Annotated in this window: 110 protein-coding genes, 3 pseudogenes and 1 riboswitch (2 of these 114 only partly in view); of the genes and pseudogenes, 47 read left to right on the forward strand and 66 right to left on the reverse strand. The window is 41.6% G+C overall.

What is annotated here, in order from left to right; translation table 11 throughout:
* A protein-coding gene (locus A9J31_RS00815) for a riboflavin synthase (RefSeq protein ID WP_067761575.1) crosses the window boundary here: on the forward strand, nucleotides 1–291 show its 3' end. The gene continues 324 nt to the left of window position 1, outside the view; the window shows 291 of its 615 coding nt (coding positions 325–615); its start codon lies off the left edge, out of view; the stop codon is at nucleotides 289–291.
* Nucleotides 292–331: 40 nt separating this feature from the next.
* Here the strand turns inward: A9J31_RS00815 and A9J31_RS00820 are convergent, their stop codons facing one another.
* Entirely contained in the window at nucleotides 332–1,510 is a 1,179-nt protein-coding gene (locus A9J31_RS00820) for an acyl-CoA dehydrogenase family protein (RefSeq protein ID WP_067761578.1), read from the reverse strand.
* Between the two features lie 321 nt (nucleotides 1,511–1,831).
* A complete protein-coding gene (gene acs / locus A9J31_RS00825) occupies nucleotides 1,832–3,775 on the reverse strand; it encodes an acetate--CoA ligase (RefSeq protein WP_067761580.1) in 1,944 nt (647 codons plus the stop codon).
* A 260-nt stretch (nucleotides 3,776–4,035) separates the two neighbouring features.
* Here acs and A9J31_RS00830 point away from each other — a divergent pair, with 260 nt between their 5' ends.
* Both A9J31_RS00830 and A9J31_RS00835 read left to right on the forward strand, forming a co-directional pair.
* The gene (locus tag A9J31_RS00830) at nucleotides 4,036–4,611 is read left to right on the forward strand and encodes a DUF805 domain-containing protein (RefSeq protein WP_034703916.1); all 576 of its coding nucleotides are present in this window, start codon (nucleotides 4,036–4,038) and stop codon (nucleotides 4,609–4,611) included.
* 107 nt (nucleotides 4,612–4,718) lie between these two features.
* Nucleotides 4,719–5,699, forward strand: a complete 981-nt coding sequence (locus A9J31_RS00835; RefSeq protein ID WP_067761583.1) for a mechanosensitive ion channel family protein — start codon at nucleotides 4,719–4,721, stop codon at nucleotides 5,697–5,699.
* Here A9J31_RS00835 and A9J31_RS00840 read toward each other — a convergent pair.
* From A9J31_RS00840 to prfB, 5 genes are all read right to left on the reverse strand, one after another.
* Entirely contained in the window at nucleotides 5,673–6,386 is a 714-nt protein-coding gene (locus A9J31_RS00840; RefSeq protein WP_067761826.1) for a 16S rRNA (uracil(1498)-N(3))-methyltransferase, read from the reverse strand. The genes A9J31_RS00835 and A9J31_RS00840 overlap by 27 nt on opposite strands.
* 227 nt (nucleotides 6,387–6,613) lie before the next feature.
* Nucleotides 6,614–7,894: a 3-deoxy-D-manno-octulosonic acid transferase gene (locus A9J31_RS00845; protein WP_067761585.1), complete on the reverse strand. Its 1,281-nt coding sequence runs from the start codon at nucleotides 7,892–7,894 to the stop codon at nucleotides 6,614–6,616.
* 87 nt (nucleotides 7,895–7,981) lie between these two features.
* Nucleotides 7,982–9,070 (reverse strand): alkene reductase, encoded by a 1,089-nt coding sequence (locus tag A9J31_RS00850; protein ID WP_067761587.1) that lies wholly within the window; start codon nucleotides 9,068–9,070, stop codon nucleotides 7,982–7,984.
* Between the two features lie 30 nt (nucleotides 9,071–9,100).
* Nucleotides 9,101–9,400 (reverse strand): ArsR/SmtB family transcription factor, encoded by a 300-nt coding sequence (locus A9J31_RS00855; RefSeq protein ID WP_067761589.1) that lies wholly within the window; start codon nucleotides 9,398–9,400, stop codon nucleotides 9,101–9,103.
* Between the two features lie 153 nt (nucleotides 9,401–9,553).
* A protein-coding gene (gene prfB / locus A9J31_RS00860) for a peptide chain release factor 2 (protein ID WP_150922974.1) occupies nucleotides 9,554–10,649 on the reverse strand; the annotation gives its coding sequence in 2 pieces (ribosomal slippage) (nucleotides 9,554–10,576 and nucleotides 10,578–10,649; 1,095 coding nt in all).
* A gap of 181 nt (nucleotides 10,650–10,830) precedes the next feature.
* Between prfB and A9J31_RS00865 the strand changes: the two genes are divergently transcribed.
* Nucleotides 10,831–11,679 (forward strand): putative porin, encoded by an 849-nt coding sequence (locus A9J31_RS00865; protein ID WP_067761593.1) that lies wholly within the window; start codon nucleotides 10,831–10,833, stop codon nucleotides 11,677–11,679.
* Nucleotides 11,680–12,004: 325 nt separating this feature from the next.
* On the forward strand, nucleotides 12,005–12,790 hold the full coding sequence (locus tag A9J31_RS00870) for a putative porin (RefSeq protein ID WP_067761595.1): 786 nt from the start codon (nucleotides 12,005–12,007) through the stop codon (nucleotides 12,788–12,790).
* A gap of 60 nt (nucleotides 12,791–12,850) precedes the next feature.
* Here A9J31_RS00870 and recJ read toward each other — a convergent pair whose 3' ends face one another.
* From recJ to A9J31_RS00920, 10 genes and pseudogenes are all read right to left on the reverse strand, one after another.
* A complete protein-coding gene (gene recJ, locus A9J31_RS00875; protein WP_067761597.1) occupies nucleotides 12,851–14,554 on the reverse strand; it encodes a single-stranded-DNA-specific exonuclease RecJ in 1,704 nt (567 codons plus the stop codon).
* Nucleotides 14,555–15,211: a pyridoxamine 5'-phosphate oxidase gene (gene pdxH, locus A9J31_RS00880; protein WP_067761599.1), complete on the reverse strand. Its 657-nt coding sequence runs from the start codon at nucleotides 15,209–15,211 to the stop codon at nucleotides 14,555–14,557. It lies immediately after the preceding gene.
* 18 nt (nucleotides 15,212–15,229) lie between these two features.
* Nucleotides 15,230–16,561, reverse strand: a complete 1,332-nt coding sequence (gene glmM / locus A9J31_RS00885; RefSeq protein WP_067761601.1) for a phosphoglucosamine mutase — start codon at nucleotides 16,559–16,561, stop codon at nucleotides 15,230–15,232.
* 118 nt (nucleotides 16,562–16,679) lie between these two features.
* Complete coding sequence (guaB, locus tag A9J31_RS00890) at nucleotides 16,680–18,146, reverse strand: IMP dehydrogenase (RefSeq protein WP_067761603.1); 1,467 nt, start codon at nucleotides 18,144–18,146, stop codon at nucleotides 16,680–16,682.
* Between the two features lie 280 nt (nucleotides 18,147–18,426).
* Nucleotides 18,427–18,792: pseudogene (locus A9J31_RS00895) on the reverse strand (YkgJ family cysteine cluster protein).
* 99 nt (nucleotides 18,793–18,891) lie between these two features.
* Nucleotides 18,892–19,689, reverse strand: coding sequence for an oxygen-binding di-iron domain-containing protein (locus A9J31_RS00900; RefSeq protein WP_067761607.1), 798 nt, complete (start codon nucleotides 19,687–19,689; stop codon nucleotides 18,892–18,894).
* A gap of 181 nt (nucleotides 19,690–19,870) precedes the next feature.
* Nucleotides 19,871–20,449: a TMEM165/GDT1 family protein gene (locus A9J31_RS00905; protein ID WP_067761610.1), complete on the reverse strand. Its 579-nt coding sequence runs from the start codon at nucleotides 20,447–20,449 to the stop codon at nucleotides 19,871–19,873.
* Between the two features lie 73 nt (nucleotides 20,450–20,522).
* Nucleotides 20,523–20,667, reverse strand: a riboswitch (yybP-ykoY riboswitch).
* A 210-nt stretch (nucleotides 20,668–20,877) separates the two neighbouring features.
* Nucleotides 20,878–22,866 carry a 2-oxo acid dehydrogenase subunit E2 gene (locus tag A9J31_RS00910; RefSeq protein ID WP_067761612.1) on the reverse strand — a complete coding sequence of 663 codons (1,989 nt, stop codon included), beginning with the start codon at nucleotides 22,864–22,866 and terminating at the stop codon, nucleotides 20,878–20,880.
* Nucleotides 22,867–22,868: 2 nt separating this feature from the next.
* Nucleotides 22,869–25,571: a pyruvate dehydrogenase (acetyl-transferring), homodimeric type gene (aceE, locus tag A9J31_RS00915; protein WP_067761614.1), complete on the reverse strand. Its 2,703-nt coding sequence runs from the start codon at nucleotides 25,569–25,571 to the stop codon at nucleotides 22,869–22,871.
* 360 nt (nucleotides 25,572–25,931) lie between these two features.
* A complete protein-coding gene (locus tag A9J31_RS00920) occupies nucleotides 25,932–26,627 on the reverse strand; it encodes a M23 family metallopeptidase (RefSeq protein WP_067761616.1) in 696 nt (231 codons plus the stop codon).
* A gap of 108 nt (nucleotides 26,628–26,735) precedes the next feature.
* Between A9J31_RS00920 and A9J31_RS00925 the strand changes: the two genes are divergently transcribed.
* On the forward strand, nucleotides 26,736–27,176 hold the full coding sequence (locus A9J31_RS00925; protein ID WP_067761618.1) for a DUF721 domain-containing protein: 441 nt from the start codon (nucleotides 26,736–26,738) through the stop codon (nucleotides 27,174–27,176).
* A gap of 97 nt (nucleotides 27,177–27,273) precedes the next feature.
* Here A9J31_RS00925 and lpxC read toward each other — a convergent pair whose 3' ends face one another.
* The 8 genes from lpxC to gshB form a co-directional block, all read right to left on the reverse strand.
* Entirely contained in the window at nucleotides 27,274–28,176 is a 903-nt protein-coding gene (gene lpxC, locus A9J31_RS00930; protein WP_067761620.1) for a UDP-3-O-acyl-N-acetylglucosamine deacetylase, read from the reverse strand.
* 125 nt (nucleotides 28,177–28,301) lie between these two features.
* Nucleotides 28,302–29,492: a cell division protein FtsZ gene (ftsZ, locus tag A9J31_RS00935; protein WP_067761622.1), complete on the reverse strand. Its 1,191-nt coding sequence runs from the start codon at nucleotides 29,490–29,492 to the stop codon at nucleotides 28,302–28,304.
* Between the two features lie 159 nt (nucleotides 29,493–29,651).
* Complete coding sequence (gene ftsA, locus A9J31_RS00940; RefSeq protein ID WP_067761624.1) at nucleotides 29,652–30,914, reverse strand: cell division protein FtsA; 1,263 nt, start codon at nucleotides 30,912–30,914, stop codon at nucleotides 29,652–29,654.
* A 68-nt stretch (nucleotides 30,915–30,982) separates the two neighbouring features.
* On the reverse strand, nucleotides 30,983–31,837 hold the full coding sequence (locus A9J31_RS00945) for a cell division protein FtsQ/DivIB (protein ID WP_067761626.1): 855 nt from the start codon (nucleotides 31,835–31,837) through the stop codon (nucleotides 30,983–30,985).
* A 3-nt stretch (nucleotides 31,838–31,840) separates the two neighbouring features.
* Entirely contained in the window at nucleotides 31,841–32,770 is a 930-nt protein-coding gene (locus tag A9J31_RS00950) for a D-alanine--D-alanine ligase (RefSeq protein ID WP_067761628.1), read from the reverse strand.
* Nucleotides 32,771–32,827: 57 nt separating this feature from the next.
* On the reverse strand, nucleotides 32,828–34,276 hold the full coding sequence (gene murC / locus A9J31_RS00955) for a UDP-N-acetylmuramate--L-alanine ligase (RefSeq protein ID WP_067761630.1): 1,449 nt from the start codon (nucleotides 34,274–34,276) through the stop codon (nucleotides 32,828–32,830).
* Between the two features lie 14 nt (nucleotides 34,277–34,290).
* A complete protein-coding gene (gene murG / locus A9J31_RS00960) occupies nucleotides 34,291–35,388 on the reverse strand; it encodes an undecaprenyldiphospho-muramoylpentapeptide beta-N-acetylglucosaminyltransferase (RefSeq protein ID WP_067761632.1) in 1,098 nt (365 codons plus the stop codon).
* A 291-nt stretch (nucleotides 35,389–35,679) separates the two neighbouring features.
* Complete coding sequence (gshB, locus tag A9J31_RS00965; RefSeq protein WP_067761634.1) at nucleotides 35,680–36,630, reverse strand: glutathione synthase; 951 nt, start codon at nucleotides 36,628–36,630, stop codon at nucleotides 35,680–35,682.
* A gap of 190 nt (nucleotides 36,631–36,820) precedes the next feature.
* Between gshB and A9J31_RS00970 the strand changes: the two genes are divergently transcribed.
* The 3 genes from A9J31_RS00970 (at nucleotide 36,821) to A9J31_RS00980 (ending at nucleotide 39,496) form a co-directional block, all read left to right on the forward strand.
* On the forward strand, nucleotides 36,821–38,257 hold the full coding sequence (locus tag A9J31_RS00970) for a hypothetical protein (protein WP_245668188.1): 1,437 nt from the start codon (nucleotides 36,821–36,823) through the stop codon (nucleotides 38,255–38,257).
* A 75-nt stretch (nucleotides 38,258–38,332) separates the two neighbouring features.
* On the forward strand, nucleotides 38,333–38,530 hold the full coding sequence (locus tag A9J31_RS00975; RefSeq protein WP_067761636.1) for a DUF3565 domain-containing protein: 198 nt from the start codon (nucleotides 38,333–38,335) through the stop codon (nucleotides 38,528–38,530).
* 84 nt (nucleotides 38,531–38,614) lie between these two features.
* Nucleotides 38,615–39,496 carry a viperin family antiviral radical SAM protein gene (locus A9J31_RS00980; protein WP_081410227.1) on the forward strand — a complete coding sequence of 294 codons (882 nt, stop codon included), beginning with the start codon at nucleotides 38,615–38,617 and terminating at the stop codon, nucleotides 39,494–39,496.
* A gap of 257 nt (nucleotides 39,497–39,753) precedes the next feature.
* On the opposite strand, the gene A9J31_RS00990 is transcribed toward A9J31_RS00980, so the two are convergent.
* Together A9J31_RS00990 and pyrE are read right to left on the reverse strand one after the other, a co-directional pair.
* Nucleotides 39,754–40,206 (reverse strand): hypothetical protein, encoded by a 453-nt coding sequence (locus A9J31_RS00990; protein WP_067761643.1) that lies wholly within the window; start codon nucleotides 40,204–40,206, stop codon nucleotides 39,754–39,756.
* Between the two features lie 54 nt (nucleotides 40,207–40,260).
* A complete protein-coding gene (gene pyrE, locus A9J31_RS00995) occupies nucleotides 40,261–40,911 on the reverse strand; it encodes an orotate phosphoribosyltransferase (protein WP_067761645.1) in 651 nt (216 codons plus the stop codon).
* A 40-nt stretch (nucleotides 40,912–40,951) separates the two neighbouring features.
* Here pyrE and A9J31_RS01000 point away from each other — a divergent pair, with 40 nt between their 5' ends.
* Both A9J31_RS01000 and A9J31_RS01005 read left to right on the forward strand, forming a co-directional pair.
* On the forward strand, nucleotides 40,952–41,770 hold the full coding sequence (locus tag A9J31_RS01000; RefSeq protein WP_067761647.1) for an exodeoxyribonuclease III: 819 nt from the start codon (nucleotides 40,952–40,954) through the stop codon (nucleotides 41,768–41,770).
* Nucleotides 41,771–42,313: 543 nt separating this feature from the next.
* Nucleotides 42,314–42,661 (forward strand): Spx/MgsR family RNA polymerase-binding regulatory protein, encoded by a 348-nt coding sequence (locus A9J31_RS01005; RefSeq protein ID WP_067761649.1) that lies wholly within the window; start codon nucleotides 42,314–42,316, stop codon nucleotides 42,659–42,661.
* 90 nt (nucleotides 42,662–42,751) lie between these two features.
* Here A9J31_RS01005 and A9J31_RS01010 read toward each other — a convergent pair whose 3' ends face one another.
* The gene (locus tag A9J31_RS01010; RefSeq protein WP_067761651.1) at nucleotides 42,752–43,189 is read right to left on the reverse strand and encodes a DUF2147 domain-containing protein; all 438 of its coding nucleotides are present in this window, start codon (nucleotides 43,187–43,189) and stop codon (nucleotides 42,752–42,754) included.
* 155 nt (nucleotides 43,190–43,344) lie between these two features.
* Between A9J31_RS01010 and A9J31_RS01015 the strand changes: the two genes are divergently transcribed.
* The gene (locus A9J31_RS01015) at nucleotides 43,345–44,256 is read left to right on the forward strand and encodes an alpha/beta hydrolase (RefSeq protein WP_067761653.1); all 912 of its coding nucleotides are present in this window, start codon (nucleotides 43,345–43,347) and stop codon (nucleotides 44,254–44,256) included.
* 82 nt (nucleotides 44,257–44,338) lie between these two features.
* Here the strand turns inward: A9J31_RS01015 and A9J31_RS01020 are convergent, their stop codons facing one another.
* Nucleotides 44,339–44,908, reverse strand: a complete 570-nt coding sequence (locus tag A9J31_RS01020; protein WP_067761655.1) for an FMN-dependent NADH-azoreductase — start codon at nucleotides 44,906–44,908, stop codon at nucleotides 44,339–44,341.
* A gap of 256 nt (nucleotides 44,909–45,164) precedes the next feature.
* On the opposite strand from A9J31_RS01020, the gene A9J31_RS01025 reads away from it, so the two are divergent.
* Nucleotides 45,165–46,358 carry a GGDEF domain-containing protein gene (locus A9J31_RS01025; protein WP_067761657.1) on the forward strand — a complete coding sequence of 398 codons (1,194 nt, stop codon included), beginning with the start codon at nucleotides 45,165–45,167 and terminating at the stop codon, nucleotides 46,356–46,358.
* A 21-nt stretch (nucleotides 46,359–46,379) separates the two neighbouring features.
* Here A9J31_RS01025 and A9J31_RS01030 read toward each other — a convergent pair whose 3' ends face one another.
* From A9J31_RS01030 to A9J31_RS01050, 5 genes are all read right to left on the reverse strand, one after another.
* On the reverse strand, nucleotides 46,380–47,048 hold the full coding sequence (locus A9J31_RS01030; protein WP_067761659.1) for a glutathione S-transferase family protein: 669 nt from the start codon (nucleotides 47,046–47,048) through the stop codon (nucleotides 46,380–46,382).
* Nucleotides 47,045–48,847 carry a protein-disulfide reductase DsbD gene (dsbD, locus tag A9J31_RS01035; protein ID WP_067761660.1) on the reverse strand — a complete coding sequence of 601 codons (1,803 nt, stop codon included), beginning with the start codon at nucleotides 48,845–48,847 and terminating at the stop codon, nucleotides 47,045–47,047. The genes A9J31_RS01030 and dsbD overlap by 4 nt, the downstream gene beginning before the upstream one ends.
* A gap of 44 nt (nucleotides 48,848–48,891) precedes the next feature.
* Nucleotides 48,892–49,662 carry a transporter gene (locus A9J31_RS01040; RefSeq protein WP_067761662.1) on the reverse strand — a complete coding sequence of 257 codons (771 nt, stop codon included), beginning with the start codon at nucleotides 49,660–49,662 and terminating at the stop codon, nucleotides 48,892–48,894.
* Nucleotides 49,663–49,678: 16 nt separating this feature from the next.
* Nucleotides 49,679–50,221, reverse strand: coding sequence for an ankyrin repeat domain-containing protein (locus A9J31_RS01045; protein ID WP_067761664.1), 543 nt, complete (start codon nucleotides 50,219–50,221; stop codon nucleotides 49,679–49,681).
* Between the two features lie 119 nt (nucleotides 50,222–50,340).
* Entirely contained in the window at nucleotides 50,341–50,712 is a 372-nt protein-coding gene (locus A9J31_RS01050; RefSeq protein WP_067761666.1) for an HPF/RaiA family ribosome-associated protein, read from the reverse strand.
* 497 nt (nucleotides 50,713–51,209) lie between these two features.
* On the opposite strand from A9J31_RS01050, the gene A9J31_RS01055 reads away from it, so the two are divergent.
* Together A9J31_RS01055 and A9J31_RS01060 are read left to right on the forward strand one after the other, a co-directional pair.
* A complete protein-coding gene (locus A9J31_RS01055; RefSeq protein ID WP_067761830.1) occupies nucleotides 51,210–51,971 on the forward strand; it encodes an outer membrane protein OmpK in 762 nt (253 codons plus the stop codon).
* Between the two features lie 101 nt (nucleotides 51,972–52,072).
* Complete coding sequence (locus tag A9J31_RS01060) at nucleotides 52,073–52,576, forward strand: GNAT family N-acetyltransferase (protein WP_067761668.1); 504 nt, start codon at nucleotides 52,073–52,075, stop codon at nucleotides 52,574–52,576.
* Between the two features lie 120 nt (nucleotides 52,577–52,696).
* On the opposite strand, the gene urtE is transcribed toward A9J31_RS01060, so the two are convergent.
* From urtE to A9J31_RS01095, 7 genes are all read right to left on the reverse strand, one after another.
* On the reverse strand, nucleotides 52,697–53,395 hold the full coding sequence (urtE, locus tag A9J31_RS01065) for an urea ABC transporter ATP-binding subunit UrtE (protein WP_067761670.1): 699 nt from the start codon (nucleotides 53,393–53,395) through the stop codon (nucleotides 52,697–52,699).
* Between the two features lie 10 nt (nucleotides 53,396–53,405).
* Nucleotides 53,406–54,224 (reverse strand): urea ABC transporter ATP-binding protein UrtD, encoded by an 819-nt coding sequence (urtD, locus tag A9J31_RS01070; protein ID WP_067761672.1) that lies wholly within the window; start codon nucleotides 54,222–54,224, stop codon nucleotides 53,406–53,408.
* Complete coding sequence (gene urtC, locus A9J31_RS01075; protein WP_067761674.1) at nucleotides 54,221–55,294, reverse strand: urea ABC transporter permease subunit UrtC; 1,074 nt, start codon at nucleotides 55,292–55,294, stop codon at nucleotides 54,221–54,223. The genes urtD and urtC overlap by 4 nt, the downstream gene beginning before the upstream one ends.
* A gap of 4 nt (nucleotides 55,295–55,298) precedes the next feature.
* Nucleotides 55,299–56,942, reverse strand: coding sequence for an urea ABC transporter permease subunit UrtB (urtB, locus tag A9J31_RS01080; protein ID WP_067761676.1), 1,644 nt, complete (start codon nucleotides 56,940–56,942; stop codon nucleotides 55,299–55,301).
* Nucleotides 56,943–57,044: 102 nt separating this feature from the next.
* Nucleotides 57,045–58,325, reverse strand: coding sequence for an urea ABC transporter substrate-binding protein (gene urtA / locus A9J31_RS01085; RefSeq protein ID WP_171256644.1), 1,281 nt, complete (start codon nucleotides 58,323–58,325; stop codon nucleotides 57,045–57,047).
* 379 nt (nucleotides 58,326–58,704) lie between these two features.
* Entirely contained in the window at nucleotides 58,705–60,585 is a 1,881-nt protein-coding gene (gene parE / locus A9J31_RS01090; protein WP_067761678.1) for a DNA topoisomerase IV subunit B, read from the reverse strand.
* Between the two features lie 172 nt (nucleotides 60,586–60,757).
* Complete coding sequence (locus tag A9J31_RS01095; protein WP_067761680.1) at nucleotides 60,758–61,357, reverse strand: YqiA/YcfP family alpha/beta fold hydrolase; 600 nt, start codon at nucleotides 61,355–61,357, stop codon at nucleotides 60,758–60,760.
* Nucleotides 61,358–61,599: 242 nt separating this feature from the next.
* Between A9J31_RS01095 and A9J31_RS01100 the strand changes: the two genes are divergently transcribed.
* Complete coding sequence (locus A9J31_RS01100; protein ID WP_067761682.1) at nucleotides 61,600–62,931, forward strand: PGAP1-like alpha/beta domain-containing protein; 1,332 nt, start codon at nucleotides 61,600–61,602, stop codon at nucleotides 62,929–62,931.
* Nucleotides 62,932–62,981: 50 nt separating this feature from the next.
* On the opposite strand, the gene A9J31_RS01105 is transcribed toward A9J31_RS01100, so the two are convergent.
* Nucleotides 62,982–63,509: a disulfide bond formation protein B gene (locus A9J31_RS01105; protein ID WP_067761684.1), complete on the reverse strand. Its 528-nt coding sequence runs from the start codon at nucleotides 63,507–63,509 to the stop codon at nucleotides 62,982–62,984.
* Nucleotides 63,510–63,527: 18 nt separating this feature from the next.
* Complete coding sequence (gene gshA, locus A9J31_RS01110) at nucleotides 63,528–65,105, reverse strand: glutamate--cysteine ligase (RefSeq protein ID WP_067761686.1); 1,578 nt, start codon at nucleotides 65,103–65,105, stop codon at nucleotides 63,528–63,530.
* A 210-nt stretch (nucleotides 65,106–65,315) separates the two neighbouring features.
* Between gshA and A9J31_RS01115 the strand changes: the two genes are divergently transcribed.
* The 5 genes and pseudogenes from A9J31_RS01115 (at nucleotide 65,316) to A9J31_RS01130 (ending at nucleotide 68,506) form a co-directional block, all read left to right on the forward strand.
* Nucleotides 65,316–65,855, forward strand: a complete 540-nt coding sequence (locus A9J31_RS01115) for a DUF924 family protein (RefSeq protein WP_067761688.1) — start codon at nucleotides 65,316–65,318, stop codon at nucleotides 65,853–65,855.
* A gap of 58 nt (nucleotides 65,856–65,913) precedes the next feature.
* Nucleotides 65,914–66,471 (forward strand): CC0125/CC1285 family lipoprotein, encoded by a 558-nt coding sequence (locus A9J31_RS01120; protein ID WP_067761690.1) that lies wholly within the window; start codon nucleotides 65,914–65,916, stop codon nucleotides 66,469–66,471.
* Between the two features lie 25 nt (nucleotides 66,472–66,496).
* Nucleotides 66,497–67,813: a DUF445 domain-containing protein gene (locus A9J31_RS01125; RefSeq protein ID WP_067761692.1), complete on the forward strand. Its 1,317-nt coding sequence runs from the start codon at nucleotides 66,497–66,499 to the stop codon at nucleotides 67,811–67,813.
* A pseudogene (locus A9J31_RS15945) lies at nucleotides 67,774–67,875 on the forward strand (hypothetical protein); the annotation flags it as partial. The gene A9J31_RS01125 and the pseudogene A9J31_RS15945, both read left to right, overlap by 40 nt.
* A gap of 37 nt (nucleotides 67,876–67,912) precedes the next feature.
* On the forward strand, nucleotides 67,913–68,506 hold the full coding sequence (locus A9J31_RS01130) for a hypothetical protein (protein ID WP_067761694.1): 594 nt from the start codon (nucleotides 67,913–67,915) through the stop codon (nucleotides 68,504–68,506).
* 94 nt (nucleotides 68,507–68,600) lie between these two features.
* Here the strand turns inward: A9J31_RS01130 and A9J31_RS01135 are convergent, their stop codons facing one another.
* Nucleotides 68,601–68,888, reverse strand: coding sequence for a DUF2798 domain-containing protein (locus tag A9J31_RS01135; protein ID WP_067761696.1), 288 nt, complete (start codon nucleotides 68,886–68,888; stop codon nucleotides 68,601–68,603).
* 178 nt (nucleotides 68,889–69,066) lie between these two features.
* Here A9J31_RS01135 and argS point away from each other — a divergent pair, with 178 nt between their 5' ends.
* Both argS and A9J31_RS01145 read left to right on the forward strand, forming a co-directional pair.
* Nucleotides 69,067–70,857: an arginine--tRNA ligase gene (gene argS / locus A9J31_RS01140; RefSeq protein ID WP_067761698.1), complete on the forward strand. Its 1,791-nt coding sequence runs from the start codon at nucleotides 69,067–69,069 to the stop codon at nucleotides 70,855–70,857.
* A gap of 301 nt (nucleotides 70,858–71,158) precedes the next feature.
* Nucleotides 71,159–71,758, forward strand: coding sequence for an SPOR domain-containing protein (locus tag A9J31_RS01145; RefSeq protein ID WP_067761700.1), 600 nt, complete (start codon nucleotides 71,159–71,161; stop codon nucleotides 71,756–71,758).
* 142 nt (nucleotides 71,759–71,900) lie between these two features.
* Here the strand turns inward: A9J31_RS01145 and asd are convergent, their stop codons facing one another.
* From asd to A9J31_RS01170, 5 genes are all read right to left on the reverse strand, one after another.
* Nucleotides 71,901–72,752 carry an archaetidylserine decarboxylase gene (gene asd / locus A9J31_RS01150; RefSeq protein WP_067761702.1) on the reverse strand — a complete coding sequence of 284 codons (852 nt, stop codon included), beginning with the start codon at nucleotides 72,750–72,752 and terminating at the stop codon, nucleotides 71,901–71,903.
* On the reverse strand, nucleotides 72,749–73,597 hold the full coding sequence (locus A9J31_RS01155; protein ID WP_067761834.1) for a sulfurtransferase: 849 nt from the start codon (nucleotides 73,595–73,597) through the stop codon (nucleotides 72,749–72,751). The genes asd and A9J31_RS01155 overlap by 4 nt, the downstream gene beginning before the upstream one ends.
* A 152-nt stretch (nucleotides 73,598–73,749) precedes the next feature.
* Nucleotides 73,750–74,958: a nicotinate phosphoribosyltransferase gene (pncB, locus tag A9J31_RS01160; RefSeq protein ID WP_067761704.1), complete on the reverse strand. Its 1,209-nt coding sequence runs from the start codon at nucleotides 74,956–74,958 to the stop codon at nucleotides 73,750–73,752.
* 146 nt (nucleotides 74,959–75,104) lie between these two features.
* The gene (locus tag A9J31_RS01165) at nucleotides 75,105–75,605 is read right to left on the reverse strand and encodes an ankyrin repeat domain-containing protein (protein ID WP_067761707.1); all 501 of its coding nucleotides are present in this window, start codon (nucleotides 75,603–75,605) and stop codon (nucleotides 75,105–75,107) included.
* Nucleotides 75,606–75,781: 176 nt separating this feature from the next.
* Complete coding sequence (locus A9J31_RS01170; RefSeq protein WP_067761709.1) at nucleotides 75,782–77,299, reverse strand: catalase; 1,518 nt, start codon at nucleotides 77,297–77,299, stop codon at nucleotides 75,782–75,784.
* Nucleotides 77,300–77,528: 229 nt separating this feature from the next.
* Here A9J31_RS01170 and dtd point away from each other — a divergent pair, with 229 nt between their 5' ends.
* Nucleotides 77,529–77,969 carry a D-aminoacyl-tRNA deacylase gene (gene dtd, locus A9J31_RS01175; RefSeq protein ID WP_067761711.1) on the forward strand — a complete coding sequence of 147 codons (441 nt, stop codon included), beginning with the start codon at nucleotides 77,529–77,531 and terminating at the stop codon, nucleotides 77,967–77,969.
* 64 nt (nucleotides 77,970–78,033) lie between these two features.
* On the opposite strand, the pseudogene A9J31_RS01180 reads toward dtd, so the two are convergent.
* From A9J31_RS01180 to serB, 4 genes and pseudogenes are all read right to left on the reverse strand, one after another.
* Nucleotides 78,034–78,542: pseudogene (locus A9J31_RS01180) on the reverse strand (hypothetical protein).
* Nucleotides 78,543–78,609: 67 nt separating this feature from the next.
* Nucleotides 78,610–79,089 carry an SCP2 sterol-binding domain-containing protein gene (locus A9J31_RS01185; protein ID WP_067761713.1) on the reverse strand — a complete coding sequence of 160 codons (480 nt, stop codon included), beginning with the start codon at nucleotides 79,087–79,089 and terminating at the stop codon, nucleotides 78,610–78,612.
* A 149-nt stretch (nucleotides 79,090–79,238) separates the two neighbouring features.
* A complete protein-coding gene (gene aciT, locus A9J31_RS01190; RefSeq protein ID WP_067761836.1) occupies nucleotides 79,239–79,571 on the reverse strand; it encodes a ciprofloxacin tolerance protein AciT in 333 nt (110 codons plus the stop codon).
* A 415-nt stretch (nucleotides 79,572–79,986) separates the two neighbouring features.
* Nucleotides 79,987–81,207, reverse strand: a complete 1,221-nt coding sequence (gene serB, locus A9J31_RS01195) for a phosphoserine phosphatase SerB (RefSeq protein WP_067761716.1) — start codon at nucleotides 81,205–81,207, stop codon at nucleotides 79,987–79,989.
* Nucleotides 81,208–81,284: 77 nt separating this feature from the next.
* Here serB and A9J31_RS01200 point away from each other — a divergent pair, with 77 nt between their 5' ends.
* On the forward strand, nucleotides 81,285–82,538 hold the full coding sequence (locus tag A9J31_RS01200; RefSeq protein ID WP_067761718.1) for a hypothetical protein: 1,254 nt from the start codon (nucleotides 81,285–81,287) through the stop codon (nucleotides 82,536–82,538).
* 53 nt (nucleotides 82,539–82,591) lie between these two features.
* On the opposite strand, the gene ppk1 is transcribed toward A9J31_RS01200, so the two are convergent.
* The 5 genes from ppk1 to mhpT all read right to left on the reverse strand — a co-directional run bounded on the left by ppk1 (nucleotide 82,592) and on the right by mhpT (nucleotide 88,376).
* Nucleotides 82,592–84,655 (reverse strand): polyphosphate kinase 1, encoded by a 2,064-nt coding sequence (gene ppk1 / locus A9J31_RS01205; RefSeq protein ID WP_067761721.1) that lies wholly within the window; start codon nucleotides 84,653–84,655, stop codon nucleotides 82,592–82,594.
* Between the two features lie 191 nt (nucleotides 84,656–84,846).
* Nucleotides 84,847–85,815, reverse strand: a complete 969-nt coding sequence (locus tag A9J31_RS01210) for a bile acid:sodium symporter family protein (protein ID WP_067761723.1) — start codon at nucleotides 85,813–85,815, stop codon at nucleotides 84,847–84,849.
* A 75-nt stretch (nucleotides 85,816–85,890) separates the two neighbouring features.
* Complete coding sequence (pncA, locus tag A9J31_RS01215) at nucleotides 85,891–86,541, reverse strand: bifunctional nicotinamidase/pyrazinamidase (protein WP_067761725.1); 651 nt, start codon at nucleotides 86,539–86,541, stop codon at nucleotides 85,891–85,893.
* A 73-nt stretch (nucleotides 86,542–86,614) separates the two neighbouring features.
* Nucleotides 86,615–87,004 (reverse strand): hypothetical protein, encoded by a 390-nt coding sequence (locus A9J31_RS01220; RefSeq protein WP_067761727.1) that lies wholly within the window; start codon nucleotides 87,002–87,004, stop codon nucleotides 86,615–86,617.
* A gap of 166 nt (nucleotides 87,005–87,170) precedes the next feature.
* Nucleotides 87,171–88,376 (reverse strand): 3-(3-hydroxy-phenyl)propionate transporter MhpT, encoded by a 1,206-nt coding sequence (gene mhpT, locus A9J31_RS01225; protein WP_067761729.1) that lies wholly within the window; start codon nucleotides 88,374–88,376, stop codon nucleotides 87,171–87,173.
* A 722-nt stretch (nucleotides 88,377–89,098) separates the two neighbouring features.
* Here mhpT and dapA point away from each other — a divergent pair.
* The 3 genes from dapA to purC are packed head-to-tail and all read left to right on the forward strand — an operon-like array spanning nucleotide 89,099 to nucleotide 91,376.
* Nucleotides 89,099–89,998, forward strand: a complete 900-nt coding sequence (dapA, locus tag A9J31_RS01230; RefSeq protein ID WP_067761731.1) for a 4-hydroxy-tetrahydrodipicolinate synthase — start codon at nucleotides 89,099–89,101, stop codon at nucleotides 89,996–89,998.
* Between the two features lie 16 nt (nucleotides 89,999–90,014).
* Nucleotides 90,015–90,620: a lipoprotein-34 precursor (NlpB) gene (locus A9J31_RS01235; protein WP_067761733.1), complete on the forward strand. Its 606-nt coding sequence runs from the start codon at nucleotides 90,015–90,017 to the stop codon at nucleotides 90,618–90,620.
* Nucleotides 90,621–90,656: 36 nt separating this feature from the next.
* A complete protein-coding gene (gene purC, locus A9J31_RS01240; protein ID WP_067761735.1) occupies nucleotides 90,657–91,376 on the forward strand; it encodes a phosphoribosylaminoimidazolesuccinocarboxamide synthase in 720 nt (239 codons plus the stop codon).
* A gap of 327 nt (nucleotides 91,377–91,703) precedes the next feature.
* Here purC and A9J31_RS01245 read toward each other — a convergent pair whose 3' ends face one another.
* Nucleotides 91,704–92,978, reverse strand: a complete 1,275-nt coding sequence (locus A9J31_RS01245; RefSeq protein WP_067761737.1) for a replication-associated recombination protein A — start codon at nucleotides 92,976–92,978, stop codon at nucleotides 91,704–91,706.
* A gap of 265 nt (nucleotides 92,979–93,243) precedes the next feature.
* On the opposite strand from A9J31_RS01245, the gene A9J31_RS01250 reads away from it, so the two are divergent.
* Nucleotides 93,244–95,376 (forward strand): EAL domain-containing protein, encoded by a 2,133-nt coding sequence (locus tag A9J31_RS01250; protein ID WP_081410228.1) that lies wholly within the window; start codon nucleotides 93,244–93,246, stop codon nucleotides 95,374–95,376.
* 20 nt (nucleotides 95,377–95,396) lie between these two features.
* The gene (locus A9J31_RS01255; RefSeq protein WP_067761739.1) at nucleotides 95,397–95,873 is read left to right on the forward strand and encodes a 2-thiouracil desulfurase family protein; all 477 of its coding nucleotides are present in this window, start codon (nucleotides 95,397–95,399) and stop codon (nucleotides 95,871–95,873) included.
* Nucleotides 95,874–95,893: 20 nt separating this feature from the next.
* Here A9J31_RS01255 and A9J31_RS01260 read toward each other — a convergent pair whose 3' ends face one another.
* Nucleotides 95,894–96,346 carry a YcgN family cysteine cluster protein gene (locus A9J31_RS01260; protein ID WP_067761741.1) on the reverse strand — a complete coding sequence of 151 codons (453 nt, stop codon included), beginning with the start codon at nucleotides 96,344–96,346 and terminating at the stop codon, nucleotides 95,894–95,896.
* Between the two features lie 167 nt (nucleotides 96,347–96,513).
* On the opposite strand from A9J31_RS01260, the gene A9J31_RS01265 reads away from it, so the two are divergent.
* Entirely contained in the window at nucleotides 96,514–96,672 is a 159-nt protein-coding gene (locus tag A9J31_RS01265; RefSeq protein ID WP_005006601.1) for a DUF1328 domain-containing protein, read from the forward strand.
* A gap of 199 nt (nucleotides 96,673–96,871) precedes the next feature.
* On the opposite strand, the gene murJ is transcribed toward A9J31_RS01265, so the two are convergent.
* Both murJ and ampD read right to left on the reverse strand, forming a co-directional pair.
* Nucleotides 96,872–98,413: a murein biosynthesis integral membrane protein MurJ gene (gene murJ, locus A9J31_RS01270; protein ID WP_067761743.1), complete on the reverse strand. Its 1,542-nt coding sequence runs from the start codon at nucleotides 98,411–98,413 to the stop codon at nucleotides 96,872–96,874.
* Between the two features lie 86 nt (nucleotides 98,414–98,499).
* A complete protein-coding gene (gene ampD, locus A9J31_RS01275) occupies nucleotides 98,500–99,072 on the reverse strand; it encodes a 1,6-anhydro-N-acetylmuramyl-L-alanine amidase AmpD (protein WP_067761745.1) in 573 nt (190 codons plus the stop codon).
* 185 nt (nucleotides 99,073–99,257) lie between these two features.
* Between ampD and nadC the strand changes: the two genes are divergently transcribed.
* Nucleotides 99,258–100,103, forward strand: a complete 846-nt coding sequence (gene nadC, locus A9J31_RS01280; RefSeq protein WP_067761840.1) for a carboxylating nicotinate-nucleotide diphosphorylase — start codon at nucleotides 99,258–99,260, stop codon at nucleotides 100,101–100,103.
* 67 nt (nucleotides 100,104–100,170) lie between these two features.
* Here the strand turns inward: nadC and A9J31_RS01285 are convergent, their stop codons facing one another.
* A complete protein-coding gene (locus tag A9J31_RS01285; RefSeq protein ID WP_067761747.1) occupies nucleotides 100,171–100,386 on the reverse strand; it encodes a hypothetical protein in 216 nt (71 codons plus the stop codon).
* 158 nt (nucleotides 100,387–100,544) lie between these two features.
* The gene (gene rph, locus A9J31_RS01290) at nucleotides 100,545–101,261 is read right to left on the reverse strand and encodes a ribonuclease PH (RefSeq protein WP_067761749.1); all 717 of its coding nucleotides are present in this window, start codon (nucleotides 101,259–101,261) and stop codon (nucleotides 100,545–100,547) included.
* 191 nt (nucleotides 101,262–101,452) lie between these two features.
* Here rph and A9J31_RS01295 point away from each other — a divergent pair, with 191 nt between their 5' ends.
* Nucleotides 101,453–102,118 (forward strand): TetR family transcriptional regulator, encoded by a 666-nt coding sequence (locus A9J31_RS01295; RefSeq protein ID WP_067761753.1) that lies wholly within the window; start codon nucleotides 101,453–101,455, stop codon nucleotides 102,116–102,118.
* A gap of 86 nt (nucleotides 102,119–102,204) precedes the next feature.
* Here A9J31_RS01295 and A9J31_RS01300 read toward each other — a convergent pair whose 3' ends face one another.
* Nucleotides 102,205–102,822 carry a thiol:disulfide interchange protein DsbA/DsbL gene (locus A9J31_RS01300; protein WP_067761755.1) on the reverse strand — a complete coding sequence of 206 codons (618 nt, stop codon included), beginning with the start codon at nucleotides 102,820–102,822 and terminating at the stop codon, nucleotides 102,205–102,207.
* Nucleotides 102,823–103,005: 183 nt separating this feature from the next.
* Between A9J31_RS01300 and ubiG the strand changes: the two genes are divergently transcribed.
* The 14 genes from ubiG to A9J31_RS01365 all read left to right on the forward strand — a co-directional run bounded on the left by ubiG (nucleotide 103,006) and on the right by A9J31_RS01365 (nucleotide 115,178).
* On the forward strand, nucleotides 103,006–103,719 hold the full coding sequence (ubiG, locus tag A9J31_RS01305; RefSeq protein ID WP_067761757.1) for a bifunctional 2-polyprenyl-6-hydroxyphenol methylase/3-demethylubiquinol 3-O-methyltransferase UbiG: 714 nt from the start codon (nucleotides 103,006–103,008) through the stop codon (nucleotides 103,717–103,719).
* A complete protein-coding gene (locus tag A9J31_RS01310; protein ID WP_067761759.1) occupies nucleotides 103,719–104,417 on the forward strand; it encodes an HAD family hydrolase in 699 nt (232 codons plus the stop codon). The genes ubiG and A9J31_RS01310 overlap by 1 nt, the downstream gene beginning before the upstream one ends.
* 37 nt (nucleotides 104,418–104,454) lie before the next feature.
* The gene (locus A9J31_RS01315) at nucleotides 104,455–105,201 is read left to right on the forward strand and encodes a YciK family oxidoreductase (RefSeq protein ID WP_067761760.1); all 747 of its coding nucleotides are present in this window, start codon (nucleotides 104,455–104,457) and stop codon (nucleotides 105,199–105,201) included.
* Between the two features lie 193 nt (nucleotides 105,202–105,394).
* The gene (locus A9J31_RS01320; protein WP_067761843.1) at nucleotides 105,395–105,814 is read left to right on the forward strand and encodes a hypothetical protein; all 420 of its coding nucleotides are present in this window, start codon (nucleotides 105,395–105,397) and stop codon (nucleotides 105,812–105,814) included.
* 223 nt (nucleotides 105,815–106,037) lie between these two features.
* Nucleotides 106,038–106,193, forward strand: coding sequence for a hypothetical protein (locus A9J31_RS15675; protein WP_167348713.1), 156 nt, complete (start codon nucleotides 106,038–106,040; stop codon nucleotides 106,191–106,193).
* Nucleotides 106,194–106,508: 315 nt separating this feature from the next.
* Nucleotides 106,509–106,919 carry an RcnB family protein gene (locus A9J31_RS01325; RefSeq protein WP_067761763.1) on the forward strand — a complete coding sequence of 137 codons (411 nt, stop codon included), beginning with the start codon at nucleotides 106,509–106,511 and terminating at the stop codon, nucleotides 106,917–106,919.
* 262 nt (nucleotides 106,920–107,181) lie between these two features.
* Nucleotides 107,182–107,556 (forward strand): RcnB family protein, encoded by a 375-nt coding sequence (locus A9J31_RS01330; RefSeq protein WP_067761765.1) that lies wholly within the window; start codon nucleotides 107,182–107,184, stop codon nucleotides 107,554–107,556.
* Between the two features lie 135 nt (nucleotides 107,557–107,691).
* Entirely contained in the window at nucleotides 107,692–109,044 is a 1,353-nt protein-coding gene (argA, locus tag A9J31_RS01335) for an amino-acid N-acetyltransferase (RefSeq protein WP_067761768.1), read from the forward strand.
* A gap of 338 nt (nucleotides 109,045–109,382) precedes the next feature.
* Nucleotides 109,383–110,342: a sulfonate ABC transporter substrate-binding protein gene (locus A9J31_RS01340; protein WP_067761770.1), complete on the forward strand. Its 960-nt coding sequence runs from the start codon at nucleotides 109,383–109,385 to the stop codon at nucleotides 110,340–110,342.
* A gap of 26 nt (nucleotides 110,343–110,368) precedes the next feature.
* Complete coding sequence (locus tag A9J31_RS01345; protein WP_067761772.1) at nucleotides 110,369–111,358, forward strand: aliphatic sulfonate ABC transporter substrate-binding protein; 990 nt, start codon at nucleotides 110,369–110,371, stop codon at nucleotides 111,356–111,358.
* A 32-nt stretch (nucleotides 111,359–111,390) separates the two neighbouring features.
* Nucleotides 111,391–112,566, forward strand: a complete 1,176-nt coding sequence (ssuD, locus tag A9J31_RS01350; RefSeq protein ID WP_067761774.1) for an FMNH2-dependent alkanesulfonate monooxygenase — start codon at nucleotides 111,391–111,393, stop codon at nucleotides 112,564–112,566.
* Complete coding sequence (ssuC, locus tag A9J31_RS01355) at nucleotides 112,566–113,381, forward strand: aliphatic sulfonate ABC transporter permease SsuC (protein WP_067761776.1); 816 nt, start codon at nucleotides 112,566–112,568, stop codon at nucleotides 113,379–113,381. The genes ssuD and ssuC overlap by 1 nt, the downstream gene beginning before the upstream one ends.
* Before the next feature lie 14 nt (nucleotides 113,382–113,395).
* Nucleotides 113,396–114,202, forward strand: coding sequence for an ABC transporter ATP-binding protein (locus tag A9J31_RS01360; RefSeq protein WP_067761778.1), 807 nt, complete (start codon nucleotides 113,396–113,398; stop codon nucleotides 114,200–114,202).
* 355 nt (nucleotides 114,203–114,557) lie between these two features.
* Entirely contained in the window at nucleotides 114,558–115,178 is a 621-nt protein-coding gene (locus A9J31_RS01365; protein WP_067761845.1) for a TetR family transcriptional regulator C-terminal domain-containing protein, read from the forward strand.
* A 71-nt stretch (nucleotides 115,179–115,249) separates the two neighbouring features.
* Here the strand turns inward: A9J31_RS01365 and A9J31_RS01370 are convergent, their stop codons facing one another.
* A protein-coding gene (locus tag A9J31_RS01370) for a 5'-methylthioadenosine/S-adenosylhomocysteine nucleosidase (protein ID WP_162270465.1) crosses the window boundary here: on the reverse strand, nucleotides 115,250–115,343 show its end. 473 nt of this gene lie beyond the right edge of the window; 94 of the gene's 567 nt are visible here — the last part of the coding sequence; the start codon falls outside the window, past its right edge; it ends in the stop codon at nucleotides 115,250–115,252.

Consider the following 115,343-nt stretch of genomic DNA (forward strand, 5'->3'; position numbering starts at 1 on the left):
GCTCAAGTCAAACAACTGAGCCGACATGGCGATACCCTGCATTTAGATATTCAAATCCCAAACGGTAATATTAAATATTTCTTTCTCAAAGGCTTTATTGGTTTAAATGGATGTAGCTTGACCGTGAACCGTGTCGACCGCACGACATCAGAAATTTCAGTCGATCTCATTCCTGAAACGCTACGATTGACCACGTGGAAAGACATTCAAGTCGGTGATACCGTCAATTATGAAATTGACCAAACCACACGAACTTTGGTTGATACTTTAGAAAATATTCACCAACGTTAAATATTAAAAAAGCCTCCATTTGGAGGCTTTTGATTTTGATCTACGAGTAAAAACTAGGATCGGGCACTTTAGCTGTCAATACCCATTCACCTAGCTCTTGATATTTATAATCAATTGGATCATGCAATGTCTGTGTCCGCACATTACGCCAGAAACGGTCTAGGTTTAGCTTCGCAGTAGTTGCTCGAGCCCCCATCACTTGGAATATATTTTGGGTTATAAATAATGAACTATTGGTTGCTGCAATTTTTGCTGTTGCAATTGCAATTGACACCTGACCTCGTTGCTCGGCATCCAGGGCTTCGCCAATATCCCATGCCCATTGTAGAGTATGAACCGCTTTTTCAGCCAGCAAGCGTACGCTCTCGAGTTGCACATAAAATTCTGCAAAATGCTTTTGGGTAAAGGGATCATTCACTGCATTTTCAGCTAAAGATTTTGACCATGCTTTTTGGCTTTGTACCGTTTCTTTTGCTGTTTCAAATGCCCCTTCGGCTACCCCCAAGAACATATGTACAAAGATCAACTGTGCAATCAAAGGGCGTAAACTCGAATACGGTGTACTTAATGGGCCTGGGTTCAATAATAATTCATCTTTATGAATTTTCACCTGCTCAAAATGACTAGTGCCACTGTCCGTTTGGCGTTGTCCCATATTGTTCCAATCACCTAAAAAACTGACACCTTCACGCGCGGTTGGAATCACCCCGATCAGTAATTTATTCTCTGCATTGAAGCCTGAGCATAGTAAAACGTCTGAGTCTATTGAACCTGAACAAAAGCTTTTATCACCATGAAATATGAACTCATGTTCAGAAAGTTGAGACGCCGTCGTGCGTCGATCGAGTGGATTTAATGTATTACCCCAAAATAGATTTTCACGCGCCGTTTGTTCAAACCATGGCCCATATTGTTCAGGCTGGGCAAAAAGTTGAACTGTCGCAATCAATAAATGATGGAAACCATAAACATGTGCCAAAGAGCTATCGACTTGCGCAATGGTTTGAATGGTTTTGAAAATCGTATGCCAATCTGCACCCTGCCCACCATATTGTTTTGAAATGGATAAACCCAACAAACCACTTTGGCGAATTAAATCTCGCTGGGCTTTGGGGTTTCCTCCGGTCTTGTCACGCTCTGCTGCGGTCTTGGCAAATTCAGCCGCCAGCTGTTGTGCAATTTCAATAGGTGTTTGAGTCAGTTGAGTAGAAGCATTCATAAGTCTGTCTGATTATTCTATTACCGTTTTAGCTTAACAAAGCTGAGGCATATGGCTTAGCTAAATGCCTGCAGTCTATATCTCTAAAATCTATATCTTGGGATGGATTCAATGCCTAAAGTTAGATAACTTCATGGGCTAAATTTTGCATACGTCGTTTGTGTAATGATCAAATATCATGAACGTTCGCGCTTATTTTTAAGGAAGGAGCACTTTTATGTCCTAACATAAAAGAATGTGTAAGAAGTACCTCTCCTGCTCCAAACCTTCTCCCAAGAGGGAGAAGGTGCTCTCAATCATAATTTTATTGCTAATAAGTCCTTATGACTTTGGATACACTGTCGCAATTAGATGCTCGACCACTTGTGGCTCTGCCAACGTCGAAGTATCGCCTAAACTATCTAGCTCATTTGCCGCAATTTTTCTTAAAATACGACGCATGATTTTACCTGAACGTGTTTTCGGTAACGAGGGTGCCCAGTGTAATGCATCAGGAGTTGCCACAGGACCTAATACTTTACGTACCCACGCTACCAATTCTTGCCGTAATTCATCTGTTTCGACAGCATCCGCCTGTAAGGTCACGAAGGCACAAATTCCCTGCCCCTTAATATCATGTGGCATCCCCACAACCGCCGATTCAGCTACAGCATCATGTGCGACCAAGGCACTTTCAATTTCAGCTGTACCCAGTCGATGCCCTGAAACATTCAAAACATCATCCACACGACCTGTAATCCAGTAATAGCCCGACTCATCTCGGCGCGCACCATCTCCAGTGAAGTATGTGCCTGGATAGGTAGAGAAATAGGCCTCAATAAAGCGCTCAGGATCACCCCAAATCGTCCGCATCTGCCCAGGCCAAGAGTCCTTAATCACTAAGTTTCCTTCCACTGCGCCTTCAAGTTCGTTGCCATCTGCATCGACAATTGCAGGCTGTACACCAAAGAACGGACGTGATGCAGAACCTGGTTTCAAATCAGTTGCACCTGGCAATGGGGTAATCATGAAGCCGCCTGTTTCCGTCTGCCACCATGTATCGACAATTGGACAACGGCTTTCACCCACTACGGTATAGTACCAATTCCATGCTTCAGGGTTAATCGGTTCACCCACCGAACCTAAGAGACGTAAACTGCTGCGGTCACTTTCACGAACAAAGGCATCCCCTTCACGCATCATCGCGCGAATCGCAGTTGGTGCGGTGTAGAGAATGGTGACATTGTGCTTATCGACAATATGTCCGGTCCGAGCCCAACTTGGATATTGTGGTACACCTTCAAACATGACTGTGGTTGTACCATTCGACAATGGCCCATACAACACATAAGAATGTCCCGTAATCCAACCGACATCGGCAGTACACCAAAATACATCATCTTGTTTAAGGTCAAAAACTTCACGGAAGCTGCAATTGACATAGGTTAAATAGCCGCCAGTGGTATGCAAAACACCTTTTGGTTTACCTGTTGAACCTGATGTGTACAAAATAAACAGTGGATCTTCGGCATTCATGGGTTCAGGTGGGCAAATGTCATTCACTGACATAATTTCCATGTGGTACCACAAGTCACGCTCAGGCTTCATTTCAATTGGGTTACCAGTACGGTGTACCACAATCACATTTTGCACCGATGCTGTACCCTGAATGTCTAATGCGACATCCACATTTTCTTTAAGTGGGATCGGCTTACCGCCTCGCATACCACAGTCAGCAGTAATCACCACTTTCGCTTGACTGTCTTCTATACGACTGGCTAATGAATCCGGTGAGAAACCGCCAAAGACCACACAATGTACCGCCCCAATCCGCGTACAAGCCAACATAGCGATTGCAGCTTCTGGCACCATTGGCATATACAGCACTACACGGTCGCCTTTACCTACCCCATGTTTTTTCAATACATTAGCAAAACGGCAGGTTTCATCATGCAATTCTTCAAAGGAAATAATTTTATGCCGTGAGGGATGATCCCCTTCCCAAATGATAGCCGGTTTATGTGGATGCTCTTTTAGGTGTCGATCTAAACAATTGGCACTGACATTGAGCTCACCATCAGCAAACCATTCGATTTTGAAATTATCTTGATGAAAGTTAGTATTTTTTACTTGAGTGAATGGCTTGATCCAGTCAAGCTTTTGCGCCTGTTCCGCCCAAAATTCGTCCGGTTGTTCAATGGATTGCTGATAACGCTCAAAATACTCTGTATCAGTGGTACGCGCGGTTTTCTTAAATTCTGCTGGTACTAGATAGATTTCTTTCATTGTTCGCTTCCTTGATCTTGTTCTATCTCATCACGAGAGCTTGATGGCATTTTGTTGATTGTTTTTTATGCATAATGGCAGTATGTACTGCATATTTCAAATCCGACAATCATGCTTTCGTCGTAGATTATTTATTCAAATTCAATCAGAATAACTTCGGATAACGCTCACTATGGCCAAAGTCAGCCAGATATTGCTATCGTCAAATAAAATGAGTCTCCCACTCTCGCTGTATTTTATACAGGCTTAGGATCTTGCCCATGAATTCAACTGACCCTTCCTATTTCCCTCCTCCTTTTCCTGCAGCAGATCATCCCTTATCGATCAGGGGCCGATTTGGACGTTTAAGTTTTATTGCCTGGTCTGCATTTTTACAGTTTATTTTCTTATGCAGCAGTATTGCGCTAGGTTTAAGTATTGATATTGTGAACATTGCCAGCCTATCGGTAGATTCGAACTGGCAAATTTCCCTACATGGCCTGTCCAGCCTGTTTGCCTTGGCAATCATGCTGGTCTACCTGTATTTCGGTATTGTGATTACGGTACGGCGCTTACACGATCTGGACCGCAGTGGTTGGTGGATGCTGCTATTCTTTGTGCCTTTGATCAATCTTTTTGTCTGGATCTATATCCTGCTTTTTCCAGGAACAAGAGGCAGCAATCAGTATGGCCCAATACGTACAAGCCCCGTCTGGGAAAAGATTGTAGCTTGGCTGGTAATCATTTTTACCGTATTGAGCCTATTGGCGACGACTGCATTATTCTCTTATATGAGTGAAGGTGAACCTTCAAGAATCCCAAGTGAAGTGAAACAAAAAACGACTGAGTTCTTTTAAACCAATTGTGTCTGTTTTGCATAAATATATTGTGTATAAACTTCGCTGTTGTTAATTTTTTGCTGTAGTTGAGGCAAAATAAGCGAAATTTAAATTGTGGAGTTTTTGTGGCTGAGCAAGAGAATACTTTAAGCCAGGTAACTGAAGGGACGACTGAGCTCCTGCATCAGGCGACTGAAAAAACTGCCCAAACTGTGATCGAACATACCTCCAAGTACAATGATGCCTATAGCACCATTGACAAGATCATGGAGGGTTTCTGGGAGCGTGTGCCTTATTTCTGTATTGCGCTAACAGTCATTGTCATTTTCTGGTTACTGTCAAAACTGTTTAAGTTTTTTGTCCGTAAGACTTTAGAAAACCGTACTTATACCCGACAGAATCTGGTGCTGGTGCTGAACCGTGTCGGTAGTACCGTGATTGTTTTCTTCGGTGTTTTAATCGGGCTGGTGATTGCGATTCCAGGTTTCACCCCAGGTCAGCTGATGAGTGCGCTTGGGATTGGTTCGGTGGCGATCGGTTTCGCATTTAAGGATATTTTCCAGAACCTGCTCTCAGGTGTACTGATTTTACTGGGCGAACCTTTCAAGATTGGCGATGACATTATCGTCAATGGCATGGAAGGTACCGTGGAAGATATCCAGATTCGTGCAACCTTTTTACGCTCTCCAGATGGCCGTCGTATCGTAATTCCAAATGCTACGGTCTATACCAGTGCAGTCACAGTGAATACTGCTTATACCCGTCGCCGCTGTGAATTTTCGGTCGGGATCGGTTATGAAGATGATATCCAGAAAGCCAAGGATATTATTACTGCAATTCTGGATAAAGATCCGACCATCCTGAGTCAACCTGCATTTAGCGTCAATGTGATTGCACTGGCAGACTTCTCGATTACCCTCAAAGCCTTATGGTGGGTCAATACCACTGAAACAGGCATAGGCACCTCAATCAGTGCCGTTCAGGAACGGGTGATTCAAGCCTTTGCTGAACATAACATTTCGATTCCATATCCGGTGCAGGAAGTGAAAGTCTATCGTGGCGATGGCCATGAGGATGCCTCAGCTCGCGCTAAACAGTCGACCTAAAACATACGAAATCGCCGTTTCAGTACGGAGAATACGGTTGCCAAGGCTCACTGCCTGGCAGCCGTTTTTTATGAGCAAATCGACCTCATACGGAATAAAGCCACCTTCCGGACCAATGACAATCGTGCAAGGATGCTGAAGTGCATATGGCATCGGCTGTTCGGCATAAGGATGTGCAACAAAGGCTGGACAGTCTGCTGTAATGAGTCCAGACAAGATATCTTCGACAAAGGGTTTAAAGCGTTTATACAGTTCAATTTTGGGTGCAATAGTGTCGCCTGCCTGTTCTAAACCCAAAGTCACGTATTGATCTACTTGCTGTAAAAAAGGCGTCTGCCAATAGCTTTTATCCACCCGACAACTATGCAGCAAAATAATTTTTTCAACGCCTAATGTCACTGCATCCATTATTAATCGACGTAATACTTTGGGACGTGGCATCGCCACAATTAAAGTCACGGGATGCTTTGCTGGAACAATTTCTTGTTGTAATGGTTTGAGTTGAACACAAGTCTCGTCAATGCTCACGATCTCGGTTAAATAGCGTTTCCCTTCTCGAATGCCAACTTTCAGGGTATCGCCCACTTGAATATCCACATGCGTAGTTAAATGCTCAATTTGACGTTTGGCGCTAATACTCCAAAGTTCAGATTCAGTTTGACGAGGATCAAGCAAGACGATGTTCATAAATAACCATATCAATTCACGCAAAGCATATGTCATTGAGGACAGGCGACATGGATGTCGCCAGTGCGCTGAGGTACAGGAAGTACCTCCAGCGTACAAAGGATTTTTGCTACTTTTAATCCTTTAAAAGTAGATTATGCCTACGAATAGGATGTTCGACTATCACAATAAAATAAGGCGGTGATAAAACTTGCCTAATAAAAATTAATGTATCGCAAAATTCAAACTTAAAGGTACTGATCAATCACTTGAATATGTTGAGCCAATGACCCTGTATTCTTTTGCATAATCTGCTGCGCAGCAGCATTCAAACACTGAGCTTGAAGCTTATCTTCGATTAACTCAAACAACACCTGAGCAGCCTGTTCTGCATCTTGCACTACTCTCACGCCTTGAGCAGCAACGAACTCATCCACAATAGTCTGGAAATTAAAATAATTCTTACCCAAAACTGTCGGCACATTTAACGCGATCGGCTCTAAAATATTGTGCCCACCACCCGGTTCATTTAGCGATCCACCCACAAAACAAGCCTGACTCAATGCGTACCACAACCACATTTCCCCCATACTGTCTGCTAAATACACTTGTGTATCAGGCAAAATGGTCTGATTAAGGCTGCGGCGCTGGGTATTTAAATTCAGTGTTTGCGATTCGGCATAGACTTCATCAAAGCGTTCAGGATGACGTGGTACCACGATACATAACAGTTCAGGATGCTGATTTAAAAAGGGCTGCATTGCCGTGAGTAAATACTGTTCCTCAGGCGCATGTGTACTGGCTAAGGTAATGATTTTTCGATTCGCCAATTGCCATTGCTGTCTGAATTGTTCCGCTTGGGCAATAAAAGATGCTGGTGCGGCAATATCAAATTTAATACTGCCGACCACTTTTGCCCGTTCCTCAGGCATACCCAATTCAATAAAGCGCTGACAGCTTGCCTGATCTTGTGCTAACAATTGCTTTAAACTGCGTAACATCGGCTTAGTCAGACTTGGTACTTTGCCATAGCCCTTAGCCGACTTTTCAGATAAGCGTGCATTTATTAATAAGCACGGCACTTGTGCTTGATCGGCTTCAATCAGTAAATTGGGCCAAAGTTCAGTTTCGACCAAGGCCAACATTTTCGGTTGATATTTTTGAATAAAGGTACGAACTAATTTTTTTTGATCGGCAGGTAGATACACGGCTTGAAATAGCTGCGCATACGGTTCTTTTAGAAAAAGTGATTTTGCTCGAGCTTGACCTGTTTTGGTGGTATTCGTCACCAAAACTGAATGACCAGTTTTTAAATAATGCTCAATGAGCGGCTGTGCTGCATTAGTCTCCCCAACAGAAACCACATGAAACCAAATCGCCTGCGTATTTTTAACTGCTTGAAATGGCCCAAAGCGTTCTAGACACTCTTGTTGGTACTGTAAATCATCCTTCGCACGTTTTTTAATGCGCCATTGATATAGCGGCTTAATCAGCGCTAAAGCAGCGTTATACCAAAAAGGAGTAGTCAAATGTTGTCGCCCAAAATCAAATGGAATCGGCAGAATATATCAGAGCATTATCCACATGTTAATGGATAATGCGTATTCAAGTGTCGATTAATACGTTGAACGGCCTGAACCAAATTTATTTTTCATGCTTGGATAATCAATATAGCCTTCGGCTACATCCGTTCCAATCATATTTTCTAACTGTAATTCATTCAATGGAGCATTCACCAGCAAACGTTCATACAAATCTGGATTGGCAATATATGCCTTACCAAAAGAAACAGCATCGGCTTTACCTGAAGCCAATAATTCAAGTGCATCCGCACGACTTAAACGCATATTGGCAATATATGGTACACCACCTGAACGTGCTTTCATCTCTTCACTGATACTGTCTTCTGCCAAATATTCACGTGTAAAGAAAAATGCAATTTTGCGTTTACCCAATTTTTCCATTACATAGCCGAAAGTTTCACGTGGAGCATCATCGCCCATATCATGTTCATCACCACGTGGCGCCAAATGTACACCTACACGACCAGCACCCCAGACTTCAATTAAGGCATCAATCACTTCGAGTAATAGACGTGCGCGGTTTTCTACAGAACCACCGTACTCATCTTCACGTAAATTGGTTTTACTTTGTAGGAATTGGTCAATTAAATAGCCATTGGCTGCATGTAACTCTACGCCATCAAAACCTGCATCCTTGGCACGAATAGCGGCATTTTTATATTGTTCAACAATATTTTTAATTTCTGCAATTTCGAGTGGACGTGGTACCACATAGCCACGTTTTGGACGGAGTAAACTCACGTGACCCGCTTGTTGCACAGCACTTGCCGATACTGGTGTTTCACCATTCAAAAGTTCTGGGTCAGAGACACGACCGACATGCCAAAGCTGTGCGACAATTAAGCCCTCTTGCGCATGTACAGCTTCTGTCACCTTTTTCCAGCCTTGTACTTGTGCATCCGTAAATAAGCCCGGAGTATTACGATAACCATTGGCTTCTTCAGAAATGACCGTCGCTTCAGAAATAATCAGGCCACTACTGGCACGCTGTGCATAGTACTCAGCCATCATTGGGGTTGGTACACGATCATCAGTTGCACGGCAACGTGTTAATGGTGCCATGATGATTCGGTTTTTAAGATGGAGATCGCCTAAAATTAGCGGCGTATTGAACTCAGCCATAATTGCCTCGACGCTCACTTTGGTTTTGTTTTAAAGTGAGTTTTGCAAGTAATCAATATATTGCTGAATAAGGACTTCATTGCGGGAGAAATATGACCATTGACCATATTTTTCAGCTTGAATTAAACCCGCCTGCTGCAACACAGACAAATGATTCGACATGGTCGATTGAGAGACATTACCCAATTTTTCGATATTGCCTGCACAGACACCACGCTTAAAGCCGCCACATTGCTCTTCAGACAAAAACTGTTCTGGCGATTTCAACCATTCCAAAATTTGTCGGCGAGTAGGATTTGCAAGCGCTTTAAAAATTAAATCAATATCCATAATTCAGACTGGTTTAATCAAACAATAAAATGAACAACAAAGTTCTATTCAGCGTCCTGTGCTTAATATATCGCATTTTTTCGATTTTTATATCGAATATTTTAGATATATTAATAACAACACAATAGAACTTTGTTTTACAATAAATTTAAATTACAAACCTTGTTTCAGGCTGGCTTCAATAAATTTATCTAAATCACCATCAAGAACAGCACCGGTGTTTGAACTTTCAACACTGGTACGTAAGTCTTTAATACGTGAATCATCCAAAACGTATGAACGAATTTGGCTACCCCAACCAATGTCAGACTTTGTGTCCTCCAAAGCTTGAGCTGCATCATTACGTTTTTTCATCTCTAATTCATAGAGTTTTGCACGTAATTGTTTCCAGGCATGGTCACGGTTAGCGTGCTGTGAACGTTGGTTCTGACATGCCACGACAATACCAGTTGGTGCATGGGTTAAACGTACCGCAGAGTCAGTTTTGTTAATATGCTGACCACCAGCACCAGAGGCACGATAGGTATCCGTACGTACATCAGCTGGATTGATTTCAATTTCAATATTGTCATCAATTTCCGGTGAAACAAAGACCGCAGAGAATGACGTATGACGACGGTTACCTGAGTCAAATGGTGACTTACGCACTAAGCGGTGTACGCCAGATTCAGTACGTAACCAACCGTATGCATATTCACCTTCTACACGAATGGTTGCAGATTTAATCCCTGCCACATCACCGTCAGATTCTTCCATCACTTCAGCTTTAAAACCATGACGTTCAATCCAACGTAAGTACATACGTAATAACATAGACGCCCAGTCTTGTGCCTCTGTACCACCTGAACCCGCTTGAATTTCAACATAGCATGGATTCGGGTCCATTGGGTTGCTGAACATACGACGGAACTCAAGTTTTGCGAGTTCTTCTTCTGCTGCGCTCAACTCTGCTTGCACGTCCTCAAGCATGGATTCTTCATCCGCCTCAACCGCCAAATCAAGCATCGCTTGCGCATCTTCAAGTTGTGCAGACAAACCTTCTAATACATTAATAACGTTTTCAAGCTCGCCTTTTTCTTTCGCCATCGCTTGCGCACGATTTTGATCATTCCAAATTGCTGGGTCTTCCAGCTCACGTAGAACCTCTTCTAAACGCTCTTTTTTCAGATCGTAGTCAAAGATACCCCCGTAATGTTTGACCACGGTCGTTTAAGTCTTTTAGCTGTAATAGATACGGATTAATTTCCACGTGAATTACTCTCAATCAAAAAATTTGGCTTAAATAGCCGCCTATTATATCACAGAGAATTTGCACAGTTTCAGCCAGATTGAGCATCCAAATCATTGACTTCAATGCACATAATATGAACAATACGCTCGCATTACTATTTATTACATTTTTTTTACAACAATAATGTTTCGAGGGTTTTATGAAAAAGACATTACTTGCACTAGGATTAGCTGTTATCACTTCATCAACTTTTGCTTATGATGCGCAAATTGATGGTGGCTATACATATACTGATTGGGATGATGACTATACAGATTCAGATCATTCTGTTGATGTAAAAGGTACATTGTACTTTGAGTCAGTAAAAACTGGTAATGGTCCGTTAAATGAAGCCGCATTCCTTGGGCATAATAGCAACGTCTATGCTCAATATGCTTTTAATCGTAAAGAAAGCGTTGATTACGCAATTTTTGATGGCGTTGAACTTGGTACTGAAACTGATGAACAAGATGTACATTCAATTTCGGCTGGTATCGAATACTACTATCAACAATTTTATGTAAATGGTGAAATTGGTACTTCTCGAGTTAAGTACAAAGAAAACTATAAATTCCCAAGTTGGTCAGGTTCTGATAAAGACGACTATGATGTAACGACTTATCGTGCATTGGTTGGCTTCTTACCTGTTTCTAATTTACTTTTAGCTGCTGGTGTTGACGGCGTTAAAGTTGAAGATGGTGATGACGATAACCGTTTTGCTGTAAAAGCAAAATATGTTGCTCCTCTTAATAATGGTCAATACATCAACCTAGAAGCAGATGGCGCTTTTGGTGATTTAGACTCTGTTACGATTGGCGCAGACTACTACTTCGATCAAGCATTTAGCGTAGGTGCATCTTACAATATCGAAGATGATGGTGACGTAGACACTGATTACTTCGCTATTCGTTCAAAATACTTCCTTAACCCGAACCTAGCAATCGGTGGTCAAGTTGGTTTTGGTGATGACGTTCAAGCGTTCAACATCAATGCAACTTTCCGTTTCTAATTTCGTTTGAATTAGAAATTTGCATAAAAAAGCACCTCTATTTTGCGGTGCTTTTTTCTTTTCGATGTAATATTTACTTTAAAAAAAGTCGAGTTGTTGACCAAACAACCCACAAATTCATATTATCTACACAGTTTTAATAAAACAAAACATTATAAATAAATACATATTTTTCAATATATTAAATAGTTTTAATTACATAAAATTACCGAATTCACAGTTCCGCAACTTTGCAGCGATTGACCATCTTTAAAAATTCTCTAGACTAAAACTTGTAACAAAAAATGTATTAAATTTAGCCAAACAATTTAGAGGGGTAGTTTCCATGAAAAAACTCGCAATTGCTTCAGCACTTCTTTCTGCACTTGCTATTACAGGTACAGCTCATGCTTATCAAGCAGAAGTAGGCGCTTCAGCTGGTTACATCGACCCAGATAATGGAAGCTCTGGCAGTGAATTTGGTGTAAACGGTACTTATTACTTCAACCCTGTTCAAACGCGTAACGCTCCTCTTGCAGAAGCTGCATTCTTAAACCGTGCAAGTAACGTAAATGCACACGCAACTTTCGCTGATCGTGGCAATGTTGACGACAATACTTATGGCGTTGGTATCGAATACTTCGTACCAAACTCAGATTTCTATGTATCTGGTGATGTAAGCCGTAATAATGTCGAAGTTGACACTGCAGTCGGCACAATAGACAACGATACAACTTATTATGCAGCTGAAGTGGGTTACCTTCCTGCACCTGGTTTCTTAGTTGCTGCCGGTCTAAAAGGTTGGGACAATGACGATGACGACGGTGTAGATCCAACTTTACGTGCTAAATACGTAACAACTTTAAGCAATGGTAAAGACATCAACCTTGAAGCGGGTGCAGCATTCGGTGATCTAGATGAATTCAATCTAGCAGCTGATTACTTCATTGATAAAACCTTCAGTGTTGGTGCTGACTACTACAACAACGATGTCACTGATCGTAACGAAGTAGGGATCAATGCACGTAAATTCTTCAACCAACAAGTGAGCCTTGAAGGTCGTGTTGGTTTCGGTGAAGTTGGCAACAATGACTACAATTCATTTGGTGTAGCAGCGAAATACCGCTTCTAATCCATTGAAGTCAAAACCATAAAAAAAACCGCTCTTCTGAGCGGTTTTTTTATGTTCTCGCTATTGCATTAAATGCAGCACCCGCAACTGCAAACTCACATTTCCACGATATTCATTTTTATCTAGTTCATAAACTAAGTGAACCTGATCTAGCATCGGATTGAAATCATATTTATCTGCAGCATTAAAGGCGATCGCCTCGACCATTTGGCCATTATCCAATGCCACTTTCAATTTAAGATGCACATCTTTTAACCAACGATAGTCAATAATCTTAAACTTGCCATCAAAAACTGGCGCAGGAAATTTTTGTCCCCATGGACTTAAATTCTGTAATATTTCGACCGTATCAACATTAAATGCCAAATCAGGCAACACCCCATCCGTCCAAATGGTCGCCTGAAATAGACTCTCATCTTGCTCTGCAATCAAGGCTTCAAATGCTGTTTTAAATTCAGCAAAATGCTGCTTTTGGATCGTCAACCCCGCCGCTGCGGCATGACCACCAAAATGACTAACCAAATGTGGATGTAATTCTGCAATGCGTTCAATACTGTCACGAATGTGAATCCCTTCAATAGAGCGCGCTGAACCTTTGATGTGAATCCCATCTTCATCTGCCGCGAAGACAATCGCGGGTCGGTGAAATTGTTCTTTTAAACGCCCAGCAACAATCCCGATCACACCTTGATGCCAATGTTGTTCAAACATGATTAATGCCGCTGGCAAATCATTATGATCCAATTGGATATGTTCAAGTTCAGCTAAGGCTTCTTGTTTAATCTGCCCTTCGACTTGTCGACGTTCTACATTCAGTTGATTGAGTTGCTGTGCTAAAGGATAAGCAGTACTTAAATCGGCCGCAATCAGGCATTCGATCCCAATATCCATGGTCTCCATACGCCCCGCCGCATTTAAGCGTGGACCAATCACAAAACCCAAGTCTTGTGCTTTTAGACTTTTTGGATCACGTCCAGCTATATCTAATAAGGCACTAATTCCTGGTCGGCAGAGTCCTTGTTGAATACGCTTTAAACCGGCATCAATCAATATACGATTGTTTAAATCTAAACTGGCAACATCGGCATAAGTGCCCAAAGCGACCAAATCTAAATATTGCGAAAGATTCGCCGAAGATTTACCGCATTTTTTTCGATGGCTAGCTAAATTAGCTAACACATAAAATGCAACACCGACCCCTGCCAGCGCTTTGCTTGGAAATTCGCAGCCCAATTGATTTGGGTTTACCACGGCTTCTGCCTGTGGCGTCGCTTTGGTCGTGAGATGGTGATCAGTAATGATCACTTGCATACCATGTGCTTGCGCTTGCTCTACCCCAGCATGACTGGAGATACCATTATCTACAGTAATCAACATATCGGGCGTATAGGTTACAAAAGCCAGATCCGCGATGGCAGGTGTCAAGCCATACCCATATTTGAAGCGATCAGGAACCAAATATTCAACATCTGCGCCCATCTCGCGCAGTGCTAAGATCATCAGTGCTGTACTGGTTGCACCATCGGCGTCATAATCACCAACAATGACGATTTTCTTTTGAGTATCAATTGCTTGATCAATCAGTTCAATCGCTTGCTCTAAACCTTTTAAGTTAGGGGCATGCAAATGCTTCAGTTTTAACTCAAGTTCTTGTGCTGACTGTACCCCACGCCGCGCCAATAAATCTGCAATAAATGGGGCAACGCCCTGAATATCTTCAGGGCGTGTCAAATAAGGTCGTTGTTGAATTAAAATATTCGACATTTAAGGCATCAATCGCTGTAAAACCCACTGATCATCGTGTTTTACATAGCACAAACGGTCATGCAAGCGATTTGGACGACCTTGCCAAAATTCGTAATAATCTGGCACTAAACGATAACCACCCCAAAACTCAGGTTTGGCTAACACGGCTTTCGCTTCCACTTGGTCATGCAGGTTTTGAAAACGCTGTTGCAACTCCTCACGACTCTCAATTATCCCACTTTGTGGCGTACTGATGTGTGCAGCAATTTGGCTATCACGCGGACGCTTATGGTAGTAGTCAGTTGACTCAGACAGTGAAATCTTTTCTACACGACCACTCACACGAATCTGACGTTCTTGCTCTTGCCAATAAAATAACAATTCAGCATAAGGATTTTCTGCTAAATCATTGCCCTTTTGGCTGTCATAATTGGTATAAAAATCATAACCAGCTTCGGTTGCACCGCGTAGTAACACAGTGCGGACATGCGGACGACCTTGGGCATTCGCCGTTGCCAATGACATGGCATACGGTTCATGTAGCTGCGCTTCTAATGCATGATTAAACCACAACAAAAATTGCTCATGTGGCACAGCATTGACCTGATCTTCGTGTAGCTCGCCTTTTTGGTAAGTTAAACGCAGTTCGCTTAAATCTTTAATTACATCATTCATGGAAAAATCCCCAATGACTTATGCCGCATTGGCACGTACAGCATCCGCTAAATGATTGGCTAAAGCAGTCACTTCATCCAAATTATCACCCTCAACCATCACACGAATGACTGGCTCAGTGCCTGACTTACGAATTAAGATACGACCGCGACCTTTTAACTGCGCTTCAGCTTTTTCAAATTCAGACACCAAAGCTGGTACAGCATACGGGTCAAACATCGCTGCAAGGCGTACATTCACTAATACGTTTGGCAATAATTCAAAACCTTCCACAAGTTCATGCAAGGCTTTGCCTTGTTCAACCATGACGGTCAACACTTGTAGTGAAGCAATGATCGCATCACCTGTGGTGCTCTTATCTAAAGTCAGAATATGACCTGATGGCTCACCACCTGTTACCCAGCCTTTTTCTTCCAAACCTTGCAATACATAACGGTCACCGACTTTGGCACGCAGTAATGGTACTTGGGCTTTATCTAGCGCAATTTCCAATGCCATATTACTCATAACCGTACCGACGATACCCGCAGGCTTTTGATTGGCTTGAGTCGCTAAGATATACAGAATATGATCACCGGTAATTTGCTGACCATTTTTATCTACCATAATGACACGGTCGGCATCTCCATCAAAGGCAATACCTAAGTCTGCTTGGTGCTCAACAACGGCTTTTTGTAATTGTTCAGGATGGGTTGAACCGCAATCTTTGTTGATGTTCAAACCATCTGGTTCGTTATATAGGGCAATAACTTTTGCACCGAGCTCACGATATACCGATGGACCAACGCTATAGGCGGCACCATTGGCACAGTCCACTACAATTTTTAAACCGGTTAAGTCAAAATGGTATGGGAACGTCGATTTACAAAATTCGATATAACGACCATTAGCATCTTTGACACGCACACTTTTACCTAAGTTTGCTGGGTCTTCGATGACTAAATCATTTTCAAGTTCTTTGTTAATGGCTTCTTGAATTTCATCTGGCAACTTTTTGCCTTCACTTGAGAAGAATTTAATACCATTATCAAAATAGGGATTATGCGAAGCTGAAATCACAATACCCAAACTTGCATGCAGTGCACGAGTTAAATGCGCAATTGCAGGTGTTGGAAGTGGCCCAAGTAAATGCACGTATACACCAGCAGCGTTTAAACCTGCTTGTAAAGCTGACTCTAAAATATAACCTGATAAACGGGTATCTTTACCCAGTACAACAATTGGCTTCGCTTTTTTACTGTATTGTTTTAATACTTTACCTGCAGCAAACCCTAATTTTAAAGCAAATTCTGGGGTAATTGGGAGCTCACCGAACTTACCACGAATGCCATCTGTACCAAAATAACTCATGTTGTACTCACTTCTTAATGGTGATCTTAATCATCACTTTTTACTGCAAACACTTTACACCAAAAACAAAAAAGCCGTCATATAAATGACGGCCTTTTCGGCTAAAAGCTACCAAATATCAACCAACACGGTAGTTCGGTGCTTCTTTGGTAATAGTCACATCATGTACATGTGATTCAGACATACCAGCGGCTGTAATTTTTACAAATTGTGCATTTTTACGGAGGTCATCAATCACCGCAGAACCGGTATAACCCATAGATGAACGAAGACCACCCATCATTTGATGCACAATGTTACCCATAGGGCCTTTGTACGGTACGCGACCTTCAATACCTTCTGGTACTAATTTTTCAGCGCCCGCTTTAGAGTCTTGGAAATAACGGTCAGCAGAACCTGTCGCACCCGCCATTGCACCCAATGAACCCATACCACGGTATGCTTTGTAGTAACGACCTTGGAAGAATTCAACTTCGCCAGGTGCTTCTTCAGTACCTGCCATGAGTGAACCCACCATAATTGTGCTCGCGCCTGCACCAATCGCTTTCGCCATATCACCAGAGAAACGGATACCGCCGTCAGCGATCAATGGAATTTGATCTTTCAATGCATTAGCAACAGAGTCAATTGCAGAAATCTGTGGCATACCGATACCCGCAACAATACGTGTTGTACAGATTGAACCAGGACCAATACCAACTTTCACTGCATCTGCACCCGCATCTAATAATGCAAGAGCAGCATCACCAGTAGCAATGTTACCGCCAATCACTTGAACTTGTGGGTAGTTTGCTTTCACCCAACGTACACGTTCAATTACACCAGCAGAGTGACCATGCGCTGTATCAACAACAATTGCATCAACACCAGCTTCAACCAATGCTTCAACACGACTTGGCGTTTCAGCACCTGTACCGACAGCAGCACCCACGCGTAAACGACCGAGGTCATCTTTACAGCTGTTTGGATAGCTTTCAGCTTTACGGAAATCAGTAACGGTAATTAAACCTTTCAACTCATTGTTGTCATTTACAACAAGAACTTTTTCAATACGGTGCTTTTGTAATAATGCTTGGATGTTTTCTTTAGATTCGTTTTCACGAACAGTCACCAAACGATCTTGACCTGTCATGATGTTGCTAACAGGCTGCTCAAGATTAGTTTCAAAGCGAGTGTCACGACCAGTAACAATACCCACCACTTTACCGTCTTTCACAACAGGGACACCGCTGATGTTATTTGCTTGTGTTAAAGCAATCAGCTCACGTACAGTTGTTTCTGGAGTCACGGTAATCGGGTCTTTCACCATACCTGCTTCGAATTTTTTCACGCGGCGAACTTCTGCAGCTTGTGCAGCAATATCCATGTTTTTGTGCAGGATACCGATACCACCATTTTGCGCCATTGCAATTGCCATACGTGATTCAGTCACGGTGTCCATTGCAGCAGATACAAGTGGGATATTCAGATTAATGCCACGAGTGAAACGTGTCTTTAGGGAGACATCTTTAGGGAGAACAGTAGAATAGGCAGGGAGTAATAAGACATCATCAAAGGTTAGGGCTTCTTGAACGATGGTCAACATAACAGTCTCGCTGGTAATTTCCGTGAGCCATTATATACAAATTTCCGTTCAATTTTCATTTTTATTGCGGCAATTATGCAGCGAGTTTTCTAATTTGCATGCTTTCTTGAAGTTTTCTGACTGGTTCATACAAGTTTTCACTTGAAGTAGATCCAGAAATTTCAGCTCATCCCGATTTAAAATCAAATTCCACTCATCTCTATCTGACCCAATAATTGATTTGACAACACCTCTTGAATAACTAAAAAAGCAGGGACATATCCCTGCTTTTTTAATGTATTTAACATACTTGATCAAAATCTTCGTCATTGTCCGCATCATGCGTGGGAATACTAACAAAGGGAATCATTTGATGTGCAATACGAGCTTTATTACATTGTTCATCGGCAATTTGAACTTCTTTACAAGATGAACTACGTGCCTCATACATGGTGCAACTCACCTGTTTGCCCACTTCTCCGCCCAAAGCAATACAACGTGGATTTGCTTGGTTCGTACCTACCATACATGAATATACAGGTGTCACAGGTTCCGTATAGTGTTCAGGCATATTTAATCCTTCTGCCCAATAAAACGAAACTCAGAAATAAGCACAGCAGGCACCGCAACTCAGACATGCATCTTCGGTTGGTATTTGAGACAACATTTTTATAGGTTCTCGTCATCTAAAAAGATTCTTTTATAGACGGAAATCTTAAAAAAAGTTGTCTCTAAACTCAATTATTTTTTATCACCTTTGAGATCATTATTCTGGGCAGGTAAAAACGGTTTCGTCCATCAAATCGACACCACACTGTAAAGTCTCAATCCAGTCTAAGAACTGGTTAATTTGCTCTTTACCAATAAATGGCGTGCCATGTTGTGGCACGATCATTTCAACATCCATGGTACGAACCATATTGACCCATAAACGAATCACTTTGTTTGAGCACATGTAACGTTGATGGAAGCCTTTCATTTTTGGAATATGTGCTGCGAAATTTTCTAAAGGTTTAGCTGCATCTTCCACCATTGATGCCCCCATATCTCCCGAAAATAGAATTTTGGCAATCGGATCATAAAACTGGAAATTACCCACAGAATGTAAGAAATGCGCAGGTACAGCGACAATTTTGCTGTTACCCAAGCTGATCACTTGACCATGATCTGGCAATTCAATCAAACGATCTAGCCAATTGCCTTTCATTCGATCACTCATAAACGCAGAGTTCAAATGCGGTAAGAAACGTGCCCACAATTTTGATGCCACCACTTTTGCATCGGTATACACCAGCCAACGCGGCATAGAAGTAATAATGTCGGGGTCTTGATGAGATGCCATCACATAATCAAGATTGGTGAGACGGGTATATTTATTTAATTCCATGGTCAGCGGTACATAGGTTAAATCACCACCTGGATCGAGTACCGCAGCACGCTCATTATCAATAATCAGGAATTGGTTTGCCTGTACACCTTCACCTTTTACCAAGCTGGTAAAACTGATGCATTTATGCGTTCCATCATCATAAAGTACTTGTGATGTAGTACGTTCAAAAGCCATGCCCATTCCCCAAAATTTTTATGTAAAAAATGTATATTCTATAGGTGAATAACATATATTTATTTAGAGAAACTTACAATAAAAATCAGATCAATATTATCTACAATATCAGTTAATTAAGTCACATTTTTAGACAAAAAATCCCGAGCTTTTAGCTCAGGATTTGCGATATCTTTAACACTTAAAATAAATAGTGCTGTGCCAATGCAGCCAGACCAATTATTAAGAAAACCAAAGCACCAATCTTATGAATGAGCGAAATTGGTAATTTTTCTGCCAATTTATTACCAATAAATACCGCTGGTGCATTTACCAACATAATACCGATCGTAGTACCCAAAGTGACCCAACCAATACTGTCAAAACGCGCGGCTAAAGCGACTGTTGCAATTTGAGTCTTATCGCCGATTTCTGCCAAGAAGAACAACACAAATGTGGCACCGAATACCCCATATTTTTGCCATTTATTGATACTTTCTGATTCATCATCCAATTCATCTGGAATTAACATCCACACCGCCATAGCAATGAAACCAAGCGATATGATCCATAGCAATACTGTTGGGCTAAGCACTGTGGTAATCCATTGACCTAAGACCGCGGAAACGCCATGGTTGACGACTGTCGCCAAAAAGATTGCGAAAAGAATCGGAACAGGTTTACGAAAACGTGCGGCAAGTAATAAAGCAAGCAGTTGAGTTTTATCGCCCATTTCAGATAAGGCAACAACAGCTAATGAGATCAGAAAAGCAGAAAGCATGATGTGTTTCTCTGGCCAGCAAATTACATACCTATGACTCACCCCTCCTGCCAGCCATATCTGCAGAGTGGTAAATCAAAGGTCTTGCCAACAAAAGAAAGCTTAAGAAAAGCTCATTTGGTTCTTTGCTATGATGACCATGCTCGGTTTAGAGCAAATATGTTGACCATCACCTTTTTACTTTGCGTAAAAAGCGGCTACTCCCCAATGAAGTAGTTTTATTCTAACCATATGCACACATTTTCGCAATTTTAATCTTCAAAACCGTATCATGATTAAAATAACAATCATTAAAATTTTCAAGAATTTATCTAAATACTGACCAGCAAGATATTCATCAGTGTTAGCTGGCTTATATCTAGTCGAGATCCAGCAATTAAAAAAACCCTGCCTAAGCAGGGTTTTAAAACATCAGGTAAATGCTGAGATTAGATCAACAAGCTACGGATATCTTTCAATAACTTGGTTAACTTGTTGGTAAAGCGCGCAGCGTCAGCACCATTAATGACACGGTGATCGTAAGACAATGACAATGGCAACATCAAACGTGGATCAAAGCTTTCACCATTCCACACAGGTTGCATAGTCGCAGGCGAAATACCCAAAATTGCAACTTGAGGCCAGTTTACAAGTGGTGTAAACGCTGTACCACCGATGGCACCAAGGCTTGAAATGGTAAAGTTCGCGCCTTGCAGGTCTTTCGGTGACAATTTCTTATCACGTGCTTTTTGACCCAACTCACCCAACTCAATCGCAATTTGCTTAATCGACTTTTGGTCTGGATTACGCAATACTGGAACGGTCAAACCATCAGGTGTCGCTACAGCTATACCCATATGGATTTCGTTACGTAGCAATACGGACTTGCCATCATCTGCTAAGTGACCTGCAAAATCACGCTCTTCTTTCAGTAGATATGCGACAGCTTTAATGATGAACGCCATAATGGTCAGGCTAATACCTTCTTTCTTAAAGTTGCCTTTAAGATCACCGCGCCATGCTTCAAGCTCTGTGATATCAGCCAAATCAAACTGTGTCACTTGTGGTATGAAATTGTTTAACGACAACTGTGGAATCGACACTTGTTGCAAACGTGTCAAGGTTTTCTCTTCTACGCCGCCAAAGGCATCAAAACTTGGTAATTTTGGCAAGCCAGACACTTGAGCCACAGCTTGCGCAGCAGGCGCTACCTGAGGTGCTGTTAAACGCGTTTTCACGAAAGCAAATAAATCTTCTTTCATTAAGCGTTCATGTGGGCCAGAAGCTTTCACTTCAGCCAAAACCACACCTAATTCACGCGCTAACTTACGTACCGCTGGCCCTGCATAAACTTTAGCATTCGCCGCATTTTGCTCTTTGGTCAGCTTATCTGCGCCTTGAGTTGCTGGCGCAGCTTCCACTTTTGCTTCAGCTTTTGGCGCAGTTGCAGCTACAGGCTGTGCAGCAGCTTGAGTAGGCTTATCTGCCACAGCAGGTGCAGTAGCAGCTTGACCTTCTGCTTCAATAGTCAGTAAAGCCGCACCTTCTGAAACACTTTGTCCGAGTTGTACATGAATCGCTGTGATCTTACCTGCTACCGTGCTTGGCACTTCAACAGTAGCTTTATCCGACTCCACCACAATGATGCTTTGGTCTTTTTCAACCACATCACCAACCGCCACCAAAATTTCCGCCACGGCAGCTTTATCAACACCTAAGTCAGGTACTGCAATTTCAACGGGACCTGTCGCAGATGTTGATGGTGCAGGTGTTAATGCATCTACTTGAGGCGCTGTTGCAGGTTGCTCTGCTTGCACAGTCGTTGCAGGAGCGGTTTCAGTTGCTGCAGATGATACCGCCGTTTTCACAGTCAGAATCACCACGCCTTCTTTCACCACATCGCCTGCATTGATGGTGATGGACTCCACACGGCCAGACACAATACTTGGCACTTCGACAGTAGCTTTGTCCGATTCCACCACGATGATGCTTTGATCAACATCAATTTCATCACCCACGGCGACCAAAACTTCACTAACAGTGGCTTTCTCTACACCAATATCAGGTACTTGTACATCAACCACTTGCGATGCCGATGCAGCAGCTTGCGGCACAACTTCGGCTTTAGGCGCTTCTGCTGCTGGTGCAGGTGCTGCTTGCGCAGCAGGTGCAACAGACTCACTTTGCACTTCAGGCGCAGCAGTATTGTCAGCTTCGGCTTCTAGCTCAATCAGTACCGCGCCTTCAGCAACACTGTCACCTAAATTCACGGCAATGCTTTTGACCACACCTGCTGAAGTGCTTGGCACTTCAACAGAGGCTTTGTCAGACTCTAACAGTACAATGCTGTCATCGACCGCAATGCTATCGCCGACTTTCACTAAGATTTCTGCAACCGTTGCTTTATCTACACCAATATCAGGAGTCGTAATTTGCATGCTTAGTTCTCCTCTTTGTAGTCAGCAACAGCATGAAGCTCAGGTGTTTCTTGTGGAGCCCACGCTACAGGACGATCAGTGTCTAACTCAAAGCTAGAAATCGCATCTTTCACTAAGCGCGCATCCACTTCACCTTCATCCGCTAATTTTTTCAGCGTCGCAACAACGATATGCGCAGCATCGACGCCAAAGTAACTACGTAAATTACCGCGTGTATCTGAGCGACCATAGCCATCTGTACCTAATGCAACAAATGGGCGGTTGTCTGGAAGATAAGCACGTACTTGTTCACTATAAGCACGCATATGATCTGTCGCCGAAACCACGATGCCGTCTTTTTCACGCAACAACTTCGAAATCCATGCTTCTTTAGTGTCTTCAGTTAATGGGTGTAAACGATTGTATTCTTCACATGCCATACCATCACGCGCCAATTCATTGAAGCTTGTCACACTCCATACATTCGAGTGAATTTGGTATTCATCACGCAGGATTTTTGCCGCTTTAATTACTTCACGTAAAATCACACCTGAACCAAGCAACTGAACTGTCGCTTTGTCATCTTCTTCAAGTAAGTACATACCACGTTTGATGCCTTCTTCAGCACCTTCAGGAATCGCAGGATGTTCGTAGTTCTCGTTCATAACAGTGAGGTAATAGAACACACGCTCTTGGTTCACGTACATACGTTTCAAACCATCGTGCACGATCACGGCTAATTCATAACCAAAACATGGGTCATATGACACACAATTTGGAATGGTGTTAGCTAAAATATGCGAGTGACCATCTTGGTGCTGTAAGCCTTCACCGTTCAATGTCGTACGGCCTGCCGTTGCACCCAACAAGAAACCTTGCGCCTGCGCATCACCTGCAGCCCATGCAATGTCGCCAATACGCTGGAAACCGAACATTGAGTAGTACATATACATTGGAATCATGGGTAAGTTATTGGTTGAATAACTGGTACCTAACGCCGCCCAAGCACTCATCGCGCCGGCTTCGTTAATCCCTTCTTGTAACATGTGACCATCTTTAGCTTCACGGTAATGCATCAACTGTTCTTGGTCTTCAGGGGTATATTTTTGACCATGGGCCGCATAGATACCCAACTGACGGAACATACCTTCCAAACCAAAGGTACGCGCTTCATCCGGAACGATTGGCACCACACGATCTTTAATGGCTTTTTCTTTCAATAAAGATGAAATCAAACGCACCATCAGCATGGTTGTAGATTGTTCTTTACCGCCGCTGCCTTTGAGTACCGCATCAAACACTGACAATTCAGGAATTGCCAGCTGTTCGCTTTCTTTACGGCGAGCAGGTAAATAACCACCCAATGCCTCACGACGCGCCTTCATGTATTTCAATTCAGGTGAGTTTTCGCTTGGACGGTAGAACGGCACTTCTTCCAATTGCTCATCAGTGAATGGCAAGTTGAAACGGTTACGTACATATTTTAAAGATTCAAGCTGCATTTTCTTGATTTGGTGGGTTTTGTTCACCGCTTCAATTTCTTCAGACAAGCCATAACCTTTCACAGTTTTCGCAAGGATTACGGTTGGTTGACCTGTTGATTTCATTGCTTCTGCATATGCTGCATAAACTTTGTACGGGTCGTGACCACCGCGATTTAGATTATCAATATCTTCATCGCTCAGGTTTTTCACCAACTCTTCAGCTTCTGGATATTTACCAAAGAAGTGTGCACGGGTATAAGCCCCACCCTTTACTTGATAACGCTGATAGTCACCATCAACGGCTTCTTCCATCACCGCTTTTAAAGCGCCTGTTTTATCTTTATCAAGTAGCGGATCCCAATGACGACCCCATACTACTTTGATGACACGCCAACCTGCACCACGGAACAGTGATTCAAGTTCTTGAATAATTTTACCGTTACCACGCACCGGACCATCAAGACGCTGTAAGTTACAGTTTACAACCCACACTAGGTTGTCTAACTTTTCACGACCCGCAAGCGCGATTGCACCAGTACTTTCTGGCTCGTCCATCTCGCCATCGCCAAGATATGCCCAAACCTTGCGGTCTTCTTCCTTAATTAAGCCACGGTTCATCAAGTACTTTTGAATATGTGCTTGATAGATCGACATAATTGGGCCAAGACCCATCGATACCGTTGGGAACTGCCAATAATCCGGCATTAAATATGGATGTGGGTAAGAAGGAAGTCCTTTACCACCCACTTCACGACGGAAATTATTTAAATGATCTTCAGTCAGACGACCTTCAAGGAAAGAACGTGCATAAATACCCGGTGCGCAGTGACCTTGGTAATAAATCATGTCACCGCCAAAGCTGTCGCTATTGGCACGGAAGAAGTGGTTAAAACCTACATCATATAAGGTTGCAGAAGATGCAAAGCTGGCCAAGTGACCACCTAAATCGTCACCCGTTTTGTTGGCACGTAAAACCATTGCCAAAGCATTCCAACGGATCAGCGCACGAATACGACGCTCCATATCCGGATCACCTGGCATCGGTGGCTGTTCTGCAACAGAAATGGTATTTAAATAAGGAGTATTTAGTCGCTGAATGGGAACGTGTTTGGCAATTGCTTGCTGATAAAGTTTTTCGAGCAAAAATGCAGCACGATCAGTACCCATATGCTGTAAAACTGAGTCAAATGCGTCCTGCCATTCTTGGGTTTCCTGAGCATCTGTATCGCCATAAAACGCCATACTTCACCTATCCTATGTGCTAAATATATAGGTCTATTAGTATCATATTTTGGGCATACTCAGTTATTGCCACAGATGAATACGCTTTGGCTGCATTATTTATTTGCTAAATACTTATTGATTATTAATTACACTTTTTTACATTTTTTGGTCAATTTGGATAATTTTTCCTACATACATTATTTTTTTTCAATGATAACGTTATAGCTTAAAGCAATAAATAAAAAGCCAGTGTCTGTAGAGGTCAGACACTGGCTTTTAGAAACAAAGACTTCGTAAATACTGCTACCGTTTTTAATTGATCAATATCGTAGATATTCCTCAATCATCCTACAAGGTAGCAATTCGAAGCTAAACAAATTATGGCAACATCGCTAAGTAAGTAGACGGATTCTTGCGTTGACCATCTTTTACTACTTCATAGTGTAAATGTGGGCCAGTACAACGACCTGTACATCCAACATTGGCAATATGCTCGCCAGCTTCAACACGCTCACCTACACGAGCAATTAGACGCGAAGCATGAGCATAACGGGTAAGATAGCCATTACCGTGGTTAATCTCGACATATTGACCATAACCTGTGCCCCAACCTGACTTTGTCACGATACCTGGGCCAGTTGCGTAAATAGGTGTGCCGCTTGCAGCAGATAGGTCTAAGCCTGAATGGTTTTCAGCGCGACCACCCATCGTACGGCCGCCATAATTAGAGCTGACACGTTTCATATCTGGAAGTGGGTGTGCGATTAACCAAGAGTATGGATTGTTTGAACTTGCAGTATAGTTTTTAGAAACTGCACTTGAACCGTATTTTTTGGCGATAGTCGCATTGTTCAGTTCAACTGATTTTTCACGAATTTGAACATTCAATTTCGTTTCAGCGGGAATATCTAGATCATTACTTTCTGAATATGCACCTTGAGACAAAGTACGGGTTAACTGTTCTATACGATCTGATGAACTATCTGCTTGATTTAGTTCAACTAGATCTGCGAAAGCGACTGAAGCGGCCGAAGCAGCCAATGAAAAAGCCAACAAAACACGTCGTAAATGCATAAAAAACCTCTATAAACTGTTCTTACTTAATTTCCTAGCGTGATCTCATCCTTGATATCTGATTGAAGGAGCGCATAAGATTAAGACATAAACATGTAGGAAATATGTATGTCCGAACCTGTCAACGTTTTTCAACCCAAAAGAAAACACTTAAAAACAGGAAACTTCTCGTTTCTTTCAACTCAAGTTGCTGCATGGCAGAAACTTACGAAACTTGTTCAACCTGTATTACCCCAACCGGAGCAATGGCAAGTCGTTTGTTATTTAAATGGCGTGCTTATGTTGACTGGAGAAAATCAGGCGCTCATAAGTCAGCTTGCTTATCTACAGAAACAATATATTGCACAACTCACACAATTACCCGAATTCAAAGATTTACACAAGATTCAAGTTCGTTTGAGAACTCCGCCTCAAACACCCCATTCCCCTGAAAAAATTTCAAGAACCCTTAGCACAGAAACTCAGGATTTACTCCGTAATGCTGCTGACTTTGTGAGCGACCCTAAGCTTAGCCAAGCAATGCTGCGTTTGGCAAGCAATAAAAAGTAACCACCCCATAGTCACAGCTTAATCGCAGAATCAAAAATGTGACATAATTAACATTAATTTTAGTTATATTATAACATTGCCACCGAAAGACAATGACTTATGTCACATTCACATAACTTATTGGACAATCATTTATGTCATCAAATGTTACAATTTCATAGCTATCTGGATCACTTTTGACATTGCGCAGCAGCTGATTATTTAAAGCATGACCCGACTTATATGCATCATATTTGGCAATAATTTGGTGACCAAGTAAATAAAGATCACCTACAGCGTCTAATATTTTGTGACGAACAAACTCGTCAGAGAAGCGTAAACCTTCTTCATTGACTACACCTGTTTCATCTACCCCAATGGCATTATCTAAGCTTGCGCCAAGTGCCAAATTATTGGCTTTGAGATAATCCAAATCCTTCATAAAACCAAAAGTTCGGGCTTCACTAACCTCATAAACAAAAGTTTCAGTCGAAAAATCAATGGTCGCCGATTGGAATTCTTTTTTGAAAGCAGGATGATCAAAATCAATAGTAAAGTTTAATTGAAAGCCGTCATGTGGTTCAAAGACCGCACGTTTATCGTCTATCAATGCCTCAACAGGTTTTAGAATTTTTATAAATTTTTTCGGTGCATTTTGTTCAACCAACTCACCTTGCATGAGTAAATAGATAAATGGACCTGCACTACCGTCCATAATCGGTACTTCTGATGCTGATACTTCAACAATCAGGTTATCAATTCCTAGACCTGCAATCGCACTCATAATGTGTTCAATCGTACCGACTTTGGCATTTTCTTGTACCAAGTTTGAACACATAAATGCTTCTTGAATCAGCATTGCATCGGCATGAATATCAACTGGAGGATTCAGATCAATACGTCGAAATACAATTCCCCCATCGGCACGATGTGGCACAAAGTTAATCATGACTTTTTGCCCGCTATGCAGTCCGATGCCACTCGCTTTCACGACGCGTTTCAGGGTACGTTGCTTCAACATGTATTTTCTATCATCTGTTCACAAAACCGCTATACGTTAGCATATTTAGCCATTGATAAAAAACAAAAAGGTAGCCGTAAGGCTACCTTTTGTAATTCACAGCGTGTTAACACATTGAATTTGTTTTATTTACGTTGTTGATTCTTCAGATAATCCTGAATACTCATTGGCGTAGGACGTGCGCTGGCATTGCTTGATGCAGCAGCAGGAGCTGCTGCAGCTTCAGTTTGCTGACGCTGAATTGCCGGTACATCATCTTCATCAACTGGTACTTGACCTGTAGAGGCAGTACGTGTTGCTTGCGCTACTGGACGTTTCATAGGTTCAGCAGAATCTGCAGAGTTACGTGTTAAACCTGTTGCAATTACAGTTACACTGATTTCATCACGTGCATCCGGATCAAATACCGTACCGTAGAAGACCTGACCTTCATCTAAGTCAACAATCTGGTTTACTACATCGGTAATTTCTTCAATTTCACCGAATGTAACATCGTCGCCACCCGTTACGTTAATTAAGATGCCTTTAGCATTCATAATAGTCACGTTGTCAAGTAATGGACTACGGATTGCTTGTTCTGCAGCCTGACGTGCACGATTTTCACCACGGCCTGAGCCAGCACCCATCATTGCGTAACCACGTGTACTCATGGCAGTTTTCAAATCGGCGAAGTCAAGGTTGATATGACCCGGACGTACCACCAAATCAAAGATACTACGTACCGCATTTAACAATACATCGTCTGCCTTTTTATAGGCATCTTTCATTGAAATATCGCGGAATACTTTAAGTAGACGTTGGTTGGGAATAATAATCAAAGAATCAACGTGTTGCTCTAGTGCTTCAATCCCTTTTTCAGCAGATTGTTGACGACGTTTACCTTCAAAATTAAATGGTGTTGTAACCACACCTACAGTCAAAATGCCCATTTCTTTGGCAATTTCAGCAACTACGGGTGCAGCGCCTGTACCTGTACCACCGCCCATACCAGCGGTAACAAATACCATGTCCGTACCTTCAAGGTGCTGACGAATTAACTCACGGCTTTCTTCTGCTGCAGTTTGACCAACTTGTGGATTTGCACCAGCACCTAAACCACGTGTACTTTGCTCACCCAGTTGGATTTTAAATTGAGCATTCATACGATCAAGCGCTTGTTTATCTGTATTGGCACAAACAAACTTTACACCGTCAATGTCAGATTCAAGCATATGCTGTACTGCATTACCACCTGCACCGCCTACACCGAATACTGTGAAACGGGCTTGACCGATGCTGTCGCTTTGATCATCTTCTAAAAATTCAAATGAGGCCATGCCTAAAAAATTCCTAATACATAATTGGCAGACACTTCAGCCCGTATACTGCCTTGATCTTAATAAAAATTGTTTTTTAGAATGCTGCCCAAGTTCCAGCTTGTCAAGTACAAGCAATAATCAGTACAACTTCCCAACAATATTCCCAAATATTTCAACTTAAAAGATTGATTTCAACGTATCGTTAAAACCCGTCCATGCTCGTTTTACCCGACTGAAAACCGAAAGCTTTTCGGTATCTTCAGGTTCAACGATTGTATCTTGCGTTTCACTTTGACTAAAAATAAGCAGACCCGCAGCTGTAGCGTATTGTGAACGACGTAATGCTGCTTGTTGTTGATCATCTGCATATACCTGCACTGGGGGATTACCCAAATGTGCAGAAACGCCTAAAATTCGGCGTGCAAACGTTACCATACCTTCAATTTGGCAAGCATCGCCTGTCAGTACCACACCATGGTATAAACCATGGATTGCACCATGATTTACTAATTCATCACGCACTTGATTAAAAATTTCTTCATAACGTGCAATGATAATTTCAGTGAGTTCAATTCGGCTAATGGTTTGCGGACCATCAATACCTTGATATTGAATCATACTTTCAGGTTTAACGACTTTTAAATCTACACAACCGTATAATAATTTAATACGTTCCGCTTCTTCAGTCGTGGTTTGCAGCACTGCAGCAATATCACGCGTCACATGCTCACCACCACGCTGTAAGGTGTGGGTCATGGCTAAGCGGCCATCCAAATGGACTGCAATATTTGTGGTACCCGCACCAATATCGACCAGGCAAACACCGTATTCTTTTTCATCTTTGAGCAAACTGGCTTCGGCTGTTGCTAATGACGAAATCACCATACGTTCCACGCCAATGTTGGCACCTTTCAACGCACGATCTAGGTTTTGCATGGTACTAATCGGCAACATCATCAAATGATAATGTCCAGTCATACTACGTGCAGACATTCGAATTGGGTTTAATACCCATTCAGGCTCATCATCAAGCTCAAAGCCAAGTGGCACAGCACTGACCAAATAGTGGTCAGAGGTTAAATGACTGGCTTTGGCCAGTTCTAATGCACGCACCACTTCATTGGTGGTAATCGCATGGTCATTATTTTCAATTGGAGTACGACCAGAGGCATAAAAACTTTTTAATTCCGCACTCGGAATCGAAATCCACGCAGAATGCACACGACATTCAGCCATATCTTCCGCTTCTTGTACGGCATTTTTAATGGCAGTGACGACTTTATCGAGACTTACAATTTTCCCTTTATTCATGCCGCGGTTACGAGCGGTCGCCATCCCTACCACTTGGATATTGTCTGGCGCGTGTACCTTACCAATCAAAACTGAAACTTTGTGCGTCCCAATGTCAATCGCAACAACCGAGGGAACAGCTTCATTCATTATTTACTACTACCATTCACATGTTTGTTTAATTAATGGCTTAAAGCCTCTACTTATAAAGCCGGTCATTATGGCTTCACCGGTGTTCCATTCGCAATGCCTATGTCATCACTGGTTACAACAAACTGACCATTTACCGATTTTGCAGGAATGGAATTTTTCCATTGAATCGCTAGACCATTTCGGTAACGCAGGTCAATTGCAGAAATTCTTGGCCAAACTGGCTTTAAATCACTGTGTGCAAGATAACTTAAACGTTGCAACTTACTCATGGTTTGATCTTGGTCGACGATGACACGTAAACCTGAATCAAACTGCATAAACCATGTCATGCGTTCCGTTAAATAAAGTTCTTTTAATCGGATGCCGACCGGTAAAAATAACTGGTTAATTTCATTGTACCGTCTCATCATCATTTTAGAATGACTGACCGGACCGTGAAGTAATGGCAGTTGCTGATGATTTTGTGGTGTTAGCTCGGAAAAGACCTCACCACTATCACTCAACAAACGCCCTGTGCCCCAACGAGCAATGGCTTGACGTGGCATCACACGAACGCGAATTGCATTCGGCCATGCACGTGAAACAACCACGCGATCGACCCAAGATAACTCTAAAGCTCGATCACGAATGACACGTAAATCTGAGGTAAAATAGTTTTGTGTCACCAATGGTGATACATAACTCATCACTTGTTGCTTTTCTTGTGCTGAACGTGCACCCACCACATCTAACTCTGCCACTCGGGCATCAGTCATCACACGATAGAGCCCAAACACCCCTGCAGCCAATACCAAACAAGCAACCAGTAGCAAAACCCATCCACCTACATTGGTAAGCTTTTCCTTACGTGTAGGCGGCTTGTCGTGTATGGATGTCGTTGCAGCACGCTTACGGCGCATTGACGCAGGGAGTTGAGCCATAATTTAGTGTGCCGCAGCTGTTAGGGTTTGTTCTAAAATTGCCACACATAACTCATCAAAGCTATAGCCCACTGCTTTGGCAGCTTTTGGCACAAGCGAATGACTGGTCATCCCCGGAACGGTATTAACTTCCAATAACCAGAAATTACCTTGTTCGTCCTGCATGGCATCAATACGACCCCAGCCACTTGCACCAACGGCTTGGAAGGCACGTAAGCATAGTGCTTGAAGACGTTTTTCTTCATCTTCAGTTAAACCACATGGAATGCCATACTGCACATCATTACGGTTGTATTTGGCTTCGTAATCGTAAAATGCCACATCCGCAGGTGGCTCTAAACGGATCACAGGCAATGCCACACCATTTAAAATCACAATGGTGAATTCACGTCCAGTAATCCATTTCTCCGCCATCACAACAGCGTCATGTTGAGTTGCTTTTGTAATCGCTTCAGCAAAGTCTTCCATTTTTTCAACTTTGCTCATGCCAATGCTTGAGCCTTCATGTACTGGTTTGATAATAAATGGCAGACCAATACTATCGACAATTTCTTGCAAATCTGAATCTTTGCTGACAATGCGATACGGTGCAGTTGGCAGCTCAGAACCTTGCCAAACTTGCTTGGTTTTCACTTTGTCCATACCAATGGCAGATCCTTGAACACCTGTACCTGTATATGGAATATTTAACCATTCAAGTGTGCCTTGAATCTGACCATCTTCACCACCACGACCATGCAATACAATGAATGCACGATCATAGCCCACCAACTCAGTCACACTGCGTTGCTGTGGATCGAAAGCTTCGGCATTTACACCCGAACGCACCAATGCTTCAAGTACAGCTTTACCACTATCGAGAGAAACCTCACGTTCGGCAGATTTACCACCTAATAACACGGCAACTTTGCCGAATTTTGAAGCATTTGACACGTTTATATCCTTAAACTTTTTGCACTGTCTAACTAGACTTTCAATCACCCAAAGTGATTATTTTACGTATAAATCGTTTTGAGCAAGCTCGATTGAGATTGCACCAACATTACCTGCGCCCTGTGTTAATAACAAGTCATTCGCTTGTAACACTTTTTTCATCACAGCTTGCAAATTACCTTCAACAGGATCAATCAAAATCGGTTCAACTTCACCACGCAGACGAATACTGCGTGCCAATGCACGGCTGTCTGCACCTACAATGGGTTTTTCACCCGCAGGATAAACTTCAAGTAGCAACAATTGATCGACTTGCGACAATACATCAACAAAGTCATCAAAGCAGTCACGTGTACGGCTGAAACGGTGTGGCTGGAACATCATCACTAAACGACGATCAGGGTGGCTAGCACGAGCGGCTTTAATGGTTGCTTCCACTTCTTTTGGATGATGACCATAGTCATCGACCAATTTCACAGCACCACCCTCAATTTCAAATTCACCTTGAACTTGGAAACGACGACCCACACCACTGAAGCTTTCTAATGCACGTGCAATCGCTGCATCTGAAACGCCTTCATCTGTTGCAATACCAATTGCAGCCAGAGCATTTAAAATATTATGCAAACCCGGTAAGTTGATGGTTAAGCGAAGCGGCTCACGGTCTTTACGTAATACGGTAAAGTGCGATTGCATACCCTCTTGCACTACATCTACTGCGCGAATATCGTTGTCTTCATTAAAGCCGTAGGTCACAACCGGACGGCCAATACGCGGCATGATTTCACGAATGTTGGCATCATCACCACACACCACAGCCAAACCGTAGAATGGAAGCTTTTGTAAGAACTGTACAAAAGTATCTTTTAGTACATCGAAGCTACCACCGTAGGTATCCATATGGTCAGCATCAATGTTGGTGACAATCGTTGCCATCGGCTGTAAATGTAAGAATGATGCGTCTGATTCATCTGCCTCAGCAACAATGAAACGACTTGCACCCAAAGCTGCATTTACACCAGTACGGTTTAATAGACCACCAATCACATACGTTGGGTCTAGGTTTTCTTCTGCCAACATACAAGTCACAAGACTGGTCGTTGTGGTTTTACCATGTGTCCCTGCTACAGCAATACCATGACGGTAACGCATCAATTCACCCAGCATTTCTGCACGGCGAACCACAGGTGTACGGGTTTCAATCGCCGCTTTAATCTCTGGGTTTTCTGCATCAATTGCAGTCGACACCACAATAACGTTCGCACCTTGAATATTTTCAGCCGTGTGACCAATGAACACCTGAATACCATTTTCTTCAAGCTGAGCAGTGGTTTTTGATGCTTTGATATCTGAACCCGAAACTTTATAGCCTTGGTTTTTCAACACTTCTGCAATACCACACATACCCGCACCACCAATTCCAATAAAATGGATGTGTTTAATACGGCGCATTTCTGGCACTTTAATGAGCTTTTTCGCTTGATCGGCAGGCATTGATGGAGACATAAATTACTCGAATATTACAAATCTTGAATTAAACCAACCACATGCTTAGTCGCATCGGGTTGTGCCTGTTGTCGAGCCTTAACCGCCATTTCCATAAGTAGTTGACGGTTCATCAGCGGCTTCAACAACGCTGTTAAACTTTCAGCGGTCATGTCCGCTTGAGGGCAAATTTTTGCTGCATTACTCTTGGCCAAGAAGCGCGCATTGGCTGTTTGATGGTCATCCACAGCACTTGGTAGTGGCACAAATACAGCGGCTACCCCTGCTGTTGCAATCTCAGTTACAGTTAACGCACCAGCACGGCAGATAATGAGATCCGCTGCAGAATACGCTTGAGCCATATCTTCAATAAAAGGTTGTACTTCAACCTGTAAACTTTCAGGCGCATCGGCATAGCGTGCCAACGTCACTTCAGCATTATTTTGACCACACTGATGATAAACACTCAGTGGTAAATCAAGTTGTTGTAATGCTGCAGGTACGCATTCATTTAAAGCACGCGCACCGAGTGAACCACCCACAATTAAAATACGTATCGGCTGACCAGATTTTTCACGCTCTTGGTAACGCCATGACGGATTTAAAATTTCTGTAATTTCCTTCCGTACAGGATTGCCTGTAGTCACAATTTTATCTTGAGCTGGAAAAGTATTTGGAAATGCCTGACACACCGTTTTCGCCACACGCGATAATTGCGTATTGGTAAACCCAGCCACAGCATTTTGTTCATGAATAATCACAGGAATACCGAGTGCGCGTGCAGCAAGACCCCCAGGCCCTGCAACATAACCACCAAAACCTGCGACCGCATCAACTTTGAGCTGTTTCATATAGCGCATCGCGCTTAACGTTGCTTTTAAAATTTTGAAAGGTGCCATTAACTTACGCACGACACCATTGCCGCGCACACCTTGAATATCAATTTGATAAATCGGAATGTTTTGATTTTTAAGCAGGCGATTTTCCATACCTGATGGTGTTGCTAACCAAGACACTTCACAGCCTTGTTGTTGCAACTCTTTGGCAACAGCGAGTGCTGGAAAGACATGACCACCGGTTCCGGCAGCCATCATCATGACATGTTTCGGCTTTACTTGCGTTGCTTCGGTCACAGTCTAATTCTTCAATTCTAAAATATGGCTAAGGAAATTCAATTTTAAGCAAACAATTGTAATCACAAACGCATAACCGTGAAAGGCAATTTACTTTTTTTCAACAGGCGTATGATTGTTTTTTTCTACTATTTTAAAAGTTTAAACTAGTTTTATTATTAATCTATCAGAATTGAAAAAAAATAAGACAATTTTTGCTTTTAATTGCATTTACTTACAACTTTTTCACTTTTTTTGCTTTTTAGCCACACAGCAAAAAAAGAGCCCAATGTTGGGCTCTTTTTTATTGATTTAAGCTTTAGCTTTAAGACCGGCTTCAAGTACATCAAATAAATCATCCGCAATTGAAGTGCCAAATTGCGCATCAATTTCACGAACACATGTTGGACTGGTCACATTAATTTCAGTCACATAATTGCCAATCACGTCGAGTCCAACAAAAACCAAACCTTTTTCACGCAAGAAAGGCCCAACTTTTGCGGCAATGGCTTTGTCATTTTCAGTTAATGGACGTGCCTCACCCAAACCACCTGCGGCTAAATTTCCACGCACTTCACCATTTTGTGGAATGCGCGCCAAGCAGTAAGGTACAGGCTCACCATTGACCATTAAAATACGCTTATCACCATCAACAATTTCTGGAATATAGCGCTGCGCCATAATCGGCTGTGTGCCATTATTGGTCAAAATTTCAATGGTTGAACCAATATTCACACCGTCTTGATACAAGCGGAAAATCCCCATACCGCCCATACCATCTAGAGGTTTTACAATCACATCACCATGTTCTTGTAAAAACTCACGAATTAAGCTCTGTTGTGAGGTGACTAACGTCGGCACTTGCAGCTCAGGGAATTGGGTCGCAAATAGCTTTTCATTGCAGTCACGTAGGCTTTGCGGCTTATTGATAATCCACGCGCCTTCACGTTCAGCCTGTTCCAAAATATAAGTGGTGTAGACAAAGTTCATATCAAACGGTGGGTCTTTGCGCATCAACACCACATCGTAATCTGCAATGGATTCTTTTTTCTTTTCGCCTAATTCATAGTAGTGGTTGTAATCTTCAAACACTTTCAGCGGTGAAATCAAACCAAAGGCTTTGCCGTGCTCAATATATAAATCTTGCTGTAATGCATAGCCCAACTCATGACCGCGGCGCGCTGCTGCCCATAGCATCGCCATTGAAGTATCTTTTTTTAGGTTTACATTTTCGATGGGATCCATCACAACAAGTACACGCATCTGGAACGCTCATATAAATTTGATTGCTGAAAAGTATAGCGGAGATTGGCGCGGATGTTTTCTGATTTTTCGTGATGATTATCTTTTAAATAGCACTTGGATATTAGGCTTATTTCAATATCACAATGTTTTTATTTTCAAAACTTTGCTGTATTTTAAGCTTCATCTCATAACAAAATAATCACAAAGAATGCCAAACAAACAACGAACATTTAAATCGGGGGTTATCGTCGGTGTACTCGGGAGCTGTGCCGTGGTTGGCCTAGGCTTTACAGGGACTGTGGGCTTTGAAAAGTATCAAAACCATCAAGTTTTGACGCATGTTGAGGAACAGAAACAACAGTTTATTTCTCAAGTGAATCTGTTGTATTTGTCTCAAAGTACCGACAGCTCAGAACAAGTGATGCAACTGTTACGCCAATCATCTCCGATTCAGCGCGATGTCATTGCCAACCTAGAACAGAAAGATGGCGTTGTATTTCAGTTTGATCGGCTGCAATTGTCGGCTGAACTGCAAAATCATGACAAAATTCCTACCGCATTGGCAGGACATCATCTGTATTTTCAACCACAAGTGTACGCCGGACAGCCGATTAAGATTTGGCAATGTTTTTCTGATTTAGCAGACAACCTTCGCCCCAAAGACTGTCTATATCGACAAGAAGCACCGGATAATACTGAACTGTTACGCACTGCCCTGCTGGCTTCTGTGGCAAGCAATCGTCAACAAAGACAATCATCCAAGTATACGCCGCCTGTGCAAAATGATTGCACAAAGTTTAAAACACAACTGCCGACTCAATATGATGTGTTTGCCACCGGTGCATATTCAGGTCGGGAAACCAGTTATCAAATTGATGACAGCGGTCATCAAGCCACTGAAATGGATATTCAAGTTCAGCATAACCGTCCGGTGGTTTTAATTTTAGGGGCGTATGAGCCAACCATTTGGAAAGTTAAATGGGAGAGCAATACAAGAATTGTCGGTGTCATTGCCACCGGTTATCACGCGCAGCGTGTGGTTGGTTTACCTAAAGCGATTCCAGTTTTAGAAACGTCGTACAAAAATTCACAATGTGGCTACAGCTATGTGTCAGATGATAATGCAGCAGAAATGAATCAACTTTCGCAGCGTATTTTGCAGCGTGATATTCAAGCCATTGTGATTGCTAAAAACGGGCAAGCCAATATTGGCAATATCCGCGCAAATACGCAACTGAGCTCATCTCAAGAGCGTTCAATGAAAGATGTGATTGATCCGAATGCGCCATTGGCAGGCCCTGCTGGGATACGAGATGCCGTAGCGAAGGGCTTACTCCGTCCTGCCACACGTGCAGATATTGACGCGTGGAAAGCCGCCTACAATAAAGCGCGGAATATTCATACCCCACCCGTTGTTGGCGGTTCTGGATCATCGGGTACGGGCATGGACTATGTGCATTTTGATAGTGCTTATGTGGTATTAAAAGACATGACTATACCAGCAGGCTTATATGGTGCGCATTCTGTGACCTTCTTTGTGCCACAGGGCGTGCCGCGACCTAAAGGTAATCCCGGGCATTCAACCATTTATGAAATCAGATCTGGCAATTGCTATGGCTCGAGCCCAAATTGTTCAAGGTCATGATTTTATATGTGATGTACAGATAAAAGGGGTTCTGTGCCCTCTTCATCATACTCAGAGTTCAGACAGGTATTTGATATGCAGCAGGCTATTGTTGATTTTGCTTTGGATGATGAAAATCATTGGTATGCGATTTTAGCCTGTGGTCATACGCAGCATGTGCGACATGATCCACCATGGCAAAATCGCCCTTGGGTGATAACGGAACAAGGACGGAATGAAAAGTTGGGAGTGATGTTGGAGTGTAGGTTGTGTGATGGGGAATATCCACTTTAATACTGTCTCCTAACTGTCTCCTAACTAGGGTGGTTTTTCTCATACATTTGCTTTATTCCAAACCAATAAATGAGCAATATTGAGATGACCACCTATGCCACAAAAGAACTTGTCGTAAATTGGCACATTACAGAAGCATGCAATTATAAATGCGATTATTGTTTTGCAAAATGGAACAGCAATACAAAAGAAATTCTACATTCAATATCAAAAATAGAAGCCGTACTTACTCAAATTGAGTGTATTCGACATTTGTTTAATACCAAATCAAATAAAATTTTATTTGAGAATTTACGCCTTAATTTGGTTGGTGGCGAGACCTTCTTATATGAAAAACAATTAAGAAATATCATTTCTCTTTCAAAAAAATATGGTTTTAAATTATCAGCGATTACCAATGGAAGCTTATTTAATTCAGACAATATAGAGTTTATTGCTCAAAATTTTTCATCTATAGGGATTAGCGTTGACTCGTTAAATAAGGACACAAACTTAATGATTGGTCGTTCATCTAAAAAAAAGGTATTCGACTATCAAGAGACACTCCTTGCAATCAATCAAATGAGAGAGATCAACCCAAATTTAGATTTTAAAATTAATACCGTAGTCAATAAATTAAATTTTTCTGAAAATTTAAGTGACTTTATTCAGCAAGTAAAACCTCGAAAATGGAAGGTTTTTAAATTATTACCGATTTATTCTGACAAGTTAGAAATTCAAGATCATGAATTTTATAGTTTTATTAAAACACATGCACATTTAAGTGAAATCATGAGTATAGAGAATAATGATGACATGACTGAGTCTTATTTGATGATTGATCCTTTGGGGAGATTCTTCCAAAATGGTATTGAACGAGGATATAACTATAGTTCGCCTCTCTGTGAAGTCTCTGCCGATTTTGCATTAAAGCAAATTAACTTTGATACAAATAAATTTATCAGTAGATACAAAAGAATTATCTAAATTATAGAAGGCTCTTAAAATCACTAAGAGCCTTTTTTTCCTCCCATGAACAATCCTTTTCTAAAATTTTAAATTCTAGAAAGCAAATATACTTTTGAAACTCTTCTATCGTTTCGGAACTTACTTTTTGTTTCATCATCCGATTTCTGCTTTTTTGTACTTTTTTATAAAAACTTTGCCCTCTATTTTTAATATCAAAGTCCAAACAAAATTCTTTCAAACAGCCTTTGTAACTTTGTTCTAATAAAATATTAAATTTATCTATAGTTTCCGAACAATTGCATTCCACTTCGGCAAGCTCCTTGAGATTCTCTCATATAATATTGAGTTGATTTTATTACTTTTTCATAATCATATTGAACAATCTTATTGATCACACAATCACAATAACGCCTTGTTTCAGACACCGATAGATTTGTCGTTTGGAACATTTTTGCTTCGCATGCTTTCTCAAACTTTTGAATATTCTTTTGCGTCCAAGAAGAATCATCTGAAACTGCTTTATAGCCTATAAAAATCACAGGCAACCCTATAATTGCCCCCCAAATCCAGTTTTTATAGTTTGCCTGCTTCTGTGTGCCATAAAACATCAAATGCGCCTGACAACTACCACATTGATAGTGCCCTGTCTTTTCAGTATTAATCTTCAACCGATTATCACGACCGCACTCTTTACAATATATAAATGCATATTTTTCTAATTCAGACATATCAAAAATAAAAAAGGGTGGAAACCCACCCAATTTTATATAAAAATTAATATTTTAGATACCATACCTCACACGATACGCGTCCATTTTCGCTAAAGCGTCTTTATCGCCTTTCGCATCTAAATAATCCATCAAATCTTTCATGGTAATGAGCGCATGTACAGGAATTTCTAACTCTTTTTGTACTTCTTGAATCGCAGACAAATCGCCCTGACCTTTTTCTTGACGGTCTAGCGCCACCAATACACCCGCAATTTGTGCACCGGCATTTTTAAGAATGGTGACTACTTCACGAATCGCTGTACCCGCAGTGATTACATCATCAATGATCCAGACTTTTTTGCCTTCAACTGAGGCACCTACAAGTACACCACCTTCACCGTGATCTTTAGCTTCTTTACGGTTAAAGCCCCAAGGCACGCTCACGCCATGATTTTGTGACAATGCTACAGCCGTAGCAGCAACAAATGGAATACCTTTATAGGCTGGGCCAAAAACCACTTCTACATTATCGCATTGTGTTAATTTATCAGCATAGCCCGAAGCCAATAACGACAATGCTTCACCGTCATTCAAAAGACCCGCATTAAAAAAATAAGGACTCACACGACCCGATTTTAAAGTAAACTCACCAAATTTAAGCACACCACGTGATAATGCCAGTTCGATAAAAGCTTGTGGATTAAATGCCGCTTGCGCTGTCATGAGGTGCTCCATTTTTTTAAGTTTGAGGTTAAACCTGAGCATGATACCAAAGAGTAGCTATCCAAGTGATCAAAAAATTCTGCGTGTCGTTTCAATTAATGTGAATGGTCTACGTTCAGCAGAAAAGAAAGGGATCTTTGACTGGATTGCACAATCCGATGCAGATGTGATCTGTATGCAAGAAAGTCGGATTACCCACGAACAATGGACAGATAAATTTAAGCCTGAAGGTTGGTACACTCACCTGTTCCCTGCAGAACGTCCAGGCTATGCAGGTACTGCGATTTATAGCCGCCTACCCTTTGTATCAGTGAAAGATGGTTTAGGCTTTGAATTAGCCGATAGCCAAGGGCGCTTCATCTCTGCTGAATTTGATTTAGGTTTAGGTCAAACAGCACATATTTGTTCATTGTATTTACCTTCAGGTTCTTCAGGCGAAGAAGCTCAGGCACGTAAAGATTTATTTTTAAACGAATACAAACAAATCTTGAAACAATGGCGAGCTGAAAATAAATCAGTCATTGTTTGTGGCGACTACAACATCGTACACAAACGTATTGATATTAAGAACTGGTCAGGTAATCAAAAAGCCTCTGGTTGCTTGCCACATGAACGTGCTTGGCTCGACCATATTTACGATGAACTCGGCTATGTCGATACTTTCCGTGAAGTGCGTAAAGAAGCTGAATTGTATTCATGGTGGTCGAACCGTGGTCAGGCACGTGCAAAGAACGTCGGTTGGCGTATCGATTACCACGCTTGTTCACCAGATTGGAAAGAACGTACAGTCAATGCTTGGGTGTATAAAGAAACATGGTTCAGCGACCATGCCCCAGTCGTAATTGATTATAAAATTTAAACAATACCGACTAATTGAGTAAACACATGTTTACTCAATTAGTGGTAATTTCTTACATTACAAGACGTATTAGTGGATATGTCTCACGAATTAAAAGTAGCATTATTGTCGCACGGCACAGGGACATGTCAGGATGACACAAATGGATTGGACGCCGAAGGAAGTATTAAAACAAACTAAATGATTTAGCTTGTTTTCAAGGATGTGACAATGGACGTTGTAATGAGACCCGCATGATCAGGATGATTAAATGCGGGTTTTCTCTTTTTTAGCCCCTCACTTTTCAAACTTTATTATTTTTATGCGCCCATTCTTCTTGGGATAATCTTTTTGTTATTCTAAATTCGGGCGTCTTGCACTGAATTGTTATGGCTTTAATGACTTATTTGCCTATGGCTTTCTTCTCTGATCATTTTGATGCCGTGATATGTCAGATGTATGACAGCACTGCGACAATCTCATGACAACATAGAGCTTTGTATAATTATTCGATAAGCTAGATGCAAATTTAAAGTATCACTCCGACATTAAGGATATTGGCCCATGCTAAAAATTTATGGCATCAAAAACTGTAATTCTATGAAAAAAGCCTTCGATCTACTGAATGAATTGGGCTTGGCCTATGAATTTCATGATTATAAAAAGCAAGGAATTGATGCAGAATCTGTGAAAAAATGGATTGATGCTGCTGGTCAAGATGTCGTCTTAAATAAGAAAGGCACAACATGGAAAAAATTGAATGAGGCAGAACAACAAGATGCCCTTTCAAGTGAAAGCAAAGTCATTGAAACGCTCACAACCCACACCAGCATGATTAAACGCCCAGTTTTAGATACAGGTACTGGACTCATTATCGGCTTTGATGAAGCCGCATATCGTGCATTAAAATGAGTTATTGCATCTACATGTAATCCTCATGCAGATAAATGACAGACATGAAAAAGCCTGACATTGTCAGGCTTTTTTTTAATTCTCGAATACTTAGTTAGCGCGAATCCATGTTTGGTTACGACCTAATGCAGCAACACCGATAAAGCCACGAAGCTCTAATTTTTTACCGCCATCCGCTATTTGACCTTTCAATTTGTAGGTTTTACCAGATTGTGGATCAAGAATCGAACCATTTTCATAGCTTGTGCCACCGACATTTTTAAGGCCAGTTACGATACGTAAGCCTTTTAATGATTTGTTGTGGTACGGACCTTCACATTTTTTACATGCGTTTTCTTCACCTGGTGTCAACACAGATTGGATACTTGCTGAAAGCGTTCCATTCTTTTGCTCAGTGAATTTCACGATCGCTTTAGGTTGCTTCGTTTTGTCATCAATGGTTTTCCAAGTGGTGCCATTTAGAGGGTCTGCCGCATTTGCCAATGCTGCTAAGCTCATCAATCCTAATGCTAGTACAATTTTTTTCATTTTTGTTTGTTTCCCTGGTCTGGTATAGACCACTCTAGTATTCGAAAGTCACAACAATTTATCAATTTTTGTATGTGACCGTTTAGTGTAACCTTGTAATTTGTGTTGGTAAATATACCCACCCACTCCCAAAATGATAAAAAGATGGAAAGACAATGAAGATATCCCCACTGACGAAACAACTGATTACAGAAAACATTTTAAAGGCGACGATTCGTAAACCGAGCCAGTTTAATTTACCGCCGAATACGCTGCGTTTTGCCCTTGAACAAATGTGTCGTGTTTTCCCTCAAAACCCAGACGTACAGGTGCGTTCAATTCGCCTCGCTGGCTTACATGCAGAAGAAATCAAACCACAACAAGAATCAACACAGCTGATTTTCCACATCCATGGAGGAGCATTCTTTTTAGGCTCCATGAATACGCATCGTGCATTTCTGACACAAGTCGCAGCACGAACACAAATGCAGGTTTTACATTTAGATTATCCACTATCACCTGAAGCCCAATATCCTGAAGCATTAGATGCACTATTTGATGTCTATAGCGTGCTACTCGACCAAGGAATCCAGGCCAAAGATATTATTTTGTCGGGAGATTCTTGTGGCGCTAACCTAGCACTCGCGTTGGCGCTTAAAATTCAAAAGGAACAGATGCCACAAGTCAGCGGCTTAGTGCTAATGTCCCCATTTCTGGACTTAACCTTGACCAGTGAATCACTGCGTTATAACCAAAAGCATGATGCGCTATTAAGTATTGAAGCCTTAGAAACAGGCATTGATTACTATGTGCCACGTTCTGTTGACCGTGCCGATCCTGAAGTATCCCCATTCTTTGCTGAACTTGGTGGCTTACCGCCCATTCATATTCAAGTCGGTTCAAAAGAAATTTTATTGGACGATGCGCAGCGTTTTAAACAAAAGGCTGAACAGGCTGGCGTCGATGTGGAATTCAAGCTTTACACAGGGATGTGGCATAATTTCCAAATGTTTAGTCCATGGTTTGAAGAAGGCAAACGTGCATTAAGCGACTTATCTGACTTTGCACACCGACTCGATAAAGACTAATCAAAAGACAAAAAAAAGGTCAGCATCGGCTGACCTCAATGAGGAAGGTTACAAATTTAACTTAGGTTGAATTCTCTTAGAATTATATGGCTTGAATTCGGCTTTGTGCACTCGCCAAAGCCTGTGCTTTCATGTCTGGACCCATATTCACACCTTCTGCACGAATAATTTCAATATCATTCACACCAGTGAAATTAAACACAGCTTTCAGGAAACCTTCTTGATAATCCACTGGGCTATTTTCGCCATACACACCACCACGACTACTTGCGATATAGACTTTCTTTTCACCAGCTAAACCAACAGGTCCTTGCTCGGTATATTTAAAGGTCCGACCAGCCACGCTAATTCGGTCAATCCACGCTTTGAGCGTTGAAGCCAAACCAAAGTTATACATAGCTGCACCAACAACCACGACATCTGCATCTAAATATTGCTGAATCAATTGCTCACCTAAAGCCGATTGTTCGGCGTTTTGGCCCATTAATATTTCACTGCTTAAATGTGGAATCTGTTGCTGCGCCAAATCAAGATGCTCAATGTTTATATCTGCACCATGTTTTTGTTGTAGTTGTTTAACGATTTCTGCACTCAACTGACGTGAAATAGATGCGTCGCCCATGATGCTTGAATCAATATGTAGAATTTTCATTGTGAAACCTAAGACTGTTGTTTTAACTTGAGTACAGTTTAATAAAATCTCACAAATAGAATAATCCCTATCGATATGACACTATGTTTTATTTTTAGAACAATATAAGCACTCAGTACTACTAAAAAAATCTCCAAACTCATCAGTATAATTTAATGATTCTGTCTATTTTTTCGTGTTAATGTACTAGATAGAAATGATATCTATTTAAAATTTAAGAAAAAAACTGATAACACCAACAAGGCAACAACACAGTATGAAGATGCAATCAAACATACGTGACGTCATCCTCCGCAATAAAATCACGCAATATCTACTCGAAGATGAAGTGGTGATGAATTGGAGTATTCTAAAAAAATGTATGCTCATGTTGATCCTTGGGTCTGCAATTCATCTTATTTGGATTGTGTGGAAAGCAGCCATTATTTTGTCACCAGACTTATGGCAATGGGTTAATCTGCCTTTAGTTAAATCACAGCTTTGGACCAATATTGTTTTTTTTGTATTGCTGATTGCTTTAATTTGGCCCTGCTATGCTTGGAAAAATAGCCATAAAGTGCAAAAAATCTTGCCTTATTTGGCGGTTGGCATCTTCGTTATTTCACTATGTCGCGATGGCTATCTAGTAGGGGTCATGAGCCCTGCTACCATGATTTCATACGTCAGCTTAGTGACTGTGGGTTTGGTGCTGTTTACCCGTAAAATTGTCTATAGCATGCTCATTCCTGCGACCATTTTCTTAGCCATCAGCATGTATTTCAGTTTACGTGGTGATATTGCGTATGCACCCCTGTTTCAACCTGATGCCTATGGTTATAAAAATAGCTTTTGGCTGTTTTCAATGATTTTCTTTATTTTGCCAATTTTGCTGACCTGTTTGGCATTGTTTGAAATTTTACTGAGCCAATGGCGTCATCGAGAACAATTAATTCAAAAACTGAGTCAGGTCGATCCTCTCACCAATTTATTTAACCGACGTAGCATCAATCAGTGCCTAGAGCAGCTTGATTCCGCTCAAAAAAGCAACTATGCCCTCGTACTACTTGACCTTGACCATTTCAAACGCATTAACGACCAATATGGTCACAATAAAGGCGATGAAACATTAATATTGGTCAGTGATATTTTAAGTCAACATTTACGTGGGAGTGATGTGGTGGGCCGCTTTGGCGGTGAAGAATTTATTTTGGTATTACAAAATTCAAATCTAGAGCAGTCTGTGCACGTGGCCGAACGCTGCCGTAAAGCCATTGAAGAGATTGAATTATTCAGTGATGACGGTCGACAAATTTATGTGACTGCCAGTTTTGGCATTGCCATTTCAAGTCCTGAATTACGTCCTCAACAATTACTGAGCCATGCTGACCAAGCACTCTATGCGGCCAAAGCTGGTGGACGCAACCGCGTCAAATCATATCAGCCACAACAGATTTTACCGGATGCTATCTAAAAGAACGTTAACCCACGCAAACTAACGTCGATACTGTTCCATTCCGACAACAGTCGCTTCTTGCAAGGCAGCTTCAACCCATTTTTTCATTGCGGGATGCTGTAAAACCAAATCCATATACTGCTGTGTTTCCACACTCACAGGTAACTGGAAAGTTTTGAAACGGGTAACAACTGGGGCAAAAAATGCATCCGCAATGCTAAATTCACCACATAAAAATTGAGTAGCTTGCTCTCGACTCGCCCAAATACGTTCAATTCGTGCTACTTCTGCACGTAGTTCGGCATGCTGCTGCCAAAGCATTGCACCATGCGCTGAAAAATCAGCTTGTATATTCATGCTGCATAAACTGCGTAAATGACTAAAGCTACTGTGCATTTCGGCACAAATACTACGCGCCCATGCACGTTGTGCACGATCTTGTGGCCAGAGCGCATGGTTGGGAAATTGCTCTGCCAGATATTCACAAATTGCTAGAGAATCCCAGATAACCAAATCACCATCTTGTAGAACTGGAACTTTGGCATTGTCATGTACGGCTTGGATTCGACGCTTAAACTCACCCGTATATGGATCTGCAGCAAAAGGAATCATGACTTCTTCAAAAGGCAGTTTAAACGCCTGTAAAACCAACCAAGGACGCATCGACCAGGTCGAGTAGTTTTTATTGACAATATACAATTGCATCATTTTTCTTCTTCCTGATCTTTGAATTGAGCGATTTGTTGTAATAATTCCGCTTCACTAAATGCACCCGTTAATCGTAAGCCACGAATTTCCCGATGTGAACGATCCAAAAATAAATATGTCGGTGGACCTAAAATATCCCATTCATTTAATAATGTTTGGTGTGTTGCATCATATTGGCTCAGATCCAATTTAATTAAAAAATAGGGTGCCAAAGCCTGTTGTACAGCCTCTGCCTTTAATACTTTATGTTCAATCGGCTGACATGCCACACACCAATCTGCATAGACATCAATAATCGCTTGCTGACCCGTAGGGATTTGCGTGAGTAACTGTCTGAATTCATCTGCACTATGCGCCACATGCCAATTGATTTGCGCTGTACCCTGTGGTGCAAAGAAACGTTGACTGTGCTGATATTGGCTATATGCAATATAAGGAACAGCTAGAAACAATACGATGATATAGAGCCATTTTAACTGGGTACTCCGCCAAAGTATTCGCCACAGCACATAGGCACTAAAAACAACTCCTAAAGCCAATGAAAGCCATTGCAACCATGCTTCACTTATTAACGGGCGAATGAAATAAAGTGCCAAAGCCAACATGATAAAAGCAAATAACACTTTAATTTGGTTCATCCACAAGCCAGCTTTAGGCAAGACCCTTGAGCCGAGCACACTCGCCAGCAATAATGGCGTACCCATACCAAAACCAAGGGTAAATAGCAGTAATGCACCCTGCCACTGACTTTGGGTTTGTGAAATAAACAATAACGCACCGGCAAGTGGTGCTGTCATACATGGCCCCACCAGTAATGCCGAAATCATGCCCATGACCCCAGCACCAACTAAGCTTCCACCTTTTTGCATGGCTTGTGCTTGATCTAAGCGATTGACAATGCTCCTCGGCAACTTCAATTCAAATAAACCAAATAAATTCAGTGCAAAGACCACAAATAACAAGCTAAATGCAATTAATGTTGAGGGCTGCTGCAACCAACGCTGGAAATTTAAACCTGCGGATGATGCCACTAAACCTAAAATTGCATACACCGTTGCCATACTGCTAACAAAGGTCAATGCGATCATCCATGCTTTCAAACCACGACTATCACGCACAATCAATGACGTTAAAATTGGTAGCATTGGCAATGAACATGGGGTAAATGCCAACAAAAAACCCAAACCAAAGAACAGTAATAAGCCATAAAAAATCGAGCTTTGTGCTAATTTTTCTGACCACATTTGATCACTTGCAGTCACGCCTTTTGCTGTATTCAACGCCGCATTTTCAGCACGCTGTTGATCTAATGTAGCAACTGTTTGATCTACGTTGCTAGGTGCAGCTAAATCTAATAAACGTTTAGAATGGTTAGCTAAATTTTGTTGCGTCACCAAACCATTTTCATCGGTTTCAAATGCAATATTTTGTGGTGGATAGCAAACACGATCTTTAGCACAGCCCTGCCAACTCACTTGATAACGTTGATTCTTTTGGGTTGGAACATGGAATTGCAATTGCTGATAATAAACTTGCGTATGACCGTAGTTATCATCTTTTAAATCTTCGGCAGGTGGCAAGTCGAGTGACAAAACTTGATTGCCTTGTTTCACTTCGACTTTATGTTGGTACAGATAATAATGTTCTGGAATAGACCAACTGAGTGAGGCTTGATCAGCACGATCTGACATAACCGTGAATGGAAAAGCCTCTTCAGCCGAAAGCAGTGCTTCCTGCGCAGATGTCACTAAACTGAAAGTCAGCATCCCGATTGCCGCAATACACGTCCATTGTTTCATTCAGCTGAATTTCATCCTCAGTTTAGATATAGATTTTTTGAAGCTTAGAACAAATAAGATACACCTAAGCCTGATTGATAATTTTTATGACCACCGGTTAATTCTAAACCGACGCTTGCATCCAATTGCATACGCTCAGATACCGCATAAGTCAGACCAGAAGCCAATGAAACTTGCTGATCTGTACTTTCAGCTTTGCGATAAACCAGCTCTGAAAAGCCTGATAAATTCCCAGCAATTTTATACTCAAGTCCAGGAATCGCGCTCACGGCCCAATCTCCGTCCTGCACTTCATAACGCATGGTTATTGACGTACCAATCATATCGCTATAGTCATACGCTACAGCAGAACTTAGACTGTAAATATCGTCGTCCTGACTAAAACCGTCATTACCCGTGGCAATGATTGCTTCAGCGAGAAGTGCCATTGAAAGTTTATCATCGTTCAAATCAATGGCTTTTTTCAAACCAATACTGACATCCCCTAAGCCATCATCTTCAACCGACTTGCCAGCAACTTTGGTTTTTGACCAAGTTGGGCCTTGCCAACCTAATTGTAATTCAAGGCCATCTGCCAAACCTGTACGAAATAACATGTCTGTATTTAAAGTCGTAGTTTTCACTTTATCGCCATTTTCATCTGTCGACTCTGTATAGCTTGCACTTGGCAGACCCTGTTCCCAAGCCAGACGACCAACGGGAGTAATGCCTGTTCCCATACCTGCACCAGGACGGTCGAATGAGAATTCAGCCGCCATTGCAGATAAACTCAAACTCGTTAGTGCAGCAGCACCTAAAACTTTAAAAACAGTCATGTTAATTCTCTCAATATTAAGCTAATTCTTTGGTCATTTTTGCGCCATGGCTACGCAAAAGTTCAAGGGTTTGTTTTTCTTCTTCCAATGCTTCTGACCAATTGATAGCGTCAAAATCACAGTCAAAAAATAATTCACTGATTGACGATAAAATCGTTAAACCATCGCTATCAATCATATTAGGATTTACTTTTTCATCTAATAAACGCTGAACAGCAGGCACACATGCTGCACTTGCAGCATCCCAAAGTGGTCCGTAGATTTCTTCAGCATCCCATAAATGAACATTGGTTTTAGCCTGAATCATGGCCTCTAAAATGTCCATATGAATTTGTAGATGTTGTTGTTTCTGTTCTGAGCTTAATGGTGTACCTGATTCATACGCTTCACACACCGTTTCCCACCACTTAAACAAACCATCTGACCATACTGAAATGGCTGGGCCTTTTTCAAAGTCAATAAAATTCGGATTTAAGCCATCTGCTAGCAGACGTTGCACCTGTGCAAGATCCTGTTCTTCTAAAGCCTGCACAAAAAGCTGTTGTTGCGCTGTTAACATCTGGGAAGCTCACTTCAATTTATTTTGGATCTATTATGCCGAATATTGCTACGTTTGTTTGAATTTCATGTAAAACAAAACGCAAAAAAAAAGCCCCGAAGGGCTTTTTTAAGAAAGCATTACTCGTCGTCGAGCTGATCACCGGCATCTGCATCAGCAAAGGCTGGTTGTGTACTCCGCGGGTTTTCTTTCTTTTCAAATAAGTGCTCAAGGCTACGTTTCAAACGATCAATCGCACCGTGAATTGCTGTATCGACGTTGTGACCACGATGGTTCACCACCACAGGCTTTAAACCTGCCGGACGTGCTTCGATCATACATTTAATATCGTCGCTACCGCCCTTGTCCCCGTTTTCATCACTTAAATGCACCGAAAAGTGAGTAATGCGTTCACTATGGCGCTGAAATTCTTCATTAAGTTCTGCACGAACGTATGTAATTAATCGATCACTATTAGGAATGTTTTTATCTGTACGGATTTCTATGTTCATAATATCATCCTCATATCTATCTGTAATATCTATAAATATTTGTGCAAAACTTATTATCTTGGCACGTTACACTTGCTGTTTAATTAACAGCGATGACCATCTTCAACTTAGTATGGAACCTTGTCCTCCACATTGAATGATGAACACTTTAGAGTCTGCAGATCCGTGTCCTTATACTTTGAATATCGGTCTTATATTGACATTTTGCAAGTGCTATTTTGATATTTTTTTAAAACCCATAAAATAAATAAGGTTTTATTGTTCAATTTATAAAAAAAAGTTGATCTATTTCATGTTTTTTGTATTTTTTTCCAATGGGTAAAAAATAATCTTAATGTTTTTTATGCAATTACCGCATATTAATTGCATCTATATGAATTTATGAGACTTCCTTGCAGTGCACTCATTTACAAAGTTTTTGTCCAATGAGTCAAATTTGGCTTTATTTTTGCTTAATAATCTGTATGCTTTCAATGCTTCTTGGGGGAGATATTTTAATGAAACTTACACAATTAGTTGCTACATGTGCATTGGCTTCAGCTGCTGCATTCACACAAGCTTCACCTATCGTATGGCAAGATTTCAGCTTAACTGGCTTATATGGTGAAAATTATGTTGTGCCTTTTGATGGTGACAACAATGAACAGAAAACGATCACAGCTGAATATGCCGCTAAACTGAAATATTCAGATGTATTCTTCTTCGTTGACCAAGCTTGGGACAAAGATGATGAAGCATCGACTTACCTTGAGCTAGCACCGCGCCTTAGCTTAGGTGAAGTTTCTGGTAAAGACCTTTCTATGGGTCCGATCAAAGACGTTCTTATTGCAACGACTTGGGAACATAATGCCGGCTACGACAAAAATTCTGAGTTTAATAACTTCTTGTATGGTATTGGCTTTGCTTTAGACATTCCATATACACAGTATGCAAACATCAACTTCTATAAAGCCGATAACGATTCTAAATCAGCCGGTACTAAAGATGATTATCAAATGACAATCACTTATGCTGTGCCATTTAAAATCGGCTCTGAAGATTTTCTAGTAGATGCCTTCCTTGACTGGTCAACAGCTGAAAAAGGGGCGCAAGCTAGTGAATTAAACTGGACATCTCAGTACAAATGGAATGCGGGTAAACACATTTCACCAAAAACTAAATTATATGTTGGTATCGAACATTCGGTTTGGAACAACAAATATGGTCTGAAAGGTCAGGACCAAAACGATGTCAGCGCATTGGTGAAATACCACTTCTAAGTTCAACTCAGAACGCGATAAAGAAAAAAGCAAGGTTCATCACCTTGCTTTTTTTATGTCTGTAAGCAGACAATCTATTTCATTTTATTCGAATAATAACCATGACTTTTTCTATTCGACCTGCGAACTCAGCTGACTTAGGCACAATTACTCGTATATATCAGCATGAGGTTTTACATGGTTTTGTGACTTGGAATGAACAGCCTTATTCTATTGATGACTTTCAGAAAAAACTCACTGAATTTAATTCACAAAATTTTCCTTTTTTTGTGATTGTCGATCAGGAACAGCAGCAGATTGCAGGCTATGCTGACTACGGCTCATTTCGCAATTTTTCAGGCTATCGACATACCGTTGAACATTCGGTCTATATTGACCCAGCCTATGCCCGCCAAGGTTTAGGCTCAATGCTTTTAGCGCATCTTATACAACATGCAAAAATGCAGGACGTGCATGTGATGATTGCTGGGATTGATCATAGTAATACTTCATCAATTGCATTACATGAAAAATTTGGCTTTAAACAAACCGGATACATGCCTGAAGTGGGGCAGAAATTTGGGCAATGGCGTGATTTGGTGCTGATGCAGTTACAGTTAGACTAAATTAGTCCTCACTCTCACAACACAAAAAATAAATACGCCAATAAAAAAAGCTTTTGCACCATCGCAAAAGCTTTTTTGAAGAATGCTCAATACATTAAAAATGTGGCTGAGTAATAAAGATTAAATCGCCACCAGATCTCGAATGCCTTTTTCTGGCATTTCTACTCCACTGCCCTGTGCAATTACTTGCCCACGTGCCATGACGGTATAACGATCTGCCAACTCCTCGGCAAAGTCATAAAACTGCTCAACCAAGACTATAGACATATTTCCACCATCAGCCAGTTTACGAATCACCCGACCAATATCTTTTATAATTGAAGGCTGAATTCCTTCAGTCGGTTCATCCAAAATTAATACGCTCGGCTCGGATGCCAAAGCACGGGCAATGGCGAGCTGCTGCTGTTGACCACCGGATAAATCGCCACCACGACGATGTTTCATTTCATCCAACACCGGAAAAATTTCATACAGATGTTCTGGCACTTTTTTGGTTTTAGCCCCTTTAAATTTTGCCATTCCGATCAAAATATTTTCTTCAACCGTGAGGGTGGAAAAAATATCGCGTCCTTGTGGCACATACGCCAAACCCGCACGTACCCGCTGCTCTGGACTAAGCTTGGAAATGTCCAGTCCATCCAGCAAAATCTGTCCCGACTTAATCGGTAAAATACCCATGAGGCATTTAAGCAAGGTGGTTTTACCGACACCATTACGTCCTAATACCACAGAACACGCACCAATCGGTGCACTCAAGGATACATCTCTTAAAATATGGCTCCCGCCATAGAACTGATTGACGTCTTTGACTTCTAACATGGTCTGCTCCTTAACGCCCGAGGTATTTTTCAATCACATCTTCATTGGCTTGAACTTCTGCCAATGTGCCTTCGGCTAAAATCGCCCCTTGTGCCAACACCGTGACTTTCTCACTGATGGTGTCAATAAAACTCATATCATGTTCGACCACCACAAGGGTATGATTTTTTTTCAGCTCCAAACACAATTCGGCGGTGCGTTCGGTTTCGGCATCGGTCATCCCAGCCACAGGTTCATCTAGCAAAATCAGCTTTGGGCGTTGCATCAGCAACATACCAATTTCCAACCATTGCTTTTGCCCATGCGACAGTAAACCAGCAGGTTTATTGATGAATTCCTGCAAGCGAATTTGCGTTAATGATTCATCCAAAGCATTTTGCGCATCAGGATCAAGCCGACTAAAAAAGCTTTTTTTCACCCGCTTATCTTTCGGTGCTGCCAGTAGTAAATTTTCCATCACGGTAAAATTTTCAAATACTGTCGGTTTCTGGAACTTACGTCCAATCCCCGCTTCGGCAATTTGTTCCGTGCTCATTTTGGCCAAATCATAGGTTTGCCCAAAAAATGCTGTGCCTTCGGTGGGACGGGTTTTTCCGGTAATCACATCCATCAATGTCGTTTTACCTGCACCATTGGGACCAATAATGCAGCGTAATTCACCTTCATTGATGTACAACGACAAATCATTTAAGGCGCGAAATGAATCAAACCAAACACTGACTTTTTCCAAGTACAACGCAATACCATGACTGAAATCTGCGCCTTGCTCTTTGGGACGACCATAAGCTTCGGAAGCATGTCCGCCATGCGGTTGAACGACATCACTCATTCGCTACGCTCCTTTTTAAACCGTTCTAATAAGCCAATCACCCCTTTTGGAAGGAAGATGGTCACTACAATAAATAGCGCGCCTAAGATCAATAACCATGCTTCTGGATACGCCACGGTGAAATAGGTTTTCATACCATTGATTAAACCTGCACCCAGAATTGGACCGATTAAAGTGCCACGGCCACCGGCTGCGACCCAAACCGCCATTTCAATCGAGTTCACTGGGTTCATTTCACTTGGGTTAATAATGCCGACTTGGGGTACATACAGCGCGCCTGCAATACCGGCAATCACTGCAGAAAGTACCCAAGCCGATAGCTTGTACCACAGTGTTCGATAGCCCAAATATTGCAAACGGTTTTCACTGTCACGAATCGCACCAAGCACCCGCCCATAGGGTTTATTCATTAAATGACGCAGTCCAATAAAAGACAGCATCAACATCAAAGCTGTCAGAAAACATAGACTGGCACGCATCGGAGCCGAAGTAATATCCATGCCTAAAATCGTCTTAAACCCAGTAAAACCGTTGTTGCCACCAAAACCCGTTTCATTACGGAAGAACAATAAGGCCGCAGCAAAAGTCATGGCTTGGGTGATAATCGAGAAGTAGACGCCTTTAATTTTCGAGCGAAATGCGAAAAAGCCAAATATAAATGCAATCAGACCTGGAACGAGTACCACCAAAGCTAAGGCCCAAACAATATGTTCTGTGCCAATCCAATACCACGGCAATTCTGTCCAACTGAGAAAGCGCATAAAGTCAGGTAAGCCATCGCCTGCCGCTTCACGCATGAGGTACATGCCAAAGGCATAACCGCCCAAGGCGAAATACAAACCATGACCGAGACTTAAAATACCGGCATAGCCCCAGACTAAATCAAGTGCCAAAGCGACTAAGGCCAAACACATGATTTTGCCAATCAAAGTCACCCAATAAGCAGATAAATGTAGTGCTGAATCACTGGGTAAAACATGCAACCATGGCAAGATCAATAAAATCGCAAAGCACACCGCAATGGCAGTACCACTATAGGGTTTATCGGATAATAGAGAGGTGATTTTCATGCGCTTACTCCACAAAACGGCCTTTGATGGCAAACAAACCTTGTGGACGCTTTTGAATAAACAAAATCACAAGAACCAGTAGAATAATTTTCGCAAGCACAGCACCCATCCCAATTTCTAGCACAGTACCGCTGACACCTAAGCCCAGTGCAGCCAACACCGCACCCCAAACTTGACCGACACCACCAACCACGACCACCAAGAATGCATCAATGATGTAATTTTGACCCAAATCTGGCCCAACATTGCCGACTTGTGCCAAGGCACATCCTGCTAAACCAGCCAGCCCTGAACCGAGACCGAATGCCATCATGTCAATTCGGCTAGATCGAATTCCGACAGCGCGTGCCATTTGACGATTCTGCGTTACCGCGCGAACAAATAGACCAAAACGGGTTTTATTCAGTAAATAGACCAACAGCAGCAATACTGCGATAGTAAAACCGATAATAGCAATCCGGTTGTATGGCAACATTAAACTTGGAGTTAATGCTATCCCACCGGATAGCCATGAAATATTTGACACTTCAACGTTCTGCGCACCAAACACCATGCGGACCAATTGCATCAAAATCAAACTAACCCCAAAGGTCGCCAATAAAGTTTCAAGCTGACGACCATATAAAGGCCGAATCACCGTGCGTTCAATCAACATGCCAATTAAAGCACTGACCAAAAATGCGGCAGGAATCGCAGCAATTAAATACCAATCGACATAACTACTCAGATAACTTTTAAATAAACTTTGCACCACATACGTGGTATAGGCACCGATCATGATCAGTTCACCATGCGCCATGTTGATGACGCCAAGCAAACCATAAGTAATGGCTAAACCTAATGCTGCCAACAATAAAATGCTCGCAGTGCTTAACCCTGAAAATACATGTCCTGTCCATTCGCTGGCTTGAATACGGGTTTTAATTTTACTTTTTGCTTCGGTTAATACGGCCTTTAATTCAGGGTGTAATGCACCTTGTTGTAATTCTTGTTCCACCATGGCAAGTACATCTGGACGGTTAGACGCTTGTAATACTTTTGCAGCCTGAATTTTAATGAGTACATCTGAATTTTGATAATCCAATCGTGCTTTAAGCTGCGCTAAGCGAGCTTTAACCTGATTATTTTTTTCATTTAAATACAATTGATTGATGCTTTGAACATCCAATTCCGCCAAGTTATTTTCTAAAATATCAATGGCATTGAGACGCTGTGATAAATCATCTGATTTTAGCTTTTCTTTGGCTTGAGCGAAGGTCAACGCTTTACGCAACGTATTCACCAAAGTCACTTGTGATAAATCTGCTGGCCAGTCTGTGACGACCTGTAAATCTGGATAACTGAGTAAACGATCGTCTGCTTCTAAAATATAAGTTTGACCTGCATTTGCCGTGTAGAGCTGATCTTTTTCTACATAAGCAGCCAGTTGATCTAAAGACTCAATACTGGACGGCCATTTATTGAGAAAATTTCGACGCTCAGCAAAATCACCACGTACAAATTGCTGAATCGCATCTGTTTGTGCGCTGCTTTGAACAGTATCAATGTTTATAATGTTGTCTGTTGTGAGCTCAGCATGCAGTATTTGCAGGCAAAGTAACTGACTCAGCAATAAAAAAATGATCGGGAAATGACGTAATTTATTCATCTTATTAGCATCCCTATTGAGCTATTGAAAAACCCTGTACAGGGAAAAATCAAATCAGTAAAAAATGCCTGCAACCGAAGCAGCAGGCATCATATAAATTTCTTATTTAGGGATGTACGGACTCCATGGCTCCGCAGCAATGGTTTTTGGTGTTTTGTAGACCACATCAAACTGACCATCAGCTCGAATCTGACCAATCATGACTGGTTTGTGTAAATGATGGTTATTGGCATCCATTTGTAGTGTATAACCCGATGGTGCTTTGAATTCTTGACCTGCCATAGCATCACGGACTTTATCAACATCGGTGGTACCGGCTTTTTCTACCGCCTGTTTCCACATGTTGATGCCGACATAAGTCGCTTCCATTGGGTCATTGGTTACAAATTTATCCGCATTCGGTAATTTGTAATCCACGGCATATTTTTTCATTTTGCCAATGAAATCCGTATTCACCGGATTTTTTACGGACATGAAATAGTTCCAAGATGCCAAATGACCAACCAATGGCTTGGTATCAATACCGCGTAGTTCTTCTTCACCCACGGAGAATGCCATCACTGGAATATCTGAGGCTTTGATTCCCTGATTACCCAATTCACGGTAGAACGGTACGTTAGAGTCTCCATTAATGGTGGAAATCACTGCCGTCTTTTTACCTGCAGCAAATTTCTTCACATTGCCCACAATCGTTTGATAGTTACTATGACCAAACGGCGTGTATTCTTCCATGATGTCAGCATCTGCAATACCTTTCGACTTTAAGAAAGCACGTAGAATTTTATTGGTGGTTCGTGGGTAAACATAATCCGTACCGAGCAGTACAAAACGCTCAGCTTTACCGCCCTCCTCACTCATCAAGTATTCCACTGCAGGAATGGCTTGTTGGTTTGGTGCAGCACCGGTATAGAAAATGTTTTTCGATTGTTCCTGACCTTCGTATTGCACTGGATAGAACAATAAGCCATTCAACTCTTCAACCACAGGTAGCACAGATTTACGCGATACCGAGGTCCAACAACCAAAAATTACCGCAACTTTGTCTTGCGTAATTAACTGACGGGTTTTTTCTGCAAATAAGGGCCAATCAGATGCAGGATCGACTACTACAGGTTCTAATTTTTTCCCTAACACCCCGCCATTGGCATTAATTTCATTAATCGTCATTAAGGCCGTATCTTTCAGCGAAGTTTCCGAAATCGCCATGGTCCCAGACAGTGAATGTAAAATACCGACTTTAATCGTATCGCCACTGCTTGCCGCAGCCTTCGCCTCTGGCTTTGCTTCTTCAGTTTTTTCTGCAGATTTTGAACATCCTGTTAATGCCAGCGTCCCCATTATTGCCGCTGCAAGTAAATTTTTAGACATTTTTTTGTGTTGCAACATCATCATTTCTCCAACTGGATTGGTGCACTTTTGACATGCAGGTGTTTTATTGTTATTCCCTACAATTCAATTTTTATGCCAGTACAGAAATACATCTTGCTTTTGCCGCGTTATTTAGGACTCAATTTAATAAGTAAAACAATATCTTAAAAATCATCCACTATTTTTTCTTATAGCGATTTCTATGGGTACTTTTATTAATATTTGCGACTTGATTAAGTTCTGTCGTTCCAGTTTAAAGAAAGCTCAGTTCAAAACTGTCCGAATAAAGTGCACAGCAGCACGCCCAAAACGCACAGTTTTTGTTCAAAAATTCATCGTCAGCCACAAAAAAGCCCGCGTATGCGGGCTTTTTTTCTTTTGCTGAAATTTCAGTTTAAACCGCCAAATCAGCCAAATTACCTTTTTGCTCTAACCAATGTTTACGGTCAGAAGAACGTTTTTTCGCAAGGAGTTTATCCAGTAACCCTGCTGTAAAATGGGCGTCATCTAAATCAAGCTGCACCAAGCGACGGGTATCTGGATCCATAGTGGTTTCACGCAATTGACTGGCGTTCATCTCACCCAAACCTTTGAATCGAGTAATTTGTGGATTTTTGGTTTTGCATTTTTTCAAAATACTATTTAATTCTTCCTCATCCAGCGCGTAATGAACATCTTTATTATCATCAATACGGAATAGTGGTGGCATTGCCACAAACAAATGCCCTTCTTCCACCAAAGTTGGGAAGTGTTTAACGAACAAAGCACAAAGCAACGTCGCAATATGTAGACCGTCTGAATCGGCATCGGCCAAAATACAAATTTTGCCATAACGTAATTCAGATAAGTCATCACTACCCGGATCAACACCAATCGCAATCGCAATGTCGTGCACCTCTTGCGATGCCAAAACTTCGTCTGAAGACACTTCCCACGTATTTAAAATCTTTCCGCGAATCGGCATAATCGCTTGGAAATTCTTGTCACGCGCTTGCTTCGCAGAACCGCCCGCTGAATCCCCTTCCACAATAAACAGTTCAGATTCTTCTAAGGTATGCCCCACACAGTCAGCCAGTTTACCCGGCAAAGCTGGGCCGGAAACGATTTTCTTACGTTCGACTTTTTTCGCTGCTTTTAAACGACGACCTGCTTTGGCAATCACCATTTCTGCTAGCTGCATAGCAATGTCAGAATTTTGGTTGAGCCATAATGCAAAAGCGTCTTTGGCAATATTCAACACGATACCTGATGCTTCACGGCTGGACAGGCGTTCTTTGGTTTGCCCTGAAAATTGCGGCTCTTGGAATTTCAGTGACAAAATAAAATTCACGCCATCCCAAACATCTTCAGCTGACAATTTCATATTGCGCGGCAACAAGTTGCGTAATTCACAGAACTCACGAATCGCATCTGTCACACCTGAACGTAAACCATTCACATGCGTACCGCCTTGCGCAGTTGGAATCAAATTGACATAACTTTCTTGAATCTGTTCGCCGCCTTCAACGTTCCAGCAAATGGCAAATTCAGCACTGGCACGTTCAGCTTCCCCAGTTGCCACAAATGCAGGTACAGGCACGATGTCACGGTCTTGCAGCTCATCCATCAAATAGTCGACCAGACCATTTTCAAACTGCCATTCGATCTTTTCGTTGTTGATTTGATCGATATAAATAATCTGCAAGCCTGCCGCCAAAACAGCCTTGGCTTTTAAGTTGTGCTTTAAGGCTTTCAGAGCAAATTTAGGCGAATCAAAATATTTGGCTTCGGGCCAAAAATGCACGGTAGTACCCGTTGCACGCTTAGCACATTTACCTTCCAACACCTCAAGCGGTGCCACTGGAACGCCATGTTCAAAGGCCATTTTGTATAAATTGCCTTGACGCTGAACTTCTACTTCAACACGGTCTGACAGAGCGTTCACCACCGAAATACCCACACCGTGTAAACCACCGGAGAATTGGTAGTTATCGGTACTGAACTTACCACCGGCATGTAATTTGGTCAGAATAATTTCAATCCCGCTTTGTCCATATTCAGGGTGAATATCAACAGGCATACCGCGTCCATTGTCTTCTACCGACAAAGAACCATCTTTATAAACCGTCACAGTAATTTTGTTGGCATGACCTGCAAGCGCTTCATCGACGGAGTTATCTATCACTTCCTGTGCCAAATGGTTCGGTCGTGTAGTGTCTGTATACATACCCGGACGGCGACGTACCGGATCCAGGCCAGATAAAACTTCAAGTGATTGAGCCGTATATTGCGTCACGTTGCAAAATTCCCTGCTTTTTGGTTAAAACATTTCTTCGAGCGCTACAGTATATGCTTTTTTAGTAAATTGCATATCTCTTGGTATCAGCCGCCATTTTCTTAGTCAATTTATGCGTCAATTCATGTCGTAAAGCTGCTTTTTTGTATGATTAGACTGATTTTCGCTTTTCTTATGCCCGCTTATTTTTTACAGCATCTGCCAAAAACTGCAAGAGCATGGGTATTTTTTCTGCAAAGTTATCCATCCCATGATTGCCACCGATTTCGGTCATCACCATTGCACAGCCCGCCTGTTCAGCACTGTAAAATTGCTGTGCATGCAGATAGTCCAAAGTTTCATCCCCTTGCTGCAATAAAACCAAAAGCTGTTCTGCATGAGCAATGTGACAAACAGCTAGGTGCTGCATTTCTGTCAATTGCGCATCATTAAGTGTCCAACTGTCAGTTACCACATAAGGCAAAGCCGTTTCACTAAATAAATCACGAAATAACTGCCAAGGACGTACCGCGGGATTAATCAACACAGCAGGCACGTGATACTTCGCCACTAACTGTGTGGCATAGAAGCCGCCTAAACTGCTGCCGACCAGTGCAACATCATCCAAAGTTTCAATCAATCTCGACATCTGATCCATGACCTGCTGCGGTGGCGCATTCAAGTCGGGCAAATGTACCTCTGTGTCGGGAAAACCTCGACAAAAGTCCCTTAATAACTGACCTTTGATTGAATTTGCACTACTTTGAAAGCCATGCAGATAAATTACGTTCATCATTTCGTCCTAAAACTAGTCTTTAAATTCAATGCAAAGTGTTTTATAAGTGAGAATCACATCACATTTTATTAAATTGTATTTTTAATAAAATTGTCTGACAAAAAGCTTTCACTGAGATGACTGTTCTCGGTATTGTAAAAGTTGTTCGTGAGAATTTATAAAATAAACAATGAGACACCACCCTTTTTCGCCAAAAATAAAAGTTAGAAAGAGGGTCTGAATGTAAGGATAGGAAAACGATGCCTAGCTTAACACCATTACATGAAACCTATTGTAAATGGGACCGCACACCGCCCAGCCAAGCTGATGTATTGGAAGGCTTGGCACAGTTGGTCACAATGCGTTTTAGCGATGTAGTGCATGACTTAATCAAAAACATTCAGCGTGAAATATTAATCAGCATTTTTGGCATGAGTGAACAAGGCTCGAAAGCCTTTCATAAACAGCCAACCATTGCTCGTATTTATGAATTTTCTTATAACACCTTTTTCAATTACGGCAATTATCTGCTTGCGCCTACTTTACGTAGCATTATTGAAAAATTCCCACGCTTACATGATAAAGCGCTCACACCCTCTTTGCATTTTCTAGTCGGTGCATTGAACGGGGTACTGGGTGATTATTTATTGAAATATCATAATCCGATGGCATTGCCTATGGTGGTATATGATCATTATGGTGCTGTCCAAAAGGGTGAACTAACTGGACGCGTTACCTTATTGGTACATGGTTTATGTATGAATCATTTGGAGTGGTCGACCAATAAATATGGTGGTATTGGCGAAAAATTACTCTCCCAGCGTGACCACAACACCATGCTGTATTTGAACTACAACACTGGACGTCGCATTTCCACCAATGGTCGCAGTCTTGCCAATACGATGGAAGATTTGGTACGTCGTAATCCAGGTATTACCAGTATTGATTTGATCGGGCACAGTATGGGCGGTTTAGTGTCACGAAGTGCGTTGTTCTATGGCAAACAAAACATGTATCAATGGATCCATCAGGTGGAAAATTTGGTTTGCCTTGGTTCACCACATCACGGTGCGGTACTGGAACGCTTTGGCTTTAATATTCAAGATAAATTGGGCCGATTCCCGCTGGTTAAAATTATTGGTCACATCGTGAATATTCGTAGTAATGGAATTCTAGACCTGCGCCATGGCAGTGTTCGTGATGATGATTGGGAACACAATGATGCCCGCATTGGTGACATGGACGATAACCGTAAGCCTGCCCCGATTCCATCACATATCAATACCTATCTGGTGGCAGGTACCATTGAGTTTGAGCACCGTCGTAATAAAACCCGACATGTGATTGGCGACTATCTTGTCAGTGTTAAAAGTGCTTTAGGGGAACACCCAAACCCACGCTACCAATTAAAAGTACCTGACTCGCATAAAGCTATTTTTTATGGCCTTAATCACTTTGAAATTCAATATCACCCGCTGGTGGCGGAACAAATTGTGCATTGGTTCTATCCTAATAGTGAAGATAAAGCCTTTGATCAAATTCATGAATTTATGTTGGATTTAGAAAGTTTGGAAGGTATTGCACTTACTTAATGCTAAATATAAAAAAGCCCTCAGATGAGGGCTTTTTATGCAGCGAAAAATTAGTATTTATCGCGTAGACGTTTCACAGGTGCCGTTTGATATTTACGCAATAACTGCCACAAACTGATTAAGGCCAACACAGCAAAGAATACAAATGACCATACTGGTAGTGACTGCCCCAAGAAGGTCCAATCCACTTTGGCACATTCACCTGAACCAGTCAGCACTTGTTCGAACACAGCCTTCATCGGTAAGGTTTCAACCCAATAGTCCAATCCCGGCCCACAGCTTGGTACTTTATCCGGTGGTAAGTTTTGCAGCCAAATATGACGGGCTGCAACACCAGCTGACCATAAAATAGAGAGGCTTCCCAATAACGCATAAATACGCTTGCCAAAGTTTGACGCTGGGTTATGTAAGAAAGCAATCAAAGAAATGATCCCTAACCCAATCAGTCCCACACGTTGAAAAACACAAAGCGGACAAGGTTCTAAGCCTTGCACATGCTCCAAGAACAGTGCAAATGACATCCCAATAACGCTAGCAACAAACAACAAACCATTGACGAAGCGAAAACTCCATTTCATGGTACATCCTCTTCATTATTATCTAAAATTTTTCAAATATTCTTCAAAGCTGATGCTGCTGTCTTGCTCAAGCTGCGCTTGTTTTTGCAAAGACTGTTCAGCTGCTTCAGCAAAATATGCGGCTGTTTCAGCACTTAATTGATGTTGTTCATACACATCTGCATGTTGCTGCGCCATAAAGCTACCAAAGCTCCATGTGCCCCCATGTTCTAAGGTATCTTCAATCATACGAGCGGACAAGGTTTCATCAACTTCATCGATGCGTGATTGCATCACATGCATGGCCTTGCTGTAAATATCTGTATTGTATGAATCATCAAGCAATTGAGCCAATGGCTGTAACTGGCTCAAATACTGTTGGCACCATTCTTCAATCGCAATTGATTGACCATTTTGCAAAATTGCAGCATTCGGCGCACGACCACGGTTCACCACTTCAGCTTGATTGAGTTCAATTTCGTTTTGTTCAGCATCCAATAAAGCCGGGCTGTCTTGCAATAAACAATATAAAGCAACCACTTCTAGCAAGCCTGCAGTATGTTCATCAATACCAATTGGGCTGTACGGGTTCACATCGACCGCACGCAATTCAACATAGCCCACACCACGATTTTGCAGCGCTTCTGATGGCGTTTCACCCGCTTCAGGCACTTGTTTAGGACGGACTAAACTGTAGTACTCATTTTCTATTTGTAGCACATGGTCATTAATCTGAATCGGTTCGCCTTGCTCATCATTTAGACCTAAATGACTAAAGGCCGCATACGGGGTATGTACCGCTTTTTGTAGACCTTCTAAATAACCTTGAATATCGTTGTAGTGGATACCGAGTTGCTTTTGAGCAGAATTTTGATAGCCGAAATTGCCCATACGTAGAGCAGTGGAATATGGTAAAAATAACGTGCCTTTCATCAAAGGCAGCAATTGGTGGTCACGCCCTGTCATAAAGCATTTACACACAGATGGACTCGCCCCCACCAAGAACATAACCAATGGCGTTAGACGAATAAAGTTACGAATCAAAGCAAAATAACGATGGCTACGATAATCCTGCAAACTTAGTGCTTTTAAGTTGTCATCCGTTTCATGCTTTTGCAAAGCTTCGAAGAAATGATCAGGGAATGAAAGATTGTAATGAACCCCTGAAATGGTTTGCATGCGGCGGCCATAGCGCACCCCTAAGCCACGGCGATACAGGGTTTTAAAACGCCCAATATTGGATGTACCATATTGTGCCAAACGAATGCTGTCTTCTTCTTTATCCAGCATACATGGCATAGAAAGTGGCCATAACTTTTCGCCATTTTCCAAATGCGCATGGGTGACGGCATGAATATCTTTCAGATAGTTTAACGCTTCTGAAATTGTTTCTTTTGGCGGAGTAATAAACTCCATTAAGGCTTCAGAATAGTCTGTCGTAATATGCGGATGCGTCAATGCCGAACCCAAGGCTTTCGGGTGATCTGCTTGCGACAAAAACCCATTGCTTTGCATGCGCAGGCTTTCACGTTCAATGCCGCGCAACATCCCTTTAATCAGCGAAGAATCCACCCAAGTCGGTAAAATATCTTGAGAGGTCGATTCGGGTTGACTCATTGCTATCTCGCTTAATGGAAGAAACTACTAAAATAAAATCATCAGTTTATATCAGTATAACGCGATTTGTAGACAGCTTCTGACGCGCTGTATAGTTAAAGTACAAACCTAGATTTTATTTTTGGCAATTTTTTATCACAAACTAACTCTATATGACATTTTAAATTTGTGATTTTATGAACAAATAAATACAAACTATGTGTAAAACTTATGAATTATCAAGATATTCTCGATTTTTGGTTTGCAGCGGAGAACCACCCGAACTGGTTCGCCAAAAGCAATAATTTTGATGTTTTAATCGAAAAAAAGTTTAAAGCACTGCATCAACAAGCTGCTCAAGCAGAGCTTTGGTCATGGCGTAACAATGCTGAAGGACGTTTGGCTGAAATTATCGTTCTCGACCAATTTTCTCGAAATTTATACCGTGATTCTCCGCTTGCTTTTGCCCAAGATGCATTGGCTTTAGCACTGGCACAGGAAACAATTAGTTTAGGACTAGATGAACATTTAACACCGGAGCAGCGCTCATTTTTATATATGCCTTTTATGCACAGTGAATCCGCAAAAATTCACCAAAGCGCGTTAGAATTATTTGAGAAGCTAGGCAATCCAATTAATTTAGATTTTGAAAAAAAACATAAAGTGATTATTGATCGTTTTGGACGTCACCCTCATCGCAATGCCGTGTTGGGGCGTAACTCAACCACCGAAGAATTGGAATTTTTAACCCAACCCAATTCAAGTTTTTAACGCTCGGCTTTTCGCCTTAGTTTCTCCCTTTGCGATGAACCGATATCAGGAGATGAACATGAATAAAATGATCATTGCCGCAGCCTTAACCACAGCACTCGGTTTGACTGGCTGTGCCACAACCCCATCAAAACCTTTGACCTTTGAACAACTCGGTCAATATTCTGCGACACCATTAAATGCGCAAAGCTACCGTATTAGCTTTCAAGCTCGCCCCAATATGAGCTATGGCACAGCAGAAGAAATTACTTTGGTCAAAGCTGCGCAAACCACACTACAAAATGGTTTCCAATATTTTAAAGTGATGGATGACCCAAGTAACCGTAGTCAAAAACCGCCAAGACAAGCGGTAATTTATCCTGACCCGATGCCTTATCCTTATGGTTATTACCGTCGCCACCCCGGATTTTGGCCAACACCGTTCTATGATGTACCACAAGTGGTGACGTTAGACCCAACCCAAGTGTCCTACAGTATCACCTGCTATAAAGATCGCGCCAAAGCACCACAAGATGCTTTTGATGCCCGTTTGATTTTGCAATCGCTCGGTGCTAAATATGGTCTAGACAGCCAAGGACATCCTTTGCCTGTTACAACTACGCCAACACAAAAATAATCAGACTGAAGAGACTTAAATATTGATGACGCCAACAGACCAGCCAAACGTTTCGCCGAGTCTACAACGCAGTAAACGCTTCGCTACGATTGCATTAGTGGTCGCAGTGCTCGCGTGGATTGCGTTGATGATCGCAGCCAAGCTTTTACCTGACTATGTTTGGCTGATTCATATTTTAATGCTTTCAGCTGAGGCTGGTGTGGTCGGTGGTTTAGCGGACTGGTATGCCATTACGGTACTGTTTCGTAATCCATTTGGTCGGATTCCAATTCCTAAATTTTTACGTGATCACACCGAAATTATTCCACGTAACAAAGCCCGAATTGCTGAATCTATGGGACGTTTCGTTCAAGAAAACTTTCTATCTCCTCAAGTGGTTCAAAAAAGTTTAAGTGAAACAGATCTATCTTTAGCTGTCGGGAAATGGCTGGCCAACCCGCACAACAATGCTCAAGTGACCCAAGTCATTCAGCAAACTGTACCGAAAATTTTTGAATTTGTCGGTCAAGAGCAAATTGGTCGTTTTATTCAAAACAACAGTGTGCAATGGGTACGAAATACTCAGGTCAATCATTTGGCCAGTGAGATGTTACGTGCTGTTTTAGAAAATGATTTCCATCAAGATGTGTTACAGCGTGGGCTCGATTTAGCCCATGATTGGGTCACACAGCATCCAGAACAAACCCGTGACCTTTCACGCCAATTGTTTAAAGAACTTGGGGTATGGAAGTTAGCTAAAGGGGCGAGTTGGATTGGCATTGATGTACAACAACGCACCATTGATTCATTGGTGAGCCGTGTCGAATCTATGTTGGCCGATCCAGAACATCCTTGGCGTCGAAAAATTGAAGAAATGGCACAGCAACTCATGCATGAGTTGGCAGACAATCAAAGTGTGGCCAGCCAACGCTTGAATAGCACCAAGGACGCTTTATTAGACAGCCCACAAATGCTTAACTTTTTAAGCGGCGCTGTTGTGATTTTATGTGATGCGATTAAATCTGATCTGCAAAAGCCGGACTCAGGTATTGCACAAAATTTAAGAGTCGCGATTCAACAAGTCGGGGAAAATATCATTTCCAATGTGGCGGTACGTCAGTTATTGAATGAAAAAATGAGCGATATTGCGGTCAATTTATCAGATCAATACAGCGAAAAAGTCATCCGTTTTATCAGTGAACGCATCCACGAATGGGATTCACGTGAAATGATTGATAAAATTGAAAATGAAGTTGGTGGTGACTTGCACATGATCCGTGTAAACGGTGTTGTGGTGGGTGGCTTCATCGGTTTAGCACTAGGGATTATTCGTGCCTGTGTGGAATGGTTACCTCTCGGATAAAACACACCTACAAGGTAAACGTGGTTCTCCGTCAATTTGAGCTTTCTACTGAGAACCGCTAGAATTAAGCTTCCTACATGTATTAGAACAATAAAAGCTATGTCCCTTCGTCCCCTTTCAGCCCTCACTTGTATTGTAATTTTTAGTAGCTTGATTGGTTGCCAAACCATTTCTAAAACCAGTAATCAAGTCAGTGACAAAGTCATGGGCATGTTTGGTAAAGAAAAAATGCCTGAAATTGATAAAAAAGGTACGGTGGATATCAGTAAAACTACGCAACAACAGCTGGAAACTTTGCTCAACACCATGCCAAAAAATCAGTGGGTACTGATTGAAAATGATCAACAAGGCACATCAACACTTAAAAATAAATCGACTGATCAATTTACCTTAAGTCTTAAACTCAACTGTAAAGTTGCCAATCAACGTCCAACCTTCAACCTCACCAACGCAGAGGGACAAGTAATTTTAAAAGCCCATGACAGCAACAGCGGACAAATTCAATTCTTACTCGACAATAAAAATTACGGCAATCCTTTCGACATCAGCAATAGTACTAAATTTCAGAGCTTTAAAACTGCCATCGGACAAGCCAAAGTCATCAAGATATTTAATGCTTCTAAGCTTTATACTTTTCAAAATAATAAAGCTGAATTACTCACCAAAGCCGTTAGCTGTCGTGACACGCTTTAATCCGCAAAAAAGTCTTAATACCACAGTCCTTCAATGCAACTCAGCTAAGCCTCGCATATGTACTTCAGGCTTAGCCATTCAATCAATTGGGTTGCTATTTCTTAGGGGGAATTTGCCCTGACATATCTACCCAAAGACCCGTAAATTTACGCACAAATGGCAGGAGGGTCACCACAATAGGAAAAGCGATGGCCCAAGAAATCATCCAATTGTGAAACCATAAGGCCAAAAAGCCCTCAAACCACCCCAAATTGCGCAGCATATTAATAAATGAAATAATGCCGCTCATCAGACAAGAAAGAATAAAAGGCACAATAATCAATGCCCAACGCGCTGAGAGCTTGGGAACATTACCAAATATTTTAGGGGTTTCGTGTTGCATGCCCTCTCACCTCACATGGAAGCTTTATGCTTGAAATTCACTTATATCGGTATTTTTCGATATAAGCAATCCCCGACTTTTATCGAATATTTTTTCTTCACATAAAATGCATTCACCTAAAGGGTGTGAAATTTGCTATATTTAACGTTTTTCTGCGACGTTTATTTTTCGACTGATTATGAATACGGCAATACAAGCAGCGCTCGATCATGCAGTGCAATCCCTTCAAGCTGAAGGTGTACTCCCATCTGACTGGAACAACTCAAGCAATTTGACTCGAACTAAAGACCGAAGCCATGGTGACTTTGCGTCGAACATTGCTATGATTGCCTCTAAAGCTGCGGGTATGAAGCCACGCGATTTAGCCGAAAAAATTCTCGCAAATCTTCCTGAAGTCGCAGATATCAGCAAAGCAGAAATTGCAGGTCCTGGCTTTATCAATTTCTTTTTGAATGCAGACCAACGCTTTGCTGTGTTAGACCAAATTCAGGCTCAGAAAGATCAATTCGGTCGTACCCAAGCCAATGCTGAAAAACGCGTTCAAGTTGAATTCGTTTCTGCAAACCCAACTTCTAGCCTACACGTGGGTCATGGTCGTGGCGCAGCATACGGTATGACGGTTGCTAATCTACTTGAAGCAACGGGTGCTAAAGTTGACCGTGAATATTATGTAAACGATGCTGGCCGTCAAATGGATATTTTGGCGACTTCAACCTATTTACGTTATTTAGAATTAACGGGTCAGGAATTGGTATTCCCTAAAAATGCATACCAAGGCGACTACGTTAAAGAAATCGCGCAAAGCATTATTGATCAAGACGGCGATGCACATGTACGTCCAGTTGCGGACATCTATAAAGATGTACCAGAAGACGTTCAATATGCAGCTGAGCTTGATGCCGAAGGCAACAAAGTGGTGCTTTCTGGCGACAAAGAAAAGCATATTGATGGTTTGATTCATAATTCTCAAAACCATTTGGCTGCAGGCTACCGTGTATTCCATCAAGCTGCGCTGAAAGCCATTCTTGATGATATTAAAGATGACCTTGGTGAGTTTGGTGTGACCTTCAACCAATGGTTCAGCGAAGCAACATTGACTGAAAAAATTGATGAAGCATTACAAATGCTGGATCAACGTGGCTTCCTTTATGAAAAGGATGGCAACATTTGGTTTAAATCGACTGAATTTGGCGATGAAAAAGACCGTGTTGTTAAACGTCGTAACGGTCAAACCACTTATTTTGCCTCAGACATCGCATATCACCTGAATAAATTACAACGTGGCTATACGGATATCATCGATATTTGGGGTTCTGACCACCACGGTTATATCGCACGTGTAAAAGCAGCCATTGATGCGCTAGGTTATGACTCTAAAAAATTAACTGTACTATTAGTTCAGTTCGTGAGCTTGTGGCGTGGCGGCGAGATGGTACAAATGTCATCACGTTCAGGTCAGTTCGTAACTTTACGTGACCTTCGTAAAGAAGTCGGTAACGATGCTGCTCGTTTCTACTACGTGATGCGTAAATCAGAACAACACATTGACTTCGACTTAGACCTAGCTGTGTCACAAAGTAAAGACAATGCGGTGTACTACATTCAATATGCGCATGCACGTATCTGTCGTATGTTAGAAAAAGCAGTGGCAACCAATGTTCAATTCTCTGCTGAAAATGCTCGCCAGTTCGCTGCAAAACTTGAGCTTGAAGCTGAAACAGAAGTATTGGCTAAACTTGCTGCTTATCCTGAAATTGTCGTTCGTGCTGCAAACAGCTATGAACCACACCAAGTGGGTAACTACTTAAAAGAACTTGCTGCGCTGTTCCACGGTTGGTACAACGAAAATAAAGTATTGGGTGATGATGCTGAATTAACACAAGCGCGCCTATTACTTTCTGTTAACGTGCAACAAGTACTGCGCAACGGTCTTGAATTACTCGGTGTGAGTGCTCCTGAAAGCATGTAAGCAACCATTCATGTTGCGAACACAATAGAATTCATCGGGATCGCCCATGCACAAACACAGCGCATGGGTTTAAGCGTCATCAATTGCATTGTGCTAAAAAGAATCCTTTTCAATACAGGCTCGAAATGAGCCTGTATTTCGTTTATATTCAGCAATATGTCCGTGTCATCTTGGCTGTGCTGAAATTGTGAAAATTAAACAAATTCCTGATGACACTCATGTAATATATAACAATCAAGACTTGCTACTTTGGGCTGCCCCAAAGTGGTTCGTGACAATTAAAATTAAATGAGGTTTCCACGTGTTTGGAAAAACGCAGCGCGGTGTATCTGATCGGCCAAATAAGCCTAAAAAACCATTGATTCCAGCATGGCTAGGTACACTTGTCATCATTTTAATCGTGTTGAGTTTCTTAGTTGCGCTCATGCTTTGGAAACCTTGGGAGCCTGTGAAGCCAAAAGGTCAAATTACGTCTGAACATTATCAGGAAGAAACCAATAAAGACTATCGTTTCTACGACCTGTTGCCTCAGCAACAAGTGACGCCAATTCCTGAACAAGCTGTTCCAGAAACCGAAAATAAAGAAACGGTGGTGATTGTTGATGCACCAGAACAAAAGCCAGTTGAAACCACAGAGCCTGGAATAGAAGCCACAGAAACTGCGCCTGTTGCTGCAAGTTATATTCTGCAAGTGCGCAGTTATGATGATCCTGATCAAGCCGATGCACGACGTGCTGAAATTATTTTGAACGGTTTATCAGCCGATGTGATTCAAAGTAATGAAAACGGTAAAATTTGGTACCGTGTCGTGTCTGGCCCTTATGATTCACAAGAAGCCGCTGTGATTGCACAACAGACTTTACGTCATAGCAGCATCGACTCCATTGTCGTAAAACGCTAAGTGACTGAATTAAAAAAGCGCCAAATGGCGCTTTTTTTATCTCTTGTGTTTCCTACCTATTCGGAGAGGGGCACTGCTTTTCAATGGAAAGGTCTCGAATACCTTCGTCCTAACCCTCTCAAAAGAAATAGAAATATTTATCTTACAAGGTATGCCCTAAAGCCTCACCCATTACCACCGTTGAATTGGCTTTGAAAGCCGCATCCCACTGCATTTTATTTTCTTCAAATAAAACCACAGCAGTTGAACCCAAGTAGAAACGACCAAGTTCGGCACCTTTTTCCAAGAATAAATCGTGTTGATTTAACTCTAAGCGACCTGTTGGCTTTACCTTCCCTGTTGCAACAGTTTCAATCCCTGCAACGATCATCGCGCCCACGAGTACCACAGCCATACGACCGACTTCAGTATCAAATAAGCAAACCATACGCTCATTGCGCGCAAATAAACCCTGAATGTTTTCCGCAGTGGTTTGGTTCACTGAGAACAACTCACCTGGCACATATAGAGTTTCAGTTAAGGTCCCTGCAAATGGCATATGTACGCGGTGATAATCTTTTGGTGATAGATACACAGTTGCAAATTGACCATTTTTAAAGGGTTCAGCCAATTGTGGATCTGCAATCAAATTTTCAACCGTAAATTTCTGACCTTTGGCCTGAAACACATCACCATTTTCAATTTTGCCTAATTGAGAAATTGCACCATCTGCGGGTGAAACAACACTATTGGCATTGCTGTCAATTTCACGTACACCCTCTTTTAAAGAGCGCGTGAAAAACTCATTGAATGACTTAAATTTTAAGGCATTGCTTTGTTCAGCAATCGACATATCGATGCCATACTGCGCTTTAAATGCAGTAATTACGGCATTTTTCACTACAGGATTTTCACTTGCTGCAAGCTTACCGACAATACGTGATAATTTATGCTGTGGAACAACACGCTGTGCTTGAATAAAAATTTGTTTTTTTAACTGAGATGTAAGGCTCAAGACGGCAACTCTCCGGTGATCACAGGACTATCGAGTCGGTTGCCCCACTCGCTCCACGCACCATCATAAGCTTGAATGTTCCAACCGAGTAAACGTCCCAATATATAAGCCAAGCCTGAACGATGATGAGACTGACAGTACACCACGACAGGTTCGTTTAAATTGAATCCCAATTGTTCTAAGCGTTGTTGTGTGCGTTCTAAAGGATGCAATTTTAAATGATTTTGTCGGTTTAGGGCAGTACTCCATTCGAAATGACGTGCACCTGGAATGTGACCGCCGCGTCGCGCGGCTAAACGTAGTCCGGTATATTCATCTTCGGTACGGCAATCCCATACTTGTACCTGTTGCTGCTGTACCTGTTCCAGCAGCGTCTCGTAAGTCGTTTGGTACTGTTCACGTGCTTGCACATCGACAGTCACCAATGGAGATACTGGTGCAAACTGCTCAACGTCTGATGAGGTTGGCAAGCCCGCACCTAACCACGCATGAATACCACCGTTCAGTAAACTGGTATTTTCAAAACCGAGGCAATGTAAGTTCCAAATTAAACGCCCTGCCCATGCCCCCCCTTCATCGTCATACACCACCACATGATGTTCTGGTGTGATATTCAGGTAAGCAATCAGCTGTTCTAAACCGGCCTGATCAGGCAATAGCCCCATCGCTTGTTCATCTTGGCGTACCAATAGTTTAGGTTGTACATGTAAGGCATGCGGGATATGTAATTGGTCATACACCGAACGACGACTGAGGTCAATAATCCGTAGTTTTTCGTTGCCCAAATGAGGCACTAAATCTTCTGCTTCAATCAGCAGACCAAAATTAAATGTAGATGCAGTCATCGTTTTCGTGTTGTACTTTGCCCGATTGAATTTGATCTTAGCATAAGTCATTTTCACTATTATTCTGAATTTTTGCATTCCTTTAGCAATATTTTAGATATAAAAAAGCCGAATCATTGATTCGGCTTTTTAAGTTTTATCTAAAACTGTGCTTAAGCGCTCACTTCAGAGATGTCAAAAACCTGACGTAAATAAGCCAAGAAGGTGTCGTTATCCGTCATGGTTTTACCCGGACTGTCGGAAATTTTTGCCACAGATTGACCATTACATTCAACCAACTTCAACACGATATTCAGTGCAGTTTGCCCCATATCATTGGTCAAGTTGGTGCCAATACCAAAACTCACTTGGAAACGGTCTTTAAAGTAATTGTGTAAATCCCAAGCTTTTTCAATGTTCAAGCCATCACTGAAAGTCAGCATTTTGGTTTTACTGTCAATTTTAAGCTTTTTATAGTGTGCATATGCTTTGTCACCCCATTCATATGGGTCACCACTATCATGGCGTAAACCATCAAACAATTTGGCAAAGTACAGGTCAAAATCACGTAAGAATGCATCCATTCCAACCACATCGGTCAAGGCAATACCTAAATCACCGCGGTATTCCTGTACCCATGTTTCTAGCGCAGACTTTTGGAAGTTACGTAGACGAACATCAAGCGCTTGGAACGCTTGTAGGAACTCATGCGCCATGGTACCAATTGGAGTAATGTTCAAGTCTTTGGCAATCAGAACATTACTGGTACCACGGAAAATATACGGCGAAGCCTGATTAAATTCTTCAATTACATGCTTTTGCCATGCATAACTATAACGACGACGCGTACCAAAATCAGACACCAAGAATGGTGGATCGTTTGGATTTTGCTGTGCTTCATACTGTTTCAGTAAGGCAATTTTATGCTGTAAACGGCGCTCACCTTCGGCTAAAACTTCAGGTGTACGAATACGTTGGAAATATAGTTCATTGACGATGGCTAAAACAAAGATTTCGAACATCATCGCTTGAACCATTGGGCCTTCTACCCAAATATCGAGGCGACCTTCATCATCAATACCCGCTTTAATAAAACGGCGTTTTAATTGGAATAATTCGAGATAATCAACAAAGTCACTTTTAATAAAACGTAAGCTACGTAAATAAGTCAGTTCATCTTCTTTGAATTTTAACTGGCAAAGCATGTCGAGTTGGCTGTTCAAATCATCCAAAATCTCAACCAGCGGATAAACTGTGTCGTCCAAATTACGGCAACGGAAATGATAAACGCTGTGGGTTTGAGGAAATTTGTGCAACACCACCTGAAGCATGGTGAATTTATATAGATCTGTGTCTAATAAAGAGTGAATGATTGGAGACATAAAGACTTTCAGTTTTTATCAACTCATTGCATTAAAGCATACTTTATTTGAAAAAAGCCGATTGATTTGGTTGAATTCAGTATTAATTCACTCAAATCATCGGCTTTTTCAGCATTTTTCAGCAGGATGAAAAACTTATTTTGCGGTTATTTTTTCAATAATTGCTGATATTTCTCTTCCTGACCAAACTCACGTGCAAACTGCTCTGCTGTTTTCTGCCCAGTTTGTTGCGCATTCATATCACAGTCAACTTGGCGCAATTGTTTGGCAATCGCCCACTCCAGTTTAAACATTGCACCCATCAGCGCAGTGTTGCCTTTATTGTCACGTGCGCAGCGATCTGCTCCATAGGCTAACAATGTCGTCACAATAGGTTGGTGACCATAGTAAGTCGCCATCATCAAGGGTGTGAAGCCTGAGCCATTACGTACATCCACAGGAAAGCCATTTTTTAAGAACTCATCTATCACTTCTTGATTGCCTGTTTTCGCAGCCGCAAAGAATAAATTGATTAATTCTTGTTGTGAGGCCACCTGATGACTTTCAGACGCCTGAGTCGGGGAGATATCTGCAGCAACTGTAGCCGTTGCGAATGCGGTACTCGCTGCAAAAAGACTCATAAGTATTGCGTGCTTCAAAGCTTTCATGATGAACTCCAACAAGAATCAAAATTACAAAGGTGTAAAACAACGGTTTTGAAAAAACATTCAGAAAAGAGTGCCTGTAAAACTCCCCTAGGGTTGCAGGAAAGGATTTGAGTTTTACAGGACTTCTCGGTGGTGACTCCTATACCCTAGTCACCGATTTGATTGACGAATCGAAATTAGTCTTTCAATTGAGCTGCTTTCGCTTTAACAGTCGCGATGTTACCGTTTACAGCCTTTGTCATACGTGTACCGTAGTCAGCATCTGCTTTGTAGAAGTAAGACAACATGATGTGTTTCGTTTCTGAATCTTTAACGTTGCCTAAGTCAGCCGCTAAATTCATGATTAAGTTGTCTTTTTCTTTAGCAGTGTATGAACGGTAAAGTTCACCCGCTTGCTTGAAGTTTTGCTCTTTCACAGCACGTTGTTGAACTGTGCCAGAAAGTGGAGTTTCTACCGCACGTGCTTTAGCAGTCGCAGGTTTTGGCTCAATACGGCTTGGTTCGTAGTTCACGTTAGATGAAGTACCGCCAACGTTCATGTAGCCATCTTGGTTGTTGTTGTTCACATTAACCACTGGACGGTTTACAGGAATTTGTTGGTGGTTCGCACCCAAACGGTACATTTGAGTATCTGAGTAAGAGAAGATACGACCTTGTAATAGACGGTCTTCTGATGGCTCGATACCTGGTACTAAGTTACCTGGAGCCAATGCCACTTGTTCCGTTTCTTGGAAGAAGTTTTTCGGCATACGGTTAAGTGTCAACGTACCCACTTTAGTTTCTGGAACTAGGTTAGTTGGCCAGATTTTAGTTGGATCTAGTGGATCGAAGTCAAACTTACCAAGGTCTTTAGGATCCATAACTTGGATGTAAAGATCCCATTTAGGGAAGTTACCCGCGTTGATGTTTTTGTACAAATCGTTAGTCAAGTGGTTGAAGTCTTTACCTTGTAACTCACCCGCTTCTTTAACGTTCAGACCTTTCACGCCTTGTTTAGAGCGGAAGTTGAACTTCACGTATTTGTATTCGCCTTTATCGTTGTGCAGTTTGAATGCGTGTACACCGAAACCATCTTGCTCACGGTAGCTAGTTGGAACACCTAGGTTACCATACACATAAGTCAACATGTTGGTTGCCCATGGTTGGCTAGACAAAAAGTCAAATACGCGGTTCGCGTCTTGAACGTTGTCAATTGGGCTTGGCTTCATTGCGTGAATGAAGTCAGGGAATTTGATTGCATCACGGATGAAGAATACTGGAGTTTGGTTACCCACTAAATCCCAGTTACCTTCTTGAGTGTAGAACTTGATCGCGAAACCGTGCGGGTCACGTAGAGTTTCTGGCGAATGTTTACCGTGAATTACTGTAGAGAAACGTAGGAATACAGGAGTTTTAGTCCCTGCTTTGAACAATGAAGCTACTGTTAGATCAGATAAATCTTTAGTTGCTACAAACTCACCGTAAGCACCTGTACCACGTGCGTGTACAACACGCTCAGGAATACGCTCACGACCAAAACGCTGTAATTTTTGTACTAATTGCACATCTTGAAGCAATACAGAACCGTTAGGACCTGCTGTAATTGAGTTTTGGTTGTCACCTACAGGTGCACCGTTGTCTTTAGTTAACGCCGCAGCTTGAGTCGCAGCTGTAGCTGTTGCAAGCATTGCAACCAGCAAAGAACGCTTAAACATGGTCTATCTCTCTAAATTAAATACCTTTCCTGCACCGCTAAAGATACGGATATTCTTTATAGAGACAAAACAGATAATATTTATTATTTCAATCGTATATTCAGATTATTAAATATTAACCATTTATTTTTCAATTAATTAAGATCAAAAAAACATCAGTTCTGATTAAACAAAAGCTGAGCTTTGCTACAATCATTGTCCTCTTTATCTGAACTATTTGGACCTATATATGCGTGCCTTGTTACAACGAGTTCTTGAAGCCAAAGTCGTGGTCGATGGTCAAGTGACCGGTGAAATCAATCACGGTATTTTGGTTTTTTTGGGACTTGGTAAAGATGATAATTTTGAGAAAGGCAAAAAGCTGATTGATAAGATTTTGAAATATCGTTTTTTTGATGATGAACAAGGCAAAATGGGATGGAATGTTAGCCAAGCAGATGGTGGCTTGTTATTGGTTTCTCAATTTACGCTCATGGCACAGACGCAAAAAGGTTTACGTCCTGATTTTGGCCCAGCTATGCCGCCAAGCGAAGCAAAAGCCCTCTATGAACAATTGGTCGACTATGCAAAATCACAATTTAAAAATGTACAGACAGGCATTTTTGCAGCGGATATGAAAGTACATTTAGTTAATGATGGGCCGGTCACTTTTAATTTAGAAATTGAATAAAAACGAAGTAATAAAAAAGCCCTCAGTTGAGGGCTTTTTTATTACTTAAATTAAATCTCAGCTTTTACAGCGTTGTAATTAATTTTGCGCGTTGCATCATATCTACTGGAATATCTTTCACAAGCATAACTGTTAATGATTGCTCATTTTTCTGTGCAGCAGTTGTTTGATTCGCATCTAATACCGCATTTACATCAGACGGATTCAATGTATACATTGCACCCGTTGCTGGATCAACAATTAACAAACCGATAAGTCCGCCAAAAATAATATTAGCGACATACCAACCATTTACCGTTCCTGTTACCTGTACAGTCTTTGTTTGATAGCCATCTTTTTTAAATGTCACATCATAAGCTGCAGGTTTAAAGTATCCAGTGCCACGTTTTAAAGTAACAGTGCAGGTGTGATGCCAGTATGTACTTTTTCTCCAGCTTTATTTGTAATCGAAATCGATGCTTCATCTGGCACTGACTTAAACGTTAAAGTTTGAGTTGACCCCGAAATAATGCTTGCGCAACCTGTCATTGTTAATGATGCGGCAATTAAACCCGATGTAATTAATTTTTTCATAAAAATACCCCCTAAAAAGCGGAGGTATTCTTACCAAAAAAGCGTTAAATTTCAATGAAAATTAAATTTATTTACCGGTTTTCTCTTTAATAAATGCACGTGCCAGTTTGATTTTTTCTTTCACTGGTTTTGGCAGCTTAGGTGGAATCAATTTGGCAACTTGGTTAAACCAAACCAATAGGCCAAAATCACCTTCCATTTTAATACTGCCATTTTGCATACCTGTCATAAATGCAGTTGGATCGCCTTTCATTAGCGTTTTCACACCCTGCTCACTGTCTGCAAACTGTAAAACGAAATCAGCTTTTTCCGCATCACCAGCAACCGTATCAATCTGACCATTATTTACAATAATTTGACGTGCTAGCCCCAAGTCCGTACCAATTTGTATACGGAACTGACGTTCATGCACCAATTCAATAAATTTTGGGCTAGTACGTGCTAACTGTTTCATACGAAGAGCCAGACCTGCCACGAGTAAGTCTAATGGATCTGTACTGACATCAACCAAAGGAAGTTTTACGACAGGAATGGATGATAGTTTCATGACTTGAAGCCTATTGTAATTGTTGGAAAATTGACTGGCTTCATCCTACCATAACTTCGGTTTTCAGAAGTAAGCCTTTGTATCTCTATACTCACTGATGAGTTCATAAAAAATGCGCCCTTGGGCGCATTTTGTTTTTATTTTTAAAATTAACGACTAGAACACTGCTGTTCTTCATCATAGACCGGTGTATGTTCAATACATTGGCGTTTTGCTAATGCGCGTTCAGCACGACGATCTTCACGTAATAACACCAAAGTGAAGACCACCATAGCTGCCATTAGCGCTGTTAAATAACTATAGGTCACAGGCAATTCGAACATGGTTTGTGTGCCATAACGAATCACTTCAATCAGCCCCCACACCAGCATCCCCGCTAGCATAAAACCCAACCAGCGACGATAAGGCGAGAAGAAAACAGCAATCACAGCAGCCGATACCAAGCTCAGGCCAACGATGGTTGCTAAATTCGCTGTTAACATAAAAACCTCCGTCATGTGACAGGTGACATCTCTTGTTGTGACAGGATGCTGACCTGTCTCACTACTGTGTATTCAGTAAATAGATTTGGTCGATCTCAATCTCTTGCAAGCATTATGCTGAGTTTTTTGCATAAAAAAAGTCTGTATTTTTGTCCTTGCGACACACCTTGTCGCAACATTATTTTGTCATTACATTTTTTCTTTTTAGATAATTTCTGGAACAATGATGACATCTCGTCTCGCGTGTCATTACAAAAAAAACCATGCTTTTTTGCCTAAATAAATTAATTTTTCGAATGCTGTTAATCGTTGTTTTTATCAACAATTTTTATTTACCACTCATCGGACAGCGACTTGAATTGGCATAAAAAAACGCAGCAAGAATGCTGCGTTTAAAATGTCAAACCAAACTTATTTAAGCACGGTTTAAATCTTTATCATGTACACCTAATAGGTAAAGCACCCCATCTAAGCCAACACTTGAAATGGCTTGATTGGCATTTTGGCGTACCAATGGCTTAGCACGGAACGCCACGCCAAGACCTGCCAATGACAACATTGGTAAGTCATTGGCACCATCACCCACAGCAATGGCTTGCTCCAGTGAAATTCCCATTTCCTCAGCAATTTGAGTCAATAAATATGCTTTACGTGCACCATCCACAATGTGGCCTTTTACTTCACCTGTCACCACACCATCTTGCACATCAAGCACATTGGCGTGCACTTCATCAATGCCGAGTTTAGCTTGAAGATATTCAGCAAAATATTGGAAGCCACCCGACAAAATGGCGGTGCGGTAACCCAATGCTTTCAAAGTTGAAATTAAGCGTTCAGCACCTTCGGTCACGGTTAGACGTTCAGCAATTTTTGGCAGTACAGATGCATCCATACCTTTAAGTAACGCCACACGTGCACGGAAGCTGGCTTGGAAGTCCAATTCACCTTGCATTGCACGCTCAGTGATTTCAGCCACTTGCGCACCCACGCCTGCTTCAATGGCAAGTTCATCAATGACTTCTTGCTCAATTAAGGTAGAGTCCATGTCGAAACAAACCAAACGGCGGTTACGACGGTAAGCATTGTCTTCCTGAACTGCTACGTCTACGCCCAATTCAGTAGACAGACGTAAGCAAGCAGCACGCATTGCGGTTGCATCTAACATTTGCCCTTTCAGACCAAACTGAACACAGGCACGTTTCGGCCCCTCAACAGCTCCCTCTAACTCAGGACGACCCGATAAACGGGTCACAGTTTCAATATTGAAGCCTTGGCTCGACACAATATTTGTAACTGCCTGTAAATGAGAAGCCTGCAATTCTGGCGCAAGTGCCGTCACAATATAGCGTGTACGGCCTCCCTCATTTACCCATTGTTGATATTCTGTTGTAGAGATTGGTTTAAAGCGCACTGTTAAGCCAATATCATGTGCTAAAATCAACATTTCCTTCATGGCTAATGCTGTCGCAGTCTGATCTTCCGACGAAACAACAATACCTAAAGTCAGCTGATTATGGATGACTGCTTGTCCAACATCTAAAATCTGTAAGGAATGAGCGGACAGAACCTGCATTAATCGTGTAAATTGATTAGGTTGGTCAGGTCCTAAAAATGATATAAGAATGATTTCTCGCATGAATTGACTCGGGTCTGAGCTACAACTATTGTAAGAATCATAATCGAAATTGAATAGAATTGCCTTGGAAGTTTACGTTGAATGCGCCTAGACAAGGGCTATTTGCTAGCCTATTAGTAGTTTGTTTCGCTTTACATACCTTTTTATTGGTATTGGCAACAACCCACCAACTGAACGAAAACCGTGCCAGTCAGGGACAGCTCATGACCACTCAATTGGTCACAGACAGTTTATCTGAGTTGGAACCTGCCAATACTGTGTCTTTAGCATTATTGGCTGATCGCTATGCGACAAATCCGAGTGTTGCATCTATTCGGATCTTAAATGCCAACAATCAAGTATTAGCAACCGGTGGTTTGACCAAAACCCGTGATGGCGAAATATTTGTTCGTGATGCTCTACAAAATGAGAAAAAAGTCGGCACCGTTGAAATTACCCTGATTAAACCAAGCATTGGTGAGATTCTACGTACCCAATGGGCAGCGATTCTATTTTCATTGTTCTTACACGGTTTATTATGGTTAGCCTATCGTGCTATTGCCCGTCCAAGCCGTACAGAATATTTGGCGCGCATTAACAACGTATCTCGTTTGAAACATGAAATTCAAACATTGACCCAAGCATTAGAGCAAGAAAAGCATAATGCTGCCGTTGCGATTGCGCAGGCGCAGCAAAATGCGCAAGCCAAGGCCAAACATAAAGAAATTAAACCTGTGGTACTCGATAGCAATAGCTTGGCATTGAATATTCAATTTTATGATCCGAAACAATTGCTCGATACGGTCAATAAAACTGTTTCTGTGCCATATTTTAATTTGTGTCAAATTTTCTTAAATAAAGCCACCGAACTGTGTTTGCAACACTACAAACTTAACAGTTCAGACATTAGCACCGTGCACAAATTTGATGAGCATGGCGCAACCATCAGCATGACCGCTGATACACCTGATGCGTTACGTTGCTTGACGATGATCAGTGCTGTGTTCCAATTATTGTCTGATGTTTTATATAAGCGCTACCGTGAAGAAAAGCGTTTCGTACTGCAAACTCGCAGTGCAATTTCAAGCTCAGTGGAGGCGATGCAGCTTTCTTCTGTTCAAGCGGCCGAGCGTTTGGTACAACAATTATCTGCTAAAGAAAGTGCGATGCATGTGCCAACCACATTATTAAAAGACATTGCCGATCACTTCCAGTTGGTCAGCTTGCCAAATCCAACTAATGTACTCACTCGACACGCCTTTATTATCAATGGTATGGACAGTGATGCAGCCGAATTGGCACAAAGTTTCCGTACTGAAATTTTAAAGTCGAAGCAATCGAAAGCTTCTTAATTCTACCGAATAAAAAAATCCCGCCTTAGGCGGGATTTTTTTATTCAACGGGCTTAAACCGTTGAAGCTTTTTGTTCTATCAAATAACGCTGCGCACTGTGCACCGCTTCATTTTCAACACCATTTACTTTGAACCACTGCCCGTCCGATTGTAATTCCCAAGCATTTTGATTGTCTTGTAAATAATTCAACAAACCATCTTTAATAATGCGTTTTTTCAAACGACCGTCCACAATTGGAAAACACGTTTCTACCCGAGAAAATAGGTTACGCCCCATCCAGTCCGCACTGGCACAGTACAAACGCTTTTCTCCACCCTGCTCAAAATAATACACCCGCGTATGTTCTAAGAAACGCCCTACCACTGAACGAACATGAATATTTTCAGATAAATCCTTAACCTGTGGGATCAAGCAACAAATTGAACGTACGATTAAATCGACCTGCACACCTGCTTGAGAAGCACGATATAAAGCAGCGATCAATTGTGGCTCAGTCAAAGCATTGACCTTAATGATAATTCGCGCAGATTGACCCACTTTGGCACAGTCAATTTCCTGTTCAATTAACTTGAGCAATTCGATGTGTAAAGTAAAAGGTGCGTGTAACAAGGCTTTTAATTTGGCCATTTTGCCCATGCCCGTCAGCTCTTGGAACATTCGGTGTACGTCTTCACAAATATCTGGCTGCGTGGTCATCAAGCCATAATCCGTGTACATGCGAGCATTGCCAGCATGATAGTTTCCAGTGCCTAAATGGACATAGCGTAGTAGCTGATTATTTTCTCGGCGAACGATTAAAATCATTTTGGCGTGGGTCTTATATCCCACTATGCCATATACCACGACAGCACCAGCTTCTTGCAGAATATTCGCCACGGTAATATTTGATTCTTCATCGAAACGCGCACGCAGTTCAATGACAGCCGTTACTTCCTTACCATTACGAGCCGCTTCGGCAAGCACTTGTACAATTTCAGAATCAGGGCCACTGCGGTATAAAGTTTGTTTAATCGCCAAAACTTTTGGATCTTTCGCCGCTTCACGCAATAAATTAATCACAGGCTGAAATGAATCAAAAGGATGATGCAAAAGCACATCTTGCGACTTGAGCACATCAAACATACCAGTTTGCTTACGTAAAACTTTGGGTATCACTGGCGTATAGATTGGATATTTTAGCTCTGGGCGTTTAAAACTAGTGCTTAAACGCGATAAATTAATTGGACCATCAATGCGATAAAGTTCGTTGGGGGTCAAATCAAATTCATTCAGCAAATAATCAATAATAGTTTGTGAGCAATCATCTTCAATTTCGAGGCGCACAGCGCGACCAAAGCGTCGTGACGATAATTCATCTTTCAATGCCACGGCTAAATCATCGACATCTTCAGCCAAAACCAAATCGGCATTCCGCGTCACACGAAAGGCATAACAGCCTTTGGCTTTCATACCCGGAAATAGTTCATTGATATGCTGTTGAATAATTGCAGTCAAAAAGATTTGCGTATCGGTATTTCCCGCAACATCAGCCGGCATGTGAATGAGTCGGGGCAAGGAACGCGGTGCTGGCACAATCGCCATCTCAATTGCACGGCCAAAGGCATCTTTGCCTTCAAGACTGACAATAAAATTTAAGCTTTTATTAACTAACCGAGGAAATGGATGCGATGGATCTAAGCTGATTGGCGTCAGGACAGGCTGCACTTCTTTACTAAAATACTGACTAATCCATGGCTTATGCTTTTCTAATATATCTTGGAACTGAATAAAGCGAATGCCTTGTGCTTGCAGAGCTGGAAGAATCGCATGATTTAGCACATTGTATTGCTGCTGTACTGTTTGATGGATGATCTCAGACAATTCATCCAAAATCACTTCAGTTGGGATTGCATCTGGTGTACGCGCTATGGCATTCAAATCACGTTGTTTCATCAATCCTGCAATACGAATTTCAAAAAATTCATCCAAATTTCGTGAAAAAATAATGAGAAAATTCAACCGTTCTAATAAAGGTAATTGATCATCTAATGCTTGTGCCAAAACCCGACGATGAAAGGCCAAAAGCGATAATTCACGATTAAAATAGGTTTCAGATGAATGCTGAAAATGTTCCATACCCTCTCAATGCTGCTTAAAACAGTCTATATAAAGTGTTTAGCCGGCATGTTAGGCAGCAGTTATGACATTTATGTTACAAAGCTTAGGATTGGGCTAAAAACCTTTAGATTGATTGTTTTACTCCATTCATCTTCATATAAAAAATAAAAAAGGAGAGCGATGCTCTCCTTTTCATTTTGAAATACGTTTTAACGTGAATCTGTCGGTTGAGAGGTTTTAGATGGCTCTTCGCTACGACTGGCCCAATAGGTTGCCAAAGCAGGCCCTGAAATATTATGCCATAGGCTGAAAATCGCACTTGGAACTGCGGTCAAAGGTGATGCAGCAAAATGGGTCGCAGCCAAAGCCACACCCAAACCTGAGTTTTGCATACCGACTTCAATCGATACGGCTTTACAGTCAGCATAAGGCAATTTAAACAAGCGGCTGGCCCAAAAGCCCAATAAATAACCCAAACCGTTATGCAAAGCCACCACAGCTAAAATCAATAGACCAGACTCTAAAATCTGCACCCGACTGCCAGCAATAATCGCAGCCACAATCGCAACGATCGCCACCACTGAAATTAAAGGCATGACCTGAATATAGGCTTCAACTTTGCTTTTAAAAATGGTGCGAATAATTAAACCAACAATGATCGGGAACAACACCACTTGTAAAATTGATACCAACATCGACATGGCATTAATTTCAATCCACTGACTCGCCAACAGGTAAAAAATAGCAGGGGTCAAAATCGGAGCAAGTAATGTTGAAACTGACGTACATGCCACCGAAAGCGCCGTATTGCCCTTCGCCATATAAGTGATGACATTAGAAGCCGTTCCCCCAGGGCAACATCCCACCAAAATCACCCCAATCGCAATCTCCGTCGGTAATTGCAATAATTTACACAGTGCAAAAGCTAAACCTGGCATCACGATGAATTGTGCTAATACCCCTATCACCACTGCTTTCGGGCTTTGTAATACACTTTTAAAATCACCTAGCGTCATGGTCATGCCCATACCAAGCATGATGATACCTAACATCCATGGAATATAGGCTTTTAGCCATACAAATAAGTCTGGTAGCAACATGGCTATGCCAGCAAACAACAAGACCCACAGCGCAAAAGTCTTTTGAATAAATTGTGTGAATTTTAAGAAAGCCGACATTGTCATCTTCCATTGGTAGGGGAAATTAAAAAAGGCACCTCATTGTGCCTTTTCTTAGAATATTACTGGAACACCTTAGGTCAAAGATACGGCCTGAGCATGTTGCTGCACAATATCTTTCAGGTAAATACGTTTTACCCCTTTGGCTAACATCTCCTGCCAAGCGTGTTGTAATGAACCTTGCAAATCAATACCTTTGGTTAAGTCAGCAATGACATAAGTTTCAAAACCTAATTTACATGCATCCATCGCCGTCCACGCTACACAAAAGTCTGTTGCAATACCGACTACAAAAACTGTGTCGATACCGCGCTCACGTAAATATCCGGCCAGTCCTGTTGAGGTCTGTTGATCAGCTTCCATAAATGCAGAATAGCTATCAATGTGTTGATGAAAACCTTTTCGAATGACCAATTGTGCACTCGGTAAATTTAAATCTGGATGTAGCTCTGCATCTTTTGTGCCTTGTACACAATGTGCTGGCCAAAGCACCTGTGTGCCATAGCTCAGCTCAATACTGTCATAAGGTGCATGACCCTGATGATTTTCAGCAAAGGAAATATGATCGGCTGGATGCCAGTCCTGCGTTAATACAATATTCTTGAAATACTGCCCGAGCTGATTAATCCCCGGAATAATTTGGTCTGCATGTGCAACCGCCAAATTTCCCCCTGGAGTAAAACCATTTTGTACATCGACAACAATCAGTGCGGTATTTTTCTGCATAATTTCAATCCATTCCAATGCATAAAATGCGTAAAGCCAAGCTGGCTGTATTTCAAAATTTAAGTTGTAGTATTTAGTCTAACGCATAAAAATAAAATGACTGCCCATCCTGACAATAACGATACTTCGGCAAATGTTGTATTAATTGCCTCGCAAATCGTGGGTAAATTCGAGCTTTACGTGCAGTCGAAGCATGAAAATAAAAATAGCGAGATTGCTGACGCTGAATATAATTGACTAAATGCTCACGTGTCTGCTGCATCACCGCAAAAGCATTTATATTTTCCGACACATCTTCATAAGTTGGCTCATCAGCAAAGGCGAGCCATGCGTTACGCTGTGGTTGTTGCGTACTGCGCTTAAATACTTGTTTGAGTTCGAGTGTAAATTCATATTGATATAGCTTTAAACTAAATTCACGTTGATCCACTTTAAATTGTGCAACCAATTTCTTTTCAAACATAGCACCTCAATTTTATTTATTCGTCTTCTTTTTTCGACTTATTATTTCATTTTTTAAAACTGTTTTATCAATGAGTTTGCTTTATCAGGTCTTAAATTGTCGCAATAAAAAAACCCGCTTAGTAGCGGGTTCTTTATGGACTTATCGGTTTAACCGAAAGTTGATCTTATGCTGGAATTCGACGTACCAATACCAACATGAAGATTGCAGAGATAATAATACAAGGAATTGCTGCTGAAATTACACCCGCTGCGCCAAAGCCTGCTGCTAGTAATTGACCTGCAATCGCTGGGCCCATCATTGCGCCAACACGACCAACAGCTGAAGCAACACCTACACCTGTACCACGTAATTGTGTTGGGTAAACAATACCACCAAACGCATACAGTACACCTTGACAGCCAATTACGAATGCACCAACCAATGCTGCGGCCATGTACATTTGCGTTAATGAACCCGCACCATTTAAAGCAAATAGACCACCTAAAATACCGCCGTACATCAACAAAATAACATAGGCTTTTTTCCAACGGTCAGTCAGCATACCCAGAATCACTGTACCCACTGTCGCGCTCATCATGAAGTAGAACTGCGCAGTCGCACCATCTTTACGTGTGAAACCAAGCTCAGTAAACAATGATGGTAACCAGCTCAACATGATGTAAACCACCATCAATGTAAAGAAGTAACTTGTCCATAAGCACAGCGTGCGTAAACGGTTTTCAGCATCAAATAGGTTCTTAAATGCGCCTTGTTGTACTGGTGTTTCAGCTTGTTGTGCTTGATCTTTAGCTTTCAAGAATTCACGTGATTCAGGCAAGAAGAAAATCATTAACGGAATAACGATAATTGGTAATAAACCGCCTAAATAGAAAATATTTTTCCAGTTCGCACCAAACTCAGTCATCGCAACCAGTGACAAAATTGCTGCACCGACAGGCATACCGCAATACATCAAACCTACGGCACGACCACGATTTTGTGGACTTACAGCTTCTGATGCCAAAGTAATTAGAATTGGCATAGCTGCACCTAAACCTGCACCTGCAAGGAAACGCACAGCTAAAAGGCTATGGAAACTATTTACCCATACAGTACATAGGGTAAAAATAGCAAACATTGCCGTTGACCAAATCAGTACTTTTTTACGACCAATACGATCGGCAATTCGGCCACCCACGAGTGCCCCTGGCAATAGACCTAAAATACCCGCACTAAAGAAGACACCGAGCTGCGAGCTATCCAGCCCGAAATATTCACGAATCCCTGCAGCTGCAATTCCGGCAGCTTGAATATCTAGACCTTCGATTACGGCAATGAGGAAACAGATCGCTACCGTGACAATCGCGTGCTTGTTATCTGACTTTTCCATTGGAGAATCCTTGTTGTCATCAGCTTAAATAAAGGCGCATCATGGCTGAGCGCTATAGATGACATAACTACCAATAAGTTGAAGCTTTTTGTCGGAATTCCAATTACGTGCAAGTTCTAATAGTTTTGTACTTTAATTTACAAAGTCGTAAAAACAATTACAGCGCGGTAAAAAATATGCAGAGTTGATATTTTCAATAGTTATAACAAGAAAAGATTTCAACCATTTAGAAAAGAACGCATATTTCTATTAGATAAAAAAAAGATTATTAACCAAGTTTTTAACAATGATTTCAGATAAATCGACACACCATAAATATAGCTTTTAAATCTTTAGTCATTGTTTTTTAATCTTAAATCTTGAGCAAAAAACACGGATTAGTCGCAAATACAAGCTTTGCACAAAAATAAATCAGACTAAGTGTTCAAAAAATCGTGTCATACCAAGCAAATTAATGCACATCAGATAATGCTCGTCTGAAAGCTTAGTTCGCTGCAAAAAAACCCAAATTTTACACTTGATTGTTTTAAGTTTGATTTGTATAAAGAATTTTATGCCTTTGACCAAAGCATATTGTTCTTATGCGTTTGATCAGTCATAATTTGCGTAAGCATTATTCAATTTGGACCAATCCAGTTGAATAAGCTACAAATCAAAAATACGAAACCATCCAGAAACCCAAATTCGTCTCTTCGGATGGACAAATAGGATAGCTTTTCAAAATGACTCAGCAAGCTCAGACCATTCAAGGTTCAATTGTCGCAATCGTCACCCCAATGTTTGAAGATGGCAGCGTAGATTGGAAGAGCCTCGAAAAGCTGGTTGAGTGGCATATAAAACAGGGCACCAACAGTATCGTCGCTGTTGGTACAACTGGCGAAGCATCTACCCTAAGCATGGCTGAACACACGCAAGTGATCAAAGAAATCATTCGTGTTGCCAACAAACGTATTCCAATTATTGCGGGTACAGGTGCAAACTCTACTCATGAAGCAATTCAACTGACCAAAGAAGCAAAAGAACTTGGTGCAGATGCTGCTTTACTGGTAACACCTTACTACAACAAACCAACGCAAGAAGGTTTATACCAACACTATAAAGCAATTGCTGAAGCAGTTGACCTTCCACAAATCTTGTACAACGTACCAGGCCGTACTGGTGTGGACATGCACAATGACACAGTGATTCGCCTTGCTGATATTCCACAAATTGTCGGCATTAAAGATGCAACTGGTGATGTGCCACGTGGTCAAGAATTGATTGAAGGCCTAAAAGGCAAAGAAATGGTGGTTTACTCAGGTGATGACGCGACTGCTTATCAATTGATGGGTCATGGCGCTCAAGGTAACATTTCAGTAACTGCAAACGTTGCACCGAAAGAAATGAGTGAGATTTGCGCCACTGCGTTAGCGGGTGATGCTGAAAAAGCAGAACAGCAAAACAATGCTGTTGCAAATCTACACCAAATTTTATTTTGCGAATCAAACCCAATTCCTGTGAAATGGGCACTTCATGAAATGAACCTCATTGAAACTGGTATTCGCTTACCATTAACACCCCTTGCAGAACAATATCGCACTCCGCTTCGTGAAGCACTAATCACTGCGGGCGTTATCAAATAAAGAAGAGCAAAACATGATGCAATTACGTTTAGGACTAAGCCTGGCACTTTCAGTATTTACATTAGCCGGTTGTAGTTCACTTGCCTTTAATAATGGCACGCTGGACTATAAAAAAACCACCGATGTTGAAGCACTGAAATACCCTGAGGGGTCAATGGTTCGTCCAGCAACGCCGTTGTATCCTGCGCCATCGGTTGACCCGCTTGCAATTGAGCATGCACCAAATCTTGAAAACAAGCGCGGCAACCGCTTCGCCCTTCCTCGTCCAAATGAGGAAAAAAATGATTCAGTTACAGAAACTTCAGCTGACAGTACAAATATTGCTCGACCTCAATTATTGGTCGATGGAAATCAAAATCCGCTGCTCAAAGTTGAAGGAAATTCTGCTACAATTTGGCAATACACACTTGCTACCCTCAGCAGCCTTAACCATACCATTGTTGGTCAAAGCAAAAACCGTTACGAAGTAACTGTCAAGGTCGATCAACAGACCTATGTTTTAAGACTTTCTTCTGTAGGTTCAAGCAATAACATCGCTGTGTTCAATGCCGATAATAGTTTTGCAGACAAAGAAAAAGCTGCAGATCTGTTAGCTCAGATTTACCAAAATTGGCCAGCCTAGTCGTACTAGGCATTTTTTCTCGAAAAAGGTTCCCTCATGTTAAAACAAACCTTGCTCTATACTGGTAAAGCGAAATCTGTTTATGAAACAGATAGTTCAGACCACCTCATCCTAGTTTTCCGTGACGATGCTTCTGCATTCAACGGCGAAAAAATCGAACAGCTGGATCGTAAAGGTAAGGTGAACAACCGTTTTAACGCCTTCATCATGGAAAAATTGGCTGCGGCTGGCATCGAAACTCACTTCGAAAAACTTCTTTCTCCAACTGAAGTTTTAGTGAAAAAATTAACTATGGTTCCTGTAGAGTGCGTAATCCGTAACTATGCAGCGGGTTCACTATGCCGTCGTTTAGGTGTAGAAGAAGGTAAAGAGCTAACTCCACCAACTTTCGAATTGTTCTTTAAAGACGATGCGTTAGGCGACCCAATGGTAAACGAGTCACAAGCGATTGCTTTAGGCTGGGCAACTGCTGACCAACTTGCTCAAATGAAAGAATTAACTTACAAAGTAAACGAAGTACTTAAAGGTTTATTCGATGCTGGCAACATGCTTCTTGTTGACTTCAAACTTGAATTTGGTGTGTTCCATGACCGCATCGTATTGGGTGATGAATTCTCTCCAGATGGCTGCCGTCTATGGGACAAAGATACCAAGAAAAAACTCGACAAAGACCGTTTCCGTCAAGGTTTAGGCGGTGTTGTTGAAGCGTATGAAGAAGTTGCTGCACGTTTAGGTATCGATCTTTCTGATATCTAATTCGCACAATGAATAAAAAAAACCGGGCGATTTCGCTCGGTTTTTTTTATTCCTATTTAGTTGATTATTCAATAATCGAAAAAACAGATGTTAACCATAAAAATCATCTGTTTCACATTATTTAATCCGCACATTAATATACATCCATACCATGCAGCACAGAAGATGTTGATTCTTTGTGTATGCCGACCAGTTTCGTTCTACCCTCTAGGATGTATCTCCCCAAAGACATCCTAATTTTTCAGCCCAACTCGCCCTGAGTTGGGCTTTTTTTTGCTGATGACATAAATAAGAAGGCGCCGAAGCACCTTTGAAATTTAACTAAGCTTACTGCTGCTGTTGTTCCTGCATCCAACGGCGTTGTTGTAAGCGCTCACCTTCTACTTCGCGTTTATTACGTGCCGATTCATACAGTTTTGTGCCTTTTAATTCAGGCGGTAAATAATCCTGCAAGACAAAATGCTCTGGGTAATGATGTGGATATAAATAATCTACGCCATAACCCTGTTCTTTCATCATTTTGGTTGGTGCATTACGTAAATGTAATGGTACAGGTAAATTCGAGGTTTTCTCTGCCAAATCTAACGCTTTATTAATCGCTAAATAAGTACTGTTACTCTTGGCGCTGGTCGCCAAATACACGGCACATTGTCCCAAAATAATCCGACATTCAGGCATGCCTACCGCTTGAACCGAACGGAAACATTCCCCTGCCAGCAATAATGCATTTGGGTTGGAATTACCAATATCTTCTGAAGCAGCAATCAACATACGACGTGCAATAAAGACGGGGTCTTCACCACCTTTGAGCATACGTGCCATCCAATACAAGGCCGCATCTGGGTCACTACCACGAATGGATTTAATAAAAGCAGATACCAAATCGTAATGCTGCTCACCTGATTTATCATATCGGGCTATATTTTGCTGTGCGACTTTCACAACCACGGCATTGCTAATGATATTTTCTACATCTGGCTCAAAGGTACTGGCAATTAAGTCGAGTAAATTAAGTGCCTTACGTGCATCGCCAGCTGCAAATTGTAATAAAGCCTCATATTCTTCAATTTGAATATAACGCTCTTTTAAAAAAGCATCCTGCTCCAGTGCATGTTTTAATAAGGCTTGAATGGACTCATCACTTAATGCATTGAGGGTATAAACTTGGCAACGCGACAACAGGGCATTATTGACTTCAAAAGAAGGATTTTCTGTGGTTGCCCCAATTAAAGTAATTTTGCCTTTTTCTACCGCATTTAACAGTGCATCTTGTTGTGACTTATTAAAACGGTGTATTTCATCAATAAATACCACAGGGGTCAGTAAATCTCCCCCATCAGCAATAATTTCACGTAGTTCCTTCACACCAGTATTCAGTGCAGACAAACTGATAAATGGACGATCTACAGCCTGTGCCAACAACAATGCAATTGTGGTCTTACCGACCCCAGGTGGCCCCCAAAAAATGATCGAAGGTAAATGTCCTTGATCAATCATTTGACGTAAAGGCGCATCTTCACCCAACAGGTGATCTTGCCCAATAATCTGTGATAAATCATAGGGGCGAAGGCGTTCAGGAAGCGGAATATGACTGTCTGACATCTTATTATTTCATTTCAGGCTAAATGGAGTTCTGAACTTATTCTAACACTGCCTTTAAATAATCTCTTGGCTTAATTTTAGCCGCTTTTGACTACGATATTTTTGTGGAAAATGCATGTCTTTTGCTTTGCATTATGCTGTAAATATGCTTATGTTAATGTTAACTATAATGTAACAAGACTCCTTATTCCTGTTGATTCAATTTACAGTATTATCGGCAGCAGATTTATTTTCCGACTTGCCTGACCTAGATTGGACAGATTGTATGAAGCAATCACTAAAGCACAAGCAGATACCCTCAGTTCAGCATAGCTCGGATATCCCTTCTGATTTATATAATCCACTATCCGAAACATCGTGTAGTGAACAATTACAACGACAACAATTTTCCGCTCAATTTCAGCAACCTGTTTGGTTCAGTACTAAAGACAATAAATATTTTGCCAATCCAGCGTTAACACAATTACTGCCCTCAGCTATGGATCATCCAAGTGATCGGGACTGGTTAAGTTTAATTCATGACACTGACTTACATAATTTTGAAACACAGTGGCGTCGCTCTCAACAAGTGCAAGAATCCTTTCAACAAAAAGTCTTATTTAAACAACCTAACCAAAGTTACCACAACACCCTCATCCAAGTGTCATATCGCACAAATGCGCATGATAACTACCATTGCATGGTCGAATTCACCGACCTTGAACCAGTCAATGTGTTAATTGAGCAATTACAACAGCAGGTAGAAAGCAGAAATCATATGCTGGATGCCAGTGTCGATTGCATCAAACTATTAAGTGTTGATGGTCGGGTTCGGCATATGAATAGGGCTGGCTGCTTAGCACTGGGGGTGCCGACCGATGAAAAAAACTTTGGCATGACATGGCTCAATTTACTGCCTGAGGCGGTACGAGACAAAGGAACCATCGCTTTAGCAGAAGCTGCAAAAGGCAAAACCTCGTGCTTTATGGGGATGAGCCAGCTCGAAAATGAACCTGCGGCTTATTGGGACAATATGTTGACTCCAGTATTGGATCAATTTGGTCAAGTGAAAGAAATTCTCTGTGTCTCTCGAGATGTAACATTACAACGCCAAGCTGAAAGCAAGCTGCAACAAATCATCGAACAAGATGATCTAACTGGTTTACTGAACCGACGTGCATTTAGCCGTGTTTTTAAAAATAATTTGAAACTTGCACGTGATAAGCATCAGCAGCTTGGATTATTGTTAATTGATTTAGACTATTTCAAACATGTAAACGATACCTTAGGGCATATTGCTGGCGATCATTTGCTGCATACCTTAGGTCTGCGCTTTCAAAAATGTTTTAATTCTGAGATTGTAGTGTCACGTTTAGGCGGTGATGAATTTGCCATTCTGATTCCGAACCTACATACACAAGAGCAACTGCTAGAGATAGCGCGAATCGCTTGTGCCCAAATGGAAATCCCCATTAGTTATATGGGGCAATTTATCAATAGTGGCATGAGTATAGGCTGTTCACTCTATCCTCGTGATGCCCAGAGCACTTCGAACCTTTTAAAATGTGCAGATATTGCATTAAATGATTTAAAAATCAGTGGTCGTGGTGGTGTGCGTATGTTTACCCAGACCATGTTTAAAGCACTCGAAGAAACCACACGTCAGCTTACATTGGCCCGAAGTATTATCAAGTCTGATCAAATCGTACCGTATTACCAACCTAAAGTTCGGCTTTCAAACAGTAAAGTGGTCGGTTTCGAAGCTTTACTGCGTTGGTATGATGAAAATCAAGAATTACAACTTCCCTCGCACATATTCGCAGCATTTCAAGATTATGAATTGGCGTCACGTATCAGCGAAATCATGCAGGTTAAAATATTCAAAGACATGCAACAGTGGATGAAGGAAGGACTAGAACCTTTACCTGTTTCGATTAATGCTGCGCCTGTCGAATTTTTACGTGATGACTATGCAGAAAAATTGTTAAAACGCCTTAAGCAGTATGGCATCTCTCCTCGAGTAGTCGAATTGGAAATTACCGAACAAAGCTTATCTGAGCGTGGTGCCAATTATGTGATTCGTGCTTTACACCTGCTCAAAGAAAATGGCATTCATATTTCTTTGGATGATTTTGGTACTGGACATTCATCACTGACCCGACTGAGTAATTATCCGGTCGATTGCATTAAAATTGACCGCAGCTTTGTAGAACGCATGCATACGGATCGCTCTGCCCTCGCAATTGTCAAAGCAATCACTCAAATTGGCGCCAGTGTTTCACTTGATATCTTGGTAGAAGGTATCGAAAACCCTGAACAGGTCACGACCTTAAAGGACTGTGATTGTCATATTGGTCAAGGCTTCTATTTTTATCGTCCACTTAGTTTCGACAAAACCACCCAACTGTTGCGTCGCTAAGTTCATTAGGACACACAATCATGCCGCTCAAATATTTAATCAGCGCTTGTCTCGCTGGTCATGCTGTTCGTTATGATGCGAAATCAATCCCGCTTAGGGGTTTGCAACGTTTAATGCAAACCCATGAAGTTATTACTGCTTGTCCTGAAATGTTAGGCGGTCTGAGTTGTCCTCGTTTACCCGCTGAAATTCAAAATGGATCTGCACTCGATGTGTTAAATGGTCATGCTCAAGTTAAAGATGTTTTAGGTACAGACGTTAGCAAAGCCTTTATTGAAGGCGCATACCAAACGCTCAAACTGGCTCAACAACATGACGTTGACATTGTGGTACTTAAAGAATTTAGCCCTTCATGTGGCACTCACGCGATTTATGATGGCAGTTTTAGTCGAACCAAAATTGAAGGCCAAGGTATAACCGCAACCTTACTGATGCAACATGGTTTTCAAGTCATGTCAGAACACGAATTTCTCGCCATGATTGAAGAACAATTTTAATCAGCAGATGCTATAGGTCATTAACGGACCCAACGCACAATGTAGTCTTCAATCTCTTCGGGATCGACGTTTTCTTCACTGATACAACGGCCTGCTGCGGACTTACGTGCCGCTAAAATACTGTCACGGCTTCCTGTAATCAGATGATGCCAACGTGGCAATGTTTTGCCTTCCGATATACGACGATAGGCGCAGCTTGGCGGTAACCAATGAAACTGATCAATCTGTTCTGGCGTTAAACGAATGCAATCAGGTACAAATTCTTTACGATTTGGGTAATCTGAACAACTGGCCGTCTGACAATCTAAAAGTTTGCATGCCACTTTGGTATAAGCAACTTCGTGAGTATCTTCATCTTCAAGCTTAATCAAACAACATAAACCACAACCATCGCATAAGGCTTCCCACTCGTCATGCGTAAGCTCCGTCAATGCAAAGTTTTTCCAAAAATGTGGGCGCAGTGTGTCAGTCATAATCTAGCTCAAAACTAATATGGCACGCATATTAGCTGAGCGCGCCAAAAAATCTCAGTCTACGTTACCGAATATTGAACATTTAATAAACAAAAGAATAACATTGAGCATTGTTCAGTCTCTCTATACTGAATACACAGAATAAAAAATCACATGGAGAAAAAACTATGTTCCGCTGGGCTATTATTTTCGCTGTCATCGCACTGATTGCTAGTCTGCTTGGTTTTGGTGGTGTTGCAGGATTATCAAAAGATTTTGCTGTAATTCTATTGGTCATTGCAGTGATTCTTGCAATCGTCGGTTTCCTTTCGAGAGGAAAAGTTTAGTTTCATTTACGCTTTCACACGAAAGTGACTGTAGAAAATGTATATGACATTATTTTGCAGGCGTTATTTACAAAAGAAACTAAATCGACATAGCTACTTAGCTACACTCAATTGTAAAGAACATGATTCTAAAGCATAAAAAATAAGAGCCTTAATGGCTCTTATTTTTTATCTAATAACTTGTTCATCCACTTTGAATTTAAGGCTTCAAATGACGTGGTCTAAAACCCGTAATAATCAAGGCAAATCCATAAGCTGCGACACCTACCACACATAGACCAATCACTTCAGCAACACGCATCCAAGTCGATACATCGCCGTTGTACCACGTTAAGGCATACCATAAAGCAGCAATCATTGCCGCATTGGCCAATGCAAACTGTAAGATCAGTTTTTTCCAATGTGTGCCAAAACGGAAAATATTGCGTTTGTGTAAGTAGAAATACAGCATACCCGCGTTGACTAAAGCAGAACCTGATGAGGCTAATGCCAAGGCCATATGCTCTGCATGCCAATCAATCAGTTTAAAGAAACCAATGAATACCACGTTTAAAATGGCATTGGCTGCAACCGCCATTAGACCCACACGTACTGGCGTTTTAGTGTCTTGCTGCGCATAAAAACCGGGGGCGAAGACTTTAATTAACATAAAGGAAATCACGCCGGCACTCATACATTGCAGTGCCATCGCAGTCATTTGTGTATCTTCAAAGGTAAATTGACCACGTTCAAATAAAGCCTGAATAATTGGGGTAGATAACATAAACAGCGCAATACTGGCAGGTAATCCCACCAATACAATCACTTTCGCCGCCCAGTCAATCATCTTACGGAATTTTTCTTGATCTTGTTCAGCATGACGCGCAGACAACGAAGGTAAAATTACAGTACCTATCGCGACACCAATTAAGCCCAATGGCAATTCGGTCATCCGTTCGGCACTGTATAACCATGACACCGAACCATCTTGCATGAATGATGCCCAAATGGTGTTCAGCAATAGATTAATCTGGGTAACAGAAACACCAAACAATGCAGGCAGCATCAACTTCATGATGCGATCGACACCTTCGTGTTTGAAGTCTACTTTGGGTGGAATAAGTAATTTCTTACGCCACAATTCAGGAATCTGAATCGCCAATTGTAAGAAACCGGCTGCAACCACTGACCAACCGAGTGCCATAATCGGTTCGGCCATGTACGGCGTTAACCACAACGCACCCGCAATCATTGCCACATTCAGCAACACGGGAGCAAAGGCCGGCGTACTGAAAGAGCCATAACTGTTCAAAATACTGCTGGCAAAGGCCGTCAGCGACATGAACAGTAAATATGGAATGGTCAGGCGGAACATATCAGTTGCCAAAGCAAACTTGTCTGCATCACCATGGAAGCCCGGTGCATACAGATAAATAATGGCAGGTGCTGCCACCATTGCGACGAAGGTCAAACTGGTCATCACCAGACCTAAACAACCAAAGACGCGGCTGATGAGAATCTGAACTTCAGCATGGGTTCGACTGGTTTTATATTCAGTTAAAACAGGAATAAAAGCTTGAGAAAATGCCCCTTCTGCAAATAGCCGCCTGAAAAAGTTTGGAATACGAAATGCCACTACGAAAGTATCGAAGTCTTTGCCTGCACCAAATACATTTAACAGGACAATATCCCGTACCAGTCCCAATACACGGGACAGCATTGTCATTGCACTGACAATGACAGTCGAACGCCAAAGCGCCATCGCTTTTACTCGCTTTTTAAAGTGCGCCTATTGTAATGAAACTCGTCAAGGAATTTCATTGGTTTATTAAACGCAGTATGTATTGTTTATTTGTTTTTAAAATGATGCAGCTGTTGACGAAAAGCGTTCCACTCAAAAAATGGACCTGGATCAGTTTTACGTCCCGGTGCAATATCTGAGTGTCCGGCGATATGTTGTTGAATTTTTGGATAAACCTGCTGCAAACATGCCACCACTTGAGTCAATACATCATATTGCACAGGTTCGAAAGGCAAGTCATCACTGCCCTCCAGCTCAATCCCAATCGAATAATCATTACATTCTTTTTGTGCTAAATAAGTAGAACGCCCTGCATGCCAAGCACGATCGTTAAAATTCACAAATTGCAGTACTTCACCTGTACGCAAGATCAATAAATGGGTAGAAACCTCCATACCTTCAATGGTTTGAAAATACGGATGCACCGACCAATCTAATTGATTTTGAAAAAACTGCTCAATATAGCCACCCCCAAATTGGGAAGGTGGCAAGCTAATATTGTGAATCACCACAAGTTGAATTTCAGTATCTGCGGGACGCTGATTAAAGTTCGGTGATGGAACTTGCCGTGCACCGATAAGTTGCCCATCCTGAACCTGAAATGTAGTTGCCTGTGACATAAAGTGATCCTGAGTCTGCATTGCTCGTGAATTTTAGATCAGAGCCTAAAGGCATTCATGCTAAAACTTTCACTGATATTTCTCAATTCATGTTTGTGATTGCTGTTAAAAATCGCTCATTTTTCATGAACAATGCTAATATAGCGCGCACATTTTCTCGGGTTAAAAAAGATACGGAATTTCTTATGAGCATATCGCAATCTTTGCTTGAACAATCTATCCAAATCAATATTCAACAAGCACTACAAGAAGATATTGGTTCGGGTGATATCACTGCCCTTTTAACTCCAGAAGATGAACAAGCGACCGCAACAATTATTAGTCGTGAAGATATGGTGCTAGCAGGGCAACCGTGGGTCAATGCCCTCATTCAAACTTTTGATGCAAGTGTACAAGTCACATGGTTAAAAAATGATGGGGAACGTGTCGCAGCAGGTGAGGCTTTCTTAAAATTAGCAGGTTCTGCACGTAGCCTATTAACCGTTGAACGCCCTGCACTAAATTTTGTGCAAACCTTATCGGCTGTAGCCACTAAAACAGCTGAATATGTTCAACAACTGGAAGGTTTAAATACTCGCTTATTAGATACGCGTAAAACGCTGCCAGGCTTACGTATTGCTCAGAAATATGCTGTCGCTGTTGGTGGAGGTCAAAACCATCGCTTAGGTTTATTTGATGCCTTTTTGATTAAAGAAAACCACATCATGGCTGCTGGTGGCATTCGCCAAGCTATTGCTAAAGCGCATACGATTGCACCGGGTAAACCCGTTGAAGTGGAAGTGGAAACTTGGGATGAACTTAATCAGGCTTTAGACGCTGGTGCGGATATTGTGATGCTAGATAACTTTACTCAGCAACAAATGATTGATGCCGTAAAGCATGTTGCAGGACGTTGTAAATTAGAAGCCTCTGGCAACATTACCATTGCGAATTTACGTGAAGTGGCAACAACGGGTGTTGACTATATTTCGATGGGTGTTTTAACCAAAGATGTGAAAGCAATTGACCTGTCTATGCGCTTTAATGCTTAAACGTTACCAAAATTAAATCCATTTAAAAAAAGGGTGCTCATCAGCACCCTTTTTAAGATGATGCCTTTTAATCATCATCTTTGTCTTTTGAATTCTCTTCTCGCTCTTCATCCTGATCTTGATCAGCTTTAGCATCACGATCATCATCATTTTGCTCATTGTCATGATCACGATCTGATGACAAAACAGAGCGCTCTTTATCCTCATCTTTTGAATTGGAAACATCACAAGCACTCAGTCCTAAAAGTCCCAACAATGAAAAACCGATCAATAACGCTTTCATTATTTTCTCCTTGTTATTCTATTCTTCATACTGTGCTGAAACTTTGCTGCCAACGATAGCGCTTTTCGGTTTTAATTTGTCAGTTGATATTACTCACCCAACTTAAAAACAAAAAAAGCACCCGAAGGTGCTTTTATCAACTTAAGCTTGAGTAAATCTTACCAACCCAAAGCTTCTTGTTGTTTCTTAATCAACTCTTGAATACCTTTTTCAGCCAGTTCAAGCATTTCATTACACTGTGCACGCGTAAATGGTTTGTCTTCAGCTGTGCCTTGAAGTTCAATAAACTCACCTGCTTGTGTCATGACCACATTTAAGTCAGTTTGGCAGTTTGAGTCTTCTTCATAGCAAAGATCAAGTAATGCTTCATCTTGATACATACCTACAGAAACCGCTGCAACTAAGCCTTTAAGCGGATCTTGTTTGATTTTTTTATTTTCAAGCAAGAAATTCATGGCATCAATTAATGCCACTGCAGCACCCGTAATTGATGCAGTACGTGTACCGCCATCGGCTTGAATCACGTCACAGTCGATGCTAATAGTATTCTCGCCTAGTTTTTTCAAATCAACCATGGCACGTAAGCTACGACCGATCAAACGTTGGATTTCTTGTGTACGACCACTTTGTTTACCACGTGCTGCTTCACGGTCACTACGGGTATGCGTAGAACGTGGAAGCATGCCGTATTCCGCAGTTACCCAGCCTTGACCTTTACCTTTTAAAAAACGTGGCACTGAGTTATCGACACTTGCAGTACAAAGAACTTTTGTATGACCAAATTCAACCAATACTGAACCTTCCGCATAACGTGTGTAGTTACGGGTAATTTTAACTTCACGTAATTGATCTAATGCTCGTTGGTCGATACGCATAATGATTCCTTGAATCTGACTGAAATTTGTTGCGACACATTATAACAGAAGCCATCCCAAGATTCGGAATCGCAGGCACTGCATTTACAAAATCCATTCATCTGCCATGCTACATTAGCAAAATATTCTGCTTCGTGTGCTCAAATGAAATTTGTTAGACTTAAGTTTCGCAAAAATTCAGGAAGAATTGCATGTCGATACGGGAAGAACGTAAGCAACAAAGTCGTAAAGCGATCCTTGATGCGGCTCTTGCATTAAGCACATCAGGCCGTGCATTTAGTAGTCTCAGCTTACGTGAAATTTCCCGCCATGTGGGTTTAGTTCCCGCAGCATTCTATCGACATTTTAAAGACATGGATCAACTTGGTTTAGAGTTGGTCGATCATATGGCATTACATTTAAAAAGTATGTTAACGCATATGCGTCAACAGTATTTTCAACAGGCCAATGCACAAACTCGGCAAAGCTTGGACTACTTATTTGAGTCTGTGGATGAGTTCCCCGAAGCATGGATGTTTCTCATTGCCGAACGTTGGGGGGGCTCAAATGCATTAAGGCAAGCAATTGCCCGCGAATTTGATTTTCTTGGTACAGACCTCGCCCAAGCCCTTTCACAAGTTGAAGCCACCCAACATATTCAGTCTGAACAAGATCTTAATGTATTGGCAAAGATTTTATTTGAATTAGCGCTCGGATGGGCAATGCAGTGGATCGACGTACATCGTCAATCAGACCTCGATCTACGGGAACAGGCATTGCAACAATGCCGTCGCCAAGCGCAAACCCAAGTGCAACTGCTGTTTCGCGGTATCTTAAATTGGGACAGATCAGTTACGACGTCTTCAACAAATAGTTAGCACGCTGTTCAGACTACATTTAAAAATCATAGCCCTGTACACATAAAAAAGCCGCATGATTGCGGCCTTTCTATTCAGCAAAAGAATTATTTTGCTTTACGTTCTTTATCTACAAGATATTTCACGATTTCAACGGTACGTGCATCTTCACCTTGTACGATATATTTGCCATTCACAGTAATGGCTGGAACACCACTCAATTGATACTGCGCCGCTAAACTTTTTGCTTGCGCAATTTTAGATGACACACCAAATGATTTGAAAGTACTGTTAAATTTCGCTTCAGGTACACCATAACGCGTATAGAACTTCGCAAAGGCACCTTGTTCTAAAATATTTTTCTGACCTGCATGAATGTCATGGAACAATTGTAAATGCGCTTGTTGACGTACGCCCAATGCTTCAGATGCATAGTAAGCGCGTGCGCCTTGTTCCCAAAGCGGATTCATTGCTGCTGGTGTACGCACAAAACGAACGTCTTTCGGTAATTGCTTTAACCAAGCTTGCATATGTGGTTCTAATTTGAAGCAATGTGGGCAGCCATACCAAAAGAATTCACGGACTTCAATTTTACCCGGACGTTCTACTTTAATAGGTTTTGGAATAACGGTGTAATCTGTCCCCGCAACAAATTGAGCTGCCATGGCACTGCCAGAAAATGCAAGAACTGCTGTAGCGATACTGCCTAAAAGGAATTTTTTCATTGAACTTATCGTCCTCAAAATCATTATGATTAGTTTATGACGACACTATAAATCAAATCTGTCGATTTCGTTTTCATTCTGTGAACTTTTTTACTGCTTTTATCGCTTTTTTTACAAGACACGCTACACTAACTCACATTAAACTTTTTTCTAAATTATAAAGACTTGATTGAGGTGACACCGATGTCGCAATTGAATGTTGATCCACAAGAAATTGCTAAATTTGAAGCGTTCGCTGCTATATGGTGGGATCAGCATTCTGAGTTCCGTCCTCTGCATATGATCAATCCACTACGTTTAAACTGGATTGATGAACATTCAGGTGGTATCACAGGCAAAAAAGTTTTAGACGTTGGTTGTGGTGGCGGTATCTTGGCCGAAAGTATGGCACGTCGTGGTGCTCAAGTCCTTGGCATTGATATGGGGGCAGCACCATTAAATGTGGCACGTCTCCATGCTGAACAAGAAAATGTACAAAATATTGAATATCGCCAAGTACCTGTAGAGCAACTGGCTGAAGAACAAGCCGGACAATACGACGTAGTGACTTGCATGGAAATGCTCGAACACGTACCTGACCCTGCATCGATTATTTTGGCATGTCAAAAATTGGTTAAGCCAGGTGGTCATGTATTCTTTTCGACCATTAACCGTAATCCAAAATCTTATTTATTTGCGATTATTGGTGCTGAATATATTTTACGCATGTTGGCTAAAGGCACACACGATTATTCAAAATTCATTAAGCCGTCTGAATTGGCTCACGATATTCGCGGTGCAGAATTACAGCTCAAAGATATGACTGGCCTACATTACAACCCGATCACTAAACGCTACTGGTTAGCGCCAAATGTCGATGTGAACTACATGGTACATACCACAAAAGCAGGTGTGTAATGAAAGCTGTACTGTTTGACCTTGATGGCACACTGATTGATACCGCTGCGGATTTTATACGTATTATTCAAGACATGTGCCGTGAAAAAGGCTGTGCGGTGGTGGCTGCCGATGATATCCGTGTGCAAGTGTCAGAAGGTGCACGTGCCATGGTCAAATTGGTCTATCCAGAACTAGATGTTGAAGATCCTGTCTTTCTGGCACATCGTCAACGCTTTCTAGATCTGTATGGTGCTGATATTGCAGTTGATACCGACCTGTTTGAAGGCATGTATCCACTACTCGCAGAGTTAGAACAACATCAAATTCCGTGGGGCATTGTCACCAACAAACCACGCTGGCTCAGTGAAGCTTTGCTTAAAGCGCTAAACTTAACAGAACGCTGTGCGGTATTGGTGTGTCCTGATGATGTTAGCAAAACCAAACCAGATCCAGAACCGATGTTTCTGGCTGCAAAGCAGATTCAGACCGACGTGCAAGACTGTATTTATGTGGGTGATCATCCACGTGATATTGATGCAGGCCGTAATGCCCACATGTATACCATTTTGGCTGCTTACGGATATTTACCGTTACAGCACAAAGATGACTTAACAGCATGGCAGGCAGATTGTATAGTGAACACTGTATCTGAACTGCATCAGGTTGTGCGTGAATTGGTGATCCCAACCCTCAACCCAGCATCAGCGACTTTATAACGATAGATAAAACAACAGAATAATACGAGGAGGTCATATGAAATATTCAGAGTATCAGCCTCGCCCCGATCTACTCAAAGATCGTATCATCCTGATTACAGGTGCGGGCGATGGTATTGGCCGTGCAGCAGCGCTCAGCTATGCCCTACATGGTGCAACTGTGGTTTTACATGGACGCACCCTGAATAAACTAGAAGTCATTTACGATGAAATTGAAGGCTTAGGTGCGCCGCAGCCAGCAATTTTACCCTTACAACTTTCTAGTGCTTCTCCTCGTGATTATGAATTGTTGGTCGATACCCTTGAAAAGCAGTTCGGCCGTTTAGATGGTATTTTGCATAATGCAGGCATTTTGGGTGAGCGCACTGAACTTGCCAACTACCCTGCCGATGTTTGGGATGATGTGATGGCGGTGAACTTGCGTGCACCATTTCTATTGACCCAAGAACTGATGCCGCTATTGGAAAAATCTGAACATGCTTCGGTAGTCTTTGCCAGTTCGGGTGTAGGTCGTGAAGCACGTGAACGTTGGGGCGCATATTCGGTTTCAAAAATTGCCATTGAAGCGGTCAGTACTTTATTCGCAAAAGAAAATGTACATCCGAATATTCGCTTCAACTGCATTAACCCAGGGGCAACACGTACCGCGATGCGTGCCAAAGCCTATCCAGATGAAGATCCAAAAACTTTACCAACGCCTGAAAGCATCATGCCCGCATATTTATATTTAATGGGCGATGACAGCTTACATCTAAATGGTGAAAGCATCGACGCACAGGATTAACATCACTGCGATGAACAAAAAAAGGAAGCCATGGCTTCCTTTTTTTAATAAACAAACTTTTAATTTGCGTTGGTAAAATTCAAAAAATATGCGGGTTAACTACTTTTAGGGTCATACCTGACATAAAGTCGGCTTGAGTTTTTATAAAATTTGCTGATACTTGTCAGCAATCTCAAAAACCATGGAATCTCTCATGTCTGATTTTAGCAATATTACGGTAAGCCCTACAGAAGATGGCATGATCAACTTACTGGTAGATGGTCAGCCCATTTCAGCAAAATATGGCATGAAGTTTGACCCAAGCATTGTGGATGACCTACAAGCATTAGAAGATGGTCAAAATGCCAAACTCTTTGAACAGTTCATTTTTTCGCATACCGACCTCAATTTCGAACATGGTTATTTCTATGTAACTTGCATTCAAAAACTGGAATCGACCTATCAAGTGGTAACAAACTTTGTTTATCGTATTACGGCTGCTGAACAAGCCCCATTTGAACATGTGATTACCAAGCAAGGTGCGGCCATGACCCCAGAAGATGTTAATGAGTTCATTCAAGCACACATTCAAAAATCATTGAATGATTATACAGACCTCAAATATGCCTACTAATCTGCACGAAACCTACTGCAGCAGGGCCATTAGCGACCCGCAAAGAAAACAATTAAGGGCATTTCACATGCCCTTTTTTTGTGTATTCAAATGAATTAAAAAAATTAAAACCAAGATTAATCGTATTTTTAAATAATTTTTATAATTATATTCGGTTTTTCATATTAATTAAAAACGCCTAATATGCTCCGCAAGCCAAAACGTTATACAAGGAGCTGAACACATGGCAGATCAAATTCGTAAAACCGAAACCATTCGCTCTATTGAGCGTATGCAACTGACTGAAAATTTAATTAATGCGATGGATGATGCAGGCCAAGCAGAAGCTGTTGCTCAAGCCGTTAACTCACTGCAATTACTCAATGACCAGTGGTACTAATGTTCAGATATTTTGCCGCACGCTCTAACCCCTTCCACCTTTTTGCCCATCGACGCCTGATGGGCATTTTTTTATCTACGTTTTGATTTTGGGCTTTATCTGATTTTAATCGATCATGCGTTTTAAATTGCAGGCTTTAATGCAGTGAGGTGCAACCACTTTTGATAAGCGATTGTTCTTGTGCGCTGTTTTATCGCATAATATCCGTATTCTCTTCGTTTTATTTAAATAAATAATCATTTTTCTTCACAGTTTCTCTGCAATTAATGCGTACAGTAGTTGTATTGAAGATCAATAACTTTATGAGGGTTGAACATGAAAAAGATTTTGCCTATTTTGGCTATTTCTTTCAGTGCTTTAATGGCAAGCAGTCTTTCGTCTGCGGCTCCTCACTTCAATAACGATGAACGTGGCTTTGATGGCCCACGCGGTAATGCCTATGGTCATATGAAAAAAGACCGTGATTTCCGTGCTTCTCAGGACGATGACGATATTGAAGATCGACGCCGTATGCGCGAACAGCGCGGAGTCAAACGTCTACAACAACATAAGTGGCAAACTGGTTATGTCATGCCTCAACATTATCGAGGCAATGGTTATAAAGTTGAATACAAAGACCATAACCTACCAAAACCATCACGGAATCAACAATGGTACAAAATTAACAACGACTATATTTTGGTGAATTCCGACAGTAACAGCATTATCAAAATATTAGGTCTTTAAAGTTAATTTCAATCGACTAAAAGACAGCTTACATTTTCTAAATCGCGATATAAAAAAGCCCATACTTTGTCTGGGCTTTTCCGTTGTTTAAGATCTAAGAAACTTCTTCAAGCATGACCAACACTGGCTTTGCCCTGATTTACAGATCTCCTTTTTTTCTTCATATAGTTCACAATTCCACTATATCTCGCTCACGCTTTCTCTGAACTTCCACGTTAATTTTGAATCATCGAAAACATATTTAAAAATGAAGGTGATTTCCATGCATAAGTTCGTATCTACACTCGTACTTTCAGTATCTGCAATTTTGGCAACCTCTGCTGCAATGGCTGCACCAGATCATCGTCAAGATGACCGCCGTTATCACGCTCAGCACCAAGATTCACGTTGGAATGACAACAAGTATTCAGGTAACTGGAACAACAATAACCGCTATAACTCACGTGTAAATCCAAGCCGTGATTGGCGTGTAGGGCAAACACTTCCACGTGCTTATAACTCAAGCCGTTATAAAGTCAGTGATCGTGAAGCACGTCGTTTACCGAATACAGGCCGTTACCAACAGTGGTACAAAATCAATGGTGACTATGTCCTCGTGAATGATCGTACCGACCGTATTATCCGTATCAGAAACTAATTACTAATTGTCTGTCTCAATGAGTCCCTTTCCCAACACCTGAACGATGTTCAGGTGTTTTTTTATTTTTATCGTTCCGTTTCTGCTTTTTTTGATTAGAATCAGATGTAGGAAACTGATTAAGTGAAATTAGGCATGCAAACGAATTTATCTGAACCGTCATCAAGCACAACCTTACAATATGTGCATTGGTTCCGACATTCTGCGCCTTATATTAATGCTCACCGTAACAAGACCTTTGTCATTATGTTTGATGGTGAAGCAGTACAGCATGACAACTTTCAACATATTATTCACGACATCGCCTTACTTCACTCTTTAGGTATTCGTTTAATTTTGGTTCATGGTGCGCGTCCGCAAATCAACCATAATTTAGACAGCAATAACATTATTACCCCTTTCCATCAGCATCGTCGTATTACCACTCGTGAATCATTGCCTGCTGTAATGAATGCGGTCGGTTCAATTCGTTTGCAAATTGAAGCCTTGCTTTCTATGGGATTAGCCAACTCGCCCATGTATGGCGCACGCATTGACGTGGTCTCAGGTAATTTAGTCACGGCAAAACCTTATGGCATTCGTGATGGGGTCGATTTTCAATTGTCTGGTGAAGTCCGTTCAGTGGATACCGATGCCATTCAACGTCATTTAGCCAGTCAAAATATTGTGGTACTTGGGCCAACTGGATATTCCACCACAGGTGAAGTGTTTAACTTATTGGCTGAAGAAGTGGCAACCAAAACGGCGATTAGTTTAAAAGCCGATAAATTGATTTTTTTAGGTAAGCAACATGGCCTAAACAATGAACATGGTCAGTTACAGCGTGAGATTACTCCGCATCAGCTGGATCAGCATATTTATCAGTATCAAGATTCAAACCCAGATATTGCGCTGCATTTACGCGGTGCCAAAGATGCATCGTTGCAAGGTGTACATCGTGTACATCTTATTTCCTATGCCTATGATGGCGCATTGGTCGAAGAACTGTTCACCCGTGATGGTTCTGGCACCATGATCACCGATGCTCACTATGAAGAAGTACGTACCGCCAATATTCAAGATGTGGTGGGTCTAATCAGTTTACTCCGCCCACTCGAGCAAGAAGGGATATTGGTCTATCGCTCACGTGAACGCCTTGAAAATGAAATTGAGCATTTTGCAGTGATTGAACGTGATGGCACCATTTTAGCCTGTGCTGCACTGTATCCAATTCCAGCGGCAGAAGGCGAAAAACGCTCGGCGGAAATTGCTTGTGTAGCTGTACACCCAGGCTATCGTAAGTCAAACCGTGGTAGCCAAATTTTGCATTATCTCGAAGAAAAAGCCCGTGCACTTGGTATCGAACAATTGTTCATTTTGACAACCCGCACCGCACATTGGTTTTTGGAACAAGGTTTTGAGCAAGTCAGTGTTGATGATTTGCCGAATGCCCGTCAGACACTTTATAACTACCAACGCAACTCTTTAGTCTGCAAAAAGCCACTTTAAACGTGGCTTTTTTCGTGCCAATTTATCTTTATTTTGCATAAGGATATGCAAAAACAACGCTCAAATTTATTAAATTGCTTTTCATCGAATACGATATGCTTATACAGCAACGCAATAACAAAATAATAATCATAATTATCAAATACTTAATAATTTAAACAAGCACAATATATGTTTATACAAAATCATAATTATTCATAAGTTTTGCTTATTTTTATTTATCTTTTTTCCTGATTTTAAATTTAAATTTTCTTATTTTTTTCGAAAAAGAAAACTCTTTAGCTTATGTGTTCATAAATCAACAGTTATGCATTTTACCCCTCGATAGGAGCACATACATGAGCACGAACAAAGCAAAACACTGGACAAAAACATTAGTACTGTCTTCAGCGGTTGCGGGTGCCATGATGTTATCCGGTTGCGGTCAAAAACAACAAGAAAGCGTGACCTTAAATATTGGCTTTCAAAAATATGGCTTATTACCCATCCTGAAAGAACGCGGCACATTGGAAACCTCACTGAAAGAACAAGGCGTCAATGTGAAATGGGTTGAATTCCCTGCTGGCCCGCAACTACTTGAAGGCTTAAATGTCGGTAGCGTGTCTTTTGGTGAAGTCGGTGAAGCACCACCGATTTTTGCGCAAGCAGCACAAACCGATTTAGTGTATATCGCCAATCAACCGGCTGTACCGAAAGCAGAAGCTTTAATTGTACAAAAAGACTCGAACATTCAAACCATTCAAGATCTTAAGGGTAAGCGTGTCGCGCTGAACAAAGGTTCGAACGTGCATTACTTACTATTGAAACTGCTTGAAGCCAATAAACTGAAATTTAGTGACATTGAAGTGGTTTACTTACCGCCTGCAGATGCCCGTGCTGCCTTTGAAAAGGGTGCAGTCGATGCTTGGGTCATTTGGGACCCGTTCCTGTCTGCAGCTGAGCATCAATTAAACGCACGTACCATTGCCAATGGCGAAAATTTGGTGAAGAACTATCAGTTCTATTTAGCCGATCGTAAGTTCGCACAAGAACATCCAAAAGTGGTTCAAGCAGTCGTAAACGAGTTGAACTTGACCACGCAATGGGTCTCTAAAAACCAAGATGAAGCTGCCAAATTGCTTGAAGGTAAAACTGGACTTGGTCTTGATGTTCTAAAAACATCAATTTCACGCCTAGGCGACAACGTCACCTTAGTCACACCTGAAGTGGCTAAAGAACAGCAACAAGTCGCTGATGCGTTCTATAACGAAAAATTGATTCCAAATAAATTAAACATTGAATCGGCCATTATCAAATAAGCCGAGATAAAAATAAGGGCACTGCCATGGGTATTTTAAAAACTTTTTCAATTGTTGGTCTTACTACACTCGGCATCAGTTTGAGTGCTTGCCAAAAGCAAGAAGCTGAATCAAACAGTACTGATCCACAAGTCAAAGCTGAAGTGAAGCACATTACCATCGGCTTTCAAAAATCGGCTTTGAACCTGTTGGTTGCACGTCAACAAAAATTGCTTGAGCAACAATTTCCAGGTGCTCAGATTGATTGGAAAGAGTTCCCTGCTGGCCCGCAAATGCTTGAAGCCTTGGCTGTAGGCGCGGTGGATTATGGCTATGTTGGCAACACGCCACCGATTTTTGCTCAAGCTGCCAATAAAGACTTGAACTACATTGGCTATGAGGCTGTTCCTAATGATTCATTGACTGTGGTGATTCCACCCAATAGCCCAATTAAAACAATTCAAGAACTCAAAGGCAAACGTATTGCGGTACAAAAAGGTTCAAGTGCGCATGAGTTACTGTCTAAAACTTTACAGAAAGCTGGTCTGAGCTGGACTGATATTCAACCGATTTGGATTCCACCCGCAGATGCCCGTGCAGCTTTCGATAAAAAATCAATTGATGCTTGGGTCATTTGGGATCCTTTCCTTTCTGCAGCAGAGTTAGATGCAGGCGCCAAAGTGCTGATCGAAGCAGGCGATTTCCCACAGACCTATTCGTTCTACGTGGCCAATCCTAAAGTGATCCAGGCCCATCCAGATTCACCAGCCAAATTCTTAAATGCACTGAATGCGTCAGACCAATGGATCGTTAAACATCAAGATGTTGCATTAGAGATTTACCAAAGCAGCACCGGTTTAGAAAAAGCTGTTGCAGCACAAGCCTTTGCACGTCGCATTAAACCTTCACCGGTTAAACCACTCAATGCTGAAGTGGTTCAAGCCCAACAAAATATTGCGGACTTGTTCAAACAAGTTCAATTGATTCCCAACACTATTTCAGTCCAAGAAAAAGTTTGGACGCCTGCTTCACATTGATAACCGAGCCATCAATACACAAGGAATTTAACATGAAAATTTTCTGGTTTATCCCAACACACGGTGACAGTCGCTACTTAGGTACCAGCAAAGGTGCACGTCAGGTTGATCATGCTTATATGAAGCAAATTGCAGTTGCGGTCGATAACCTTGGCTATGAGGGTGTACTGATTCCAACTGGCCGTTCATGTGAAGATCCATGGTTAACCGCAGCAAGCTTAATTGATGCAACCAAAAACCTAAAATTCCTTGTGGCTTTACGCCCAGGTGTCACGACTCCCGCTTTAACGGCACGTATGGCTGCGACGTTTGACCGTCTCTCTGGCGGTCGTGTGCTACTCAATTTGGTTACGGGTGGCGATGAACAAGAGTTGAAGGGTGATGGTGTATATGAAGACCACGCAACTCGCTACAAAACCGCAGCCGAATACACCACCATTTGGCGTGAAATTCTAACCCGTTCACATACCGGTGAAAGTTTCACTTTCCACGGTGAACGACTCAGCGTTGACGATGCAAAATTACTCTATCCGCCGGTACAAAAGCCATATCCACCACTGTGGTTTGGTGGTTCTTCAGAAGAAGCGATTGAACTGGCAACTGAACAAGTCGATACATATTTGACTTGGGGTGAACCACCCGCAGCAGTGAAAGAAAAAATTGCCGTGGTGCGTGAAAAAGCCAAAGCCAAAGGTCGTGAGCTGAACTACGGTATTCGTCTACATGTAATCGTGCGTGAAACCAATGAACAAGCTTGGGCAGCGGCGGAAGAGTTAATTCAATACGTGGATGATGCAACCATTGCTGCGGCACAGAAAAAATTCAAACAAATGGATTCAGTGGGTCAACGTCGTATGGCTGAATTGCACAATGGTGATCGCTCAAAACTCGAAGTTTCACCTAACCTGTGGGCAGGTGTAGGACTTGTCCGTGGTGGTGCAGGTACCGCTTTAGTGGGTGACCCTGAAACAGTTGCAGCGCGTATCCAAGAATATGCTGACCTAGGCATCAGTACCTTTATCTTCTCGGGCTACCCACATCTTGAAGAATCGATTCGTTTCGCTGAATTAGTGTTCCCGCTTCTTCCATTGGAAACACGCGAAAAATTGGCGCAGCCAAATCTGACAGGTCCATTTGGTGAAATTGTAGCAAACAACTACACCCCTGAAGAAAACAAGAAAGCTGCAAAAGCTCAGGAGCCTGCTTAATGTCAAAAACAGTTTCTGTTGAAACCTTCAAAGAACCGAAGGTTTCACGTGGAACACAATTTGGGCAGCGTTTGCTGCCTTGGTTGTTTCCTATAGCACTTATTTTACTGTGGCAACTGGCCTCGGTAACAGGTCTATTAGAAAGTAGAATTTTACCTGCACCCAGTGCTGTAGTTGTTGCCTTCTGGAACCTGCTCATGAGCGGTGAACTTTGGAAGCATGTACAAGTCAGTGCAGGACGTGCCTTGATGGGTCTCTTAGTGGGTGGCGGTCTCGGCCTATTTTTAGGACTATTGAATGGTTCATCAAAATTAGCATCGACCCTGCTCGATACCACCTTACAAATGATCCGTAACATCCCTGCATTGGCGCTGATTCCATTGGTGATTTTGTGGTTTGGCATTGATGAATCTGCCAAATTATTTTTGGTGGCAATTGGGGTGTTCTTCCCGATTTATATCAACACTTACCACGGTATCCGTTCGGTAGATCCACAGCTCATTGAGATGGGTAAAAGTTATGGTTTGAGTGGTTGGCAACTTTATAAAGAAATTATTTTACCCGGTGCAATGCCGTCCATATTGGTGGGACTGCGTTTCTCATTAGGGCTAGTCTGGGTACTGCTCATTGTCGCTGAAACCATTTCTGCGCAAGCTGGTATCGGCTACATGACCATGAATGCCCGTGAGTTCTTACAAACCGACATCGTCTTAGTGGGGATTTTACTGTATGCCCTACTCGGTAAACTCGCTGATGTACTAGCAGTAACACTTGAAAAATATTTGCTCCGCTGGCATGCGGGCTACCAGAAATAATTTAGGAGCATGAGATGACTGATTTAAGCATAAGCCGTCATGCCGATGACAGCACAAAGCCTCAAGACACGACTGCAGCAGATATCAATCCTCATGCTGTACTTGGCGCTGAAATTATTATTGAGCAACTGCATAAATTTTATGGCAGCGTTAAAGTTCTTGAAGACCTCGATCTGCATATCCAACCCGGTGAGTTTTTAGCAATTGTAGGTCGTAGCGGCTGTGGTAAAAGTACCCTGTTGCGTTTAATTGCTGACCTTGAAAAACAAAGCTATGGCGAAATCAAATTTAAATCTGCACGCCATATTCGGGAAGGCATTACCTCAGACGACATTCGCGTCATGTTTCAAGACCCACGCCTTCTGCCTTGGCGCAGTATTGAAAAAAATGTGCAGCTCGGTTTAGACAAAGCCCAACATGCCAATGCGTCGGCATTACTAGAAAAAGTTGGACTCAAAGAAAAAGCTGACTTATGGCCGACCCAATTATCTGGCGGTCAACGCCAACGTGCGGCTTTAGCACGCGCATTGTCGCACAAACCACGCATCTTACTGCTCGATGAACCGTTAGGCGCACTGGATGCACTGACGCGTTTAGACATGCAAAACTTGATTGAAAAATTATGGACTGAACAAGGCTTTACCGCCATTTTAGTAACTCATGATGTTAGTGAAGCTGTGCAGTTAGCAGACCGTATTATTTTGTTAGATAAGGGGCATATTGCCAAAGAGTTCAACGTTGACTTAGCACGCCCACGTCAAAAAGGCATTGCCTTCACTGAACTTGAACAACAAGTTTTAACTGCCGTTCTAGCAACTTAACTAAGTGTAGTAGGAACCTAGCTAAAGCCTTAGCTAGGTTCTTATATCATGCGCCATCAAGATCATGCTTAGACAGAACTTGGTGGTTAAAAGACAGAGATAAAACTTATTTTTACTTTAAAAACATTTAGCACACAATTGCTGACAATTTTCATTTTTACCCAATGACAATAAACAGATAAATTAATTCTGCCAAAAAATGTTTTTTTAGCATTTTATGGCATTCGTCGTAAATATTTAAAGAACGAACAGAATAAACTGCCATTATTCATAAAATTACAAACTTTCGATGTGCACAAATCTGATGATTTGCCGTACAATTCAATATTCCCTTTTCATTTTCTTAAAAGAGCTGATGGAACAAAAAAAGAGTACCCAGAAACGCCACCAGTTGCTCAATGCGGCACTGGATGTCTTTTCCCTGTATGGCTTTAATGGTGCCAGCCTGGATGAGATCGCGCAGATTGCAGAAATGCATAAATCGAATATTTTCTATTATTATGAAAATAAAGAAGCGCTTTATGTTGAAGTTCTGACTACTGTGCTACAAAAGTGGCTCGCTCCACTTCAGATGCTTGAAGCTGAACTTGAGCCTGAAGAAGCAATCACCAATTATTTATTGCAGAAAATTGAAGTGTCTCGCACTCAACCGAAAGCATCGCGTTTGTTCGCACTTGAAGTCATTCAGGGCGCACCGCACATTATTGAAATCCTAAAAGGGCCGCTAAAAAAATTGGTGAAACGTAAAGCCAAAGTGATTAGCAACTGGCAGGAACAAGGCAAAATTTCGAAAGAAATCGACCCAGAAATTTTCATTTTAAACATTTGGGCAATTACGCAAAATTATGCGGACTTTGCAACACAAATGGAAATGGTTACCGGTAAGACATTACGTAATCGTAGTATGCAACAGCGTATTATTCAACACACTGTACACATGATGCTTTACGGAGCAATTCCACGTACTGAAAAATAGTGGAACATACAGGTCATATTGGCATACGACCATAGCCACCTATGGTCGCCGACCGGTTTTTCCTCATGTTGTTATTTTACTGTTTGATATAATTCTAATAATTTTTTTGCACCTAACAATAAGTTTTCTTCCCAATCCAGATGTGCTGTGTCATTCGCCCCATCA

This window comes from Acinetobacter gandensis (assembly GCF_001678755.1).
Classification (GTDB): Bacteria; Pseudomonadota; Gammaproteobacteria; order Pseudomonadales; family Moraxellaceae; genus Acinetobacter; species Acinetobacter gandensis.

Excerpts from the sequence above, each read along its gene's own strand:
- A9J31_RS01310 (WP_067761759.1), top strand. The coding sequence starts at position 103,719 with ATGAAAGCTGTACTGTTTGACCTTGATGGCACACTGATTGATACCGCT.
- ubiG (WP_067761757.1), top strand. The coding sequence starts at position 103,006 with ATGTCGCAATTGAATGTTGATCCACAAGAAATTGCTAAATTTGAAGCG.
- A9J31_RS01125 (WP_067761692.1), top strand. The coding sequence starts at position 66,497 with ATGACGCCAACAGACCAGCCAAACGTTTCGCCGAGTCTACAACGCAGT.
- A9J31_RS01295 (WP_067761753.1), top strand. The coding sequence starts at position 101,453 with ATGTCGATACGGGAAGAACGTAAGCAACAAAGTCGTAAAGCGATCCTT.
- A9J31_RS01015 (WP_067761653.1), top strand. The coding sequence starts at position 43,345 with ATGAAGATATCCCCACTGACGAAACAACTGATTACAGAAAACATTTTA.
- pyrE (WP_067761645.1), bottom strand. The coding sequence starts at position 40,911 with ATGACAGCGCAAGCGGCATTTAATCCACAAGCTTTTATCGAACTGGCA.
- A9J31_RS01325 (WP_067761763.1), top strand. The coding sequence starts at position 106,509 with ATGAAAAAGATTTTGCCTATTTTGGCTATTTCTTTCAGTGCTTTAATG.
- A9J31_RS15675 (WP_167348713.1), top strand. The coding sequence starts at position 106,038 with ATGGCAGATCAAATTCGTAAAACCGAAACCATTCGCTCTATTGAGCGT.
- dapA (WP_067761731.1), top strand. The coding sequence starts at position 89,099 with ATGACTCAGCAAGCTCAGACCATTCAAGGTTCAATTGTCGCAATCGTC.
- A9J31_RS01345 (WP_067761772.1), top strand. The coding sequence starts at position 110,369 with ATGGGTATTTTAAAAACTTTTTCAATTGTTGGTCTTACTACACTCGGC.
- aciT (WP_067761836.1), bottom strand. The coding sequence starts at position 79,571 with ATGTTAACAGCGAATTTAGCAACCATCGTTGGCCTGAGCTTGGTATCG.
- ssuD (WP_067761774.1), top strand. The coding sequence starts at position 111,391 with ATGAAAATTTTCTGGTTTATCCCAACACACGGTGACAGTCGCTACTTA.
- A9J31_RS01005 (WP_067761649.1), top strand. The coding sequence starts at position 42,314 with ATGCTAAAAATTTATGGCATCAAAAACTGTAATTCTATGAAAAAAGCC.
- urtB (WP_067761676.1), bottom strand. The coding sequence starts at position 56,942 with ATGAATAAATTACGTCATTTCCCGATCATTTTTTTATTGCTGAGTCAG.
- A9J31_RS01255 (WP_067761739.1), top strand. The coding sequence starts at position 95,397 with ATGCCGCTCAAATATTTAATCAGCGCTTGTCTCGCTGGTCATGCTGTT.
- A9J31_RS00855 (WP_067761589.1), bottom strand. The coding sequence starts at position 9,400 with ATGGATATTGATTTAATTTTTAAAGCGCTTGCAAATCCTACTCGCCGA.
- A9J31_RS01360 (WP_067761778.1), top strand. The coding sequence starts at position 113,396 with ATGACTGATTTAAGCATAAGCCGTCATGCCGATGACAGCACAAAGCCT.
- recJ (WP_067761597.1), bottom strand. The coding sequence starts at position 14,554 with ATGTCGAATATTTTAATTCAACAACGACCTTATTTGACACGCCCTGAA.
- urtC (WP_067761674.1), bottom strand. The coding sequence starts at position 55,294 with ATGAAAATCACCTCTCTATTATCCGATAAACCCTATAGTGGTACTGCC.
- A9J31_RS00990 (WP_067761643.1), bottom strand. The coding sequence starts at position 40,206 with ATGTCTGAATTAGAAAAATATGCATTTATATATTGTAAAGAGTGCGGT.
- A9J31_RS00840 (WP_067761826.1), bottom strand. The coding sequence starts at position 6,386 with ATGAACATCGTCTTGCTTGATCCTCGTCAAACTGAATCTGAACTTTGG.
- A9J31_RS00865 (WP_067761593.1), top strand. The coding sequence starts at position 10,831 with ATGAAAAAGACATTACTTGCACTAGGATTAGCTGTTATCACTTCATCA.
- A9J31_RS01155 (WP_067761834.1), bottom strand. The coding sequence starts at position 73,597 with ATGACTGCATCTACATTTAATTTTGGTCTGCTGATTGAAGCAGAAGAT.
- A9J31_RS01210 (WP_067761723.1), bottom strand. The coding sequence starts at position 85,815 with ATGTCGGCTTTCTTAAAATTCACACAATTTATTCAAAAGACTTTTGCG.
- murC (WP_067761630.1), bottom strand. The coding sequence starts at position 34,276 with ATGTCTCCATCAATGCCTGCCGATCAAGCGAAAAAGCTCATTAAAGTG.
- A9J31_RS01045 (WP_067761664.1), bottom strand. The coding sequence starts at position 50,221 with ATGTTAACAGCGCAACAACAGCTTTTTGTGCAGGCTTTAGAAGAACAG.
- pncA (WP_067761725.1), bottom strand. The coding sequence starts at position 86,541 with ATGCAGAAAAATACCGCACTGATTGTTGTCGATGTACAAAATGGTTTT.
- ssuC (WP_067761776.1), top strand. The coding sequence starts at position 112,566 with ATGTCAAAAACAGTTTCTGTTGAAACCTTCAAAGAACCGAAGGTTTCA.
- argA (WP_067761768.1), top strand. The coding sequence starts at position 107,692 with ATGCAAACGAATTTATCTGAACCGTCATCAAGCACAACCTTACAATAT.
- A9J31_RS01105 (WP_067761684.1), bottom strand. The coding sequence starts at position 63,509 with ATGAAATGGAGTTTTCGCTTCGTCAATGGTTTGTTGTTTGTTGCTAGC.
- A9J31_RS00905 (WP_067761610.1), bottom strand. The coding sequence starts at position 20,449 with ATGCTTTCTGCTTTTCTGATCTCATTAGCTGTTGTTGCCTTATCTGAA.
- argS (WP_067761698.1), top strand. The coding sequence starts at position 69,067 with ATGAATACGGCAATACAAGCAGCGCTCGATCATGCAGTGCAATCCCTT.
- ftsA (WP_067761624.1), bottom strand. The coding sequence starts at position 30,914 with ATGAATGAAGCTGTTCCCTCGGTTGTTGCGATTGACATTGGGACGCAC.
- A9J31_RS01130 (WP_067761694.1), top strand. The coding sequence starts at position 67,913 with ATGTCCCTTCGTCCCCTTTCAGCCCTCACTTGTATTGTAATTTTTAGT.
- pdxH (WP_067761599.1), bottom strand. The coding sequence starts at position 15,211 with ATGAATGATGTAATTAAAGATTTAAGCGAACTGCGTTTAACTTACCAA.
- A9J31_RS01265 (WP_005006601.1), top strand. The coding sequence starts at position 96,514 with ATGTTCCGCTGGGCTATTATTTTCGCTGTCATCGCACTGATTGCTAGT.
- acs (WP_067761580.1), bottom strand. The coding sequence starts at position 3,775 with ATGAAAGAAATCTATCTAGTACCAGCAGAATTTAAGAAAACCGCGCGT.
- gshB (WP_067761634.1), bottom strand. The coding sequence starts at position 36,630 with ATGCGTGTACTTGTTGTGATGGATCCCATCGAAAATGTAAACCTAAAA.
- A9J31_RS01365 (WP_067761845.1), top strand. The coding sequence starts at position 114,558 with ATGGAACAAAAAAAGAGTACCCAGAAACGCCACCAGTTGCTCAATGCG.
- A9J31_RS01340 (WP_067761770.1), top strand. The coding sequence starts at position 109,383 with ATGAGCACGAACAAAGCAAAACACTGGACAAAAACATTAGTACTGTCT.
- guaB (WP_067761603.1), bottom strand. The coding sequence starts at position 18,146 with ATGTTGACCATCGTTCAAGAAGCCCTAACCTTTGATGATGTCTTATTA.
- gshA (WP_067761686.1), bottom strand. The coding sequence starts at position 65,105 with ATGAGTCAACCCGAATCGACCTCTCAAGATATTTTACCGACTTGGGTG.
- nadC (WP_067761840.1), top strand. The coding sequence starts at position 99,258 with ATGAGCATATCGCAATCTTTGCTTGAACAATCTATCCAAATCAATATT.
- A9J31_RS01245 (WP_067761737.1), bottom strand. The coding sequence starts at position 92,978 with ATGTCAGACAGTCATATTCCGCTTCCTGAACGCCTTCGCCCCTATGAT.
- A9J31_RS00910 (WP_067761612.1), bottom strand. The coding sequence starts at position 22,866 with ATGCAAATTACGACTCCTGATATTGGTGTAGATAAAGCAACGGTTGCA.
- A9J31_RS00945 (WP_067761626.1), bottom strand. The coding sequence starts at position 31,837 with ATGGCTCAACTCCCTGCGTCAATGCGCCGTAAGCGTGCTGCAACGACA.
- murJ (WP_067761743.1), bottom strand. The coding sequence starts at position 98,413 with ATGGCGCTTTGGCGTTCGACTGTCATTGTCAGTGCAATGACAATGCTG.
- A9J31_RS00900 (WP_067761607.1), bottom strand. The coding sequence starts at position 19,689 with ATGGCTTTTGAACGTACTACATCACAAGTACTTTATGATGATGGAACG.
- rph (WP_067761749.1), bottom strand. The coding sequence starts at position 101,261 with ATGCGTATCGACCAACGAGCATTAGATCAATTACGTGAAGTTAAAATT.
- A9J31_RS01095 (WP_067761680.1), bottom strand. The coding sequence starts at position 61,357 with ATGAACGTAATTTATCTGCATGGCTTTCAAAGTAGTGCAAATTCAATC.
- ampD (WP_067761745.1), bottom strand. The coding sequence starts at position 99,072 with ATGTCACAGGCAACTACATTTCAGGTTCAGGATGGGCAACTTATCGGT.
- A9J31_RS00920 (WP_067761616.1), bottom strand. The coding sequence starts at position 26,627 with ATGCATTTACGACGTGTTTTGTTGGCTTTTTCATTGGCTGCTTCGGCC.
- glmM (WP_067761601.1), bottom strand. The coding sequence starts at position 16,561 with ATGAGTTATTTTGGTACAGATGGCATTCGTGGTAAGTTCGGTGAGCTC.
- lpxC (WP_067761620.1), bottom strand. The coding sequence starts at position 28,176 with ATGTTGAAGCAACGTACCCTGAAACGCGTCGTGAAAGCGAGTGGCATC.
- A9J31_RS00980 (WP_081410227.1), top strand. The coding sequence starts at position 38,615 with ATGACCACCTATGCCACAAAAGAACTTGTCGTAAATTGGCACATTACA.
- ftsZ (WP_067761622.1), bottom strand. The coding sequence starts at position 29,492 with ATGGCCTCATTTGAATTTTTAGAAGATGATCAAAGCGACAGCATCGGT.
- A9J31_RS00970 (WP_245668188.1), top strand. The coding sequence starts at position 36,821 with ATGCCAAACAAACAACGAACATTTAAATCGGGGGTTATCGTCGGTGTA.
- A9J31_RS01235 (WP_067761733.1), top strand. The coding sequence starts at position 90,015 with ATGCAATTACGTTTAGGACTAAGCCTGGCACTTTCAGTATTTACATTA.
- A9J31_RS01115 (WP_067761688.1), top strand. The coding sequence starts at position 65,316 with ATGAATTATCAAGATATTCTCGATTTTTGGTTTGCAGCGGAGAACCAC.
- A9J31_RS01000 (WP_067761647.1), top strand. The coding sequence starts at position 40,952 with ATGATACCAAAGAGTAGCTATCCAAGTGATCAAAAAATTCTGCGTGTC.
- A9J31_RS01030 (WP_067761659.1), bottom strand. The coding sequence starts at position 47,048 with ATGATGCAATTGTATATTGTCAATAAAAACTACTCGACCTGGTCGATG.
- A9J31_RS01120 (WP_067761690.1), top strand. The coding sequence starts at position 65,914 with ATGAATAAAATGATCATTGCCGCAGCCTTAACCACAGCACTCGGTTTG.
- dtd (WP_067761711.1), top strand. The coding sequence starts at position 77,529 with ATGCGTGCCTTGTTACAACGAGTTCTTGAAGCCAAAGTCGTGGTCGAT.
- A9J31_RS01100 (WP_067761682.1), top strand. The coding sequence starts at position 61,600 with ATGCCTAGCTTAACACCATTACATGAAACCTATTGTAAATGGGACCGC.
- A9J31_RS01320 (WP_067761843.1), top strand. The coding sequence starts at position 105,395 with ATGTCTGATTTTAGCAATATTACGGTAAGCCCTACAGAAGATGGCATG.
- A9J31_RS01060 (WP_067761668.1), top strand. The coding sequence starts at position 52,073 with ATGACTTTTTCTATTCGACCTGCGAACTCAGCTGACTTAGGCACAATT.
- serB (WP_067761716.1), bottom strand. The coding sequence starts at position 81,207 with ATGCGAGAAATCATTCTTATATCATTTTTAGGACCTGACCAACCTAAT.
- A9J31_RS01330 (WP_067761765.1), top strand. The coding sequence starts at position 107,182 with ATGCATAAGTTCGTATCTACACTCGTACTTTCAGTATCTGCAATTTTG.
- A9J31_RS00975 (WP_067761636.1), top strand. The coding sequence starts at position 38,333 with ATGCAGCAGGCTATTGTTGATTTTGCTTTGGATGATGAAAATCATTGG.
- A9J31_RS01170 (WP_067761709.1), bottom strand. The coding sequence starts at position 77,299 with ATGTTTAAGCGTTCTTTGCTGGTTGCAATGCTTGCAACAGCTACAGCT.
- A9J31_RS01185 (WP_067761713.1), bottom strand. The coding sequence starts at position 79,089 with ATGAAACTATCATCCATTCCTGTCGTAAAACTTCCTTTGGTTGATGTC.
- A9J31_RS00830 (WP_034703916.1), top strand. The coding sequence starts at position 4,036 with ATGAATTCAACTGACCCTTCCTATTTCCCTCCTCCTTTTCCTGCAGCA.
- A9J31_RS00870 (WP_067761595.1), top strand. The coding sequence starts at position 12,005 with ATGAAAAAACTCGCAATTGCTTCAGCACTTCTTTCTGCACTTGCTATT.
- urtD (WP_067761672.1), bottom strand. The coding sequence starts at position 54,224 with ATGAGTGATGTCGTTCAACCGCATGGCGGACATGCTTCCGAAGCTTAT.
- A9J31_RS01260 (WP_067761741.1), bottom strand. The coding sequence starts at position 96,346 with ATGACTGACACACTGCGCCCACATTTTTGGAAAAACTTTGCATTGACG.
- aceE (WP_067761614.1), bottom strand. The coding sequence starts at position 25,571 with ATGGCGTTTTATGGCGATACAGATGCTCAGGAAACCCAAGAATGGCAG.
- A9J31_RS00820 (WP_067761578.1), bottom strand. The coding sequence starts at position 1,510 with ATGAATGCTTCTACTCAACTGACTCAAACACCTATTGAAATTGCACAA.
- A9J31_RS01220 (WP_067761727.1), bottom strand. The coding sequence starts at position 87,004 with ATGTTTGAAAAGAAATTGGTTGCACAATTTAAAGTGGATCAACGTGAA.
- urtE (WP_067761670.1), bottom strand. The coding sequence starts at position 53,395 with ATGTTAGAAGTCAAAGACGTCAATCAGTTCTATGGCGGGAGCCATATT.
- A9J31_RS01300 (WP_067761755.1), bottom strand. The coding sequence starts at position 102,822 with ATGAAAAAATTCCTTTTAGGCAGTATCGCTACAGCAGTTCTTGCATTT.
- A9J31_RS01010 (WP_067761651.1), bottom strand. The coding sequence starts at position 43,189 with ATGAAAAAAATTGTACTAGCATTAGGATTGATGAGCTTAGCAGCATTG.
- A9J31_RS00850 (WP_067761587.1), bottom strand. The coding sequence starts at position 9,070 with ATGGCTGAGTTCAATACGCCGCTAATTTTAGGCGATCTCCATCTTAAA.
- A9J31_RS01025 (WP_067761657.1), top strand. The coding sequence starts at position 45,165 with ATGAAGATGCAATCAAACATACGTGACGTCATCCTCCGCAATAAAATC.
- ppk1 (WP_067761721.1), bottom strand. The coding sequence starts at position 84,655 with ATGGAACATTTTCAGCATTCATCTGAAACCTATTTTAATCGTGAATTA.
- pncB (WP_067761704.1), bottom strand. The coding sequence starts at position 74,958 with ATGTCTCCAATCATTCACTCTTTATTAGACACAGATCTATATAAATTC.
- A9J31_RS01315 (WP_067761760.1), top strand. The coding sequence starts at position 104,455 with ATGAAATATTCAGAGTATCAGCCTCGCCCCGATCTACTCAAAGATCGT.
- A9J31_RS00925 (WP_067761618.1), top strand. The coding sequence starts at position 26,736 with ATGTCCGAACCTGTCAACGTTTTTCAACCCAAAAGAAAACACTTAAAA.
- A9J31_RS01250 (WP_081410228.1), top strand. The coding sequence starts at position 93,244 with ATGAAGCAATCACTAAAGCACAAGCAGATACCCTCAGTTCAGCATAGC.
- A9J31_RS01135 (WP_067761696.1), bottom strand. The coding sequence starts at position 68,888 with ATGCAACACGAAACCCCTAAAATATTTGGTAATGTTCCCAAGCTCTCA.
- A9J31_RS01040 (WP_067761662.1), bottom strand. The coding sequence starts at position 49,662 with ATGACTGTTTTTAAAGTTTTAGGTGCTGCTGCACTAACGAGTTTGAGT.
- A9J31_RS01285 (WP_067761747.1), bottom strand. The coding sequence starts at position 100,386 with ATGAAAGCGTTATTGATCGGTTTTTCATTGTTGGGACTTTTAGGACTG.
- A9J31_RS01020 (WP_067761655.1), bottom strand. The coding sequence starts at position 44,908 with ATGAAAATTCTACATATTGATTCAAGCATCATGGGCGACGCATCTATT.
- A9J31_RS01165 (WP_067761707.1), bottom strand. The coding sequence starts at position 75,605 with ATGAAAGCTTTGAAGCACGCAATACTTATGAGTCTTTTTGCAGCGAGT.
- A9J31_RS01050 (WP_067761666.1), bottom strand. The coding sequence starts at position 50,712 with ATGAACATAGAAATCCGTACAGATAAAAACATTCCTAATAGTGATCGA.
- dsbD (WP_067761660.1), bottom strand. The coding sequence starts at position 48,847 with ATGAAACAATGGACGTGTATTGCGGCAATCGGGATGCTGACTTTCAGT.
- mhpT (WP_067761729.1), bottom strand. The coding sequence starts at position 88,376 with ATGGAAAAGTCAGATAACAAGCACGCGATTGTCACGGTAGCGATCTGT.
- purC (WP_067761735.1), top strand. The coding sequence starts at position 90,657 with ATGTTAAAACAAACCTTGCTCTATACTGGTAAAGCGAAATCTGTTTAT.
- A9J31_RS01055 (WP_067761830.1), top strand. The coding sequence starts at position 51,210 with ATGAAACTTACACAATTAGTTGCTACATGTGCATTGGCTTCAGCTGCT.